This window comes from Amphritea balenae (assembly GCF_003858655.1).
Classification (GTDB): domain Bacteria; phylum Pseudomonadota; class Gammaproteobacteria; order Pseudomonadales; family Balneatricaceae; genus Amphritea; species Amphritea balenae.
This window is the reverse complement of the sequence record NZ_RQXV01000009.1, coordinates 1-115,343: the sequence shown is the minus strand read 5'-3', so window position 1 is coordinate 115,343 and position 115,343 is coordinate 1. Positions and strand designations below refer to the sequence as shown.

Annotated in this window: 114 protein-coding genes, 4 tRNA genes and 1 pseudogene (1 of these 119 running past the window's edge); 80 read left to right on the top strand and 39 right to left on the bottom strand. The window is 47.5% G+C overall.

All coding sequences use genetic code 11. The features are described 5' to 3' along the window. On the bottom strand, nt 1–313 hold the beginning of the coding sequence (locus EHS89_RS15620; protein WP_211340352.1) for a cyclohexa-1,5-dienecarbonyl-CoA hydratase. Its footprint begins 461 nt before the window's first position; 313 of the gene's 774 nt are visible here — the first part of the coding sequence; it begins with the start codon at nt 311–313; its stop codon lies beyond the left edge, outside the window. A gap of 351 nt (nt 314–664) precedes the next feature. Between EHS89_RS15620 and EHS89_RS15615 the strand changes: the two genes are divergently transcribed. From EHS89_RS15615 to EHS89_RS15600, 4 genes are read left to right on the top strand one after another with little or no spacing between them, the layout of a single operon-like run. After that, nucleotides 665–1,417 (top strand): ABC transporter permease, encoded by a 753-nt coding sequence (locus EHS89_RS15615; RefSeq protein WP_124927095.1) that lies wholly within the window; start codon nt 665–667, stop codon nt 1,415–1,417. Then, nucleotides 1,414–2,190 carry an ABC transporter ATP-binding protein gene (locus EHS89_RS15610; RefSeq protein ID WP_124927094.1) on the top strand — a complete coding sequence of 259 codons (777 nt, stop codon included), beginning with the start codon at nt 1,414–1,416 and terminating at the stop codon, nt 2,188–2,190. Before EHS89_RS15615 ends, EHS89_RS15610 begins: the two co-directional genes overlap by 4 nt. Further along, a complete protein-coding gene (locus EHS89_RS15605; RefSeq protein WP_124927093.1) occupies nt 2,187–3,005 on the top strand; it encodes an ABC transporter substrate-binding protein in 819 nt (272 codons plus the stop codon). The genes EHS89_RS15610 and EHS89_RS15605 overlap by 4 nt, the downstream gene beginning before the upstream one ends. Nucleotides 3,006–3,039: 34 nt before the next feature. After that, nucleotides 3,040–4,302: a bifunctional molybdopterin-guanine dinucleotide biosynthesis adaptor protein MobB/molybdopterin molybdotransferase MoeA gene (locus EHS89_RS15600; protein WP_124927092.1), complete on the top strand. Its 1,263-nt coding sequence runs from the start codon at nt 3,040–3,042 to the stop codon at nt 4,300–4,302. A gap of 320 nt (nt 4,303–4,622) precedes the next feature. Here the strand turns inward: EHS89_RS15600 and paaI are convergent, their stop codons facing one another. The 5 genes from paaI to EHS89_RS15575 all read right to left on the bottom strand — a co-directional run bounded on the left by paaI (nt 4,623) and on the right by EHS89_RS15575 (nt 9,052). Continuing rightward, a complete protein-coding gene (gene paaI, locus EHS89_RS15595) occupies nt 4,623–5,063 on the bottom strand; it encodes a hydroxyphenylacetyl-CoA thioesterase PaaI (protein WP_124927091.1) in 441 nt (146 codons plus the stop codon). A gap of 1 nt (nt 5,064) precedes the next feature. Then, complete coding sequence (paaH, locus tag EHS89_RS15590) at nt 5,065–6,579, bottom strand: 3-hydroxyacyl-CoA dehydrogenase PaaH (RefSeq protein WP_124927090.1); 1,515 nt, start codon at nt 6,577–6,579, stop codon at nt 5,065–5,067. 28 nt (nt 6,580–6,607) lie between these two features. After that, nucleotides 6,608–7,399: a 2-(1,2-epoxy-1,2-dihydrophenyl)acetyl-CoA isomerase PaaG gene (gene paaG / locus EHS89_RS15585; protein ID WP_124927089.1), complete on the bottom strand. Its 792-nt coding sequence runs from the start codon at nt 7,397–7,399 to the stop codon at nt 6,608–6,610. A gap of 4 nt (nt 7,400–7,403) precedes the next feature. Beyond that, nucleotides 7,404–8,183, bottom strand: coding sequence for a 2,3-dehydroadipyl-CoA hydratase PaaF (paaF, locus tag EHS89_RS15580; RefSeq protein WP_124927088.1), 780 nt, complete (start codon nt 8,181–8,183; stop codon nt 7,404–7,406). A gap of 101 nt (nt 8,184–8,284) precedes the next feature. Continuing rightward, nucleotides 8,285–9,052 carry a Phenylacetic acid catabolic protein gene (locus EHS89_RS15575; protein WP_124927087.1) on the bottom strand — a complete coding sequence of 256 codons (768 nt, stop codon included), beginning with the start codon at nt 9,050–9,052 and terminating at the stop codon, nt 8,285–8,287. 386 nt (nt 9,053–9,438) lie between these two features. On the opposite strand from EHS89_RS15575, the gene EHS89_RS15570 reads away from it, so the two are divergent. The 7 genes from EHS89_RS15570 to sppA all read left to right on the top strand — a co-directional run bounded on the left by EHS89_RS15570 (nt 9,439) and on the right by sppA (nt 15,721). Further along, the gene (locus EHS89_RS15570; RefSeq protein WP_124927086.1) at nt 9,439–9,885 is read left to right on the top strand and encodes a flavodoxin domain-containing protein; all 447 of its coding nucleotides are present in this window, start codon (nt 9,439–9,441) and stop codon (nt 9,883–9,885) included. Between the two features lie 264 nt (nt 9,886–10,149). Next, on the top strand, nt 10,150–11,817 hold the full coding sequence (gene paaN / locus EHS89_RS15565) for a phenylacetic acid degradation protein PaaN (protein ID WP_124927085.1): 1,668 nt from the start codon (nt 10,150–10,152) through the stop codon (nt 11,815–11,817). Nucleotides 11,818–12,042: 225 nt separating this feature from the next. Next, nucleotides 12,043–12,828: an enoyl-CoA hydratase-related protein gene (locus EHS89_RS15560; RefSeq protein ID WP_124927084.1), complete on the top strand. Its 786-nt coding sequence runs from the start codon at nt 12,043–12,045 to the stop codon at nt 12,826–12,828. A gap of 91 nt (nt 12,829–12,919) precedes the next feature. Then, complete coding sequence (locus EHS89_RS15555; protein ID WP_124927083.1) at nt 12,920–13,201, top strand: hypothetical protein; 282 nt, start codon at nt 12,920–12,922, stop codon at nt 13,199–13,201. Then, a complete protein-coding gene (locus EHS89_RS15550) occupies nt 13,198–13,944 on the top strand; it encodes an SDR family oxidoreductase (RefSeq protein WP_124927082.1) in 747 nt (248 codons plus the stop codon). Before EHS89_RS15555 ends, EHS89_RS15550 begins: the two co-directional genes overlap by 4 nt. A gap of 98 nt (nt 13,945–14,042) precedes the next feature. Continuing rightward, nucleotides 14,043–14,702 (top strand): HAD family hydrolase, encoded by a 660-nt coding sequence (locus EHS89_RS15545; protein ID WP_170167521.1) that lies wholly within the window; start codon nt 14,043–14,045, stop codon nt 14,700–14,702. A 17-nt stretch (nt 14,703–14,719) separates the two neighbouring features. Continuing rightward, on the top strand, nt 14,720–15,721 hold the full coding sequence (sppA, locus tag EHS89_RS15540; RefSeq protein ID WP_229753778.1) for a signal peptide peptidase SppA: 1,002 nt from the start codon (nt 14,720–14,722) through the stop codon (nt 15,719–15,721). A gap of 67 nt (nt 15,722–15,788) precedes the next feature. Here the strand turns inward: sppA and EHS89_RS15535 are convergent, their stop codons facing one another. Next, entirely contained in the window at nt 15,789–16,376 is a 588-nt protein-coding gene (locus EHS89_RS15535; protein ID WP_124927080.1) for a YiiX/YebB-like N1pC/P60 family cysteine hydrolase, read from the bottom strand. Nucleotides 16,377–16,479: 103 nt separating this feature from the next. Next, nucleotides 16,480–17,058, bottom strand: coding sequence for a Maf family protein (locus EHS89_RS15530; RefSeq protein WP_124927079.1), 579 nt, complete (start codon nt 17,056–17,058; stop codon nt 16,480–16,482). 121 nt (nt 17,059–17,179) lie between these two features. On the opposite strand from EHS89_RS15530, the gene EHS89_RS15525 reads away from it, so the two are divergent. From EHS89_RS15525 to EHS89_RS15450, 16 genes are all read left to right on the top strand, one after another. Beyond that, entirely contained in the window at nt 17,180–17,707 is a 528-nt protein-coding gene (locus EHS89_RS15525) for a YceD family protein (RefSeq protein ID WP_124927078.1), read from the top strand. 12 nt (nt 17,708–17,719) lie between these two features. After that, nucleotides 17,720–17,902, top strand: a complete 183-nt coding sequence (rpmF, locus tag EHS89_RS15520) for a 50S ribosomal protein L32 (protein WP_124927077.1) — start codon at nt 17,720–17,722, stop codon at nt 17,900–17,902. Nucleotides 17,903–17,904: 2 nt separating this feature from the next. After that, on the top strand, nt 17,905–18,936 hold the full coding sequence (plsX, locus tag EHS89_RS15515) for a phosphate acyltransferase PlsX (protein WP_124927076.1): 1,032 nt from the start codon (nt 17,905–17,907) through the stop codon (nt 18,934–18,936). A 108-nt stretch (nt 18,937–19,044) separates the two neighbouring features. Next, entirely contained in the window at nt 19,045–19,977 is a 933-nt protein-coding gene (gene fabD, locus EHS89_RS15510; protein ID WP_124927075.1) for an ACP S-malonyltransferase, read from the top strand. 23 nt (nt 19,978–20,000) lie between these two features. Next, entirely contained in the window at nt 20,001–20,744 is a 744-nt protein-coding gene (fabG, locus tag EHS89_RS15505; RefSeq protein ID WP_124927074.1) for a 3-oxoacyl-ACP reductase FabG, read from the top strand. Nucleotides 20,745–20,903: 159 nt separating this feature from the next. Beyond that, complete coding sequence (acpP, locus tag EHS89_RS15500) at nt 20,904–21,137, top strand: acyl carrier protein (protein WP_124927073.1); 234 nt, start codon at nt 20,904–20,906, stop codon at nt 21,135–21,137. An 89-nt stretch (nt 21,138–21,226) separates the two neighbouring features. Then, complete coding sequence (gene fabF, locus EHS89_RS15495; RefSeq protein WP_124927072.1) at nt 21,227–22,465, top strand: beta-ketoacyl-ACP synthase II; 1,239 nt, start codon at nt 21,227–21,229, stop codon at nt 22,463–22,465. A gap of 36 nt (nt 22,466–22,501) precedes the next feature. Beyond that, a complete protein-coding gene (pabC, locus tag EHS89_RS15490) occupies nt 22,502–23,359 on the top strand; it encodes an aminodeoxychorismate lyase (RefSeq protein ID WP_124927071.1) in 858 nt (285 codons plus the stop codon). After that, on the top strand, nt 23,359–24,393 hold the full coding sequence (gene mltG / locus EHS89_RS15485; protein WP_124927070.1) for an endolytic transglycosylase MltG: 1,035 nt from the start codon (nt 23,359–23,361) through the stop codon (nt 24,391–24,393). The genes pabC and mltG overlap by 1 nt, the downstream gene beginning before the upstream one ends. 11 nt (nt 24,394–24,404) lie before the next feature. After that, nucleotides 24,405–25,046 (top strand): dTMP kinase, encoded by a 642-nt coding sequence (tmk, locus tag EHS89_RS15480; RefSeq protein WP_124927069.1) that lies wholly within the window; start codon nt 24,405–24,407, stop codon nt 25,044–25,046. 5 nt (nt 25,047–25,051) lie between these two features. Further along, the gene (locus EHS89_RS15475; protein ID WP_124927068.1) at nt 25,052–26,071 is read left to right on the top strand and encodes a DNA polymerase III subunit delta'; all 1,020 of its coding nucleotides are present in this window, start codon (nt 25,052–25,054) and stop codon (nt 26,069–26,071) included. A 137-nt stretch (nt 26,072–26,208) separates the two neighbouring features. Further along, the gene (locus EHS89_RS15470; protein WP_124927067.1) at nt 26,209–26,559 is read left to right on the top strand and encodes a PilZ domain-containing protein; all 351 of its coding nucleotides are present in this window, start codon (nt 26,209–26,211) and stop codon (nt 26,557–26,559) included. 19 nt (nt 26,560–26,578) lie between these two features. After that, nucleotides 26,579–27,358 carry a TatD family hydrolase gene (locus EHS89_RS15465; protein WP_124927066.1) on the top strand — a complete coding sequence of 260 codons (780 nt, stop codon included), beginning with the start codon at nt 26,579–26,581 and terminating at the stop codon, nt 27,356–27,358. Between the two features lies 1 nt (nt 27,359). Beyond that, nucleotides 27,360–28,262 carry a radical SAM protein gene (locus EHS89_RS15460; protein WP_124927065.1) on the top strand — a complete coding sequence of 301 codons (903 nt, stop codon included), beginning with the start codon at nt 27,360–27,362 and terminating at the stop codon, nt 28,260–28,262. Between the two features lie 210 nt (nt 28,263–28,472). After that, nucleotides 28,473–29,573 carry a malate dehydrogenase gene (locus EHS89_RS15455; RefSeq protein WP_124927064.1) on the top strand — a complete coding sequence of 367 codons (1,101 nt, stop codon included), beginning with the start codon at nt 28,473–28,475 and terminating at the stop codon, nt 29,571–29,573. 253 nt (nt 29,574–29,826) lie between these two features. Then, nucleotides 29,827–30,234 carry a secondary thiamine-phosphate synthase enzyme YjbQ gene (locus EHS89_RS15450; protein WP_124927063.1) on the top strand — a complete coding sequence of 136 codons (408 nt, stop codon included), beginning with the start codon at nt 29,827–29,829 and terminating at the stop codon, nt 30,232–30,234. A 48-nt stretch (nt 30,235–30,282) separates the two neighbouring features. On the opposite strand, the gene EHS89_RS15445 is transcribed toward EHS89_RS15450, so the two are convergent. The 8 genes from EHS89_RS15445 to EHS89_RS15410 all read right to left on the bottom strand — a co-directional run bounded on the left by EHS89_RS15445 (nt 30,283) and on the right by EHS89_RS15410 (nt 34,769). Next, complete coding sequence (locus EHS89_RS15445) at nt 30,283–30,834, bottom strand: chemotaxis protein CheW (RefSeq protein WP_124927062.1); 552 nt, start codon at nt 30,832–30,834, stop codon at nt 30,283–30,285. A gap of 4 nt (nt 30,835–30,838) precedes the next feature. Further along, nucleotides 30,839–31,624, bottom strand: coding sequence for a hydroxypyruvate isomerase (hyi, locus tag EHS89_RS15440; RefSeq protein WP_124927061.1), 786 nt, complete (start codon nt 31,622–31,624; stop codon nt 30,839–30,841). 19 nt (nt 31,625–31,643) lie between these two features. Then, nucleotides 31,644–32,567, bottom strand: coding sequence for an NAD(P)-dependent oxidoreductase (locus tag EHS89_RS15435; protein ID WP_124927060.1), 924 nt, complete (start codon nt 32,565–32,567; stop codon nt 31,644–31,646). Between the two features lie 24 nt (nt 32,568–32,591). Beyond that, a complete protein-coding gene (locus EHS89_RS15430) occupies nt 32,592–32,927 on the bottom strand; it encodes a TusE/DsrC/DsvC family sulfur relay protein (RefSeq protein WP_124927059.1) in 336 nt (111 codons plus the stop codon). 1 nt (nt 32,928) lies between these two features. Continuing rightward, nucleotides 32,929–33,222, bottom strand: a complete 294-nt coding sequence (gene tusB / locus EHS89_RS15425; RefSeq protein WP_124927058.1) for a sulfurtransferase complex subunit TusB — start codon at nt 33,220–33,222, stop codon at nt 32,929–32,931. Nucleotides 33,223–33,224: 2 nt separating this feature from the next. Then, on the bottom strand, nt 33,225–33,596 hold the full coding sequence (gene tusC, locus EHS89_RS15420) for a sulfurtransferase complex subunit TusC (RefSeq protein WP_229753777.1): 372 nt from the start codon (nt 33,594–33,596) through the stop codon (nt 33,225–33,227). Continuing rightward, nucleotides 33,596–33,988 (bottom strand): sulfurtransferase complex subunit TusD, encoded by a 393-nt coding sequence (gene tusD, locus EHS89_RS15415; protein WP_124927056.1) that lies wholly within the window; start codon nt 33,986–33,988, stop codon nt 33,596–33,598. The genes tusC and tusD overlap by 1 nt, the downstream gene beginning before the upstream one ends. A 100-nt stretch (nt 33,989–34,088) precedes the next feature. Beyond that, nucleotides 34,089–34,769 carry a Bax inhibitor-1/YccA family protein gene (locus EHS89_RS15410; protein WP_124927055.1) on the bottom strand — a complete coding sequence of 227 codons (681 nt, stop codon included), beginning with the start codon at nt 34,767–34,769 and terminating at the stop codon, nt 34,089–34,091. A gap of 193 nt (nt 34,770–34,962) precedes the next feature. On the opposite strand from EHS89_RS15410, the gene EHS89_RS15405 reads away from it, so the two are divergent. From EHS89_RS15405 to EHS89_RS15390, 4 genes are all read left to right on the top strand, one after another. Then, complete coding sequence (locus EHS89_RS15405; protein WP_124927054.1) at nt 34,963–35,721, top strand: pseudouridine synthase; 759 nt, start codon at nt 34,963–34,965, stop codon at nt 35,719–35,721. Between the two features lie 43 nt (nt 35,722–35,764). After that, on the top strand, nt 35,765–36,733 hold the full coding sequence (locus EHS89_RS15400) for a thioredoxin family protein (protein ID WP_124927053.1): 969 nt from the start codon (nt 35,765–35,767) through the stop codon (nt 36,731–36,733). Between the two features lie 113 nt (nt 36,734–36,846). Beyond that, entirely contained in the window at nt 36,847–37,605 is a 759-nt protein-coding gene (mtnN, locus tag EHS89_RS15395; RefSeq protein ID WP_124927052.1) for a 5'-methylthioadenosine/S-adenosylhomocysteine nucleosidase, read from the top strand. Between the two features lie 82 nt (nt 37,606–37,687). Beyond that, nucleotides 37,688–38,863, top strand: a complete 1,176-nt coding sequence (locus tag EHS89_RS15390; protein WP_124927051.1) for a pyridoxal-phosphate-dependent aminotransferase family protein — start codon at nt 37,688–37,690, stop codon at nt 38,861–38,863. Nucleotides 38,864–38,963: 100 nt separating this feature from the next. Here EHS89_RS15390 and EHS89_RS15385 read toward each other — a convergent pair whose 3' ends face one another. After that, entirely contained in the window at nt 38,964–39,509 is a 546-nt protein-coding gene (locus tag EHS89_RS15385) for a TlpA disulfide reductase family protein (protein ID WP_124927050.1), read from the bottom strand. Nucleotides 39,510–39,596: 87 nt separating this feature from the next. On the opposite strand from EHS89_RS15385, the pseudogene EHS89_RS15380 reads away from it, so the two are divergent. Together EHS89_RS15380 and EHS89_RS21155 are read left to right on the top strand one after the other, a co-directional pair. After that, a pseudogene (locus EHS89_RS15380) lies at nt 39,597–40,469 on the top strand (NAD(P)-dependent oxidoreductase); the annotation flags it as partial. 176 nt (nt 40,470–40,645) lie between these two features. Further along, nucleotides 40,646–40,789 (top strand): hypothetical protein, encoded by a 144-nt coding sequence (locus EHS89_RS21155; RefSeq protein ID WP_170167520.1) that lies wholly within the window; start codon nt 40,646–40,648, stop codon nt 40,787–40,789. 183 nt (nt 40,790–40,972) lie between these two features. On the opposite strand, the gene EHS89_RS15375 is transcribed toward EHS89_RS21155, so the two are convergent. Next, nucleotides 40,973–41,908, bottom strand: coding sequence for a DUF1853 family protein (locus EHS89_RS15375; RefSeq protein WP_124927048.1), 936 nt, complete (start codon nt 41,906–41,908; stop codon nt 40,973–40,975). An 86-nt stretch (nt 41,909–41,994) separates the two neighbouring features. On the opposite strand from EHS89_RS15375, the gene EHS89_RS15370 reads away from it, so the two are divergent. The 7 genes from EHS89_RS15370 to EHS89_RS15340 all read left to right on the top strand — a co-directional run bounded on the left by EHS89_RS15370 (nt 41,995) and on the right by EHS89_RS15340 (nt 45,322). Continuing rightward, nucleotides 41,995–42,309: an excinuclease ABC subunit C gene (locus EHS89_RS15370; protein WP_124927047.1), complete on the top strand. Its 315-nt coding sequence runs from the start codon at nt 41,995–41,997 to the stop codon at nt 42,307–42,309. A gap of 25 nt (nt 42,310–42,334) precedes the next feature. Then, nucleotides 42,335–44,221, top strand: a complete 1,887-nt coding sequence (gene uvrC / locus EHS89_RS15365; RefSeq protein WP_124927046.1) for an excinuclease ABC subunit UvrC — start codon at nt 42,335–42,337, stop codon at nt 44,219–44,221. 52 nt (nt 44,222–44,273) lie between these two features. Then, nucleotides 44,274–44,822 (top strand): CDP-diacylglycerol--glycerol-3-phosphate 3-phosphatidyltransferase, encoded by a 549-nt coding sequence (gene pgsA / locus EHS89_RS15360; RefSeq protein WP_124927045.1) that lies wholly within the window; start codon nt 44,274–44,276, stop codon nt 44,820–44,822. A 111-nt stretch (nt 44,823–44,933) separates the two neighbouring features. Then, a tRNA-Gly gene (locus tag EHS89_RS15355) sits at nt 44,934–45,009 on the top strand. Nucleotides 45,010–45,040: 31 nt separating this feature from the next. Next, nucleotides 45,041–45,114: transfer RNA gene (locus tag EHS89_RS15350), tRNA-Cys, on the top strand. Between the two features lie 7 nt (nt 45,115–45,121). Continuing rightward, nucleotides 45,122–45,208: transfer RNA gene (locus tag EHS89_RS15345), tRNA-Leu, on the top strand. 38 nt (nt 45,209–45,246) lie between these two features. Continuing rightward, a tRNA-Gly gene (locus EHS89_RS15340) sits at nt 45,247–45,322 on the top strand. Nucleotides 45,323–45,374: 52 nt separating this feature from the next. Here the strand turns inward: EHS89_RS15340 and gap are convergent. Beyond that, the gene (gene gap, locus EHS89_RS15335; RefSeq protein ID WP_124927044.1) at nt 45,375–46,382 is read right to left on the bottom strand and encodes a type I glyceraldehyde-3-phosphate dehydrogenase; all 1,008 of its coding nucleotides are present in this window, start codon (nt 46,380–46,382) and stop codon (nt 45,375–45,377) included. Nucleotides 46,383–46,548: 166 nt separating this feature from the next. On the opposite strand from gap, the gene EHS89_RS15330 reads away from it, so the two are divergent. From EHS89_RS15330 to EHS89_RS15310, 5 genes are all read left to right on the top strand, one after another. Beyond that, complete coding sequence (locus EHS89_RS15330; RefSeq protein WP_124927043.1) at nt 46,549–47,436, top strand: DNA-binding protein; 888 nt, start codon at nt 46,549–46,551, stop codon at nt 47,434–47,436. 20 nt (nt 47,437–47,456) lie between these two features. Then, entirely contained in the window at nt 47,457–47,906 is a 450-nt protein-coding gene (locus tag EHS89_RS15325; protein ID WP_124927042.1) for a response regulator, read from the top strand. A gap of 84 nt (nt 47,907–47,990) precedes the next feature. Beyond that, entirely contained in the window at nt 47,991–48,656 is a 666-nt protein-coding gene (locus tag EHS89_RS15320) for a response regulator (RefSeq protein ID WP_124927041.1), read from the top strand. A 45-nt stretch (nt 48,657–48,701) separates the two neighbouring features. Continuing rightward, entirely contained in the window at nt 48,702–48,980 is a 279-nt protein-coding gene (locus EHS89_RS15315; RefSeq protein WP_124927040.1) for a hypothetical protein, read from the top strand. Between the two features lie 1,190 nt (nt 48,981–50,170). Continuing rightward, the gene (locus tag EHS89_RS15310) at nt 50,171–51,397 is read left to right on the top strand and encodes a tyrosine-type recombinase/integrase (RefSeq protein ID WP_124927039.1); all 1,227 of its coding nucleotides are present in this window, start codon (nt 50,171–50,173) and stop codon (nt 51,395–51,397) included. A 262-nt stretch (nt 51,398–51,659) separates the two neighbouring features. On the opposite strand, the gene EHS89_RS15305 is transcribed toward EHS89_RS15310, so the two are convergent. Beyond that, a complete protein-coding gene (locus tag EHS89_RS15305; protein ID WP_124927038.1) occupies nt 51,660–52,172 on the bottom strand; it encodes a hypothetical protein in 513 nt (170 codons plus the stop codon). Nucleotides 52,173–52,499: 327 nt separating this feature from the next. After that, entirely contained in the window at nt 52,500–53,960 is a 1,461-nt protein-coding gene (locus EHS89_RS15300) for a two-component system sensor histidine kinase NtrB (protein ID WP_124927037.1), read from the bottom strand. A 300-nt stretch (nt 53,961–54,260) separates the two neighbouring features. Here EHS89_RS15300 and EHS89_RS15295 point away from each other — a divergent pair, with 300 nt between their 5' ends. From EHS89_RS15295 to EHS89_RS15265, 7 genes are all read left to right on the top strand, one after another. Continuing rightward, entirely contained in the window at nt 54,261–54,476 is a 216-nt protein-coding gene (locus EHS89_RS15295) for a dodecin (protein WP_124927036.1), read from the top strand. 333 nt (nt 54,477–54,809) lie between these two features. Next, entirely contained in the window at nt 54,810–56,567 is a 1,758-nt protein-coding gene (acsA, locus tag EHS89_RS15290) for an acetate--CoA ligase (protein ID WP_124927035.1), read from the top strand. After that, nucleotides 56,564–57,553, top strand: a complete 990-nt coding sequence (gene pdhA / locus EHS89_RS15285; protein ID WP_124927034.1) for a pyruvate dehydrogenase (acetyl-transferring) E1 component subunit alpha — start codon at nt 56,564–56,566, stop codon at nt 57,551–57,553. The genes acsA and pdhA overlap by 4 nt, the downstream gene beginning before the upstream one ends. Further along, nucleotides 57,553–58,545 (top strand): alpha-ketoacid dehydrogenase subunit beta, encoded by a 993-nt coding sequence (locus EHS89_RS15280; RefSeq protein WP_124927033.1) that lies wholly within the window; start codon nt 57,553–57,555, stop codon nt 58,543–58,545. Before pdhA ends, EHS89_RS15280 begins: the two co-directional genes overlap by 1 nt. Next, entirely contained in the window at nt 58,542–59,702 is a 1,161-nt protein-coding gene (locus EHS89_RS15275; protein WP_124927032.1) for a dihydrolipoamide acetyltransferase family protein, read from the top strand. Before EHS89_RS15280 ends, EHS89_RS15275 begins: the two co-directional genes overlap by 4 nt. Before the next feature lie 45 nt (nt 59,703–59,747). Further along, entirely contained in the window at nt 59,748–59,996 is a 249-nt protein-coding gene (locus tag EHS89_RS15270) for an acyl carrier protein (RefSeq protein ID WP_124927031.1), read from the top strand. Between the two features lie 289 nt (nt 59,997–60,285). Beyond that, nucleotides 60,286–61,086, top strand: a complete 801-nt coding sequence (locus EHS89_RS15265) for an ion transporter (protein WP_124927030.1) — start codon at nt 60,286–60,288, stop codon at nt 61,084–61,086. 100 nt (nt 61,087–61,186) lie between these two features. On the opposite strand, the gene EHS89_RS15260 is transcribed toward EHS89_RS15265, so the two are convergent. Further along, the gene (locus EHS89_RS15260) at nt 61,187–61,645 is read right to left on the bottom strand and encodes an Mpo1 family 2-hydroxy fatty acid dioxygenase (RefSeq protein ID WP_124927029.1); all 459 of its coding nucleotides are present in this window, start codon (nt 61,643–61,645) and stop codon (nt 61,187–61,189) included. Nucleotides 61,646–61,863: 218 nt separating this feature from the next. On the opposite strand from EHS89_RS15260, the gene umuD reads away from it, so the two are divergent. Together umuD and umuC are read left to right on the top strand one after the other, a co-directional pair. Continuing rightward, nucleotides 61,864–62,298 (top strand): translesion error-prone DNA polymerase V autoproteolytic subunit, encoded by a 435-nt coding sequence (gene umuD, locus EHS89_RS15255; RefSeq protein WP_124927028.1) that lies wholly within the window; start codon nt 61,864–61,866, stop codon nt 62,296–62,298. Between the two features lie 2 nt (nt 62,299–62,300). Continuing rightward, complete coding sequence (umuC, locus tag EHS89_RS15250) at nt 62,301–63,578, top strand: translesion error-prone DNA polymerase V subunit UmuC (RefSeq protein WP_276330367.1); 1,278 nt, start codon at nt 62,301–62,303, stop codon at nt 63,576–63,578. A gap of 56 nt (nt 63,579–63,634) precedes the next feature. Here umuC and EHS89_RS15245 read toward each other — a convergent pair whose 3' ends face one another. Further along, nucleotides 63,635–64,288, bottom strand: coding sequence for a glutathione S-transferase (locus EHS89_RS15245; RefSeq protein ID WP_124927027.1), 654 nt, complete (start codon nt 64,286–64,288; stop codon nt 63,635–63,637). Between the two features lie 122 nt (nt 64,289–64,410). Between EHS89_RS15245 and EHS89_RS15240 the strand changes: the two genes are divergently transcribed. From EHS89_RS15240 to EHS89_RS15235, 3 genes are all read left to right on the top strand, one after another. Beyond that, on the top strand, nt 64,411–65,499 hold the full coding sequence (locus EHS89_RS15240; protein ID WP_124927026.1) for a site-2 protease family protein: 1,089 nt from the start codon (nt 64,411–64,413) through the stop codon (nt 65,497–65,499). 32 nt (nt 65,500–65,531) lie between these two features. Beyond that, nucleotides 65,532–65,702, top strand: coding sequence for a hypothetical protein (locus EHS89_RS21150; protein ID WP_170167519.1), 171 nt, complete (start codon nt 65,532–65,534; stop codon nt 65,700–65,702). 87 nt (nt 65,703–65,789) lie between these two features. Beyond that, entirely contained in the window at nt 65,790–66,545 is a 756-nt protein-coding gene (locus EHS89_RS15235) for a YiiX/YebB-like N1pC/P60 family cysteine hydrolase (protein ID WP_124927025.1), read from the top strand. Nucleotides 66,546–66,588: 43 nt separating this feature from the next. Here EHS89_RS15235 and fahA read toward each other — a convergent pair whose 3' ends face one another. Beyond that, a complete protein-coding gene (gene fahA, locus EHS89_RS15230) occupies nt 66,589–67,899 on the bottom strand; it encodes a fumarylacetoacetase (protein ID WP_124927024.1) in 1,311 nt (436 codons plus the stop codon). Nucleotides 67,900–68,282: 383 nt separating this feature from the next. On the opposite strand from fahA, the gene EHS89_RS15225 reads away from it, so the two are divergent. Together EHS89_RS15225 and EHS89_RS15220 are read left to right on the top strand one after the other, a co-directional pair. Further along, on the top strand, nt 68,283–71,558 hold the full coding sequence (locus EHS89_RS15225; RefSeq protein WP_124927023.1) for an EAL domain-containing protein: 3,276 nt from the start codon (nt 68,283–68,285) through the stop codon (nt 71,556–71,558). Nucleotides 71,559–71,679: 121 nt separating this feature from the next. Beyond that, a complete protein-coding gene (locus EHS89_RS15220) occupies nt 71,680–72,534 on the top strand; it encodes an SDR family NAD(P)-dependent oxidoreductase (protein ID WP_211340351.1) in 855 nt (284 codons plus the stop codon). A 116-nt stretch (nt 72,535–72,650) separates the two neighbouring features. On the opposite strand, the gene EHS89_RS15215 is transcribed toward EHS89_RS15220, so the two are convergent. Both EHS89_RS15215 and panD read right to left on the bottom strand, forming a co-directional pair. Then, nucleotides 72,651–74,540 (bottom strand): propionyl-CoA synthetase, encoded by a 1,890-nt coding sequence (locus EHS89_RS15215; protein ID WP_124927021.1) that lies wholly within the window; start codon nt 74,538–74,540, stop codon nt 72,651–72,653. A gap of 341 nt (nt 74,541–74,881) precedes the next feature. After that, nucleotides 74,882–75,316 carry an aspartate 1-decarboxylase gene (gene panD, locus EHS89_RS15210; RefSeq protein ID WP_124927020.1) on the bottom strand — a complete coding sequence of 145 codons (435 nt, stop codon included), beginning with the start codon at nt 75,314–75,316 and terminating at the stop codon, nt 74,882–74,884. A gap of 540 nt (nt 75,317–75,856) precedes the next feature. Between panD and metH the strand changes: the two genes are divergently transcribed. After that, nucleotides 75,857–79,576: a methionine synthase gene (gene metH, locus EHS89_RS15205; protein ID WP_373290108.1), complete on the top strand. Its 3,720-nt coding sequence runs from the start codon at nt 75,857–75,859 to the stop codon at nt 79,574–79,576. Nucleotides 79,577–79,618: 42 nt separating this feature from the next. Here the strand turns inward: metH and mtgA are convergent, their stop codons facing one another. After that, a complete protein-coding gene (mtgA, locus tag EHS89_RS15200) occupies nt 79,619–80,311 on the bottom strand; it encodes a monofunctional biosynthetic peptidoglycan transglycosylase (RefSeq protein ID WP_124927019.1) in 693 nt (230 codons plus the stop codon). Nucleotides 80,312–80,530: 219 nt separating this feature from the next. On the opposite strand from mtgA, the gene EHS89_RS15195 reads away from it, so the two are divergent. Then, nucleotides 80,531–81,457, top strand: a complete 927-nt coding sequence (locus EHS89_RS15195) for a 5'-nucleotidase (RefSeq protein WP_124927018.1) — start codon at nt 80,531–80,533, stop codon at nt 81,455–81,457. A 16-nt stretch (nt 81,458–81,473) separates the two neighbouring features. Continuing rightward, nucleotides 81,474–81,791 (top strand): antibiotic biosynthesis monooxygenase family protein, encoded by a 318-nt coding sequence (locus EHS89_RS15190; protein ID WP_124927017.1) that lies wholly within the window; start codon nt 81,474–81,476, stop codon nt 81,789–81,791. 125 nt (nt 81,792–81,916) lie between these two features. Here the strand turns inward: EHS89_RS15190 and EHS89_RS15185 are convergent, their stop codons facing one another. Beyond that, a complete protein-coding gene (locus EHS89_RS15185; RefSeq protein ID WP_229753775.1) occupies nt 81,917–82,795 on the bottom strand; it encodes a DMT family transporter in 879 nt (292 codons plus the stop codon). 60 nt (nt 82,796–82,855) lie between these two features. After that, nucleotides 82,856–85,777 carry an insulinase family protein gene (locus EHS89_RS15180; protein WP_373290107.1) on the bottom strand — a complete coding sequence of 974 codons (2,922 nt, stop codon included), beginning with the start codon at nt 85,775–85,777 and terminating at the stop codon, nt 82,856–82,858. A gap of 344 nt (nt 85,778–86,121) precedes the next feature. On the opposite strand from EHS89_RS15180, the gene EHS89_RS15175 reads away from it, so the two are divergent. Then, nucleotides 86,122–86,790 carry a phasin family protein gene (locus EHS89_RS15175; protein ID WP_124927015.1) on the top strand — a complete coding sequence of 223 codons (669 nt, stop codon included), beginning with the start codon at nt 86,122–86,124 and terminating at the stop codon, nt 86,788–86,790. A 106-nt stretch (nt 86,791–86,896) separates the two neighbouring features. Here the strand turns inward: EHS89_RS15175 and EHS89_RS15170 are convergent, their stop codons facing one another. After that, a complete protein-coding gene (locus EHS89_RS15170; protein WP_308430944.1) occupies nt 86,897–88,159 on the bottom strand; it encodes a UbiH/UbiF/VisC/COQ6 family ubiquinone biosynthesis hydroxylase in 1,263 nt (420 codons plus the stop codon). Nucleotides 88,160–88,341: 182 nt separating this feature from the next. On the opposite strand from EHS89_RS15170, the gene EHS89_RS15165 reads away from it, so the two are divergent. From EHS89_RS15165 to EHS89_RS15155, 3 genes are all read left to right on the top strand, one after another. After that, nucleotides 88,342–89,577 (top strand): EAL and HDOD domain-containing protein, encoded by a 1,236-nt coding sequence (locus EHS89_RS15165; RefSeq protein ID WP_124927014.1) that lies wholly within the window; start codon nt 88,342–88,344, stop codon nt 89,575–89,577. Between the two features lie 92 nt (nt 89,578–89,669). Continuing rightward, entirely contained in the window at nt 89,670–90,542 is an 873-nt protein-coding gene (locus EHS89_RS15160) for a transferrin-binding protein-like solute binding protein (protein ID WP_124927013.1), read from the top strand. Nucleotides 90,543–90,679: 137 nt separating this feature from the next. After that, a complete protein-coding gene (locus EHS89_RS15155; protein WP_170167518.1) occupies nt 90,680–91,753 on the top strand; it encodes a porin family protein in 1,074 nt (357 codons plus the stop codon). Between the two features lie 54 nt (nt 91,754–91,807). On the opposite strand, the gene serS is transcribed toward EHS89_RS15155, so the two are convergent. From serS to EHS89_RS15130, 5 genes are read right to left on the bottom strand one after another with little or no spacing between them, the layout of a single operon-like run. Beyond that, complete coding sequence (serS, locus tag EHS89_RS15150; RefSeq protein WP_124927011.1) at nt 91,808–93,079, bottom strand: serine--tRNA ligase; 1,272 nt, start codon at nt 93,077–93,079, stop codon at nt 91,808–91,810. Nucleotides 93,080–93,099: 20 nt separating this feature from the next. Beyond that, nucleotides 93,100–93,474, bottom strand: coding sequence for a fluoride efflux transporter CrcB (crcB, locus tag EHS89_RS15145; RefSeq protein ID WP_124927010.1), 375 nt, complete (start codon nt 93,472–93,474; stop codon nt 93,100–93,102). A 3-nt stretch (nt 93,475–93,477) separates the two neighbouring features. After that, nucleotides 93,478–94,824, bottom strand: a complete 1,347-nt coding sequence (locus EHS89_RS15140) for a replication-associated recombination protein A (protein ID WP_124927009.1) — start codon at nt 94,822–94,824, stop codon at nt 93,478–93,480. After that, nucleotides 94,824–95,480: an outer membrane lipoprotein periplasmic chaperone LolA gene (gene lolA, locus EHS89_RS15135; RefSeq protein WP_124927008.1), complete on the bottom strand. Its 657-nt coding sequence runs from the start codon at nt 95,478–95,480 to the stop codon at nt 94,824–94,826. Before lolA ends, EHS89_RS15140 begins: the two co-directional genes overlap by 1 nt. A 2-nt stretch (nt 95,481–95,482) precedes the next feature. Further along, a complete protein-coding gene (locus tag EHS89_RS15130; RefSeq protein ID WP_124927007.1) occupies nt 95,483–98,185 on the bottom strand; it encodes a DNA translocase FtsK in 2,703 nt (900 codons plus the stop codon). Between the two features lie 260 nt (nt 98,186–98,445). On the opposite strand from EHS89_RS15130, the gene trxB reads away from it, so the two are divergent. The 4 genes from trxB (at nt 98,446) to infA (ending at nt 101,161) form a co-directional block, all read left to right on the top strand. After that, the gene (gene trxB / locus EHS89_RS15125; RefSeq protein ID WP_124927006.1) at nt 98,446–99,399 is read left to right on the top strand and encodes a thioredoxin-disulfide reductase; all 954 of its coding nucleotides are present in this window, start codon (nt 98,446–98,448) and stop codon (nt 99,397–99,399) included. A gap of 11 nt (nt 99,400–99,410) precedes the next feature. After that, the gene (gene aat, locus EHS89_RS15120; RefSeq protein ID WP_124927005.1) at nt 99,411–100,115 is read left to right on the top strand and encodes a leucyl/phenylalanyl-tRNA--protein transferase; all 705 of its coding nucleotides are present in this window, start codon (nt 99,411–99,413) and stop codon (nt 100,113–100,115) included. A gap of 5 nt (nt 100,116–100,120) precedes the next feature. Next, the gene (locus tag EHS89_RS15115; protein WP_124927004.1) at nt 100,121–100,831 is read left to right on the top strand and encodes an arginyltransferase; all 711 of its coding nucleotides are present in this window, start codon (nt 100,121–100,123) and stop codon (nt 100,829–100,831) included. A 111-nt stretch (nt 100,832–100,942) separates the two neighbouring features. Next, on the top strand, nt 100,943–101,161 hold the full coding sequence (gene infA / locus EHS89_RS15110; RefSeq protein ID WP_019623292.1) for a translation initiation factor IF-1: 219 nt from the start codon (nt 100,943–100,945) through the stop codon (nt 101,159–101,161). A 97-nt stretch (nt 101,162–101,258) separates the two neighbouring features. Here the strand turns inward: infA and clpA are convergent, their stop codons facing one another. Both clpA and clpS read right to left on the bottom strand, forming a co-directional pair. Continuing rightward, a complete protein-coding gene (clpA, locus tag EHS89_RS15105; RefSeq protein WP_124927003.1) occupies nt 101,259–103,517 on the bottom strand; it encodes an ATP-dependent Clp protease ATP-binding subunit ClpA in 2,259 nt (752 codons plus the stop codon). A 13-nt stretch (nt 103,518–103,530) separates the two neighbouring features. Beyond that, nucleotides 103,531–103,860, bottom strand: coding sequence for an ATP-dependent Clp protease adapter ClpS (clpS, locus tag EHS89_RS15100; protein ID WP_124927181.1), 330 nt, complete (start codon nt 103,858–103,860; stop codon nt 103,531–103,533). A gap of 266 nt (nt 103,861–104,126) precedes the next feature. Here clpS and EHS89_RS15095 point away from each other — a divergent pair, with 266 nt between their 5' ends. Then, nucleotides 104,127–104,357, top strand: a complete 231-nt coding sequence (locus tag EHS89_RS15095; protein ID WP_124927002.1) for a cold shock domain-containing protein — start codon at nt 104,127–104,129, stop codon at nt 104,355–104,357. Between the two features lie 152 nt (nt 104,358–104,509). Here EHS89_RS15095 and icd read toward each other — a convergent pair whose 3' ends face one another. Further along, nucleotides 104,510–105,763 carry an NADP-dependent isocitrate dehydrogenase gene (gene icd, locus EHS89_RS15090; protein WP_124927001.1) on the bottom strand — a complete coding sequence of 418 codons (1,254 nt, stop codon included), beginning with the start codon at nt 105,761–105,763 and terminating at the stop codon, nt 104,510–104,512. 107 nt (nt 105,764–105,870) lie between these two features. On the opposite strand from icd, the gene EHS89_RS15085 reads away from it, so the two are divergent. Further along, on the top strand, nt 105,871–106,500 hold the full coding sequence (locus EHS89_RS15085) for a pseudouridine synthase (RefSeq protein ID WP_124927000.1): 630 nt from the start codon (nt 105,871–105,873) through the stop codon (nt 106,498–106,500). A 20-nt stretch (nt 106,501–106,520) separates the two neighbouring features. On the opposite strand, the gene moaE is transcribed toward EHS89_RS15085, so the two are convergent. Next, on the bottom strand, nt 106,521–106,982 hold the full coding sequence (gene moaE / locus EHS89_RS15080) for a molybdopterin synthase catalytic subunit MoaE (RefSeq protein ID WP_124926999.1): 462 nt from the start codon (nt 106,980–106,982) through the stop codon (nt 106,521–106,523). A gap of 83 nt (nt 106,983–107,065) precedes the next feature. Here moaE and EHS89_RS15075 point away from each other — a divergent pair, with 83 nt between their 5' ends. From EHS89_RS15075 to EHS89_RS15040, 8 genes are all read left to right on the top strand, one after another. Further along, a complete protein-coding gene (locus tag EHS89_RS15075; RefSeq protein WP_124926998.1) occupies nt 107,066–107,521 on the top strand; it encodes an NUDIX hydrolase in 456 nt (151 codons plus the stop codon). 118 nt (nt 107,522–107,639) lie between these two features. After that, entirely contained in the window at nt 107,640–108,740 is a 1,101-nt protein-coding gene (gene mnmA, locus EHS89_RS15070; RefSeq protein WP_124926997.1) for a tRNA 2-thiouridine(34) synthase MnmA, read from the top strand. A 13-nt stretch (nt 108,741–108,753) separates the two neighbouring features. Beyond that, nucleotides 108,754–109,425, top strand: coding sequence for a high frequency lysogenization protein HflD (hflD, locus tag EHS89_RS15065; protein ID WP_124926996.1), 672 nt, complete (start codon nt 108,754–108,756; stop codon nt 109,423–109,425). 104 nt (nt 109,426–109,529) lie between these two features. Continuing rightward, on the top strand, nt 109,530–110,894 hold the full coding sequence (gene purB, locus EHS89_RS15060; protein WP_124926995.1) for an adenylosuccinate lyase: 1,365 nt from the start codon (nt 109,530–109,532) through the stop codon (nt 110,892–110,894). 92 nt (nt 110,895–110,986) lie between these two features. Next, complete coding sequence (locus EHS89_RS15055; RefSeq protein ID WP_124926994.1) at nt 110,987–111,826, top strand: alpha/beta fold hydrolase; 840 nt, start codon at nt 110,987–110,989, stop codon at nt 111,824–111,826. A gap of 189 nt (nt 111,827–112,015) precedes the next feature. Beyond that, a complete protein-coding gene (trmJ, locus tag EHS89_RS15050; RefSeq protein WP_124926993.1) occupies nt 112,016–112,768 on the top strand; it encodes a tRNA (cytosine(32)/uridine(32)-2'-O)-methyltransferase TrmJ in 753 nt (250 codons plus the stop codon). Next, nucleotides 112,765–113,925, top strand: a complete 1,161-nt coding sequence (locus tag EHS89_RS15045) for a cupin domain-containing protein (protein WP_124926992.1) — start codon at nt 112,765–112,767, stop codon at nt 113,923–113,925. Before trmJ ends, EHS89_RS15045 begins: the two co-directional genes overlap by 4 nt. A gap of 595 nt (nt 113,926–114,520) precedes the next feature. After that, nucleotides 114,521–115,343 (top strand): isocitrate lyase (locus tag EHS89_RS15040; protein WP_124926991.1); only part of this gene is annotated, 823 nt, incomplete at its 3' end.

The window sequence follows — 115,343 nt, the reverse complement described above, 5'->3', positions numbered from 1 at the left end:
GACCTTTAATCGCCACCAGAATAGGTACCGGGCAATCCAACATCTGAGTGATCAGTGCGTGGAGGCTTTTTAACATCACCTCACACTGGTCGGGCATATGCTCGGCAACACTGGCGCCAAAGCTGAAATGCGAACCCTCGGCATCGAGGATCACCGCAGTTAGCTTGGCAGAGCCCAAGTGTTTATCGAGTGCTGCGCTCAGAGCTTCGATCATTGCCGCATCGACAATGTTGGCCTTGGGTCGAGACAGGCGTAACCGGAGTAAGCGGTCCTCCTTCTCTAACCAGACTCTTAGCGGGCTGTCGCTCATCATTGTGGTCCTTTTGTTATTGTTAGAATATGCAGTTTTGTTCCTGTCGTACTGTCTTGATATGAACTTTAGTGCATCTTATGGCAATGTTAACGTTAGCGTCAACATGTTTTTGTGGCGTGATAAAGGCTTTGTATATCGACCGTTCTGCTAGGCGGAACGGTGGTAATGGTGGCGGTGGAGGTTAGACGGTGAAGTATGTCATCGTGAGATACGAGTAGAGCGATGACAGCTGATGGAGAGCTTTCAATAATTGGATATTCAGTCGCTTCCTTTGCCGTAGAAAGGTTTCTTAATATTTTTCAGGTGCGGGTCTGTATTCAATGAAATTAATCTGATCGACGGGGAGGCTATATGATTGAATTTTCAGAAGCTTTTGGTGTTGCTTTCTCGCTATTGATCAGTCTCGATCATGAGCTGGCTGAAATAGTGATGCTGTCTTTGTCGGTCAGTCTGGTGGCAGTATTCATTGCGATCATTGTGGGTATGCCATTGGGCGCTGCACTGGCAATCTTCACCTTCCCTGGACGTAAATTTATTATTGTCGGCTTGAATTCCCTGATGGGCTTGCCGCCGGTTGTGGTTGGGTTAGTCGTATATATATTACTTTCCAGGTCCGGACCGTTAGGTGTTCTGGGGCTGCTATTTACCCCTACTGCAATGATTATTGCCCAGGTAATTCTGGTGCTGCCTATTATTGCAGCTTTAACCCGCCAGATAGTTGTAGAGCTGTGGAGCGAATATGAAGAACAGCTAAGATCGCTGGGAGCCACGCCCTGGCAGGCATTGCCAACACTGCTTTGGGATGGGCGCTATTCCCTGGTCACGGCGATGTTAGCGGGATTTGGACGCGCCATCGCAGAAGTTGGCGCGGTAATGATTGTCGGGGGAAATATTGATCATGTCACCCGGGTAATGACCACCGCCATTGCCCTGGAAGTGAGCAAAGGCGACCTGGCACTGGCGCTGGGGTTGGGAGGAGTGCTCATATTCCTCTCAGTCGGAGTCAATGCACTGGCATATCTGATTAATAAACCTGCCTCGCTAAATAATCCAATCAATAAACCTACCTTGTTCCGCAGTCCGATCAAGGAGAACGTCAGATGACAAGCCAAAGTATATTGCCGCTGGAGCTCAGGGCGGTCAATTTTGAGGTGCAGGGCAAACGGCTGATTAAAGATGTTTCCTGTACCTTCGAGCAGAACCTGCGCAGCATTATTATCGGTCCTAACGGGGCAGGAAAAAGTCTGTTTCTGCGACTTTGCCATGGTTTGTTGCAACCGGTATCGGGACAGATTATCTGGCAGGGCGGTGGTGACCGTGATTCTGCCAGGCAACAAGCGATGGTATTTCAGCGACCGGTGATGCTTCGTCGATCCGTCCGCGCCAATGTTGACTATGCCCTCTCAATTCGCTCAGTTGCCCGGCCTGAGCGCGAAGCGATTATCGATGAAGTACTACAGCGTACAGGGCTCAGCCGTTTTGCTGACTATCCTGCCCACGCGCTCTCTTATGGTGAACAGCAGCGCCTGGCTCTGGCACGGGTCTGGGCTCTGAAGCCACAGATCCTGTTTCTGGATGAGCCAACAGCCAGTCTCGACCCGCCAGCGACGCATCTGGTGGAACAGATTATTGAAGCGATTCATGTTGCCGGGACACGCATTGTTATGACTACCCATGATCTGGGGCAGGCCCGACGTATCGCGGACGAAGTGCTATTCATGCACCGGGGTCGTTTGCTTGAGCATGCCCCGGCCGATCAGTTTTTTGATAAGCCTAAGAATGAGCACGCCCGGGCATTTCTCGGTGGAGAGCTGCTCTGGTGGCATCCTAAACACCCGTTACATAAACCCGGATCAAAAAAGGAGATATGCCAATGAAGCGGTTTTCACCTGTTGGGTTATTACTTTCATTTAGCCTGCTTTTATTGGCGAGTCTGGCTCAGGGGCAAAATTACATCACACTGGCCTCGACCACCTCAACCCAGAACTCAGGCCTGTTTGCGCACATACTGCCTCAGTTTACCAGGGTTTCAGGAATCGAAGTGCGGGTAGTGGCGGTCGGTACGGGACAGGCACTGCGTCTGGCCCGTAACGGTGATGCCGATGTTTTACTGGTACATCATCGTCCCTCAGAAGAGCGTTTTGTCGCTGATCAGCACGGCGTTAGCCGTCAGGATGTGATGTATAACGATTTCCTGATCGTCGGGCCGGCGCAAGACAGTGCCGGTATTCAGGGCTTACGTGATGCGGTTGCTGCGCTGAAAAAAGTAGCGAAGTCGTCTGCTGCTTTTGTCTCCCGTGGCGATGACTCCGGGACCCATAAGAAAGAGCTGGGTTTATGGCAGTCAGCCGCTGTAGAACCGGGAGCTGATGCTGGTGCCTGGTATCGGGAAACCGGCTCTGGCATGGGAGCAACCCTCAACACCGCCAGTGCCATGAATGCTTATGCCCTGGTCGACCGGGGGACCTGGCTGAGCTTTAAGAATAAAGGCTCATTGCAGGTGATGGTGGAGGGGGATTCACGGTTATTCAACCCTTATGGCGTGATTCTGGTGAATCCGCAAAAGCATCCTCATATCAAGGAAACCGAAGGGAATCGTTTTATTCAGTGGTTAGTGTCTCCGCCGGGGCAGCAGGCGATAGCGGCCTTTCAGATAAACGGTGAAGCGCTGTTTCATCCTAATAAACGTTAATTCATCCATCGCTTAAGCTGTCCGGGAGGTCACTATGAAAGACGCTGTGGTAAATGATTGCTGTACTGGCAGTTCGTCAACAAAGATGCTGAGTATTGATGAAGGACTGGCGCGCATTCTCGGTGCCGTTGCACCGTTGACTGAGAGTGAAACGGTGACGCTTGATTCAGCGCAGGGGCGCACGCTGGCCCAAGCGCTGATATCGCCGATTGATGTGCCAGCCCATAATAACTCGGCGATGGATGGTTATGCGATACGTGCACAGGATCTGTCAGCCGAAGGTGATACTCGCCTACAGGTTATCGCCAGTGTTTTGGCTGGTCATCCTTTTTCCGGTGCGGTGGGACCAGGGCAGTGTGTAGAGATCATGACCGGCGCCCAGATCCCTGAAGGGCTGGATACCATCGTTATTAAAGAGATCAGCAGTCGCACCGGTGAGACGGTGTGTTTTCCTGCGGGTGTCAGAAAGGGGCAGCACCTGCGTCTGGCGGGGGAGGATCTGGGTAAAGGTCAGGAGGCTCTGAGCGCTGGTGCAGGGTTGGGGCCTGCAGAAATGGGCCTTATCGCTTCGTTGGGATTAGCCGAAGTTGAGGTGTTGAGAAAGCCACGGGTGGCCTACTTCTCCACCGGTGATGAGATTCGCAGCCCCGGCGAAGCGCTTCAGGGCGGGCAGATTTACGACAGCAATCAGTATACCGTCACCGCTATGCTGCGTGACCTGGGGGTTGAGGTGATTGAGTTAGGAGTGATACCCGACCAACGCGAAGTGCTGGAGGAGGCCTTTCAGCAGGCCAGCAGCCAGGCCGACGTTATTATCAGTTCGGGTGGCGTCTCTATTGGTGATGCGGATTATGTCAAAGATACGCTGGATCAGCTGGGTCAGGTAGATTTCTGGCGGATGGCGATCAAACCCGGACGCCCTTTAGCCTTTGGCCGTGTGGAAGACGCGCTGTTCTTCGGCTTGCCCGGTAACCCTGTGGCGGTAATGATTACCTTCCTGCAGTTTGTAAAACCGGCACTGAAAAAGCTACTGGGGGATTCACACTGGCAACCACAGCAATTCCAGCTTCCCTGTCAGCAGCGTCTTAAAAGTCAGCCAGGACGAAGTGAGTTTCTGCGCGGCATAATCGAAACGGATGAGCAGGGGCGACCTGTAGTGCGTACCACCGGCCAGCAGGGTTCGGGCATACTAACTTCGATGAGTCGTGCCGACTGTCTGATCGTGTTGGGTCCTGAATGTGCTGGGGTGGAACCAGGGCAACCGGTCTGGGTGCAGCCTATGAAGGGCTTACTGTGATGCGAACAGAGCTTAAAACTTAAGAGAAAAACCTGAATGCAGCTTGTTTGGGGTTACCGGAGCTTCAGGCTGAGGCACCAGCAGATAACATGTTAGCCTGCGCTACTGTAAATGAAGGTATGCAGCTGCATCACTACAGTACATCAGCACGGAATGTTTGTGGCAGGCGGTGATCAGTAGCAACTGAACCTCTGATCCACAGCACAAAGCTGACTTCTGGTACTGCATAAAAAAAGAGCCGTAGATGTTTGTATCTACAGCTCTTTTTATTTTTAGCTTGTGATAGCGGCTTTATTTAAATCAAAGTTAACGCGCTGAATTTACTCAGCAATTACAGTACCTTTGATCTGATAAGCCTTACCACGGAAGAAAGCCAGCTCGTCACCGTTCTGGTTAGTCAGGGTAATATCGTAAACCCCGGTACGACCACTGCGGGTACGCTCTTTTGAAACAGCCGTCAGAATATCGCCTTCATATCCCGGTGCGACATAATCAATAGTACAACCACTGGCAACAGTTACCCGGTTATAGGTATTACAGGAGTGAGCAAACGCCGTATCACACAAGGTAAACATGCAGCCGCCGTGGCTGATAGCGTAGCCGTTAAGCATATCTTTGCGTACTACCATTGATAACCGTGCATAACCCGGTGAGACTTCCTCTATCTGCATGCCCATCGCTTGTGCCGCGTGGTCTCGTTCATGCATCGCTGCACTACAAGCTTCAGCCAGCTGCTGTGGAGTCATATCATCAACTTGCATATTAAGCGTCTCCGGCTACCTTACGTAACATTAGTGGCGATGCACGGTAGCGGTCTTCACCGTAGGCATCCATCAGGTTGTCCAGCACATCCAGAGCATAACTCAGGCCTAGCGCGTCAACCCACTCGATAGGGCCGCAAGGGTAGTTCACGCCGCCTTTCATAGCGATATCTACTGCCTGATCGTCACATACTTGCTGATTAACCGCGTCGTAGCCTTCATTAGCCAGCATACAGACCGTACGCATAACCGCCATGCCCGGTACGTCATCAATGACACTTACCGCTTTACCTATTGCCTGGAACAGGCCGGTAACGCTTTGCAATGCATCAGTTGAAGCCTGATCAGCAGGAGCCAGTGCAATACGAGTTGCCTTAGCGTAGTCCAGAGCCAGATCAAAATTGATCAGATTGGGACGCATAGTTTCAGCGGCACGCTGGGTAGTGAACTGGCCGTTAGTCAGCATCAGGGTAGCATCGCCCACCATGATCATGCCTTCAACTTCATCGTTCTCAACCCGGTTGACTGTAATACCTGCCTGCTCGATTAGCTGAACTAACGCTTCGGCTACGCCCAGACTGCCTTCGATGGTGATAGAGGCTGGAGCGGGACAGTTGTCTGCAGTTGCAGGGGCAGGTTTTACCGCGCCTTCGCTGTAATCGTAAAAGCCACGGCCCGATTTACGACCGAAATGACCGGCATCAACCAACTCCTTTTGAATCAAAGATGGCAGGAAGCGCTGATCGTTATAGAAGGCTTCAAATACTGAACAGGTAACTGCGTAATTGACGTCGTGTCCGATCAGATCCATCAGCTCAAATGGCCCCATACGGAAACCACCACACTCGCGTAGCAGAGCATCAATAGTCGCTATATCTGCTGCACCTTCCTGATTGATACGCAGGCCTTCTGCATAAAAAGGACGAGCTACCCGGTTTACGATAAAGCCCGGTGTCGATTTAGCGTGTACCGGCAACTTGCCCCAGCTGGCAGATAATTCATAGATATCCGCGGCTACCTGCGGATCTGTGTCCAGACCGCTGATGACCTCAACCAGTTTCATGATAGGTGCCGGATTGAAGAAGTGCATACCGACCAGGTTCTGTGAGCGTTTCAGGCTTGAGCCGATCGCAGTGACAGAGATAGAAGAAGTGTTAGTGGCGATGACTGTATCTTCAGCACAGATCTCTTCTAACTGACCAAACACCTGTTGCTTAATATCCAGGCGTTCAACAATGGCTTCAATCACCAGGTTAGAAGGGGCAAGATCAGTAATGGCTGAAACAGGCTTTATGCGGGCGACCAGAGCATCGGCATCCTGCTGGCTCATACGGCCGCGCTCAACCAGCTTTGACAGACCTTTTGCAGTGTTATCAATACCGCGTTGAGCAGCGCCTTCAGCGGCATCAAACAATAGTACCGGATGGCCTGCTTTTGCAGCTACCTGAGCAATACCAGCGCCCATAGTGCCGGCACCGATAACTGCTATAACAGAATCTGTAGTGAAACGACTCATAATATATAAACTCCGTTACTTGGCTTGTTTACTTGCCTTTAAATTCTGGCTGACGCTTGTTCATGAATGCAGCAACACCTTCACGGTAATCTTCAGTACGACCCGCCAGTGTTTGTAGATCACGTTCAAGATCCAGTTGCTCATCGAAGCTGTTATCGGCTGAAGCCTGAATAGCGCGCTTGATTAAAGCCAGACCTTTGGTCGGCTGGGTTGCCAGGTGTTTAGCCATCGCAAGTGCAGCGTCCTTCAGCTCTTCAGGCTCGTAGGTTTTCCAGATCATGCCCCACTGCTCAGCTTGCTCGGCAGAGAGTTTGTCTCCCAGCATGGATAGCGCCATAGCGCGCGGAGTACCTAATGCGCGCGGCAGTGTCCAGGTGCCACCTGAATCAGGAACCAGACCGATCTTACAGAAAGCCTGGATAAAGCTGGCTTTTTTAGAAGCCAGAACGATATCACAAGCCAGTGCAATGTTGGCACCTGCGCCAGCTGCAACGCCGTTAACCGCACAGATAACCGGCATTTCAAGGCTGGAAATAGCACGTAGCATTGGATTGTAGTTTTTCTCAATGGATTGACCCAGATTTGGCATCTCTGCATCCGGATCAACATTGCGATCGCTTAAGTCCTGGCCAGCACAGAAGCCGCGGCCATTACCGGTGATCAACAAGCAACGAACTTCAGCATTTGTCTTAACCTGTTTCAGAGCATCACGCATCTCGGCGTGCATGTCAGTATTGAAACTGTTCAGGCTATCTGGACGATTCAGGGTCAGAAGTGCAACGCCTTCAGTAATTTCGAATTGGATATTTTCGTATGCCATCTGATTATTTTCCTTGGAAGTTCGGTCGACGTTTTTCCATGAAGGCTGCAATACCTTCATTACGGTCTTGGGTAGCTGCAAGCAGGGTAAATGCCTTACGTTCCAGGTTAAGACCGGTTTCTAAAGTGGTTTCGTAGGCTTTCAGTAGCGACTCTTTAGCCAGACGAGCGGCAATAGGAGGTTTGCGTGCAATGGTTTTAGCCAGTTTGAGTGCGCGTGGGTAGCTCATCTCAGGAATAGTTACTTCACTAACCAGGCCAAATTCACGGGCCTGTTCAGCACTGATAAATTCACCGGAAAGTACCAGTTGCATCGCCATTGATTTACCAACGGTACGTAGCAAGCGCTGTGTGCCACCGGCACCCGGGATGATCCCCAGATTGATTTCCGGTTGACCAAATTGAGCGTTATCACCGGCGATTACAATATCGCAATGCATCATCAGTTCACAGCCACCACCCAGCGCAAACCCATTCACTGCCGCAATGACAGGCTTCGGGAATTGAGCAATTCGGCGCCAGTAGGTAGGGCGGGGATCGTTCATTACGCCAACCGCATCCAGTTCGGCCATCTCTTTGATATCTGCACCCGCAGCAAAGACTTTTTCGCCGCCGGTAATAACTACAGCGTTAACTGTATTATCAGCATTTACCTGGTCCAGTACTTCAGCAATTTCCTTTAACAGGTTGGTGCGTAGTGCGTTGCGGGCTTCAGGGCGATTCAGAGTGATGGTGATTACACCACTATCTGGTTCAGAAACCAGAATATCTTGATAGTCTGACATCGTATTTCTCAGCATAGTCTGTAGTAAATTATTTCTTATATAAAAAGTGCCACGACTGTCTTACTCAGAAGTGACACCTTTAGCTTGTAATAGAGTGTTGCTTAATTTGAAGGGGTGCTCAGACCCAGGCGACCTAGCATATCGTTTACCTGACCTTCCCAGGCAGCCAGACGTTCATCGTTAGCTAACTTAATAAGGCCAAACAGCTTGAAGCGACCATTATGTTCTGAATCAGAGCGGCCAAAGGTGGCTGCTACACGAGGGTACCAGTAGTCGACTGCTGCTTGTGCGCCAGCCAGGCCATTATGATCGATAGCGTCTTGCAGACCTTTTTCACCCATCTCAACATGGGACTGCTCACACTTAACGATATCAACCATCGCTTCAGCTAGCGGAGCATATGATGCGTGGCGTAGCTCACCCAACTGGACAGCAGAGGCGGTGCCCATCAGCGCATTCAGTACTAATGCATCTACCCAGCCTTCCAGCGGATAGTGGAAAACATTCAAGCGCTTATCTCCGCCAATGCGACGGTTACCCAGATCAATAGTACGATCCAGGCGAGAAGACCAGGCGTGTGAAGATACATAAAGACGTGGTTCAACATTGAAATCTTTTAACAGATCGAGAACCTGCTCCGCATGATCAAAACGATCCGCAACAATTTGAGCTGCAGTTCGACGCTCACGTAACCCCGGGCCACAGTTAATCATATTGGCGAAACCGGCTGCTCCGGCCAGCTGGGAGTCTACAAAAACCACCATCAGGCGCATCAGTTCTGTACGGTAGCTGGCAGGTAATGCTTCGCCACGCTGAATTTTATCGCCTTTACTGATACGTTCGATCAGAGTCTTTTCATCCATTGCCATAGAAGCCTCTCAGTTATCTCTCTGCTTCAATACTGTGTAGGAAGCACTTTTATAAAGGTAGTCACTAATAGTTATATTTAATTCTAATAGTAATACCTGACAAGTCGTTTCTGTAACGGGCTCTGTAAAGGTTTTCTTTATCGAACCGGCTCCAGACACAGTATTCTTATACAGATTTTAAATACCTATAAGGGTTAGATTAACGCAAAAACCCAAAGAGATACAATAATATTATCAATAAATATTCTTTTCGTATCATATTGTTTAGTGTATCTTTAGTTTCAGTCTAACGAATAAGTTAAGGTAGTTTACGGTCAGTATTTTTGCTGCTGTGACTTTGCTGAAATACATAGCAATACCTGATTAAGAATGATGTGAGAGGAACTATGGCTGATATCGCTATCCTGGTAGGAACTGAATCCGGCAATGCCCAGATGGTTGCAGATACCCTGAGTGATGAGCTGGGTATGGATCATGATGTAGTAGTTCATGAAGAGCCGGAAGCCGATGAACTGGATCTGGCCAGCCGTGAAATTCTGATTATCTGCTGCTCTACCCACGGTGATGGTGAGCTGCCGGATAACATTATCCCTCTGCATGACGCACTGAAAGAGGGCGATATGGACCTTTCTCATATCAAATACGGTATCGTGGCGTTAGGTGATCAGACCTATCATCAGACCTTCTGTCAGGCCGGTAAAGATATGGATGCGGTGTTTGCTGCCCGTGGTGCAGTTCGTGTAGGTGAGCGACTGGAGATCGATGCCTGTACGCAGCCGCTGCCTGATGAAGATGCATTGGACTGGGCCAAGGAATTCATGTCCGAACTGTAATTAAAGCTACTGCGCTCGGTTATACGGCGTTGAAAGTCTGCTCGCAATGCTCATTTACGGTCGTAAACTCCGCTTGCTCGCAAATTTTCGCCTAGTCTAACCAGCGCTCGTCACGCTTTTAGGTTGTGATCTAAGCTCAGTACCAAAAAGTAATAATTACGCAACAAATACAGCAATAAAATACAGTGAGGTTGTGTCATCGACACAGCCTTTTGCTTAAAAAGAAACCCGTTAGCAGGTTTCAAAACGGAAAAGAGAACTATTATGAGCCAGTCATTGTTTGAGCAGCATCAGGATACGTTACAAGGTGCACTGAAAGCGATCCGTACCCGTGATTACTGGAGCCCGTACCCGGAAAGCCCGAGCCCGCGCAAGTACGGCGAGACCGCCGATAAAGATGGTCAGGCAGCGTTTAAAGCGCACCTGAATGGCTCATTTGAACTGAAAATGCCGGGTATCACCGGTGAAGCGGGTAGCGAAGTCTCTCCGTACGGTTTTGATCTGGGTGTAAAATACCCGACCGTTGATATTGATGTGTTGCTGCCGGCGATGAAAGACGCACAGAAAGCATGGCGTGATATCGGTGTTGATGCCCGTGCAGGGATCTGCCTTGAGATTCTGAAGCGGATTAACGCCCGTAGCTTTGAAATCGGTTACGGTGTTATGCACACGTCCGGTCAGGGCTTTATGATGGCTTTCCAGGCCGGTGGCCCACACGCTCAGGACCGTGGTCTTGAAGCGGTTGCTTACGGCTACGAAGCAATGACCAGCGCACCGGGTGCTGCTACCTGGACTAAGCCTCAGGGCAAGCATGATCCACTGGTACTGGATAAGAAATTTACCGTTGTAGGTCGCGGTGTGGGTCTGGTGATCGGTTGTTCAACTTTCCCAACCTGGAACACTTACCCGGGGATGTTCGCATCACTGGTTACCGGTAACCCGGTTGTGGTTAAACCGCATCCCGCAGGTATCCTGCCAGCAGCGATCTCTATCCAGATTGCACAAGAGGTATTAGAAGAGCAGGGCTTGCCGCCACACATCGTATCGATGGTTATCGATGCCGATCCGGCGCAGCCATGCACTAAAGAGCTGGCCCAGCACGCGGCTGTTAAGCTGATCGACTTTACCGGTAACACCGCCTTCGGTGACTGGCTGGAGCAGAACTGCCCACAAGCTCAGGTGTATACCGAGAAAGCCGGTGTAAACACCATTATTGTCGACTCCACTGACAACTTTAAGGGCATGATTCAGAATCTGTCCTTCACCCTGAGCCTGTATTCCGGCCAGATGTGTACCACGCCGCAGGATATCTTCATCCCGGCCGGTGGTATCGAGACAGATCAGGGCCACAAGAGCTTTGATGATGTAGCGAGCGCACTGGCAACCGGTCTGGACAAGTTCCTGTCTGATCCGGAACGTGCTGGTATGGTATTAGGCTGCATCCAGGCGGAAGTGACCGACAAGCGTATCGACAACGCGAAAGCGCTGGGTACCGTCGTACGTGATTCTGACCGTCCGGTGAACCCATGGTTCAAAGAGGCGCGCATGCGTAGCCCGCTGATCCTGAGCATCGATGCAGATAAAGAAGATACCTATATGGAAGAGCTTTTCGGCCCGATCACTTTCCTGATCAAGACCGACAGCACTAACCACTCAGTAGAGCTGGCCCATAAGGCGGTTAGCAACCACGGTGCGATCACCATGGGTTGTTACACCACGACTGATGCGGTGTTGGATCAGATCGAAGAAGCGGCACTGGATTGCGGTGTTGCCCTGTCGAGCAACCTGACCGGCGGTGTCTTCGTAAACCAGAGCGCAGCATTCAGTGACTTCCATGCGACGGGTTGCAACCCGGCGGCGAATGCTTGTTTGTCGGATCTGGCATATGTAGCGAATCGGTTTCGGGTAATCCAGTCGCGTAAACACGCCTGATAAACTATTGCGCTTGCTTATGCGGCGTTGAAAGCTGATTTGACTGGCTTTGCCAGAACGCACTTTTAGTGCGGCCCGAAGGGGGAGCGGAGCGAATACATGCTCACTTACAATTGTAAGCTCCGCTGTCTCATCAGCTTTAGCCTTGCCTAAGCTGCGCTCATTGCGTTTATCTCTATCGAAAGACTCTTGATAAAGAATCAAATTTACAGAAAAGGATTCGTTATGAGTTACGAATGTATTCTTAGTGAAGTAAAAGATGGCGTAGGTATTATCACGCTGAATCGCCCTAAAGCGATGAATGCGCTGAATTCAACGCTGTGCCGTGAAGTCGGCGAAGCAGTTGATGGTTTTGAAGTAGATGATAGTGTTGGCTGTATCCTGATCACCGGCGGCGATCAGGTGTTTGCAGCGGGTGCCGATATCAAAGAGATGAAAGATCAGACATTTGCTGATCTGTACGCTAAAAACTTCCCTTATATTCAACGTGACTGCTGGCGCGCCATTGATGAGGCACGTAAGCCGGTGATTGCTGCTGTAGCAGGTTTTGCCCTGGGTGGTGGCTGTGAAATGACGATGGCTTGTGATTTCATCATTGCTGCAGATAGCGCTAAATTCGGTCAGCCTGAAATTGGTATAGGTACTATGCCGGGTGCTGGCGGTACTCAGCGCTTGACTAAGGCGGTCGGTAAGGCGAAAGCGATGGAGATGTGCCTCAGCGGTCGTATGATGGGTGCTGAAGAAGCGGAGCGTGCAGGACTGGTTTCCCGTATTGTTCCCGCAGAAGAGCTGGCTGAACAGTCATTCAAGACTGCGCGTAAGATCGCATCAATGTCTCGTCCGGCGCTTACTCTGATTAAAGAATGTGTTGATATGGCGGTAGGTAGTTCGCTAGATGATGGCCTGCGTTTTGAGCGCCGTGCTTTTGAGGCAACTTTTGCGTTTGAAGACTGCTCTGAAGGCATGAATGCCTTTGCTGAAAAACGTAAGCCAGAGTTCAAAAACCGTTAATGGTCTGTTAGAAGACTGCTAACCGGGTCAATATCATAAACGCCGTCAGTAAAAGCTACTGCCGGCGTTTTGCTTTTAAAGGGCTATTCAGATGAGTATTACAACCATTGAGATCTCCATGGCGCAGTGGCAGGCAAAGTTTACCGCGCGGGTCATAAATGAAGGTGGCGAAAATCCACTGCTTATCGAAGATGAGTTTGCCGCTGAAGAGTTAGCTATGGATGCAGGTCATAATCATATCTGGACCCTTAAGTATGCAGATGAGGGAGAAGGGGAAGTGCTTGTGAATGGACTCTGGTCGGTTGGCGCGGTAGGCTTTTATCTAACAGAAGAAGCTTATTCAGATGATGAAGATTACGTGGTAACACAATGAAGTTAAAAGGAAAGAAGGCCTGGATTACAGGCGCCAGCTCAGGAATAGGTCAGGCTACAGCCCGGCTGTTAGCAACAGAAGGCGCTGATCTGATCATTAGTGCCCGTCGGGAAGAGCGGCTCAAAGAACTGGCAGATGAATTGCGGGCTATGGGGCGGGACGTAACTGTCGCTGTGGTTGATGTCTCAGACCGAAAAGGTATGGAGCGGGTAGCTGCGCTTATCGCAGATCAGGGTGGCGTTGATATATTAATTAACAATGCCGGCACTATGCCTATCAGCCCAATAATCAATGGTCGTGTTGATGAGTGGGAGCAGATGATAGACACCAACATCAAAGGTGTGCTGTACGCGATCAATGCGGTTTATTCCGGGATGGCAGAGCGTAAAGAGGGCTATATTGTTAATATCAGTTCGGTTGCAGCACGGCTTACTTATCAGAGTGCTGGTGTTTACAGCGGCACTAAGCATGCTGTCAGGGCGATCTCCGATACGCTGCGTAAAGAAGCCATTCGTTTTGGTGTGCGGGTGACCGATATTCAGCCTGGGTCGGTAGACACCGAACTGCCCGACAGCATTGCACACGATAAGATTCGCGCAGCAGTTAAAGATAATATGTACGGGGAGAATATGCCAAACCTGCAGCCTGAAGATATTGCTAACGGCATTCTTTATGCGCTAAGCCAGCCGGCCTATGTGGATGTTAGTGAACTTTTAATAAGACCAGTGATTCAGGAAAACTAACTTGTCCTGATTAATAGATGGTTATCATTTGGCCTCTGTTGGCGTACTATCAGCGCTTTCAGAGGCTTTTTCATTTTAAATCGGTTGGAACTCAGACTTTGTATAAATTACTTATCTTCGATTGGGACGGCACTATCATTGATTCTGCTGCCCGGATTATTTCCAGCATGCAGCAAGCAGCCAGAGACCTGGATCAACCAGAGCTAACTGATGATGCGGTCAGAAACATTATCGGTCTTGGCCTGCCAGAGGCGATACGGGTATTGATACCGGGAGTCGATGAAGCAGTGATACCGGATATGCGTGAACGGTACGGATATTATTATCTGGGCGCTGATACAACTCCTACGGCGTTATTTGAAGGGGTTGAGAGCACCTTAACAAATCTTAAAGATAAAGGTTATCGTCTGGCAGTGGCTACTGGTAAGAGTCGACGTGGTATGCAGCGCGTATTCGATGAAACAGGGCTTGAGCACCTGTTTGAATTGTCGCGCTGTGCGGATGAAACCACTTCCAAGCCTGATCCCCATATGCTGTATGAGATATTAGAACAGTCCGGCGTCGATGCAAAAGATGCCGTTATGATTGGTGATACGGAATTTGATCTGGAAATGGGTGTCAGAGCGGGTATGGACACTATTGCAGTGAGCTATGGTGCACATCATATCGACCGGTTAAAGCAATTTAATCCTATACTGGAGATGCATGCATTCCCGGAATTGGAAAACTGGTTAACTGATAAGTCGATGAATAGCTGATTACAAAGGAGAAAGGTGTGGGCTTTAATCCCTGGGCAAATGATAGCAAAGATGCAGATGCTATTAAGAAATATGAAACTAAGACTAAAGAGTGGCGGTTGATCGAGCGGGCTTTTATGGGCCTGCAAAAAGAGCAGCGCAGCGCGCGACGCTGGGGTATCTTCTTTAAGCTTCTGACTTTCGGCTATCTCTTTGTTATTTTGGGTGTGTTTCTGTTTGCAGATAGTTTTGCGCCTGATGCCGATGATGCCGGAGAGCATACAGCGGTTGTACAGGTTAAAGGGCCGATTGCTGACGGTGAAGAAGCCAGTGCGGACGCTATTATTCATGCATTGCGCAAGGCATTTAAGGCGGATGAGGCAAAAGCCGTCATTTTGCGGATTAACAGCCCAGGCGGTAGTCCGGTGCAATCAGGTTATGTCTATGATGAAGTGAAGCGCTTACGTGCACTACATCCGGAAAAGAAAGTTTATGCCGTGATTATGGATATTGGTGCATCGGGTGCCTATTACATTGCCGCATCAGCGGATGAGATCTATGCCGATAAAGCCAGTTTAGTAGGCTCAATCGGGGTAATTTCATCAGGTTTTGGCTTCGTTGATCTGATGGAGAAGGTGGGTGTTGAACGTCGCACATTTACCGCCGGTGATAATAAAGCTTTATTGGATCCATTCTCGCCTCTACAGGATAAAGAGCGTCAGTTCTGGCAGTCAGTGTTAAACACCACTCACCAGCAGTTTATCGAACAGGTTAAACTGGGGCGGGGCGATCGTATCAAAGATGATACTAAGCTTTATAGTGGTCTGGTCTGGACCGGCGAACAGGCGGTTGAGCTAGGGCTGATTGATGGCTTAGGTAGCAGTAGTCATGTAGCAAGACAGATTGTTGGTGCAGAAAAACTGGTTGACTATACCCCTCAGGGCACGCCGCTTGAGCAGATCATTGATCAGTTAGGTGTTAGCTTTGCGAAAGGAATGTCTGCTCAGTTAGGGTTGGGTAATACGACTCAGCTACGTTAGAAGCCATTCAAAAATTAAAAAGCCTCTAAATGAGGCTTTTTTTAATTCTTCTGTGAAATTATTTCGATCAAACAGTAGACAATATTGTTGTTAGCTTAGGGTCGCTAATCTGACTCGCCGGCGTCAGGGTTTTTCGCTGCCAGGGAATAAAACCCAGATACCAGCAGCGCCAGAAGCCAACAGATGCTTGAGGGTTCTCGTTTAGCAGTTGCTCAAGGCTTTGCACTTTACCTAGCTCTATTCCCAGTGCCTCTTTAAATACCAGATGAACAAATTTGGAACAAAACTGACGTTTCGAATCAAACTTAAAGCCCAGGTGGTAAAACTCGCCAAGGTACCTGTCGGCTACCTGCTTTAATTGCTTTAGCTGAGTGTCAGAAAGAGGGGCTGGCAGGCGTCGTACCATTACCTCACCGTTGCAGGTGCGGCTAAGGTATTTACGTAACGGTGTTTTGGTCACCCGGGGGACTTTGCTTTCAATGACCAGCCATTGGCCGGCCTCTTTAATTGCAAAGCCAACGTGGGAACTCCAGCTTCCGGTACCGCGAGCGACCTGCTTATATAAAAAGGCATTAATTGAGATAAACAGAATATCACCCTCTTGAAGAGTTGCGGTGATGCGTTGTTCAAGCTGATCAAGTTCATGCGCTTTCATTTAAATAACTCCGTTAGCCATATAGATTGGAGTCAATTTTGCGTAATTTGATCCCTTGGCGCCATTTAAATGGTGTCGGTATCGGAATGTAATACCTTTAGTTTCAGATGATAGTTTGGCCTTGTTTTTCTAGCATCCGAATTAACTTAATAAGTGGCAGGCCTATCAACGTATTTGGATCATCGCCTTCGAGCTTCTCAAACAGGGCGATCCCCAGGCCTTCAGATTTAAAACTGCCGGCACAGCTATAGGGTTGCTCTGCTGTCAGATAGTTATTTATCATCTGTGGTGTCAGTGAGCGGAAATGAACCTGAAAGGGAACAACCTCAGTATCTGATATATTTGTGACGCTATTGAACAGAGTCAGGCCGGTTAAAAAGACAATCGTTTTACCTGATGCATCAGATAACTGTTTATAGGCGTTATCATAATTACCTGGCTTACCAATGGTTTCGCCATTAATAATAGCAGTCTGATCAGAGCCAATAATCAGTGCGTTAGGGTATTGTTGCTGAAGCGCTCTGGCTTTTTCTTCTGACAAGCGTGCTACATAATCCTGAGGTGATTCGTTGATATGCCTTGTCTCATCAATATCAGGCGAGGCAGTCTCAAAGGGTAGATTAAGTTTATCCAGAATCGCTTTTCTGAACGGTGAACTTGAGGCCAGAACCAACTGTGTCATACTGCGGTAACTCCAAAAATATGTGGCTTACGCTAAGGTACAGATATTAACCCGTTTTTTTCGCTTTAAAAGCCTTATTTCCTTTGACAGACCGGGTTTTGATCCCTAGAATTGCGCGCTTATGTCGAACGCCCCATTACCAAAGAAAATAGACCCGCGTAAGCTTGCTGAGCGGGGAGTGCGGATAGAAGGTGAAGCTGAGCTTCGCTTGTTGCCTAATCTGCTATCAACACTGTGTGAAGAACAGGGTTCAATCTCTGTCGACCTGCAGTTTGATAATGATCCGCAACGTATTCGCACAATAGTCGGCACCGCCGGCGGCATGGTCAAAATGACCTGTCAGCGTTGTCTTGAGCCCGTTGATATTAAAGTTGAAGCGAAGTTCAATCTGGCTGTAGCTCCTACTGAGGAGCATGCAAAAAATCTACCCAGGCATTACGATCCGCTGATTGTACCTGAAGATGATTTGTTGTTGTTACCTATGGTGGAAGAAGAGTTGATTTTGTCGCTCCCGATTGTGCCATACCACGATGACTGCAGTATACAGACGTCCTTCGGTGACGCGGCTACGACTGACAAAGAAACAGAATCAGATAAACCGAACCCTTTCAGTGTATTAGCCTCACTGAAGGCTGATAAGCAGAAATAGGAGCTAGATCCCATGGCAGTACAAAAGAGCAAAGTAACTCGTTCACGTCGCGGCCAGCGTCGTTCTCACGATGCCCTGAGCAACCCGACTCTATCCGTTGAAGCTACTACTGGTGAAGTACACCGTCGTCACCACGTAAGTGCTGATGGTTTTTACCGTGGTCAACAGGTTGTTGCGCAGCAAGACGACGAGTAAGTTTGTCAGACAGCATATGTATCGCGCTTGACGCGATGGGCGGGGACTTCGGTCCCCGTGTTATTATTCCCGCCTCTGTTGATGCTCTGAAGCGTCACCCTCAGCTAACCCTTAAGCTGGTTGGCCAGAAATCTGTTTTATCTCCTGTTTTAGAAAAATCACTGGGCAAGCACCCAGCTGCTGCTATTGCCGATCGTATAACGATTGTTAATGCTGACAACATCATTGCCAATGACGAAAAGCCGTCCTATGCACTGCGTAAGCGCGGTGACTCTTCTATGTTCAGGGCAATTAGCCTGGTGGCAGAAGGTCAGGCTCAGGCCTGCGTAAGCGCAGGCAATACCGGAGCATTGATGGCTCTGGGGCGTTTTTCTCTGAAAATGCTGCCGGGCATTGATCGTCCCGCCATTATTACTGCGATCCCTTCAGCTCAGGGTGTCAGCTATATGCTGGATCTGGGAGCAAATGTTGATTGTAGTGCGGAGCATCTGCTGCAGTTTGCTGTAATGGGTTCTGTAATGACCCGGGCGGTAGAGGGTATTGAGCAGCCTCGAATAGGATTGCTTAATGTCGGTGAGGAAGAAAACAAAGGCAATGAACAGGTAAAACTTGCCTCCAGGTTAATCAGGGAGCATGGCGGACTTAATTATCAGGGCTTTGTCGAGGGTGACGATATCTTCACCGGCAAGGTTGATGTTGTTGTTTGCGATGGTTTTGTCGGTAATATCGCTTTGAAAAGCAGTGAGGGAGTGGCCCGGTTAATCGGCAGCCAGATGCGTAGCAGCTTCTCAGCCTCATTGTTGCGTCGCTTTACTGCATGGCTCGCTGCACCCATTCTTGGTGAGATACGTAGCCATATCGATCCAGCACGCAGAAATGGCGCTAGCTTGCTTGGACTCCAGGGTATCGTAGTTAAAAGTCACGGAGCGGCTAATTCAACCTGCTTCGGCTTTGCGATAGATCAGGCAGTAGCCGAGGTTAGTATGGATCTGCCGGGCAGTATAAATCGCGAACTAGAGTCTCAAATCAACTGATTTACAGATATCGAAATCAAGCCTTAAGACAAACGTTTTAATTCATTCTGAATGCTGTAAACTACTCTTTTTAAATTGTTATGCGCCTATTTGTAAATTGAGGTAACAATGCCACAATCCCTTGCGTTTGTTTTTCCGGGACAGGGCTCCCAGCATCTTGGTATGCTGGCTGATCTGGCTTCCGAACACTCCATTATTCAGGAAACATTTGCTGAAGCATCAGAAGTGCTGGGCTATGATCTCTGGGCACTGACCCAGGATGGACCTGAAGCCGATCTTAATCAGACCGACCGCACACAGCCTGCGTTACTTACCGCCGGAGTCGCCTTGTGGCGCTTATGGCAGCAGCAGGGCGGTGCACAACCTGCGCTGATGGCGGGGCATAGTCTGGGTGAGTACACTGCACTGGTATGCGCCGGAGCTATTGAGTTTAAGGATGCTGTAAATCTGGTCAGGCTGCGGGGCGAGTTTATGCAGCAGGCCGTGCCTGCAGGTACCGGTGCAATGGCTGCTATTCTGGGTCTTGCAGATGATGCTATTCAGACCGCTTGTGATGCTGCAGCGCAGGACGAAGTTGTTTCGCCGGTAAATTTCAACTGCCCCGGGCAGGTTGTGATTGCAGGCAATAAGGCAGCGGTAGAGCGTGCTATTGAAGGCTGTAAAGAGGCCGGTGCTAAGCGCGCTATCCCACTACCTGTAAGTGTTCCATCGCACTGTGTGCTGATGAAGCCCGCAGCAGAGCAGATGGCCACTGAGCTAAAGAATATTGCAGTTAAGTTGCCATCTATAACAGTTATTCAAAACTTTACTGCTAAAGCGCCGACTACAACCGATGAGCTGATTAATAATTTATTGGCGCAATTGTACAGCCCGGTGCTATGGACTGATTCTGTGCAAAATATGATTGGTCAGGGTATTGAATCTACGGTTGAGTGTGGCCCTGGAAAGGTATTGTCAGGGCTGAACAAAAAAGTTCATCGCCCACTGGCGGTTGCTGCAATAAACGAACCTGCGGGTCTGGAGAAGGCGCTGAGCGCTTAATCCCTGCTAAAAGGAAAAGAGTTATGAGTATCGAAGGTAAGGTGGCGCTGGTTACTGGTGCTACCCGTGGTATTGGTAAAGAGATTGCGCTGGAGCTGGGTCGTCAGGGCGCCGTTGTAGTGGGTACTGCAACCAGTGATAATGGTGCTGCATCTATCTCTGAATATCTGCAAACAGCAGGTGTAAGCGGTGCAGGAATGCGTCTTGATGTAGGCTCAAATGAGTCGGTTGATGAAGTGATAAAGGCAATTCAGGCCGAGTTCGGAGCTGTTGCTATCATCGTCAATAATGCCGGCATCACACGCGATAATATCATGTTACGCATGAAAGAGGATGAGTGGGATTCGGTTATGAACACCAATCTCAAGTCCGTTTATCGTGTCGCGAAAGGCTGCCTGCGCGGTATGACTAAAGCACGCTGGGGCCGCATCATAAACGTTTCATCTGTGGTAGCGTCAATGGGTAATGCCGGTCAGGCAAACTATGCTGCGGCTAAATCCGGTATGGAAGGATTCAGTCGCGCACTGGCCCGTGAAGTTGCTTCCCGTAATATCACGGTCAACTGTGTTGCGCCGGGCTTTATCGATACCGATATGACCAGTGGCCTGCCAGAAGAGCACAAAGAAACATTACAAAAGCAGATTCCATTAGGCCGCCTTGGGCAGCCTCAGGAAGTTGCTGCAGTCGTTGGTTTTCTTGCCAGCGAAGCCGGTGGTTACGTGACTGGAGACACGATCCATGTCAATGGCGGCATGTATATGTCGTAAAGATTTCCTCTAGGGAATTGTTTTTTTTGCAAAATTGTTGATAATGGGCCGCAGTTCACTGGAGAAAAACGCCGTCAGGCTTGATCCATAACGGCGGATTCTAATAAAATCCCTGTGCACATTTACGGATGTGAACGTCGATAAACAATAGGAAGAGTTATGAGCAACATCGAAGAGCGCGTAAAGAAAATCATTGCTGAACAGCTGGGTGTTAAAGAAGAAGAAGTAACTATCGAAGCTTCTTTTGTTGAAGATCTGGGTGCAGACTCTCTGGATACTGTAGAGCTGGTTATGGCTCTGGAAGAGGAATTCGAAACTGAAATTCCTGATGAAGAAGCAGAGAAGATCACTACTGTTAAACTGGCAATCGATTACATCAACGCACATCAGTAATCGACACAACCAGATTATCGAAAAGCCGCAACTATAGAAATATAGTGCGGCTTTTCTTTTGTTAAGACCGGTAAACCAGGAGGATTTTGATGTCTCGTAGAAGAGTAGTTATTACCGGATTGGGTATGCTGACCCCAGTGGGTAACACTGTCCAGGAGACATGGGCCAATATTCTTAACGGCAAAAGTGGCGCGGCTGAGATCTCTCACTTCGACGCAACACCGTTTGGTACCCGTTTTTCTTCATCGATTAAAGATTTTGATCTGACTGGCTACATGAGCCCGAAAGACGCCCGTAAGATGGACCTGTTCATTCAGTACGGGATGGTAGCGGCAATTCAGGCTGTTGAAGACGCTGGCCTTGAAGTAACTGATGAAAACGCACCACGAATCGGTGTCGCAATTGGTTCAGGCATCGGTGGCCTGCCAATGATCGAAAATACCCATGACACGTTGAATAAAAGTGGTCCTCGCCGCATTTCACCTTTCTTCGTGCCGGGCAGTATTATCAATATGATTTCCGGAAACCTGGCTATTAAGTACGGTTTCAAAGGTCCGAATATCGCAATTACTACCGCTTGCACTACCGGTACTCACAATATCGGATCTGCCGCGCGCATGATTCAGTACGGTGATGCTGATGTGATGATCGCAGGTGGTGCTGAGATGGCAACTACACCATTGGGTGTTGGCGGTTTCGCCGCTGCGCGTGCCTTGTCTACCCGTAACGATGATCCGCAGGCAGCAAGTCGTCCCTGGGATCGTGACCGTGATGGTTTTGTTCTGGGTGATGGTGCAGGTGTTGTTGTGCTTGAAGAATACGAGGCTGCTAAAGCCCGTGGAGCAACCATTTATGCAGAGCTGATCGGCTTTGGTATGAGTGATGATGCTTACCACATGACGTCGCCGCCAGAAGATGGCGCAGGTGCGGCCATGTCCATGGCCAATGCAGTTAAAGATGCGGGCTTAAACCCTGAGCAGATAAACTATATCAATGCCCACGGTACTTCGACACCGGCTGGCGATATTGCTGAATCTAATGCCGCTAAACTGGTGTTAGGTAATGCAGCTGCAGATGTGCGCATGAGCTCGACTAAGTCGATGATTGGCCATCTTTTAGGTGCTGCTGGTGCTGTTGAAGCTATCTTCAGTGTTCTGGCTATCCGCGATCAGGTTGCGCCACCGACGATCAATCTTGATAATCCTTCTGAGGGCTGTGATCTGAACTACGTGGCTCATACTGCCCAGGAAGCGCCTATTGAGGCGGCTATGTCTAACTCATTCGGTTTCGGCGGTACAAACGGTACCCTGATTTTCCGTAAGATCTGAGTTCATGGGCGCGCGTCGCGCGCCCATTCTTTATTTATGGCTTCGAATATACTGATTAATGGTCAGCCTGAACGATCTGTCGATGTTACTGATCGTGGCTTTGCTTATGGTCAGGGCGTTTTTGAAACTATTGTTCTGAATAAAAGCCAGCCGATAGCATGGTCGTTGCATATGCAGCGTTTACAGACCGGTGCAAATCGACTGGGTATCCCGGTTACCCCTGATCTGATTGATCAGCTTGAATATGATTTGCAGCAGTTATTAGCCCTGCAAGCCAATATTCCTGAGCGTCAGATCCTTAAAGTCACAGTAACACGTGGCAGCGGGGGGCGGGGCTATGCTGTATCCGGCGCACTTAAGCCCAACCGAGTGGTGGCGCTGAATCCATATCCTGAATATCCGGATCAGCCTGCTCAAAACGGCATATCTGTTATAAAATGCCAAACCAGGCTGGCTCTGTCGCCGCTATTGGCGGGTATTAAGCATTTGAACCGGCTGGAGCAGGTTTTAGCCCGTGCCGAGTGGGACGATAGCTCAATTCGGGAAGGTCTTGTGCAGGACGCTGATGGGTATCTGGCAGAAGGAACAATGAGCAACCTGTTTTGGGTTAAAAACAATCACCTCTATACGCCGGAGCTTGCGCGTTGTGGGGTTGCTGGCATAGTTCGTCAGCGTATTATGAGTATTGCATCCGATCTGGGCTTAGCGATCAGCCTGGGAGATTTCTCAGAAGCCGAGCTGGATCTCTGCGATGAGTTATTTGTATGCAATAGTGTTATTGGTATCTGGCCTGTCATAAAAATTATTCAGTTAAATCAAACTGAGCAAAAACTGACCATCGGCCCGGTTTCCCGGTTGTTACAGCAACAGCTTGCTGTAGAAGGAATTTATTAGTGCGTAAAGTAGTTCTCTCGTCTGTTGTTATTCTGGTCCTTTTGATTGCAGGATTTATTGCCGCCTGGGCCTCGTTTCAAAGCTATCTGGATGCGCCGTTGAAACTACAGCAATCAAAGATTGTGATGGTGACGCCGGGCAGTAGCTTCGGGCGGGTAGTGAAGCAACTTGCCAGCGAGGGTGTTTTAACTAAACCTGACTGGTTCAATGTCTATATCCGCTTAGAGAAAATAGGTCATCTGTTAAAAGCGGGTGAATATCAGATAGATGCAGGTACTACTCCCCGATTATTGGCGACCCAGTTAATCGAAGGAAAAAGTATTTCCTACAACTTTACGGTAATCGAAGGCTCTACATTTAAGCAGCTTAAGGCAGCTATAAAGGAAAACACCGTTCTTAAGCAAACCCTTGAAGGCAAGACTAATGAGCAGATAATGTCTCTGCTGGGATTAGCTGATAAACACCCTGAGGGCTTGTTCCTGGCTGATACCTATCAGTTTCAGCGGGGTATGAGCGATCTTGATCTGTTGAATCGAGCTAACAGCTTATTACAGCAAGAGCTGGATAAGGCCTGGCAAAATAAGGCGGAAAAACTGCCGTATGCCAGTTCGTATGAGGCTTTAATTATGGCCTCTATTGTTGAAAAAGAGACCGGTTTAAGCTCTGAGCGTCCAACCATCGCCGGTGTATTTGTCAGACGCTTAGAGAAAAAAATGCGTCTGCAAACAGACCCGACTGTTATCTACGGCATGGGTGATAAGTATAAGGGTAATATTCGCAGATCAGATCTACGCAGGCCCACCGCATATAACACATACACCATTGCAGGTTTGCCACCCACACCTATCGCGATGGTAGGCCGTGAAGCGATTCAGGCGGCACTTCATCCAGAGGATGGAAAGTGGCTCTATTTTGTTGCAAAGGGGGATGGAAGCCATCAATTCTCGGCTTCCCTGCAGCAGCATAATCGTGCAGTTAAAGAGTATCAGCTGCGCCGTCGTACTAATTACCGTTCCAGTCCCGACCAGAATTAACGGAATCTATAATGACAACAGTAAAGCCTGGATGCTTTATCACGCTTGAGGGGACCGAAGGTGTCGGGAAATCGACCAATCTCCGGTTTATTGAATCTGTCCTTGAGCAGCATCAGATCGATTACCAGTTAACCCGTGAGCCAGGCGGTACTCCGCTTGCGGAGCAGGTGCGCGAGCTGTTATTGGCTAACCGCGATGAAAAGGTTGCCGATGATGCCGAACTGTTACTGGTCTTTGCCGCCAGAGCGCAGCATTTGGATCAGGTTGTAAGGCCTGCTGTTGATGCGGGTCGATGGGTGCTCTGCGATCGCTTTACCGACGCAACCTTCGCTTATCAGGGTGGCGGCCGGGGTTTGAGTAGAGAGCTGATCAGTCAGCTAGAAACGATTGTACAGCGAGGCTTGCAGCCAGATCTGACCATTTTGCTGGACCTTCCGGTTGAAATTGGCCTGTCTCGGGCAAGTCAGCGAGGCGAGCTTGATCGCTTTGAAAATGAAAAAATCGAATTCTTTGACCGGGTGCGCAACGCCTACCTTGACCGGGCCGGTTCTGATCCGAAGCGATTTGCTATAATCGATGCTTCCGGCACGTTAGAGCAGGTGCAGGAGCAGATCGCACAGGTATTAAATACTTTTTTGGCAAAGCAGAGGTAAGTTGAGTGGCTGATGATGATATCTGGCAGGATAAACCTCTGGTTTTACCTTGGTTAAAAGGGCGCTGGGAGCATCTGCTTGAGCTTAATGAACAAAACCGCTTACCTCATGCGTTATTGATTAATGGCCCGGAAGGCATAGGCAAAGCCTGCTTTGCGCTGGCATTAGCCAACTATATGTTATGCCGCTCGCCTCAGGCAGGTAGTGCCTGCGGTCATTGCCGAAGCTGTGAATTGAGCAGTTCTGGTGGTCATCCGGATATGTATCGGTTACAGCCGGACGAACCGGGCAAACCGATAAAAATAGATCAGGTAAGGCAGCTAACTGAGTTTATCTATTCAACAGCTCAACAAGGCGGTTATCGGATCGTCATTATTGATCCGGCAGACAGTATGAATATAAATGCAGCCAATGCATTGCTGAAGATGCTGGAAGAGCCAGGCTCAGATACGCTACTGATGCTTTTAACGCATCGTTTGGGTCAGATGCTGCCCACGATTAAAAGTCGTTGTCAGCGCGTTGATATGCCCTTGGCGGATACTCAACTGGCAACCCAGTGGGTCGCAACCCAATTGGAAGTAGATGCAGCCGAAGCTGAGCAGTTATTGGTAATAGCCCATAACTCACCCCTCCAGGCACTGGCTTATAAGCAAGATGATCTGCTAGGGCTGCGGGCCCGTGTTTTGAAGGGGCTGGCTGACATTCTGAAGAATCGTCGTTCAGTAATTGAAGTATCGCAGAGTTTATACAAAGAAGATCTTGAGTTGGTTTTGGGCTGGATCTACAGTTGGTTAGTTGATATTGCCCGTACCTCAGAAAATAATACCGATGAAGATCTGTTGCGTCATAGCGATGCAAGAAATATGCTGGTAGCTGTAGCACGAAAGGTCGGTAGTAAAAAACTCTACCAATTTGCCGATAGTGTTCATGAGGCGCGGCGGGATGTGATGTTTCGGCGCAACCCGAATAAACAGCTGTTAATGGAAAAGCTTTTACACCAGTGGTATATGTTGCCGCGCCCATAATGCCGTTAACATATACAGCAGCAGATCCCGGTAGTAAGATGGTTAGGGTTAAAACTTAAGTATCTGATATCAGAGCTTATTATAAGTACTTAATAATAGTGCTTATAGCATACGAATCGAGGGAGGCAGGATAGCCAATGTCAGTTGTGCCACGCATGAGCCACGGAATACTTTCCCTGGCAATAGAGACGAAGGAAGATCTCTATAAATCGTACATGCCTTATGTTAAAAATGGCGGACTGTTTATACCCACGACCCGTACTTATCAGTTGGGTGAAGAGGTATTTATGCTCCTCAGCCTGATTGAAGAGGATGATAAAATTCCGGTCACCGGTAAGGTGATCTGGGTTACGCCTCGCGCAGCACAAGGTGGCAGAATCCCGGGTATAGGCATACAGCTGTCTCAGGAAGATGCCACCTTAGTGACTAAGATCGAAACTTATGTTGCGACTATGCTGAATTCCGGCCGTCGTACTAATACTATGTAATTCAGAGTTACCTCCTCAGATGTTTGTTGATTCTCACTGTCACCTGGACAGGCTGGACCTGTCTACCCGTAATAACCAGTTACAACCCGTGCTTGATGCCGCTGCAGAACGAAACGTATCCCGTATGCTATGTGTTGCGATAGATCTGCAACAGCTACCAACGATGTTTCGTAGTATTGAGAACTACCCTAATGTATTTGCTTCGGTAGGCGTTCATCCGCTACATGTTGATCAGGGCGTGCCTGAGGTATCTGAACTGTTAGCACTGGCAAAAGCCCCGAAAGTGGTAGCACTGGGAGAAACAGGTCTCGATTACTTTTATCAAAAAGAGACTATTGCTGCGCAACAGGACAGCTTTATTCACCACCTCCAGGCGTCGGCGCAGTCAGGTCTGCCGGTTATCGTTCATACCCGGGATGCCCGTGAAGATACTATCCGGATATTAAAGCAACATGCTGATACTGATGTCGGTGGTGTTTTACACTGCTTTACTGAAACCTGGGAGATGGCTAAGCAAGCACTGGATCTCAATTACATGATCTCTTTTTCCGGTATCATTACGTTTCGTAATGCTGCAGAGCTACGTGAAGTTGTCAGACAGGTTCCACTTGAAAACCTGCTAATTGAAACCGATGCGCCTTATCTAACCCCGGTACCTTACCGGGGTAAGCCCAATGAGCCGCAATATGTAGTCGAAGTGGCCCAGTGTGTAGCCGATATCAAAGGGGTTAGCGTTGAGCAGGTCGCTGAAGTGACCAGTGCTAACTTTGATCGCCTATTTAATAAAGCGGTAATATAAAATGCATTATCAATACCCGCCAGTAGACTACATTGAACCGGTTTATCGCCCACCCAGCGAAGCGAACTCTCTGATTCTGCAGGTAACCAATGGTTGTAGCAGGAATTACTGTACCTATTGCGAGATGTATACCGATCCGCAGAAAAAATTTAAGCCTAAACAGCAGGATCAGGTTTTACAGGAAATCATTCGCTGCAGTGAGCAGCTTAATGGTGTTCGCCGGGTATTCCTGGGTGACGGTGATGCCATGGTGCTCTCGTTTAAGCGTCTTAAAGCTATTCTTGAAGCGATCCGGCAGTATCTGCCTTCGGTAACCCGGGTATCAGCTTATGCGCTTCCTTCAAATCTTCAGAATAAGACCGTTGAGCAACTGCAGGAGTTGCATTCATTAGGTCTGAGTCTCATATATGTAGGCGCTGAGAGCGGTGATGATGAGGTTTTGAAGTGTATTAATAAAGGTGAGACCTATGAATCAACGCGGGATGCCCTGTTAAAAGCCCGTCAGGCCGGTATTAAAACTTCGGTCATGTTGATTAATGGCATAGGCGGTACCCGCTTCAGCAAGCAGCACGCTCTTAATTCGGCGCGCCTGATAAATGAAGTACAGCCAGAATATCTGGCTACACTGGTTCTGTTCTTTCGTAATGGCTCTGAGCGCCTGGTAGAAGGGTATGGGGGGGATTTCACGCCACTGAATCAGATTCAGCTATTTCAGGAGATGGAGCTATTCCTGTCTAATCTCCAACTGGAAAAAACTATTTTCCGGAGTGACCATGCTTCTAACTACCTGGTACTTAAGGGTGTTTTGAACCGTGATCTTGATTCAATGTTGCAGCAACTGCACAAAGCCATTCACGCTCCTGACAAGGTTTTTCTGCGTAGTAACAGTGCCCGGTCTTTTTAAGCTTATTTGCGGGATCTTCAATCCCGCAAGAGAAAGTTTACTGATTGTCAGATGTTCATCGCTTTTAATAGTCTGATAACGACATATTCATACTAAATACCAAAGTGTGGTAACAATTCCGTCAAAGGACCTAGTTACATTGTTATTTTGTTGCTTTATACTTTTGTATGATTATAAGTATAAGTGCGTATATAACTAAAGGTAATAATAATGAGAAGGCCAGTTCGAATTGCTGTTACGGGTGCTGCAGGTGCAATAAGTTACAATCTGCTTTTTAAAATCGCCGCAGGTGAAATGATGGGGAAAGATCAGCCTGTTATTCTACAGCTGATTGAGATTCCAGATGCCATGAATGCTCTTCGCGGAGTGGCCATGGAGCTTGAAGATTGCGCTTATCCTTTGCTACACACTATTACGCTTCATGATAATGTTGAGGAAGGCTTTTCTAACTGCCACTACGCATTATTAGTAGGTGCACGCCCACGAGGCCCTGGCATGGAACGTCGGGATCTGATGGAAGTTAATGCGGAAATTTTCTCTCGGCAGGGTAAGGCGCTAAATGATTTCGCCAACCGCGACGTTAAAGTACTGGTAACCGGTAACCCGGCTAATACCAATGCGCTGATAGCCAGTCGTAATGCACCTGATCTGAGTCCTTCTCAGTTCACGTGCCTGACCCGTCTGGATCATAACCGGGCTAAAGGTATGCTGGCCAGCCAATGCGGCGTTACAGCCCGAGACATTAAGAATATTGTTATCTGGGGTAATCATTCTCCTACTCAGTATCCTGACCTGCACCATGCCACTGTTTTTGGTCAGCCTGCGATGGGGCAGATCGATACCAGCTGGTATCGTGATGAATTTATTCCACGGGTTCAGCAGCGCGGTAGTGAGATCATCAATGCACGTGGACTGTCCAGCGCAGCCTCTGCCGCTCAGGCGATCGTTGATCAGATGAATAACTGGTGCCTGGGTACTGAGCCTGGCGAAATAGTCAGTATGGGCATTCTGAGCGACGGTAGCTATGGCATCCAGAAAGGGATCTTCTTCTCATTCCCGGTACGTTGTAACTATGGTCGGTACCAGATTGTACAGGGTCTGGATGTTGGTGAGTTTAGTCGCCAAAAACTGACTGCAACAGAGCTTGAACTGCTGGAAGAGAAGGGCGTAGTTGAATCACTACTGCCTGAAGAAACCGAAGAATCCCATACGAATCTGTCTATCTGTCTGAAATCTGGCGTAACCTTGTACGCTGATGGAACCGGCCCTAGCCAGGAAAGTAAGTTTATGAGTAACAATCGGGTACTCTAAAGGTTAATAGCCTGTCAATCAGCCCCGCCAAAGGTAAATTTGAGCGGGGCTTTTTTATGATTATGGCAGCCAATACCCAAAACCAGAGATTGAATTAATTTACACTGAATCATCGGTGTTTTGTATCCCGTTGCGGTCTGTCACAATGATAGAAAACATTGCCGTTAGCAATCGTACAGTCAATAATCACTGGCAGTTTTTTTAAACATTACGCTGAGCTACTTCCCTACATCTTTACCAGCGGTCTATCGCCATGATTGAAATAATTAAAGTTAATACCCGCGGGCAGGGGTTATATGAATTCACCACTGAACTGCAGCACCTGGTATCCCGCAGCGGCTTGTCAGAGGGGCTGTGTAGCCTGTTGATTCAACATACCAGTGCAAGTATGACGATCCAGGAGAATGCCGATCCTAGCGCTCAGTATGATCTGGAACGCTGGTTAAATCGCCTTGTTGTCGAAGGTGATCCTCTGTATACCCACACATTGGAAGGAGCTGATGATATGCCAGCGCATATCAAAGCGGCACTCACATCGACAACGCTGTCCATTCCGGTTATCGATGGGCGGCTGGCATTAGGAACCTGGCAAGGTGTGTTTTGTTGGGAGCATCGGCACGCAAAACAACAGCGTCGCATTGTGTGCCATTTGGGTGGCTAAAGCAGAAGCGGGCAGGGCTAAACAGTAGGCTGAAAACCGAGTGTTTGTTTAATTGCTTTCATCTTCGACTAATTTAAAGCGGGTTAGCATCTTTTCAAGATCCAGAAGGATGATTAGCTGCTCTTCACGGTAGCACACACCCTGTACGAACTGCTTGGTCACATCATCTCGCATAACGCCTGGCGCGCGGTCTGTTTCACTTTCAGGCAGGGTTAGCACTTCAGATACACCATCAACCAGGATGCCGATGGTTTCCTGTTCGTCGAACTCTACAACCACAATGCGGGTGTTGTTATCGATCTCACTGGATTGCATACCAAACAAACTGCGTGAGCTGATAACAGTAACGACATTACCACGAAGGTTAATGATGCCGAGTACACCATCAGGTGCACCAGGTACCGGGGTGATATCGGTAAAACGAAGTACTTCTTTTACCTGCATTACATCGATAGCATACTGCTCATCCGCGATAGAAAACGTCGCCCACTGACGGAAAATCTCCTGGCTATCATTGTTTTGCTTTACTCCGGCAATACTTTCGGATTTAAGCTCAGCCTGAATTTGCTGAAGTTGTTGTGCTGCTGCTTCAAGGCTCATTCGTTTACCCGTCTGATTCTCTGTGTTTCATCCAGTTGAGACTCTCCAGTGATGAGCTTGCAGGAGTGTACTCAAGGCTTGTTAGGCCAGAATATCCCATATCGTCCAAAGCTTGAAAGATGTTGCTGAAGTTTAACTCCCCAGTTTGAGGCTCATGCCGTCCGGGTACATCGGCAAACTGAATATGACCTATTCGGTCAAGGTTGTTTTGCAATGTCGTAATCAGGTTTCCTTCCATAATCTGCATATGGTAAATATCGTACTGCAGCTTCAGATTGGGGTGGCCTACCTGGTCAAACAGAATAAATGCCTGCTGACTATTGTTGAGAAAGAAGCCAGGGATATCCTGAGTATTGATCGCCTCAGCTAACAACTGAATGCCTGCAGACTCGAGCTTTTCGGCTGCGTATCTGAGGTTATTAATAAATGTTGGTTCTATTTCTTCATGGCTATAATTAACCGGAGATATGCCGGATAAGATATTGATTTGTTTGCACTTAAGGCCAGCTGCATAACAAATAGCCCGATCTAGTCCCTGGCGAAACTCTTCGCTTCTGTCAGGATGGCAGGCGATACCACGTTCGCCACCGGCCCAATTTCCGGCAGGGGCATTGAGCAGTACCAGCTGCTGACAATTTTTCTCAAGTTCAGCACTGATCTGCTCAATAGGTAACTCATAGGGAAACTGTACTTCTACCTTTTTAAAGCCCGCGGCGGCCGCTGCAGAAAAGCGCTCGACGAACGGTAACTCGGTAAACAGCATGCTTAGATTGACTGCAAAATCAGGCATTATTCTTACTCGTTAAATCTTAGTTCGGGCCATCAAAATCGGGATAAGGGCAACTGGTAGCCTTATCATTCAGGCGTTTATCATTGTTGAGCATTTCCAGCTGAAGCAGCAGGCCGCTATGATCGACCTCTTCATAGCCCTTATTGACCAGCTCCTGATATTGCTCATAAGTACACTGGGCTAATGGTAGTGTCAGGTTCTGATTGCTTGCAGTGTCCAGAATCGTGCGCAGATCCTTCAGCTGAACTCTTGAGGTAGCGCCAGGATTGAATTGACGGTCAATCATACGCTGGCCATGCAGATCCAGAATTCGGCTGCTGGCAAAGCCGCCCATTAATGCTTCTCTGACCGCAACAGGATCGGCGCCGCCTTCAGCGGCTAGTAACAACGCTTCAGAAACCGCACCGATAGTAATACCAACGATCGCCTGGTTAGCGCATTTTGCCAATTGGCCAGCCCCTGTTGGACCGATGTAGGTCGATTTTCCCATTGCATTGAAGATCGTCTGGCATCGGTCGAAATCAGCCCTGTCTCCGCCCGCCATTATTGACAGAGAGGCCTGTTCTGCGCCCACTGTGCCTCCGGATACCGGCGCGTCAAGATAGCCAACCGAAAGATCCTTAAAGCGTTGACCGTGTTGTTTGGCCATGTCTGGAGGAATTGAACTCATATCAATCACAATGCTGCCGGGCTTAAAAGAACTGCTGTCAGTCTGTTGAAACAGGACCTCGTCAACGATTGGACCGTTTTCAAGCATAGTGATGATAATATCTGCCTGACTGATCGCCTGTTGAGTTGTCGCTGCAGTTTGCGCACCTGCTGCTTTCAGGGCTTGAGCTTTTGCAGCAGTGCGGTTCCATGCGATAACGTCAAATCCTGCCTGTAGCAGATTGATCGCCATAGGTTTACCCATCAGGCCGATACCGAGAAAAGCAATCTTCATATCAATACCTTTAATTTGATATCTTCAAAGACAATTAGTAGGTTTTGGCAGGCCGGCTATTTTACTGGCAAGTTTGGGTGGGCTGCCCGGGAACAGGGACATCAGATAGATGCTCTTACCTTTATCCGGCCCCAGTTTAGCGGCTACAGCTTTAACCAGAGGACGCATGGCGGGGGACATCTCATATTCTTGATAGAAATCCCGCAACAGGTTCAATATCTCCCAGTGCGCTTCACTCAACTCAATCCCTTCCTGCCGGGCGAGGTGTTCCGCGACAACAGGCTGCCAGTCTGTCAGTTTTCTGAGATAACCTTCCGGGTCCTGTTCAACAGTCTGGCCATCAATAATAATTACATCCATATCAGAACCAACTCACCACTTTCTGGTAACGACAGCTCAGTTCAACAAAGCCATCGTAATCGATAACTCTGAAGTCGGGGTTGAGATCCTGTAATCCACGGGCCTGGGCATCAGCATCAAGCAGGTAACCCTGAACAGAGCCGGGCAGGCGGGTAAATAGTTCTGCATAAGCCGGCATCGCAGCATAAACAGCATTCTCAATAAGAATCAGCGCATCACCTTCACTCAGGGCGCTAAGACAGTCCTTTAATGCACCGCTTTCAGCCGGTGTTTTGTTTATGGTGTGTAAAGTCATAATCAGAAACTCAGTACCTGGTCGTGCTGCTTAATTAACAGGGCTATTTCAGGCTCAGTTAATGGCTTAATTTTCAGTTGAATTGTATCGGGGTTAATACCTCGTTGTTCAAGCGAAGTCCTGCTGACATACAGCTGATCAATATCGTACATCTCCAGCATCGCCAGATTAGCCGACAGATTTTTCTGGCCGATCTGGTCAGGCTTGTGTGATGGCAGTAACTGAAGCACAGCATCATCCAGAAAGAGTAAGCTCAATGGCTGCTCAAATACAGAGATAGTCAGGGCAACATCTAAAGCATCCCGAGCGGCACTACTACCATAAGGGGCTTTACGGTTGATGATCAGGAATGACTTCTTGTTTTCACTCATCATCAGGCTCCAAAAGTAACTATACGATCAGAAACGATACCCGCTTCCACCAGCTGACCTAAGCCAGACAACGCAAATGGTTGAGCCAGGTTGTCAGCGGACTTTTCATAACGGCGGGCTTCATCCGCATCGATAATGCCACGACGCACAGCTGCCGCTATACACACCACCAGATCCAGTTCATGATTTTTTGCCAGTTCAGCCCACTGAGCTGGAATGTTTGATTCATCCTGTGGGGGGGCGGCCAATGATGAGCCACTGTGCACTCCATCGGCGTAAAAAAATACCCGGTGAATGCTATGGCCCAGGTTCAAAAGGCTTTGGCAATAACGCAGGGCGCTGTCAGAGGCTTGCGAGCTGTAGGGAGCGCCGGTAATTACGATAGAAAAGATCATAATATATTGATTCTATATAACTAAAAAAGCCCTGCAATCTTATCAGGATTGCAGGGCTTTGTGTTTGCTTTTCAGTATCTGAAACAATGACTTTCAGTGATTAGTCGTCGTTCAGGAAACCCACCAGGCTTAGCAGGTGAATAAACAGGTTAAAGATACTGGTATAGAGACCTACTGTCGCCATGATGTAGTTAGTGTAAGTACCGTTAACAATGTTGCTGGTGTCATAAATGATGAAGCCTGACATCAACAGAACGATAACAGCAGAAAACGCCAGGTTCAGTGCAGGAATATGAATACCGAAGAATGGCAGTACTAGTAGTATTACCATAGCCACCAGCGCCATCATCATGCCCGCAGCCAGGAAACCACCCATGAAGCTGAAGTCTTTCTTACTGGTCAGAACATAAGCTGAGAGGCCCAGGAAAGTTGCAGCCGTCATGCCCATCGCAGTCATAATGATCTGACCACCATTGGCCATTGCCAGGTAGTTATTGAGAATAGGGCCAAGAGCAAAGCCGAACAGTCCGGTAAAAGCGAAAACCAGCGGCAGCGCAGCAGCACTGTTCTGCTTTTTAGCGATGACGAACGATAAGATCATGCCAACAATAAGTGCGCCTATTGCCAGAATCATCGGCGGATTCATGATCATGGAGATACCGGCGGTAACGGCACTGAACACCAGTGTCATGGCCAGTAGCATGTAGGTGTTACGAATCACCTTGTTAGTCGCCAGAATTGATGGTTCTGAACGGACCGTCATAGTATCAATATTACGCATTTTATCCCTCTGAAATATAAGGCTTTAATCGCCAATAAAATTCGTTGTTACTATATATATAGCTTTTATTCAGGAATTCAACCCAAATCAACCCGATAGAGCTTGGACCGGCAATACTGGTTCAGGTTCATAGGAAATAAAAATAAACAGTGTTAAGCTGCGTCTCCTCTTTATCTGGTTTCAAAAGTATCTGATGTACAGCATTAACATTCTGTTTGAAGACGAACACTACTTTGCAATCGATAAGCCTTCAGGCTTACTGGTTCACCCCAGCCCAATCGAGCGTCGCGCACCTAATGCGATCGCATTAATTCGGGAACAGTTAGGCATTAAAGCTTATACCGTTCACCGTCTTGATCGCCCCACTTCCGGTGTACTTATCTTTGCTAAGTCCTCAGAAGCTGCACATAAGCTTAACCTGTGTTTTGCCGAACGTCAGATTAAGAAAACTTATCACTGCGTCTGTCGGGGTTATACGCCGGAAGAGGGAGTTATTGATCACCCGCTTAAAGAGATTCTGGATAAAGTCGCCGATAAAAGAGCCGACCCGAATAAACCCCCTAAAGATGCAGTCAGCGAATTTCGTCGCTTAGGTACGGTTGAGCTGCCTATTGCCGTCGGACGTTATGATAGCGCCCGATACTCACTGGTAGAGGTTAAACCTAAGACCGGCCGGAAACATCAGATACGCCGCCACCTTAAGCATATCTTTCACCCATTAGTAGGTGATACCAAGCATGGTGATGGTCGCCATAATACGCTGTTCCGCGATGAGTTTGGACTTGAGAGACTGTTGCTGATGGCCAGCAAGCTGGAATTTCAACACCCCTTTACCCATGAGCAGATTGTCATTGAAGCACCGGTAACGCCATGGGTAGATCAGCTTTTTACACAACTGGGATGGCAAGGGCTATATCCCGCCCCTGTCCATACTGACTTGCAGGAATCCTGAAGTTCTCCACACTGTATAGACACAGGTAGATGGAGCAATAGAAATGATTAGGCAATTTCCGGGTATAAGGCTTTCAATCATCGCTATGGGATTGATGCTATTTCAAACAGCATTTGCTGATCATAAAATGCTGACGCTTGATAAAGGCCAGCAGATTCCGCAGCCCGAATGGTTCAAGGATAGTTTTCTCGATCTGGCAGATGACCTTGCAGAAGCACAAAGCTCACAGCATCGGCTGGTACTTTATTTCCATCAGGCTGGATGTCCCTACTGTTATAACCTGGTGACTCAGGTATTCACTGATCCACAGGTTAACCAGTTAATGCAGCAGCATTTTGATCTGATAGCCTTTGATCTGTGGGGAGATAAAACCGTAACGCTGCCCGACGGATCTGAATTAACAGAGAAGCAGCTGGCTGTTAAGTTGAAGGTTCAGTACACCCCAACGCTTATCTTTCTGGATAACCAGGGCACTCCTCAATTAAGGATGGATGGTTACCATCCCCCAACAAGTTTTCTTAGCCAGATAACCACGCTGCTTCAGCCTTCTGCAACGAAAAGCATTCTGGCTGAAGGGTTAGAGGTTATCGATTTAAGACAAGATAGCGCGACTGCCGTTGAGTTTTTTAGCGCTGATTGCTCCCATTGCCAGCAATTTGGAGCTCAGATCCTGAATCGCCAGGATACCCGGGAGCTATTGAGTCAGTATCGGCATGTACGACTAAATCTGACAGATAACCCTGTTGTCATTCTACCCGGGGGTGAGCGAATCAATGCGGCTGCCTGGGCCGCCAGACTCGGCATCTCTTATATGCCTGCCTGGCTTCTGACAGATAAAAAAGGCCAGCAACGGTTAACAATAAATTCGTTTGTCAGGGCGTTCCATTTTAATAGTGCACTGGAATACGTGGCCACTAAGGCTTACCTGAGGCAACCTGAATTTCAGCGTTTTATAAACGAACGTGGTGATAGATTACGCAGTAAGGGTTACAAGGTTCAGATTTTGCAATAAATATGATTCAAAACTGTTTTTTTATGCTTTCTGTCTATTGTCCGCAGCCCTAAACGGCGTATCCTACGCTACATTATTTGGTATTTTTTATTTTCGCGACAGGACCACCCTGAATGAGCAATAACACCTCTTTTTCTCAGCGTCTGGCTGCGCAGTCAGGTCAACTTAAAATCGGCATTATTGGGGCGATGGATGAGGAAGTAGAACTACTCAGCCAAACACTCGAGGGATGTCAGGAACATACAATTGCAGGTTACACCTTATTTACCGGCACCATGCATGGTGTAGATGTAGTGTTGCTGAAATCAGGTATTGGTAAAGTTAATGCTGCTATCGGTACAACACTGATGCTGCAAGAGTTTGAGCCAACCTGTGTTATCAATACAGGTTCTGCCGGTGGTTTTGCAGAAGATCTGAATGTTGGTGATGTGGTGATCTCAACCGAAGTGCGCCATCATGATGTTGATGTAACTATCTTTGGTTATGAGCCGGGGCAGGTGCCTGGTTTGCCAGCAGGCTTTACTCCGGATAACTTCCTTGCCGATGTCGCTGAACGTTGTATTGCCCGTATGGAGGGCATTAAAACTGTACAAGGCTTAATCGCTACCGGGGACTCATTTATGAATTGCCCTGAGCGGGTTGCCAAAACCCGTGAAAACTTTCCTTCTATGAAAGCGGTGGAGATGGAAGCGGCGGCGATTGCTCAAACCTGCCACCAGTTTGATATCCCATTTATTGTTATCCGGGCATTGTCCGATATCGCAGGTAAAGAATCTAACCTGTCATTTGAACAATTCCTGGTGGTTGCTGCTAAGCACTCCGCTGAAATGGTCATGGCCATTGTACAGACCATTTCTGATGAAGCGGCCTGATTCAACCTGATCGGTAAAAACACTTAAGAAACATAATAACGATAAAGACAATAATAAAGATAACTATAAAGAGCGACGGAATATGACTAATTCTTTTCACCCACCACAACGTACTCTGATGGGTCCAGGACCTTCTGATGTGAGCCCGCGAGTTTTAGCCGCAATGGCTCGCCCGACTATCGGCCATCTGGACCCGGAATTCATCCGCATGATGGATGAAGTTAAGTCTATGCTGCAATACGCTTTCAAAACAGACAGTCCTCTGACCATGCCTATTTCAGCGCCAGGATCGGCGGGAATGGAAGCCTGTTTTGTAAACCTTGTAGAACCAGGCGATAAAGTTATTGTTTGTCAGAACGGGGTGTTTGGCGGACGAATGAAGGAAAATGTTGAGCGCTTTGGTGGTCAAGCCATCATGGTCGAAGATGACTGGGGAAAACCAGTGGATCCGGCTAAGGTAACCGCTGCTTTTGCTGCAAACAGCGATGTAAAGCTGCTGGCATTTGTACATGCTGAAACCTCTACTGGCGTAATGTCTGATGCTAAGCAGCTTTGCCAGATCGCGCGTGATAATGGTGCACTGACGATTGTCGACACAGTAACCTCGCTGGGTGGTAGTGAGCTGGATGTTGCTGGCTGGGGTATTGATGCGGTCTATTCCGGTACTCAGAAATGTCTGTCATGCCCACCGGGTATATCGCCGATCAGCTTTAGTGAGAAGGCTGTTGCAGCAATTGAAAAACGCGAAACCAAAACCCCTAGCTGGTTTCTGGATCAGAAACTGGTTATGGGTTATTGGGGTGCTGGAGCAAAACGTGCGTATCATCACACCGCTCCGGTAAACTCTCTTTATGCATTTCATGAGTCTCTTGTTATGTTGGAAGAGGAGGGTCTGGAAAATGCCTGGGCGCGCCATCAATTGCATCACAATGCGTTGCGTGCGGGCCTTGAGGCTATGGGTATCGGCTTTCTGGTTGAACAACAGTATCGTTTGCCACAACTGAACTCCGTTATGATTCCAACAGGTGTAGATGAAGCCGAAGTTCGTCGCCGTCTATTGGCAGATTACAATCTGGAAATTGGTGCAGGATTAGGCGCGCTGGCGGGTAAGGTATGGCGTATTGGTTTGATGGGGGCTGCCTGCAATAAGCAAAATGTACTACTGTGCCTGTCGGCACTGGAAAATACGCTTGCTGCAATGGGCGCTGATATTAGAACCGGAAAAGCGATAGCTGCAGCTGAATCAGCCTATAGCTGATCTATAATCTTCTTGCGAGGCTTGAGCTTAAAGCTGTAACTAAGACGCTAAAGCTGAATAGCGATGTTGCTTAATAAAAGGGAGCCTTGGCTCCCTTTATTTATAGGTCGGTTTTAATGTCAGATTGCTCAGCTATAAGCTGCCTGAGGCCTTTTATATTATCAGGGTGATCCCATTCGCGGGCCCCGACAATAGTTTCAATTAATTGTCCATCTGAGCCGATCAAAAAGCTTGAAGGCATCCCCTGAACTTTAAGTGTAATGAATGACCGTCCGGGCTCATCAAGATAAACGGGTAGATCAAAGCTAAAATCCTGTTCTAATAAAAAGCTGTCTACCGTCGTCAGGCTTTGCCCCATATTCACCGCGATTACCTGAAACTCTTCAGCGTCAAAATTATCCTGCAGACGCTGCATTGACGGCATCTCTTTAACGCAGGGCGGGCACCAGCTTGCCCAGAAATTCAGTAGCACTACTTTACCCTGATATTTGTTCAGGTCTGATGGTTTGCCTTCTCTGTCTACTACCTGAACCTGATCATAAAAGCTTTCATCAGCCTGAACGAGCAGAGGTGTAGTGGCAATGCTAAAGATAAGTAGTACAAAAAAATAATTACCCAGCGTAATGATAAATCTATTAGCAGACATAAAGGTTCCCGAAATAAATAGTGTTTTGCTTTAAGTGCTTATCATAGAATGATCTGATCATAACAATAGTCAGCCTTAGCTTGGAGTGTAAAATCTATGAAAGTTGCTTTTATCGGTCTTGGTGTAATGGGATACCCAATGGCAGGACATCTGGCCAGCGCTGGGCATGAAGTCACTGTTTATAACCGTACAACAGTTAAAGCTAAGCAATGGTGTGACCAGTATAAAGGACAGAGTGCGACAACACCTGAACAGGCAGTAAAAGGTGCTGACATTGTTTTTAGTTGTGTAGGAAACGATAACGACCTGCGCCAGGTGATAACCGGTGAAGAGGGCGCTTTTAAAGGCATGCACAGCGGCGCAATCCTAGTCGATCATACAACTGCGTCTGCAGAGGTCGCCCGTGAACTGGCAATCCAGGCAGCTGATCTGGGCTTTGGTTTTCTTGATGCGCCGGTATCAGGCGGTCAGGCCGGTGCCGAAAATGGCGTTCTCAGTATTATGATTGGTGGTGAGCAGGCGACTTACGATATTGTTGCCCCGGTAATCGACTGTTATGCAAAGTCAGCAAAGCTGTTAGGTCCGGCAGGAAGTGGGCAGTTAGCTAAAATGGTGAACCAGATCTGTATCGCAGGATTGGTTCAGGGGTTGTCTGAAGGGGTGCATTTTGCCAAACAGGCAGGACTTGATGCAGCAGCGGTATTTGATGTGATCCAACATGGTGCTGCGGGTTCATGGCAGATGGTTAACCGCCATCAAACCATGATTGATGATCAGTTCGATTTTGGCTTTGCGGTAGACTGGATGCGTAAAGATCTGAATATCACCCTGGATGAAGCCCGCAACAACGGCGCACAGTTACCAGTAACAGCGTTGGTTGATCAGTTTTATGCTGAAGTTCAGAAAATGGGCGGTAATCGCTGGGATACATCAAGCCTGGTTAAGCGGCTTGAGCAGTAAAGCTTGGCGATAAGCTGTAGTTTAGCGAGCACTTCTCTGATGGAATAGTGCTATATAACTATTGAGCCTGTTGCTGGATGCTCTATAATCGGCCGCCATAACACCTGAGTTCAAAATATAAACAACATAATAAAAGACCGGCGTTAATGCGTCGGCCAGACAGTGAGGATAGTTCTATGGCTGATAAATACAGCATGATCTCTTTCGTACCAAGCGTTGTACTTGTTGGGATAATGATCGTAGGTACGTTTGCGGCGATCTCTTTTATTAAGAAAAATATCGCTAAAGATGCAGCATTGGCTGCACAGCGTAATGACTAATTGTTCTGCATAAGACACATTGCTATGTGTCTTTCAGAAAAAAAGCAGCCTGAGGGCTGCTTTTTTGTATCTGAACCTTATGAGCTCTGGCTTCTGCGGGCATTAAATCTATTGTTCAGGGCCTTTTTAGTTCAAGGCTGCATTTCAACTCAAGGCCTTTTTAGCTCAAGGCTGCTTTGTGGCTCAGGGCTGTAAATTCCAGTTATCAGGGACCATAAAACCCCGATCAGATTCGTGCCAATAGCAGTCGCCTTCGTTGTAACTCAAGCGAGCAATCAGTAGCGGGGTGGTGATATGGGTGGTGATTTCCAGTAATTCTTTAAATGACAGGCTTTTCTGAAAGTTGGCCCGGGCCGGTGCAAGCCAGCAGGGCTTCATCAGAATGGTATAACGATAATTGTCTTCCAGCACTTCTGAATCAGATGATCGCAGCCACCAACCTCTGGCATGATCAGGATTTACCGGGACATCAGCCTGGCAGGTCTGCCAGTGTGAATAGGGATAAAACAGATAACCTCGTAACAACAATGTGCGCTGATCCGGCACCAGATTAATGGCTTCAGCCTGATCATTACCTGCTTCAGTACGTGACAGGTTAAGCTGATGCGACATCAATCGCTGCCACTTTTTGTCTAACCGGTCAGAGCGATTAGGGCCGACGAAGTGATTAGTATGACAGATATTTTCATCACCGCAGGTACATAGGTAAAACTTAACAGCTGTCTCAAGATGGATTTTTTGACCATCTTTAAGCTGCATCAGAAAGTCATATTCACCCACGGTGCTTTTATCATGAAATACTTGAATGTTACTTTTAAGATCAACCGGTTGTATAAAGTACTTAAGGTACATTCTAACCAGGTCTTCAAAATAATAACCCAGCCTGAAATGGGCTTGCTGCCTTAGACCGCTGATTAGTTTTTGAGGATTTTGATCCAGCTCTGCAAGCTTGTCTGAAACCTGGTTATCATTAAATAACCAGTCAGGCTGCAGGTTATCGGGTAACTGCATTAATGATTGGCTGTGAATGAGCCAACTAAGATCACGAACGATCTCATGTTGATACTGCTCAGGCTGATTGTCGGGATAGCCACTCCGCTGTTCGAGGCATAAGCTCATAAAGCAAAGGTTCACATTAGTGTAAAAAGCTCATAAAGTAATACCATACAACTGCAACTTTACTCTACTTTTTTCAGGATGTCTCAATGACTTCAACTAGCCGTATTGCTGAAACTGATATTCCACTGAGTGAGCAGGATCGCCATCCGTTAATGAGCGAATCAGATATCAATACTATTTTGCTGAATGGTGCACAGATATCGCTTACTAAATTAAAGCGCGCAGGCAGCTTCAATGCACGACTGTATTACTATGCCGAAATCGGCGTTTATCTTGAAGTAACACTGTCTCGTGGCGCAGGTATCTCTGATGCCACACGTGAAGAACTTGAAGCTATTCATAAAGAAGCAACCCATATCCATATGGATGCGAATAAGTTATTGAATATTCTTGAGGAATAGAAATAAGCCCAGTTAGAATAGGGCGATGAGTAATGAACAGACAACAAACTCTATTACAGAGTTAAATCAACAGGCTGCCGAGGGTTCACAGGCGGCCTTTGATAGCAAAGCCTTCCTTTCCCGACTAACCCGGCGCCCTGGCATCTATCAGATGTTTAATAGCGCCGGGGATATTCTGTACGTCGGCAAGGCCAAAAACCTTAAAAACAGAGTCAGTAGCTATTTTCGCGCCACAGGCCTGAACGGCAAAACTCAGGCATTGGTCAGTCGTATCGCAGATATTCAGGTAACGGTGACTAATAGCGAAACCGAAGCGCTTCTGCTTGAACAGAACCTGATCAAAGCTAATCGTCCGCCTTATAACATCCTGCTGCGTGACGATAAATCCTACCCCTACATCTTTGTATCTACCGGACAAAAATACCCGGCTGTACGCTTTCATCGCGGTGCTAAACGTCAGAAGGGGCGTTATTTTGGTCCTTTTCCCAGTAGTGGTGCTGTCCGAGACAGCCTTGCCATCATGCAGAAGGTTTTCCGCATCAGGCAGTGCGAGGAAAGTTTCTTTAAAAACCGATCAAGACCTTGTCTGCAATATCAGATAAAGCGTTGTAGCGCGCCTTGTGTTGATCTGCCGTCTGAAGAGTCTTATCAGGCGGATATTCGCCATGCGATGATGTTTCTTGACGGAAAGAATAGCGCCATCATGGACGAACTGGCGTCTCAGATGGAGCAAGCATCTGAACAGCTTAATTTTGAAGAAGCAGCTATCTACAGAGACCAGATATCCAGTTTGCAACAGATCCAGGAACAGCAGTATGTCAGCGGTCAAACCGGCGATGCCGATGTGATCGGTTGTGCTGTCCAGTCCGGATCGGTGTGCATGCATATGTTATTTGTGCGTGCGGGCAGGGTGATTGGCAGTAAGGTTTACCACCCAAAGGTATCTATTGAAGAGACTATGCCCGAGCTGCTCTCCGCGTTTATTGCCCAGTGGTATCTGGGATCTGGCAGAGAGATTCCCCAGACACTGATTAGCTCAGTTGAGGTGGATGGCAAGGAGTGCCTGGAGGAAGCTTTATCTGAGCGCAGTGGCCGTAAAGTTGCGTTGATACATAAGGTCCGCTCAGATAAGGCGGGGTGGCAGCGTCTGGCACAAACAAATGCCGAGCAACAGTTGCAGAGTCATCTGGCCAGCAAGCAGAATATCTATAACCGCTATCTGGCACTGCAGGATGCCTTGCAATTAGATAGCCCTCCACAGCGCCTGGAGTGTTTTGATATCAGTCATAGCTCAGGTGAGGCAACCGTCGCATCTTGTGTTGTTTTCGACCGTAACGGCCCCCTCAAAACTGATTATCGCCACTTTAACATTGAAGATATAACACCAGGCGATGATTATGCGGCGATGCATCAGGCGTTAAGGCGCCGTTATACCCGTCTTAAGAAAGGCGAAGGGAAGTTACCTGATATTCTGTTAATTGATGGCGGTAAAGGCCAGGTAAGTCAGGCTATCGATGTATTGGCCGAACTGCAGATCAATGAGGTTCTGATTGTTGGTGTTGCCAAGGGCAGTGACCGTAAAGCAGGTCTTGAAACCCTGATAATGGCAGAGACCGGCACTGAAATAACGCTGAAATCTGACTCTCCTGCGCTACATCTTATTCAATATGTACGTGATGAAGCCCATCGCTTTGCCATAACCGGCCACAGGGCTCGTCGCGGAAAGGCTCGAAAAAAATCGTCCCTGGAGGGAATACCCGGTGTTGGCCCCAAAAGACGACGAGAATTGCTCAAGCATTTTGGTAGTGTTCAATCAATAGAGACCGCAAGTATTGAAGAAATTGCAAAAGTCTCTACTATTAGCCGCAAAATTGCAGAAGACATCTATGCCATACTGCATCCGGACCATTAAGCAGCTTCGCTATAGCTTTATTTATACTGGCTTACAGGAATTCTGATTGCCGATGAAAATACCCAATATTCTGACATTGTTACGCATTCTGCTTATTCCTGTGATTGTTGTGGTTTATTACCTTCCGTATGCCTGGGCACCAATGGCGGCCGCTATTGTGTTTGGCTTCGCAGCGGTAACCGACTGGTTTGATGGCTATCTGGCGCGAAAACTTAACCAGACTTCACCTTTTGGCGCTTTCCTGGATCCAGTTGCAGATAAGCTCATGGTGGCAATATCGCTGGTTTTGCTGGTTGATACCTATTCCGCTTTTTGGATCACTATTCCTGCCGGCATTATCATTGGTCGTGAAATTGTTATATCTGCACTGCGTGAATGGATGGCCGAACTCGGCAAACGCGCAAATATAGCCGTTTCATTTGTCGGCAAGCTCAAAACGGCACTGCAGATGCTGGCTATATTAATTATGCTGGCTGCTGCGCCTTATACCCTGGCATCATGGGTAGGTATCGGAGCGCTTTACCTGGCATCGGTGCTAACTCTTTGGTCTATGTATGTTTATTTGAAGGCCGCCTGGCCTGATCTGACAGATGATATGTGATCAAAGGTTATACAGTTCTAACTTGTTAATCTGATTAGATTTTTTTCTTCTGAAAAGTTGTTGACATAAAAGGTGAGCTGTCTATAATACGCACCACTTCTTACGAAGCAGGCGGAATTAGCTCAGTTGGTAGAGCGGAACCTTGCCAAGGTTCAGGTCGTCGGTTCGAGCCCGATATTCCGCTCCAACTGCTAAGTAAAAAGTTTGGTGTACCTTTAGGCGCGGTGGCAGAGTGGTCATGCAGCGGACTGCAACTCCGTGAACGCCGGTTCGATTCCGACCCGCGCCTCCATACATCCGCCCGGATGATGGAATTGGTAGACATAGGAGACTTAAAATCTCCCGATCGAAAGATCGTGCCGGTTCAAGTCCGGCTCCGGGCACCATTTATAGACATTGCTCTATAATAAAAAAGGTAAGTTAAGCGGAATTAGCTCAGTTGGTAGAGCGGAACCTTGCCAAGGTTCAGGTCGTCGGTTCGAGCCCGATATTCCGCTCCAGCTTCTTACCTCACCCCCATCATAAGCACTCTTAGTAAATCCCTAATATCTTTTATTCCTGCTTAAACAGCTCAATAGTCGTATCCAGCATTCGATTAGAAAACCCCCATTCGTTGTCATACCAGGCAAACACTTTAACCATGCCATCCATAACACGGGTCTGCGTACTGTCAAAAATTGACGAAGCAGGGTGGTGATTAAAATCGACCGATACCAATGGCAGCTCGTTATATTCAAGAACATTTTTAAGCCAGGTCTGAGAAGCCTCTCTCATCAGGCTATTAATCTCTTCAACGCTGGTACTTCGCTCCGGGGTGAAGCAGAGATCTACTAAAGAAACATTCGCAGTAGGCACTCTTACAGCCATCCCTGTCAGCTTGCCTTTAAGCTCAGGCATCACCAATCCAACCGCTTCGGCCGCGCCTGTTTTGGTTGGGATCATCGATAACGTGGCTGCTCGCGCCCGATAAATATCATTACTGTAAACATCAGACAGATGCTGGTCATTGGTATAGGCGTGTATGGTGGTCATTATCCCTTCTTTAATGCCTATGTGATCATTTAGCACCTTTGCCACTGGCGCAAGGCAGTTCGTCGTACAAGACGCGTTAGAAATGATCTGATGGCGAGACTCAAGTACCTGATGGTTGACACCATAAACAACCGTCGCGTCAGCATTTTTTGCCGGCGCAGACACCAGAACGCGTTTGGCGCCTTGCTCCAGGTGAACACTGGCATCTTCACGACTGGTAAATCGTCCGGTGCACTCATACACAATATCGATATCAAGATCGGTCCAGGGCAGGGCGTGCGGATCCGCTTCGCTGAGGATGAGTATGCTATCACCCGCAACTTCCATCCGGTTGTCGATCGCCCTGACGGGATAATTAAAGTGGCCGTGAACACTGTCAAATTCGGTAAGATGGGCATTAACCCGGCTATCACCCAGGTCGTTTATAGCAACAATTTCTATCTGTTTGTTTTTTCCTGACTCATAAAGTGCGCGTAGAATATTTCGACCAATCCGGCCATAACCATTAATCGCTACTCTGATTGTCATGGTTCACTCCTTAGTGCAGATATCGTAACTTCAGCATAAAACCGCCGGCACTTAAAAACAAAGCGTTAGAGCGCTCTAATGCATCATGATAGTCACTATTCTGTGTTTTAAATCCTTATTAATCTGATATATTACCAATATTAAATATGTATTCTGTATTATTAATATGACTATAAAAAAACAAACTACCTACGACAAAGTCTTTGATGCGGCCGACAAACTGTTGGCAGCCGGGCAGAAGCCCACCCAGCAACACATCAGAAATGAACTGGGTACGGGGAGCCTCACCACTATCAACAAAGCTCTTAATGACTGGTGGCAGGGATTAGGCCAACGACTGGTTGAACAGCGCCAGCGACCAGATATACCAGAGCCTGTGTTTGATAGCGCCAGCGCACTTTGGCAGCAAGCGCTGATCTATGCAGAGGCACAGCTGGCTGAGCAGCGCGAAGCAATTGAGCAGCACTATCTTCAGCTCAAGCAAGAGATCGATACCCAAAGCGGTGAAAATCAAAATGATCTTCAGCGACTACAAGATCTGTCAGACCGTCTGCTGACCGACAACCAGCGCTATCTGGACAATATCGCTGAATTACAGCAAAAACAGCGAGCCTCAGATGAACGTGAGATGCATCTGCAGACTGAAAACAGAGAGCTTGCACGTCAGCAGAAAGAGCTTGAATTGGTTGTTGAACGCCTGGATCGGTCTTCAGGAAACATCAAAGAGCAGGAAATACTGGAATACCGGCATAAAAATCAGTACCTTGAGGGTGAATGCAATCGGCTTGTAAAGCATAATGATAGCCTGGTACAAGAAAACCGCGGATTGCGGGAAGCTTTGTTTGATGCAGAGCGTAAGGCGATTAAAGAAAAGCATGAGTTTGAACTGGTTATAAATCAGCAGGACCTCCGCTATCAAGAGATTGAGCGACAGCTGCATGTAACCTCAGATACTGATCCGGATGATTCGGGATTAACTATCCGTCTGCAGGAAAAAGAGCAGGAAGTTCAAAGGCTACATGAGCTATTAAAAAGCCTTAACAAAAGCCATTAACCATATGAATTATAAGAGCTATGGATACATACCTTGATAAAGGCGCATCATTTGACGAGATCCTGGAAGGGATTCGTGAGTGCGATGATGATGGTGCCGTTTGCTGTACAGATGAGGCTGTTTTTAGCCTTGCTAAAGTAGTTCTGGTTAAAGAGAAGCTGGCAGGCGTAACGCTGCAACTTGTTGACGAGCAGGGTTATGCCATACGACAGGTAACCAGCAAGAAGCCTGAAGATGACCAGCCAAGCGACTCCCACCTGAGTACGCGTCAAACAGCGGTAGTGAGGGCGCTTGAGAAAGTGTTATTGCATTGCAAGAAAGAAGGTATTCAGTTGATAGGTTATAGTGATGAGTTAGTTGCGATGCCTGTTGTCGTCAGTAGTGATGATGTGTCGCCGGCTGTTGCACTGGATATCAATAGTCATGGGGTCTATCGTGGTGCTGACTCACTTATTGAAAATAAAAATTAATATCGCATAGCTATTATGGATGATAGCTATCGACCGGTAAAATCACTATTATCGGTCTGTATCTGAGATGGATCTGATCTACATATGAATAATATAATTAAAGTATTGCTGGTTGACGATCATCCGGTCGTTCGGGCGGGATTCCAACGATTACTGGATAACGATAGTCGTATCTCCATCATTGCTGAAGCAAGCAGTGGCCAGGAGGCCGTCGAGAAGTATTTCGAATCGCGGCCTGATGTTGTCATTATGGATCTTTCCATGCCTGACGACAGTAATAGTAAAAGCATTCAATCATACGGTGGCTTAGAGGCGATTCGCATTATTCGTGCTAAAGACCCTGCCGCGCGGGTTTTAGTGCTCACCGTTATGGAAAGTGAACCTTTTCCTGCCCATGTTGTTCAAGCAGGCGCTTCTGGTTATCTGACTAAGCGCTGCGCCCCTGACGAGCTGCTTAAGGCTGTTTGTGAGGCCTCAGAAGGGCGCACGTACTTTGCAGAAAGCATCCGGAACATGCTTGATCCAGGCGCATCTGACAGCAGCTCACCCTTTGCCAAACTTACTAAGCGCGAATTCCAGATATTCTCTTGCCTGGCTCAAGGCCATCCTGTTGCCCAGATCGCTGAAAAGATGTTTCTGAGCCCTAAAACAGTTCATGCCCATCGCGCCAATATCATACGCAAACTGGGTATCAATAATAATTCTGAACTTGTACATATCGCCATTCGTCATAATATTGTACAGGCCTGAGCTTTTCATAGTCGGGCCATCTAATGACAATGGGACAACGGCTTTATGTATCATCAGGACCAGTCGGAATTAATTTTAGAGGCAGACTTTCTCTGGCGTGAAATACATGTCGGCGATCAAATTTATCTCGATGCAGATCTCTACAAAAACAGCAGACGGCTGTTATGTAAAGGTGCGCCTTATCAGGTAGTAGCCAAACTTGATTCAGTGTCTGGCGCTCAAGAATTAATCGTTCAGTCATACCAAACCAATGAGCTTGTTCCTGTTTCACCGTACCTGATCTGCAGCTATGATTCGCCAGATCAGCCTGTTCTTATCTCCTGATTATTTCCATCAAGTTATCTTAAATAATTATCTTTCCCGAACGGGTATAGCTGTAACTTAACCGCAGCGATGCGCACAAACACAGGTGCGCGCCCAGAGTGGCTTATGTGTAACTCGGTAGCTAAAACCTCTGTTAATTTCACGTACGGCACACATAACAACATCCAAATTCCATTTATCTAAGTAAGTCATCGCTTTCAGCTAAAGGCTCAAATTGAGCCTGTTAGTGTAAATACACAACTACACATAATCTATATTATGTTAAATGAGATATTTATAGATACTACATTACACGGCCTTGGGTGTGGGACTATACAAATACACGATTGGACTAACAGGCTTAAAAAGAAGTTAACAATAAGGGCTAACCAGATGTCAGCATTGCAGCCAGTGATAGCCACTTTCTTAGCTATTTTCTATGAAGTGTTTTGTAAAACGCCCCTGAGCAGACCTTCTCTTTTGAAGCGCTGTTTAATCTAATTTCTCAGAGCTAATTTCTCAGGGCTAATTTCTTAAAAACTAAGCGTTCCATGTAATGCTTGATTCGCTCGTGCGGAGAGCGTCGATGATTTAAGTTTTGTGGTACCTACATCACTCCATGAAATCTGACGCGCTTTACTTAAGGGCTCTTTTCAATCGGTAACAGTCGGTAAATGATTTAGTTAACAAATTTAGTTAGCAAAAGACTTCTCTTAGCTACCTATAACAATAACGCAGCGTAACGGAAATAATGACATTCATGAGCCATTCGCTATTTCTTAATAAGAGCTCTTATTCTTTCGAGCCCGGCATAGAACTACGATTTAATTAATTTGCTAATTTCAGCACCGTCATCTGAAACCTGGGTTCTGAGACCTCGGTTTTGCTAAATATGATTCGCAACGCACTTAGAAAGACTAAGGTATTCATATAAAGCTGTAAGTAAGATCAGTAACAGGGATACAGCCTAGAGCTTGTAACTGAACATCTTTATGGAATCCCTGTGGCTACAACAAACCAATCCATTATCAAGCAACTTGTTATTCAGCTTTTAAATAATATGTAGGTCCGGGGATCAGGATAAATTGCCGTTTAACCAGGCATCGCCGTATCTCTTACCAATTTCCAGTAGTAGACACTACTGGAAATCAATAGAGTCGACGCATATAATTCCTTTATATATCTGACAATTACCAGAGGCTCATCACACTGTGTCGATTAACAATTTCCCCGGCCTACCGTTGTTTGATTCAGCTAAACACTTTAACCAGATACCCAGAAATACAGTATTTCCTGATCAGGCGCCTGCAGTTGAGTCCTTTGTCCTGGGCCTTCATGTTGAGGGTGCTCTGGATGATTACCGCTACACTAAAGATTTCCTGTGTAGCTACAGTAAAAAAAGTCAGGATACCTATGACAAATTCAGGGGTGATGCTGAACGACTCTTGTTATGGACCTGGCTAATAAAAAGCAGATCAATAGCAACACTGCGTCGCCGTGATCTTGAAGAATACACGGACTTCGTCGCTAAGCCGGACGCAAACTGGCAGGCAGAAACCATACAGCGCCGATTCTACAGCGTTAACGGCATTCGAGAGCCTAATAGTCACTGGCGCCCTTTTCGTTCTGCCGGTGCCGGTATAGGACGGCTGAATACCAAGTCCTGGCAAGGTTTGTTTTCTAATCTCAGCGTGTTTTTTAACTACTTAATGGCTGAGGATTATGCCCCAGGCAATCATATTCCGATCGTTAAAAAGAACTGCCCCTATCTGAGACAAGAAACGGGGATCAATACCGCCAGACGCTTATCTGAACTGCAATGGGAGTATCTGCTTAGTTCCGCCAAATCCATGGCGGATACGAACTCTCAGCATGAAAGAACACTTTTCGTTATAGCGACTTTAAAATCACTTAAATTACGTATATCAGAGCTTTCAGAGCGCCCTAACTGGTTGCCTGTAATGTCCCACTTTCACCGGGATCACGAAGGGAACTGGTGGTTTCGAACCTATGGTAAAGGCTCTAAAGAAAGGGATGTTTCTATATCTAATGAATATATCGGGTTTCTCAAGCGCTATAGACTATACAGGGGGCTAGCTTCCCTGCCCTCCAAAGATTCATCTGAACCGGTAATCGAATCCAGGGTAAAGAACCGAGGTATTGGCAGTCGTCAGTTACGCAATATTGTTGAAGCCGCTTTAAATGAAGGATGCCATTCCCTAATAGAAGATGGTTTTGATGTAGAAGCCTCAGAGCTTCGTGCCGCCACCACCCACTGGTTAAGGCACACAGGGGCCTCAATGGAGGTTGCAGCAGGTCGTAATCTCGCCCATGTCCAGGCAGACCTGGGACACGGGAGCATCAGAACCACTGACGAGCTGTATGTGGATTCGGATAATATGGAGCGAGCATCAAGCGCTAAGGGGCAAGAGGTTTAACTCATACAGCTATATAATTTAATCCTCATCTCTATCGCTTTGGATTTATTAATTATTCTTAAAATACAACTTAATATCCTAATCTTATAAGGTAGTACTTTAATTTTATTTACAGTCTTTTATCTATGCTGATAATCTGATTAATCAACAACGTTGCCCTCGCCGCTTAGTGTTAACCCTCACCCTCACCCTCACCCTCACCCTAGTCTGGGTGCGAATTATCAATGCGATACAGCTTTATCCACCAGGCTCATCGGCAACCTTACTCCATAAGATGCTTAGAACAGTCAAGCGAAACGCCTTCTTGCGGCTCGACCAGCTCCTTACGCACTTTCCCGGTGCGCTGGTCATAATAAGCATCTTCACAATGAAATTGTTTTTTTACCCAGGTTTGTTTTTGATATGCATATTTGGCTATACAGATTATGCCCTGATCAAACTCATCAGGCCCCTCTGATACCTCTGCCTTAGATTTTCCCTGCCTGCCTTTTACGCCGCAGGTGAAAGTCATCTCGCCGATTAATGGGGAAACCAAAGAGTTCGTTTTTCTAACATCATAGTTTAAATCTGATATGTATATTTGTCGTCGATGCCACACCGTTGATGAGGCCGGCCTCGTTCCTGGCGGTGACAGCCTGACAGGTTGTTTAGATACAGTTTCAACGTATAGATCAGTCAACTGCTCGAATTTTTGAACAGGATCATCGGTTTCAGTACAGGCGGATAAGGAAACGGAAATCATGCAATAAATAATTTTTTTAATGGTCTTTTTCATGCTGCATCCCTCAGCAAAAACCTTTAATTTCAGCATGATACTTCGCTGCTATCCTTAGCAGCTACACACACCCTAAACTATAGGCATTTTTTATGAGTTTGCATGCTGTTTAGTAGACAATTTATTCAGATGTGTATCGGGGTTACTTTCCTGATTTCCAGCCCCTTAAATAAGGAGGCTGCTTCAGAGCCAAACAGAGTGTCAGGAATTTACTCCAACTTACCTTTAGGCATGCAGCAAGCTGTTAATTAAGAAGAGGCTACTTGGAAGGAGGCGTTTGATAGCTGAAATGTGCCAGCCCTGACCCGGGCTGGCATGATCAAATAATTAGTGCTGTAACGGCAACTGCATATGAAAGGTTGAACCAAGCTCAACATCAGAGGTTACAGCCATATGCCCCTGGTGTTGCTCAGTAATAATGTAATACGAGAATGATAAGTGCTGCCCGGCATCAAAGTCTTCTGCATCTTCATCGCTGCTGAAGAATGGCTCGAACAGATTCATCTGTTCATCAGCCGTCAAACCTACACCGTTGTGGTGAATTTTGATCCAAAGGTTGTCGTAACTCTCTGAAAGTATAATCTTTATTGTCGGTTCATAACCGTCCTGATCAAGCTTTTTCTGCATCGCGATGCAGGCATGACGGAACAGGCTCAGGAACACCTGCTGTAGTTCCGTGATATAGCAAGACACTTGCGGCAAGCCTTGTTCAATGCTCCATTCAAGCTTAACCTGCTTAAACATCAGGCCATCTGACACCGAAATAACCTCTCGACCCAGCTTAGCGGTATGCTCAACCACATCAACAATATTGGTTAACTGCTTCTCTTCGTGACGACTGCGGGCAAAAGTCAGCAGGTTATTAATGATCTTTGAAACCTGATCACCTTTATCGGACATATCATTATAGATAGAGTCCAGTAACTGAATCTGCTTATTTCCAGTGCCCTGCTCCAGCAATGAGTTACTGTCAGCCATAATATTCTTGAACCGCTTCAGGTCCATCAGAATCGCCTGCAGAGGGATATTGATATCATGCGCCATGGTCGATGCCAGCTCACCCATGAAAGACATCTTATCATTATGGATCAGCATGTTTTCGGCCGTCGTTTGCTTTGATACATCATCAACCAGAATAACAACGCCGGCCTCAGGTCCCTGCAACGGGTAGATAGTAATATCAAAGTGCGACAAGCTACGCAGGCTCTGCTTCAGGTGGATGGTTTTATTCTGTTCGATCGCCTGCTGAATATGTTCAGGCACTACCGTCATAGTGGGATAGGCTTCCCAAAGAGTCTTGCCCAGTGCTTTTTCAGAGGGCACGCCAGATAACTCCTCGACCCTTCTGTTCCACTGAGTCACTCGACCCTCTTTATTCAGGCCGACCAACATCAGCGGCATCGACGTAAGGATATCCTTAATATAGGACTCAGAGGTTCGTAACTGGTCTGAGGTGATGACATGCTGGGCCACTTCTGATTCCAGCAGTTCATTACTTTCTTTCAGTTTGTGGTTTGATTCATCAAGGGTCGCTGTGCGTTCCTGTACCCGCAGCTCCAGGTCTTTCCGAATCGCCGTTAATTCCTGATTAGCCTTGTATGCCCGGCGCTTAGTGATCAGCAGATAAACCGCCGTAATCGATAAAATAATAATTAAGGTGCCGCTACTCCAGTTAGCCAGATGCTGCCACTTTGTCTTACCGCTTTCATCTTTAAACCAGTCGATGCCGGCGAGAACCCAGGGGCTTTGCAGGCAGAGTATCAGTGCAAACAGTGTATTTTTAATCATATTTCTATTAACTAATCCTGATGAATAACAACTTCGCCGCTGGGCATGATTAACCCTTTGAGCACAATTAGATAAATCTCATACTACAAAGCCAGACCATAAGCCTGAATCTATTTATTCCCTATTCTATCGGAATTACAGCTGATTTCACGGCTGTTACAACGAATCTTAAAAAAAGCCTGCTTAACCCTGATTTGAGCGGTAAAAATCGGCAAAGCGGTTTCAGACAGAGAAACTGATCGATTCATCAGATTTCTCGACTACCCTTATTACTGTCTGTTTTGAAAAGGAAGTTATGCTATGTCTGATCATCATACCTATAAAAAAATTGAAATGGTTGGCTCATCTCCGGTCGGCACCGATGAAGCAATAAAAAATGCCCTGGCTGAATGCAGCAAGACAATCCGTAACATTGACTGGTTTGAAGTTACTGAAACACGAGGGCATGTTGAAAATGGCAGCGTCAGCCACTTTCAGGTGACTTTAAAAATCGGTTTTCGTATCGATAATAGCTAATGGCAAAATCTTTACACTATCATTCTGGCGTCTATGGGCGCCTTTCCTTTCGACTAACAAACAGTTAATCAAACTCTTCAAGCTAAAGAGTGACTGGCAATCATAGCGCCTTCTTACAGAAGAGCTGGCTATTTTGGTTGATCAACGAGCTTCAATGTAACTGCATATAAGTCCTTAACCGCTCTGCTCCTTCACCCTTTTAAAGCGTCTTTTCAATGAGTTCTATTGATCCTGAGCAAAGTTACAAATTGCAGCCTGATTGCCCTGAACTATGCTTCGGTAATGGATGATTGTCCGTTTTAACCTTTTTAATAGATCTACAGGCGCTCTTTTATGCGATTTTCGGATATCAATAAGATCCAACGACCTGATCTGGTGACTGCCAATTTATCCGACTACGCTGACTACTATCTCAATTTTGACTGGGATTTAGCTAATCAATGTATTGATGGTCTACCTCAGGGTGGCATCAATATCGCTTATGAAGCCGTTGATCGCCACCTACTTCACGGGCTTGGCGATAAGGTGGCTATTCGTTGGCTGGGTAAGACCGGCTCGCAGCAAGAGTTCACATACCGACAACTTGCTGAACAGACCAGTCGCTTCGCCAGCGTGTTAAGCAGTCTTGGTCTGCATAAAGGAGATCGTGTGTTTGGCCTGGCTGGGCGTACACCAGCCCTGTATATCGCCTTGCTTGGTAGCCTTAAGTGCGGCTGTGTATTCTCTCCTTTGTTTTCAGCTTTCGGACCACAACCCATTCGATCTCGTATGGAATTAGGCGATGCCCGGGTATTAGTAACGACAGAACGTCTTTATCGTAAAAAAGTGATGCCCTGGCGTAAAGATCTGCCGGGACTTGAACATGTTTTACTACTGGATGCTTCAGCCGATATTCCTTCAGGCTGTACTGATATGTCCCAGCTGATGGCCGTCGCAGATCCTGCTTTTCCTGTTGCCGCTACCGGGCCCGAAGATATGGCTTTGCTGCACTTTACCAGTGGCACAACGGGCACGCCGAAGGGGGCGGTTCACTGCCATGAAGCGGTCATCTATCACACGCTGTCCGGACACTTCGCCCTGGATCTTCATCCGGAGGATATCTATTGGTGCACCGCGGATCCTGGCTGGGTTACCGGTACCTCGTACGGCATTATCGCACCACTCAGTATTGGTCTGACTATGATCATTGATGAAGCTGAATTTGATGCAACGCACTGGTATAAAGTGCTCGAGCAACAGCAGGTCAGTGTCTGGTATACCGCCCCCACCGCTATTCGAATGTTAATGAAAGCCGGTGATGATCTGGTCGGTAAATATGACCTTTCTAACCTACGCTTTATGGCCAGTGTTGGTGAACCGCTTAATCCAGAAGCCGTGCTATGGGGACAACGGGTATTCGGTCAACCCTTCCATGACAACTGGTGGCAGACCGAGACCGGCGGCATCATGCTGGCTAACTTTGCTGCTGAAACGGTTAAGCCCGGCTCAATGGGACGTCCTCTACCCGGCATTACTGCCGCAATCGTCACACGCAACACGCAAGGATTGAGCTTTATCGACACACATGATGAGGTTGGCGAGTTGGCACTTAAATCTGGCTGGCCCTCAATGTTCAGGACCTACCTTAATGCTGAGGCACGTTATAACGCCTGCTTCTGTGACGGCTGGTATCTCAGTGGCGATCTGGCCTGCCGGGATGAAGATGGCTATTACTGGTTTATTGGTCGTAGCGATGACGTTATTAAAACTGCCGGTCACCTAATAGGGCCTTTCGAAGTTGAAAGCATTTTACTGCAACACCCTGCCGTCGTAGAGGCTGCCGTCATCGGTAAGCCGGACCCGGTTGCCGGGGAAGTTATCAAAGCTTTTGTCGCGCTAAAGGATGGCTTCACTGCCGATGACGTACTACGTAAAGCCCTGCTGGGACATGCCCGTAAACATCTGGGCAGCGCTATCGCGCCGAAGGAGATTGATTTCCGCAATAATCTGCCAAAAACCCGCAGCGGTAAAATCATGCGCCGCTTGCTCAAAGCCCGTGAGCTCGGCTTGCCCGAAGGTGATATTTCGACATTGGAGAGTGATGAGAAATGACACAACCTGATAAGCCTCATATCAATCGTTCGCACCTGATTAAGTTACTGCAAGAGATGATCCGCATCCGGCGCTTTGAAGAGCGCTGCGCTGAACTTTACACCCAACAAAAAATTCGCGGTTTTCTTCATCTGTATATTGGTGAAGAAGCGATTGCAGTAGGTTGCAATCAGGCATTGGAGCCAGAAGACGCCCTGCTCTGCACCTACCGGGAACACGGCCATGCGCTGGCCCGTGGCTTATCTATGGCTGCGGTGATGGCAGAGATGTACGGTAAGCAATCCGGCTGCAGTGGTGGTCGTGGAGGTTCGATGCATCTGTTCGATAACTCGAAACGCTTCTATGGCGGCAACGCAATTGTTGCTGGCGGCCTGCCGCTGGCAGTGGGTCTGGCTTTGGCGGATAAGATGCAACAACGCAATCGTATCACCGCTTGTTTTTTTGGTGAAGGCGCTGCTGCTGAGGGCGAGTTTCACGAAAGTCTTAACCTTGCGGCCCTATGGAAGTTACCGGTGCTGTTTATCTGCGAAAACAATCTGTATGCCATGGGTACCGCACTAAGTCTGTCTGAATCTGAACAGGATATTTACCGTAAGGCCGAGGGCTATAAGATTCCCTCACTAGCTGTCGACGGCATGAATGTAGTTGCCGTTGAGGAAGCTGCACGTAACGCCTGTACTTCAATTCGAACCGCTGGAGGGCCGTTCTTTCTTGAATGCCGTACTTATCGTTTCCGGGCGCATTCGATGTTCGATAGCCAGCTTTACCGGGATAAAGCGGAGATCGAAACCTGGCGTGAGAAGGGCCCTATTGTTCAGCTTACTAACTGGCTGCGGGATTACCACCAACTACAGGATCCTGAGCTAGCGGAGATTGAGCAGGTGGTGGAAGACGAAGTCGAGGCTGCGGTCGTTACTGCCGAAAACGCCGATTTTGAAAAGGTCGCCACACTCACCCGGGATGTTTATACGGGAGGTAGCTCATAATGGCAGCCGATACAGAAACTATCAGTTATCGCGAGGCGGTTCGCCTGGCGTTGCAGGAAGCGCTACGGTCAGACTCCCGGGTATTCCTGATGGGAGAGGATGTCGGGCACTATGGTGGTTGTTATGCGGTCTCCAAAGGCTTGCTCGATGAATTCGGCGAGCAGCGGGTGCGTGACACTCCCCTATCGGAGTCTGGTTTTGTTGGCGCCGGGGTTGGCGCGGCTCTTGGCGGGATGCGCCCAATAGTAGAAGTCATGACCGTCAATTTTAGCCTGCTGGCACTGGATCAGATCGTCAATAATGCCGCAACAATTCGCCATATGTCCGGTGGGCAGTTCAGCGTGCCACTGGTTATTCGCATGGCGACCGGGGCAGGCAAGCAACTGGCAGCGCAGCATTCTCATAGTCTGGAGTGCTGGTATGCTCACGTGCCCGGACTTAAAGTGCTGGCGCCGGCGACGATAGCTGATGCCCGTTACATGCTTGCGCTGGCACTGGAAGATCCCGACCCGGTGGTAATTTTTGAGCACGTAATGCTGTACAACGAATTAGCGCCGCCACCTGTCGAAAGTGATCGCCTGCCGATGGATAAAGCCACCCTACGTCGCTCCGGCAATGATCTTACCCTGATCACTTATGGCGGCTCATTACCCAAGGTGCTGCAAGCCGCCGAACAGCTGTCACAATCAGGCATTGATGCTGAAGTTCTTGATCTGCGTTGCCTGCGCCCATTGGATACCACAGCGATAGTCGCTAGTGTCGCACGCACTCACAGAGTGGTTATTATCGATGAGGGCTGGCGCACCGGTTCACTGGCCGGAGAGATCAGCGCCATCATCATGGAGCAGGCGTTCTGGGAATTGGACGCGCCGGTGGTAAGGGTTTGCAGTAAAGAAGTGCCGATTCCCTATCCGGAGCATCTGGAGCAAGCGGTACTGCCTCAACCGGAAGACATTGTTAATGCGGCAAAGCAGTTGGCGGGGCTAGCATGAGCGAACTGACAATGCCCTCCTTTGGCGCCGACATGGACAGCGGTTTATTGCAGGAATGGCTGGTTAAGCAAGGCGACCCGGTCAGCAAGGGAGATATTGTTGCAGTTATTGAGACCCATAAAGGCGCGATTGATATGGAAGTGTTTCAATCCGGTACTGTCCGTGCTCTTTTGGTTGAGCCCGGCACAAGGGTCAAAGTCGGTATGCCGATCGCTGATATTGACGATGGAGCATCGGCCCCTGCTTCTGGCGCATCTGCATCAGAACCAGCGCCGCAGCATACCTCTGACAAAACAGCAGTATCAACGCCAGCGCTGCAACGTTCTCAGGATAGAGTAAAGGCATCCCCCCTGGCTCGTCGTCTGGCTGAAAATGCAGCTATTCCATTACAAGACCTGCAAGGTAGCGGGCCTGACGGGGCGATCATCGCCGTCGATGTTAATGCCGCTATCGCAGGTAGTGACCCCGGCGCTGCTGTACCAAAACCACCCGATAGATCCGCTATGCGTCAGGCTATCGATGCCGCCATGACCCGTTCGAACCGTGAAATCCCGCATTATTACCTTGCAACCACCATCGATCTGCAAGCGGCGTCACAGTGGCTGGCGGCGTTTAACCTTGAGCAAGAGCCCGATCAGCAACTATTGATCACCGTACTACTGCATAAAGCGGTTGCGGTGGCTTTGCGTGATAATCCTGAATTCAATGGTTTCTACATCGAGAATCATTTTCAACCCTCGCCTGATATTCATCTGGCTACCGCAATATCCCTGCGTGGTGGCGGCCTGATCACCCCGGCAATCAGATATGCAGACCAGCTTACTCTGCCTGAAATGATGGACAAAATGCGCGATCTGACCTTACGGGTGCGACGCGGCGGCCTGCGTAGTTCCGAAATGAGCGATGCAGGCATCACTGTCTCTGGTATGGGTGAGCGGGGTGTCGAAACAGTGTTTGGCGTAATCTATCCGCCACAGGTAGCCATCATCGGCCTTGGTAAACCTGAGTTACGGCCCTGGGTGATCGATAATACTGTGCAAGCCAGGTTACTGGTTAATATCTCGCTGGCGGCAGACCATCGGGTCAGCGATGGTCGACAGGGGGCAAAGCTTCTGCGCTCTATTAACAAGCTTTTACAGCAACCAGAATGTTTATAGAGAGTATGAAGCACTAATTTTTAACCGGATATATAGGGAATCCTTATGAATCGCTCTGAGCTACAACAGTTTATATTCCAGGAGATAGCCAACATAGCACCGGAGATCGAGCCCGATATGGTTGATATCGATGAAGATCTTCGTGAAGAGCTGGATATCGACTCTATGGATTTTATGATTCTGACGGTTGCTCTGGGTAAGCGGTTGGGAATCTCTATCCCTGATACCGACCACCACCTGCTTAACAGTATTAATAATTTGCTTAACTATCTGGATAATAAGCTACAGGAATAAAGCGATCGTACATCTGAGGCCGGAAACCACGATCAGAGAAGCCTATAAACAAGTCCTGATTCAGCGCCATGGGCTATGAATGGCAAATTTCATCTTGCATCCGCAAGCAATACGCCGCTTGAGTACTCCAAGCCTGTAGAGCACAAATATAGCCTGTTCGCAGGCTTCTGAACTCATTCTAGGATAGATCGCCTGAGTTTCAGCACCGCCAATACCCTCTTTCGCTACACAATCACATAAAAGCACAGTAAAGTGGCGTTCGTTTTTCAAAACCTGAACTCTACGAATTATGAACAATATAAAACTTCAGTCTGCTTTCTTTAATCTACGTAACAATAAGTTCTTTGAGCTCTTTGTTGTCTCTATCATTATTTTCTCTGCACTGGTTATCGGCGCCAAGACTTACGACATACCCGCTGACGTACTAATGCTGATTGGCTGGCTTGATACAGGAATTACCTTTTTCTTTCTGGCCGAGATAACCGTGCGCTTTATTGGTGAGCCAGAGAAGAAGCGCTTTTTTGCCAATGCCTGGAACCTGTTTGATACCCTGATTGTTGTTATTAGCCTGATACCAGTTGAAGATAGTGAGATGGCGTTAATCGGGCGTCTTATCCGTATTTTCCGGGTATTGCGTATGGTCTCTATCATTCCTGAGTTACGTTTACTGCTTAACTCTCTGATTAAGGCGCTGCCTCAGCTCGGCTATGTGATCTTGCTGATGTTTATTATTTTCTATATCTATGCCGCGGTTGGTGCTTCGTTTTTTGGTCAGATTAATGAGGTGCTCTGGGGTGATATCAGCATCGCAATGCTAACCCTGTTCCGGGTGATGACATTTGAAGACTGGACCGATGTTATGTATGAAACCATGGCCGTGTATCCATTTAGCTGGCTGTTCTATCTGACCTTCATTTTCCTGACAACCTTTGCTTTTCTGAATATGGTTATCGGCATTGTTGTAAGTGTAATGGAGGGCGAGCATGCGGATGAAGAACGGGCTAAAGCGCTTGAAGAAGGCACGCCAACCATAGAAACATTGCACAATGAAATCATGGAGTTAAAAGAGCTTATTAAGAAATCTAATTAAGCTGTAATAGATTTTACTAATAGGGCCTTTTAGGCTGTATTTCTATTCTAGGGGAAGCTAGCTTCCCCTCTTTTCAGGGTTTCTTTTACCTTCTTCGTCCCTACTCTTCGCTTATGCTAAATCGCTGATACAGGGTGGCCATGAGCCAGGCGGGACCAATCAATAGAAACTGCAGATCTTTCAAAAACGAGGGTTTTCTCCCTTCAATATAATGCCCAATAAACTGCCCTATCCATGCGGGTATAAATATCATCAATGCCACTTGCCAGAGAGGCATCTCTATATGCTTTTCCGCCAGATAACAGAGCGTCAGACAAAATGCATTAAACAGCATCATTCCTATTCCCAGCTTCGGAGATAAAGTCAGGTAATAAAGGGCTATCGGTATACTTAGCACTATTGCAGCATTGATACCCGGGCTAAGCGAGACAGTCCAGAGCAGCGCTGTAATCGCAATAAATATCAGCGGTACCATGATCCAGTGTATTAGCTTATTAATCGGGTGCTGATGGTTTTTCCCGTACTCATCTAATAGCTGCTGCAGATGTTTAGTGGGCATTCTGTCAGATCCTTTTATGCTTTGATCTCTAATATAGCGATCAACCGCATAACTACATTAACCCTGCCGCTTGTTTTTAATAGCATTTGCACTCACATAAAAACTATAATATGTATTATGTACTATTAATACACGCCGGTTTTGTAAGCAGGTCCGCTTTACATCGACATCAAACAAAACTAATATACTGTATATATATACAGTATAGCGATTTTTCTATGCAGCTCTCAATTATCGGACGCTACCTGCGCCCTCCCTTTCAAATAGCACCGCCGCTGTTTCAGTCATGTGTTGCTGCAGGCTTCCCTTCGCCTGCACAGGACTATATCGAGCGTACGCTGGATCTTAACGAACTCTGTATCCAGCATCCGGCAGCGACCTATTTTGTTCGGGCCGAAGGAAGCTCTATGCTGCAGGTTGGTATCTTTTCAGGCGATATCCTGGTGGTAGACCGGGCACTAAAGCCCAGCCACGGAGATATTGTTATCGCCTGTATTGACGGTGAATTTACCGTGAAAGAGCTCTGTACCCGACCGGCAATGAAATTAGTCGCCCATAATCCGGCATATCCTCCCATCAGTATTGATGAGGGAATGACGCTGGAGTTGTTTGGCGTAGTCACTACGGTTATTCACTCACTGAGCCGGCGTTGACGATGCCCACCTCTCCTCTGTATGCCTTGGTGGACTGTAATAATTTTTATGCCAGCTGTGAGCGCCTGTTTCGCCCGGACCTGAAAGACCGCCCTATCGTAGTGCTATCTAATAATGACGGCTGTATCGTGGCGCGTAGTGCTGAGGCCAAGAAACTGAATATCAAGATGGCGGTGCCCCTGCATCAGGTACAGGAGATAATCGATCGGGAAAACATCGCTGTCTTTTCCTCTAACTATGCACTGTATGGCGATATCTCTGCCCGGGTAATGACGATTCTGGAGCAGGAAGCCCCCTCGATTGAAGTTTACTCGATCGATGAAGCTTTTCTTGATCTCTCGGGCCTGTCTACACACCACTCCCTGACGGACTACGGAATCCGAATCAGGCGACGAGTACAGCAGGATAGTGGTATTCAGGTCTGCGTGGGTATTGCCCCAACAAAAACCCTGGCAAAGCTGGCGAACCATGGCGCTAAACAATACCCGGCCACCCAGGGGGTGGTTGATCTGAGTGATCGACAGCGACAGCGACGACTACTTAAACTGCTGCCGGTACGCGAGGTCTGGGGAGTGGGACGACGTATTGCTCAGCGTTTACAGCTACAGGGAATTAATACCGCTCTGGAACTGGCTGATTGTGATCCGGCCTGGATTCGCAATCATTATTCGGTCACATTAGAGCGTACCGTACGGGAACTAAACGGCTTATCCTGTCTGGAGTTTGATCAGCAGCCCCCGCCCCGACAACAAATACTCTGCAGCCGCTCATTTTCTAAACGTATAACCCGATATCAGGATATGCACTCGGCTATCACGCAATACTGCGCCCGGGCGGCAGAAAAGCTTCGGGAGCAAGACGGTCTTGCACGACTTGTCAGCGTCTTTATCCGTACCAACCCACACAGCCAGTCTGATCCTTTTTACAGTAATAACGCCTGTCGACTGCTGCCCGTTCCCAGCGCTGATTCACGTCTGCTGTGTCAGACCGCCCTGCAGTTGTTAAAAACCTTATGGAAGCCTGATTACCGATATATGAAAGCAGGTATCGTCTTATCCGATCTGTATCAACCGGGCTGCTTTCAGCCAACGCTGTTTGATCATACAGAATCAGTGTCAGCTAAACGGCTAATGCAAACGATGGATCTGATTAATAACAGTGGTCGCGGTCAACTTCGATTTGCCGGTGAGATGCTGGGGAGCGGCTGGCAGATGCAGCGTAATCACCTGTCACCCGCCTATACAACCCGCTGGGATCAGCTACCTATAGCGAGAATATAAAAGAACAATAAGATCAACTATTTAATAGTTAATTATAATGTATATAATTAATTAAATTAAGGAAATACAACCGGAGTATCACTGTCTTTCCAGGGGCTATATTTGCGCATAATCTGACTGAATAATTCAGACTCAATATAATAATCCAGCCAGCGCTGCAATTTTGGATACGGTGCTGAATAAAACCAGTCACGGTCTACATGAGCAAATTGCCGAATAAAGGGGAATATCGCAATATCCGCCAGACTTTCACTATCACCACTCAGAAAGGCTGATTGCTGCAATAGGCGCTCTAGCTTTACCAATGTCACCTCACACTGTTCACGGTAGTAACTTTGCGGGTGACCGGGATGGCGATCTGCATATTTATAGCGATCCAGATGTTGCTTAAAAACAAAATCATTCTCCTGTATCAGCCCTTCGATTTGCCATAACAGATCCGGATTATCAGCAGCCAGCCAGTTATGGGGATCATTACTGCGCAGCGCCCAGCGCATAATATCCCGGCTTTCATCAATTACCCTGCCTTCAGGCCGAATTAATACCGGCACCGTGCCTTTAGGTGAAGCCTCAAGCATCGCTGCCGGCTTATCTTTGAGCACCACTTCACGCAATTCAACCTGAAGACCACTGCCTGCAATAGCAAGACGCGCTCGCATGGCATAAGGGCAGCGACGAAAAGAGTAAAGTATCGGAAGATGACGAGTCATAACAGAAATAATCCAAAAGCATTAATCGGGCAAAGTGTACCGGTTTATCTGTAGAAGTCACTTTTCTCCGCCACTTACTTATGCAACTATGCGCGCCATACAGACAACATTTAGGAATGGCAGTGGAATTACTTAATCTGGATTGTCAGGGACACAGCTTGCGCCTGGAAGGTTCAATGGCCGGCTGGCAGTTGTTATTCTGGAATAACACACCGGTATCCCGTCGGGACGCGGTCGAAGATTTCAACGGTTCCAGCGAGCATAGTTTTGAGCTGCAGAATGAACAGGGAGAAGCCATTCCCTGCCGCCTGGAAACAGAGATAGAATGGCACCCGCTACAGATAAGCTATCGCTTTCTTATTGCAGACCAGCTAGTGATGGACGGTGGCCATGGTCGTGAACAACTGGAGCAACAGGTGCCTCAGGCGCCAATAAAGCAGGACAAACCAAAGTTAAGCATTATCGGGCTTGGCGCACTGGGCCTGAAACTGCTGAAAAGTGCCAAAGTTATCAAAGCGGTCATGGCCGGCGCGAGTGTTGCGGCCTACTCCTGGTTTTTCTCTTTACCCTTTGCACTGGCACTTATTTTCTGCCTGGTCATACATGAATATGGCCATATCAGAGCGATGAAGCACTTCGGCCTGCGCACCAAAGGGATATATCTGATCCCCTTTGTTGGTGGACTGGCTCTTAGCGACGAGCGTATTAATACTCGCTGGCAGGATGTCACTATCGCTCTGATGGGCCCCTTCTTTGGCCTGGGACTGTCCCTGCTTAGCCTGATCGCCTACTGGTTCACCGGCTCAATGTTTTTTGCCGGATTAAGCGCCTTCAACGCTTTGTTAAACCTGTTTAACCTGCTACCCGTTTTGCCATTGGACGGTGGTCATATTTTAAAAAGCATCGCCTTCTCTATGCACTCATTAGCCGGCTTAATTCTATGCGGCACCGCTATCGCAGCGGGTATCTGGCTGAGTTACACCTTTGGTCTGGCACTACTGGGCTTTCTGTTATTGGTCGGTAGCATCGAGATTTTCTTTGAATGGCGCGGTCGACATCACAGCCTGCTCCTGCCTCTGGATCGATACGGACAGATTTTTTCTGCCGTATGGTATCTGGCAACCGTTATGGGGCTGGTCGGTATTATCTGGTATTTCAGCGGCATGGGCGATGCTCTGCTGGGGCTTCCGTTACAAATCCTGCAAAGCTAAACTATAGATAATCGAACTAACGAGTCAGATTGATGAGCGATAAGGTAGTTGATATCAGCAGTAAGCGGGATCAAAACCGGCATAAGCGCAAAGAAAAGCGTATGGATGAGATGAAAGGCCGGTTTGAAAAAGCGCTTCCAACGGAAGAAAACGATCCTAAACAAAAACTACTGAATATCTTTAAAAAGAAGCCCAGGAAATAACAAAAACAGCCTCTCCACTCCGGTTTTTAAGGCATATAGCTGCTCTGGGTTATACTGATTTTAAGTGTAACCGATCAGGATTTGCCGATGCTTCAGCTTCTCGAAACCTTAGGTAGCCGCCTGGCTCGCTACCTTTCTGATCCCCGAAATGAGCCGCAACACGTAGCCACCAGCTCACCTGAAAAGCTGGCCAGCTGCATCCGCAAGGGGGATGTACTTCTGGTTGAAGGTACTAGCCGGATCAGTACGACTATCAAGTACCTAACCCAATCCACCTGGTCACACGCGGCTATCTGTATCGGCCATGCGCTTGATTCACCTGATACCGGCGGTAGCGCAAGAACGCTGATGGAAGCTGATGTGAATGATGGGGTTCGGGCGGTACCTCTGAGCCATTATTATGATCAGCACACCCGGCTCTGTCGGCCCATTGGACTGACAGAGACCGAGATAGACCGAATGATTCAGTTCCTGATAGCGCGGTTAGGAGATCAATACGACCATAAAAATGTTTTTGACCTGGCCCGCTATCTCTTTCCAACGCCACCGGTACCGGTAAGTTGGCGACAAAAAATGCTCCAACTGGGAAGCGGCGATCCTACGCGAGCGATCTGCTCATCCCTTATTGCTGAAGGCTTTCAGTCGGTACACTACCCAATTTTACCTTCAGTAACCCAAACCGAGGTGAACGGCGTGATTACAGCCCGGTATTATCGTCAGCATCATTCCTTTTTTTCACCCCGTGACTTTGATGTATCGCCCTACTTTAAAGTGATCAAGCCGATGGTTGAAGGCGGCTTCGATTATCAGAACATCCTGTGCTGGGGTGACGCCGAAGAATAAAAAAGGCAGCCTGAGCTGCCTTTTCCATTATTTGCACCGCCTGTTATTGATTAGCCGGCAGTACAGTACTGACCACTTCGCCGAAGCCGATGCGGGCAACACCCTCTTTTTCACACCAGCCACGCATAACAACAGCATCGCCATCTTCCAAAAAGGTACGCTGCTCGCCATTAGGCAAAGCAAAAGACTCTTTACCGCCACGGCTCAGCTCCAGCAAAGACCCACCCTCTTCATGCTCGGGTCCGGACTGAGTTCCGCTCCCCAGGAAGTCACCAGGGCGCATGTTACAGCCATTAACCGTGTGATGAGCAACCATCTGAGCGACGGTCCAGTAGGAATGGATAAAGTTAGATTGCGAGACTTTGACAGGCGCCTCTTTACGAATACGCATCGCTTCGGTCTGCAACAGTACTTCTAACTTAATATCCAGGGCTCCTTCCGCGCTGTTCTGCTCTGATGACAGATAAGGCATTGGCTGAGGATCTGCAGGATCACGGCTGAACTCAGCACGATACGGCGCCAGTGCTTCAGTAGTGATTATCCAGGGCGATACAGTTGAGGCAAAGTTTTTCGCCAGAAATGGCCCCAATGGCTGATACTCCCATGCCTGAATATCACGGGCAGACCAGTCATTAAACAGGCACAGGCCAAACACATGCTCATCACTGTCATCCAGTATAATTGGCGTCCCGAGATCGTTACCTTTACCTATGTAGATGCCCACCTCCAGCTCGTAATCCAGGCGCTTACAAGGGCCAAAGCTTGGCTCAGCGGCATCCGGTGCTTTCGTCTGACCGCAAGGACGTTTGAATTCCTGACCTGAAACATCGATAGAAGAGCTACGGCCGTGATAACCGATCGGTACCCATTTATAGTTAGGCAGTAGCGGGTTATCCGGACGGAATAACTTACCAACACGTGTAGCATGGTGCACAGAGGTATAAAAATCGGTGTAATCACCAATAGTACAAGGCAGGCTGAACTCTACTTCAGCCTGAGGGATAAGACAGCTCTCCAGGGAGCTTTGCTCTGCAGCTCCCTCACGCAGCGCCCGGGACAGAGCCAGCCGTAATGCCGACCATACAGGCTGCCCCATAGACATAAAATTGTTCAGGGTAGGCTCAGCACAAGCCGCAGCACCTATCGCAGCTTCGCCATTAAAAAGCCCCTGAGCCGCCGCCAGGTCCACAACCTGATCACCAATAGCCACGCCGCCGCGGAATGCTTCGTCACTATTCTTACGCCGAAACTCAGCAAACGGCAGATTCTGGATTGTGAAATCAGTATCGGTAGCATTAGCAGAGCTCACCCAGCTCCGTAGCTTCAGGTCATGGGTTTCATTCAGTGCAGGCATAGTTAAATCTCTGTTTTTATGTTCTTTATTATATGCAGGTCTTATTGGCTCTTTATCCGGTTGTCAGCAATACGATGAAACTGCGTTGTGGCAATCATGCTGCAACAGCAATATTAGGGATAATGTACAACAGTATCAGGATTTGGATAGTGCCAATTAAAACGCTATTAAAGTGCTAGATTACTAGAACTCCGACTATCTTCAATTCGATAATACTAAATATATTAATTCCAATTAGTAAATAATAATTTTAACGCATATCAATAACGCTTTGATTAAATGACAAACGCCTACTATCTGTTGGGAATTATGGTATTTTTCAGTATTCAAAATGCAATAAATACGTGCCACAAGCATTAGATGAACTAACGGATATAGTGAGAATGCAGTACTCTCTGGTCACGCTCGATAAAATATGTAACGTCGATGTGCTAAACGCCCAGCCGACCGACTCAGTTCCGGCTATTTTACAGCGCATGCGCAGCGCTAAAGTCAGCTCAATGGTTATCGTTGAGCAAAACATCCCTATTGGCATTATTACGGAAAGAGATATTGTTCGTCTGGTCGCTCAATCGGGTCAGAAGCTCACAAGCCTCTGCGCAGAACAGATAATGACTGCGCCGGTAAAAACCCTGCCATACAACTTTGAGTTTGAGCAAGCCTATGAACTGATGCAGCAAGAGCAGCTTCGACACATAGTGGTTACCGACCAAACAGGCGGTATGTACGGTATTGTTACTGAAACTGATTTTGTTCAAAACCTGGGGTTTGAATATCTGGCTGAGGCCAAGTCAGTCGAATCGGTCATGGAAAAGACTGTTATTTTTATCACCTCAGACAGCAGCCTCGCTAAAGCATTTAAACTCATGAATGAGTGTAAAATAAGCTGTGTAATTATCGGCAGCGAATCGTGCGCTGAAGGCATACTCAGTGAACGGGATCTGGTACGGCTTCTGGATGATAAGGTAGACCTGGAAACGAGTCAGGCCGGCGATTACATGAGCTCCCCGGTCACCAGCATTGTCGTCGATGCCTCGTTGCTGGAGGCCAGAAGGCTGATGCAGGAACAGCATATCCGACGGCTCACAGTAACCAACAGTCAGGAGCAGATCATAGGCCTGCTAACCCGACAGAATATGATAGACCGGATGCAGTCTCATTTTATTGGCCTGATGCGGGATGCGATAGAAAGCCTGAACCAACAACTGCAGAACAGCCGGTATAAGGTAACCCATTATCGGGGTTACTTTGAAAACTCCCCTCTTGCTTACCAGTCACTGGATAGTCAGGGACATTTTGTTGAAGTTAATGCCTGCTGGCGAGAGCTGTTGGGCTATCAGAGTGCAGAAATCATAGGGTCATCCTTTAAAGCGATTCTGAGCGACGGCGACGCCGACCGTTTTGATAAATGCTTTAATCTCTTTAAAACTACCGGAAAAATATCAGACGCAATCTATCGCCTGAATACCAAAGCCGGAAACGAAATTGAAATCCAGTTCGACGGTCAGATAGTCAGGGATGATAAAGGTAACTTCATTCAGACCCACTGCTTACTGACCAACCTGACAGAGCAACGTCAGCTGGACTCTCAATTGCGGGTATTCAGACAACTGATCGATAGCAGTAATGATGCCCTGCTGGTACTGGATGCACAAAGCGCTCAGGTACTGGATATGAATCAGGAAACCTGTCGCTACCTGGGTTATTCCCGGGAAGAGTTACTACAGATGCAGGTAATGGATTTTAACGACCTAATTCCGACTATTGAGCAGTGGCATAGCAAAAGAGAAGAGATCCGAAAAAGCAATGAGGGCATAGTTTTTGAAGCCACTCATCGTACTCGTACGCAGAAAGATATTCCGGTTGAGATAAGCTCAACCATGCTGGAAATAAACGGCCGGGAATTGATTATCTCGACCGTCCGGGATATCACAGAAAGAAAGCGGGCCGAACTGCGCTCGAAGGAAGAGAGCCAGTTCTTACAGAGCGTTATCGATTGCATTGGCGATCCGGTGATGGTGATAAACACAGATCATCAGGTTATTAAGGCAAACCGGGCGGCAATCGACTACTACTTTGAGGGCAAGTCTGAAGGCAATAAACGCTGCTACGAATCAGTCCATGCCTGCTCAATGCCTTGCAATAGAGTAGGCGTACAATGTCCACTCGATGAAGTATCCCAAACCCGTCGCTCTACAAGGATTATTCATGAACATAAAAATAAAGCCGGTGAGCAGCGAACGTTTGAGTTAATGGCCAGTCCGTTATATGACTCCGATGGTGAAATTACCGGCATAGTCGAATCCAGTCGGGATATAACCGATCACATAGATATACAAAAAGCCCTGCGCGAAAAAGAAAAAAGCCTGGATCACCTGGCCCACCACGATCCACTCACTCAGCTACCTAACCGCTTACTCTTTACTGACCGGCTAAATCAGGCTCTGAGGGCCGCGAAGCGAAATAATAGCGGCGTTGCACTGCTGTTTATTGATCTGGACGAATTTAAAGAGATTAATGATAGCTTTGGTCACAATCTGGGAGACCGCTTGTTACAACAGGTATCCCTGAGACTTCGAGAACAAGTTCGGGACAGCGATACTATCGCCCGGCTTGGCGGAGATGAGTTTACCGTGATCAGCACTGATCTGAATCGCCCAGAAGACGCAGCCATTGTTGCGCAAAACCTGCTGGATGCATTTAAGGAGCCGGTACAGATAGAGCAACAACGCTTTCATGTTAGCCTGAGTATCGGCATCAGCCTTTTTCCCGAAGATGCTGACACATCAGAAGCGTTAATTCGTAACGCTGATACCGCTATGTATCGGGCTAAAGCCTCAGGTAAGAATCGTTACGACTTCTATACCCAGGATATGACCGATCAGGCATTTGAACGGGTACTGATGATAAGCGCACTGCGCAATGCGATAGAGCAGGAACAGTTTGTGCTGCACTACCAGCCGCAGATAGACCTGCGTACCAATAAAATTGTCGGCGCAGAAGCCCTGATCCGCTGGCAGGACAGTTCGTTAGGACTAATAGAGCCAGAACGTTTTATCCCCATGGCAGAAAAGAGCGGTCTGATCCGGGACATTGATCTCTGGGTGTTAAATACAGTGTGTAGCAATATTGTCAGTTGGCAGAAGCAAGGTTATAAACTACCCCGTATTTCGATCAACATTTCAGCCCGCCACTTCGGCTCCAACTCACTTGCCAGTGAAGTAACAGAGATACTTAAGCGCCATAACTGCGATAGCGAAATGATAGAGCTGGAGGTAACCGAAAGCGTCATTCTTAGCAATCCCGGCCGAGCCAGCTACGAGTTAAAGCAGCTGAGAGAGATGGGTATTCATCTGGCCATTGATGATTTTGGTACCGGCTACTCTTCGCTGAGTTATCTTAAAGCCCTCCCCCTGAATCGTCTTAAAATCGATCGTTCGTTTATTAGTGATATCCCTGAAGATAAAGATGATCAGGCGATCTCCCGCTCAATTATTGCACTGGCGGGCAGCCTCGGCCTTGAGGTTATGGCCGAAGGAATGGAAACCGAGTTGCAACGTGAATTTCTTATCGAAGAAGGTTGCAATTTTGCCCAGGGCTTCTTATTCAGTAAAGGTGTAGAAGAGAATACCTTTCTCAACTTATTGCAGCAGCATTAGGGAACCAGTGAATAAGTCAATTTACTGTCCACTGAGAAAGTCTTGGACTTATTCGCTGATTCCCTAGCCTACCACCGGTGATAATCGTACTATCTGCAGCTTAGTTATCAGAGGTAAGCAGATGAAGACGGTACTTATCACCGGCTGTTCCAGCGGCATTGGGCAGCATGTAGCCTTAGGCTTACAGCAGCGTGGCTATAACGTTTTAGCCACCGCCCGCAAACAGGCAGATGTTGAGGTCCTGCAACAGCAAGGCCTTAACGCAGCTCAACTTGATCTGGATAGTTCTGAATCAATTCAACAGGCGATGGCCTGGGTTAAACGAGAGATTGAACATGCTTCAGCCGGTGAGCTCTATGGCCTGTTTAATAACGGCGCATACGGTCAGCCTGGCGCTATCGAAGACCTGAGTCGCAATGTTTTAAGACAACAACTGGAAACCAATCTGTTAGGCTGGCACGAACTGACCTGTGCTGTACTACCGCTTATGCGCCACCAGGGCTATGGCCGTATTATCCAGAATAGTTCGGTACTGGGGCTGATAACACTTCGTTTTCGCGGCGCCTACAATACCAGTAAATTCGCGCTTGAAGGCTACACTGATACCCTTCGACAGGAGTTGGACGGTACTGGTATTTATGTTTCTCTCATTGAGCCGGGCCCTGTTACCAGCAAGTTCAGAGTCAACGCATTCAAAGCCTTTCAGGACAATATCGATATTAAAGCCAGCCCGTTTCGCTCAACCTATGAAAAAGTAGAGGCGCGCCTGGCTAACGATCAGGACAGCGATGATATCTTCACTCTGGGCCCTGAGTCAGTTTTGAAAAAAGTACTGCATGCGCTAGAAAGTAAACGGCCTAAACCCCGTTATTACGTGACCTTTCCAACTTACCTATTTGGTTATCTGAGGCGCATACTGCCTACCCGGTTGCTTGATCTGATATTACTTAAAGTTTCCAGGTCGGAACATAAATAATCCTGCCCTAATAAACCTGTAATACGTTAAACAAAAAAAGGCAGCCAAAGGGCTGCCTAAAAAGCTAGGGTAATAGCTAAACCAGCAAATCCTGCTGCTGGCAAAGGGATAGCGTTTTAACTAACCAAGCCATTGCGGCCCATAATCTCCTGAATTTCAGGCAGAGATGCAGGGTCATCAATAGTTGATGGTACGGTGTAATCTTTACCATCAGCTATCTGACGTAACAGCTTACGTAGAATTTTGCCTGAACGGGTTTTAGGCAGGCGCTGCACCACAACAGCACGCTTAAAGCACGCCACAGCACCGATCTCTTTACGTACCATGGCCACCAGCTCAGCTTCAAGTTCAGCTTCTTCTAACTCGACACCGTTCTTCAGCAATACCAGACCGACCGGCTGCTGGCCTTTGAGTGGATCATTGATACCGATAACAGCACATTCTGCAACGGCCGGATGATCAGCAACAATCTCTTCCATCTCGCCGGTAGAAAGACGATGACCAGCAACGTTAATAACATCATCGGTACGGCCCATAATAAATACGTAGCCATCTTCATCTTTATAGCCACCATCACCGGAACTGTAATAACCCGGGAATTCAGACAGATAACCAGTACGGAAGCGCTCAAAATCACCCCATACAGTCGGCAGACAGCTTGGTGGCAACGGTAGTTTAAGTACGATATTGCCCTGCTCACCATTGGGTAACTCATTACCTTCATGGTCCAGTATCTGGACATTGAAGCCCGTCACAGGAACAGTAGATGAACCTGGCTTCGGCTCAAGGGTCTCAACTCCCGTCAGGTTGCCACAGATCGCCCAACCGGTTTCGGTCTGCCACCAGTGATCGATAACCGGCTTACCCAGAGTATCTTTCGTCCAGTGATAAGTAGGCGGATCAAGGCGTTCACCTGCCATGAAGACGGTTTCAAGCTTGCTCAGGTCATACTGTTTAAGCAGCTCGGAATCTGGATCTTCCTTCTTAATGGCCCGGAAAGCTGTTGGTGCGGCAAACAGAGCTTTAGCACCATATTCAGCACAGACACGCCAGAAAGCACCTGCATCCGGAGTACGGATCGGCTTTCCTTCGTAAACAACGGTTGTACAACCCGCTAGCAACGGGCCGTAAACAATATACGAGTGCCCCACCACCCAGCCAACATCAGAAGCCGCCCAGAACACATCACCCGGATCCATGTTGTAAATCGCTTTCATACTGTATTTAAGAGCGACCGCATGGCCACCATTATCACGCACAACGCCTTTAGGCTTACCGGTGGTGCCTGAGGTATAAAGAATGTATAAAGGATCGGTGGCTTTAACAGGGGTGCAGTCCGCAGGTTCTGCGGTTGCTACAGCTGTCGCCCAGTCCAGGTCACGACCTTCAATCATCGAAGCGACGGCCTGCTCACGTTGGAACACGATGCAGCTACTTGGCTTATGGGCAGACTTTTCAATCGCCTGATCAAGTAACGGCTTGTACTCAATAACTTTTGCTATTTCGATACCGCAAGACGCTGTCACTATAACCTTGGGTTCAGCATCATCAATACGTACTGCCAGCTCTTGCGGAGCAAAACCACCAAAGACAACAGAATGAATAGCACCAAGGCGAGCCACAGCCAGCATCGCAATTACCGCTTCAGCGATCATTGGCATATAGATAACGACACGATCGCCCTTCTCGACTCCCTGACTTTTCAGGACGCCAGCGAACTTAGCAACAGCATCGCGCAGTTCAGTGTAGGTATAACGTTGCTTAACATTAGTTACAGGGGAATCAAAGATCAGTGCATCCTGATCACCACGACCACTGTTCACATGGTGATCCAGTGCCAGGTAGGCGGTGTTCATTTCACCATCAGCGAACCAGCGATGGATACCATTATCATCTTTACTCAGGATGGTTTCAGGCTTCTTGAACCACTCAACCGCTTCGGCTTTTTCAGCCCAGAATGCTTCTGGTGTTTCGATCGATTTTTTATATTCGTCTATATAGGACATAGCACTGGCCCTTTGCTGTAACTGTTTTATGAGAATCAGTCAGGATGCATCCGCTTATAATTATTTTTAGTTCTACTAATGTTTTGCGGTACAGCCACTTAAGAGACCCTACTTTAACTGAGAAAAACACCAATTAAACTACTACAAAAGGCTAAATTGTCTACGATATGATAAATGTGAGCATGTTTTTTGAATAAAAGTGACGATTTGATCGAGATTTTAATACTGACGCAGATCAATTGTCGACAATCCTGAGTTTCACCCAATCGCTACTGACATTCGATTCAGGCATAAAAAAAGCTGCCATACGGCAGCTTTAATAAACAACCTGTCGCGGTAAATCAGTTACTTTCCTGAACCGCGATGCTGTTTTTAATACCGGTCATCAGATTTCGCTGATGAAGCTCTTCATCACTCACCCTATGAGCATCATTTTCATTCTTTGCATTTTCAAAGTAACACAAGGTCGGCTGATAGGTTTCAGCTTCCTGTTCGTTAACCTGAATATAAGAGCAGATAATCAGAAGGTCTCCCTTAGATGCCAGATGCGCGGCAGCGCCATTGACTGAGATAACACCACTGTTATCTTCTGCACGAATCGCATAGGTAGTAAAACGCTCACCGTTATTGATGTTATAGATATGTACCTGCTCGTACTCCTTAATGCCGGAGCGCTCAAGCAGAACACCATCGATAGCACAGGAACCTTCATAATGAAGTTCTGCATGGGTGACCGTTACTCGATGCAATTTAGCCTTCAAGAATGTTTGCAGCATATTTATAACCTGAATCTCTGTTTGCCGGTCAGTCCGGACTTTCCTTTATTCCGGTTGTCTTTTCTGTGCATATGAGCAGCGTAAGCATAACCGGCGTTTCCAGCTAATAACCTTGTGTTACCAGCACGATACAATTAGCCCGTAGGCATCGATCTACGTAAATAAACGACGATAAAACAAATCAGGTAAGCATATGGTTAACTTAAGTTATGTTTATACTTACTTTTTGTCGGGCGGCGCAATTGTACCAGCAAATCACAAAATATTAAGAGCTAAAATTAAGAACCTGCAATAAGAGCTATGCAGGACAATGTCCGTATATACCCTGTTCGCTGGTACATCAACTCCCTTATAACTGAATGAAATTAATAAATTTCATAGCTAAACCCTAATTTTATTCATACAGATATGAAGCTATCTCACCCAAAACTTTGATAATTGATATAAAATAGCCTGCTTTACAATAAGTTATGGGTAGGGAACCTGCGAATAAGTTCAGAGCTTATTATCAACATCCTTAGTCACCAGCATATAGGCCTCATCGTGTCAGCAGTCATCGCAGTCGATCAAACAGAACAGTTAAAGCAAGCCCTCTCAGAACGCATACTCGTTCTTGATGGCGGCATGGGTACCATGATCCAGGACTACAAGCTGGAGGAATCGGATTACCGCGGTGATCGTTTTGCTGATTGGCATATAGATGTTAAAGGTAATAATGACCTTCTGGTGCTGACTAAACCCGACATAATCCAGGCAATTCATCGCGCTTATCTCGACGCCGGCGCTGACATTATTGAAACTAATACATTTAATGCGACTTCCATTGCGATGGCTGATTACGGCATGGAATCGATCAGCCGTGAGATCAACCTTGTTGCGGCACAACTTGCTAAAGCAGCAGCCGATGAAGTAACCGCGAATAATCCTGAACGCCCACGTTATGTCGCGGGCGTACTTGGACCTACCAACCGTACCTGCTCTATTTCGCCAGATGTAAACGATCCTGGTTTCCGAAATGTCAGCTTCGATCAGCTGGTGGAAGCCTACACCGAATCGATGGATGGCCTGGTTAAAGGTGGTTCAGATATTATTCTGATTGAAACCATCTTCGATACCCTGAACGCCAAAGCCGCAATCTTCGCTGTGGATCAGTACTTCGAAGATAATAACCTGCGTCTGCCGGTTATGATTTCCGGCACTATCACCGATGCATCCGGCCGTACTTTATCCGGTCAGACTACTGAAGCGTTCTGGAACTCTGTGCGGCATATTAAACCGATCTCGATCGGTCTGAACTGTGCGTTGGGTCCGCAAGAGTTACGTCAGTATGTTGAAGAGCTCTCTCGTATTGCGGACACTTATGTTTCTGCCCACCCTAACGCCGGTCTGCCTAATGCCTTTGGCGGTTATGATGAAACACCGGCACAGATGGCGTCAGAAATTCGTGAGTGGTCTGAAGCTGGCTTCCTGAACATTATCGGCGGCTGCTGTGGTACTACCCCTGAGCACGTGACTGCGATGGGTAATGCAGCCAATGAACACCCGCCCCGCCAGATCCCTGAAATCAGTATTGAGTGTCGTCTGGCTGGCTTAGAGCCACAAAACATTAACAAGGATACTTTGTTTGTAAACGTTGGTGAGCGGACTAACGTGACTGGTTCCGCGATTTTCAAGCGTCTGATCAAAGAAGGCGACTATGAAACAGCTCTGGATGTTGCCCGTCAACAGGTTGAAAACGGCGCCCAGATCATCGATATCAATATGGATGAAGGCATGCTCGATGCTGAAGCTGCCATGGAACGTTTTCTTAAACTGATCGCCTCAGAGCCCGATATCTCCCGCGTGCCGATCATGATCGACTCATCTAAATGGGAAGTCATTGAAGCAGGCCTGAAGTGTATTCAGGGTAAAGGCGTAGTGAACTCTATCAGCCTGAAAGAAGGCGAAGAGAAGTTTATCCAACAGGCAAACCTGCTGCGCCGCTACGGAGCAGCAGTGGTTGTTATGGCCTTTGATGAAACCGGACAGGCCGATACTGTTGAGCGTAAAAAAGAGATCTGTGCCCGCTCCTATAAAGTGTTAACTGAAACAGTTGGTTTTCCCCCGGAAGACATCATCTTCGATCCAAACATCTTTGCGGTAGCGACCGGTATTGATGAACATAACAATTACGCGCTGGACTTTATTCAGGCGACCGGCTGGATCAAGCAGAACCTCCCTTATGCGATGATTTCAGGTGGTGTCTCTAACGTATCGTTCTCCTTCCGGGGTAATAACCCGGTGCGGGAAGCGATTCACTGTGTATTCCTTTACCATGCGATTCAGCAAGGCATGGATATGGGTATCGTTAACGCCGGCCAGCTGGCGATCTATGATGACCTGCCGGAAGAACTGCGTGTTGCTGTTGAAGCGGTAATCCTCAACACCTCAGACGAAGCCACTGAAAACCTGCTGGCGATCGCAGAGAAATACCGTGGTGACGGCGCTAAAGCAGAAGAAGTTACCCAGGAATGGCGCAACCTGCCCGTGAAAGAGCGACTTTCTCACGCACTGGTTAAAGGTATTGCCGAGTTTATCGATACTGATGTCGAGGAAGCCCGTCAACAGTTTGATCGCCCGATTGAAGTGATTGAAGGCCCTCTCATGGACGGCATGAGCATCGTAGGTGATCTGTTTGGCGCCGGTAAGATGTTCCTGCCTCAGGTTGTTAAGTCGGCCCGGGTAATGAAGAAAGCGGTAGCTTACCTGATGCCGTTTATCGAAGAAGAGAAGCAAGGTGCACCCGGCGGCAGTAACGGTAAAATTCTGATGGCTACCGTTAAAGGCGACGTGCATGATATCGGCAAAAATATTGTAGGCGTAGTACTGCAATGTAATAACTACGAAATTATCGATCTGGGCGTAATGGTATCGGCAGAAACGATTCTGCGAACTGCCCGGGAAGAAAATGTCGATATCATCGGTCTGTCCGGACTGATCACACCGTCCCTTGATGAGATGGTGCATGTGGCAAAAGAGATGGAGCGACAAGGCTTTGATATCCCGCTAATGATCGGTGGTGCAACCACCTCAAAAGCCCATACGGCAGTGAAGATCGATCCGGCATTTAACCGCGATCAGGTGGTGCATGTTACTAACGCTTCCCGCGCTGTTAACGTTGCCAGCACCCTTCTTTCCAAAGAAAGAAAACTACCTTATATCAAAGAGATACAGGATGATTATGAAGCAGTGCGCGAACGCCACGCGGAGCGCATGACTCAAGCGCGCAGAGTCAATCTGGAGCAAGCCCGGGCCAATAAATTCAACATCGACTGGAGCGACTATACCCCGCCCGTTCCAGCACAGTCGGGCACCCGGGTATTTGAAGATATCGACCTGAATGAGTTAAAAGACTATATCGACTGGACGCCGTTTTTCCATACCTGGGAACTGGCAGGCCGTTACCCGCGCATTCTTACCGATGAGGTTATTGGTGAAGAAGCAACCCGCCTGTTTAACGATGCTCAGCTGATGCTAAACGATATTATTGATAACAAAAAACTACAGGCAAAAGCCGTTCTGGGCTTATTCCCTGCCAACAGTGTTAATCATGATGATATCGAACTTTATACAGATGAGTCTCGCTCTGAAGTGCTAACCACCCTGCACCACCTGCGCCAGCAGGTTGAAAAGACCGACGGTAAGGCCAATATGTGCCTGACAGACTTTATCGCTCCTAAAGAGAGCGGTAAGGCTGATTACTTCGGAGCATTCGCTGTAACGGCAGGTATCGGTGATCAGGCAATGATCGACGCCTATGAAGCAGATCACGACGATTATCACAGCATCATGGTGAAAGCACTGGCTGACCGTCTGGCAGAAGCGCTGGCGGAATACATGCATGCCCGCACCCGTCGCGAGTTCTGGGGTTACGCTGCAAATGAAGGCCTGAATAACGACGATCTGATCAAGGAAAAGTATCAGGGTATCCGCCCTGCGCCTGGCTACCCAGCCTGCCCTGAGCACACCGAGAAAGACAGGCTTTGGCAACTGCTTGATGTAGAAAGCCAGATCGGTATGGCCCTGACTGACAGCTACGCAATGCTGCCAACCGCTTCTGTCAGTGGCTGGTACTTCAGCCATCCTCAATCACAGTACTTCGGTGTTGCCAAAATCGGCGAAGACCAGGTTGAATCGTACGCTCAGCGCACAGGAATGGAAAAGTCTGTAGCAGAACGCTGGCTATCCCCTAACCTGGGCTACGAGCCAGAAGAGGGTTGATTACAACGCTGCCATAAAAAAAACCGCCTTTTGGCGGTTTTTTTATTTCAGATTCCAGTGGTTAGTACCCAGCAAGCGCATCTGCCGCTGAATCCAGCTACTACGCTGCCAGACATAATTACTGGGTTTAGCAGCACTCATTCGATAAGGGTTTGGCAAAACAGCCGCCAGTCGCGCCGACTGTGAGCGACTAAGCTGTGCAGCGGGTTTGTTGTAAAATGCCTGACTGGCAGCCTCGACGCCATAAATACCCGGCCCGAACTCTACAATATTGAGATAGACCTCTAAAATTCTTGGCTTATCCCACAGCAGCTCCATTAGCAAAGTGAAGCCAGCTTCTATCCCTTTTCTGAAATAACTTTTGGCCGGCCAGAGAAACAGGTTTTTTGCGGTTTGCTGGCTCAGTGTGCTGGCACCGCGCACGGCTCCACCTGAATTATTACTGGTGATCGCCTTTGAAATAGATACCAGATCCAGCCCCCAATGACTCGGGAACAATTGATCCTCTGCTGCAATAACTGCTAACTGCATTGATGGTGATATCTTATCTAAAGGCACCCACTCATGGCTGCTTTGGCTTGGATAGCTTACCGGCGGTGACATTTCACGCTGCAATTGCCACATCCAGATCGACGGATCGATAAAACGCAACGCCAACACCAGTAATACTGGTACAGCGATAGCGAACAGCATGGAATAAATTAGCCATTTACGAACCGAAAAGCGGACAACCATTAAGCAAGAACCATCTGACAGTAGACACCTACAACTTTAGAGATGCTGAATCATACCGAAAACTGACTACTTTTTGAACAGCTATAAAAGCCTGCTGATAAAGGTCGCTGAGTATGATTAACTAAACAAAGCCACCAATAAGCAGGGTTATTAAAAGGTGTTACCGTATTAAGCTACCTCAGATGGGTGTTTGTGTGCTGACTTTTACCAGGAACAACTATGGCAATTAATCTGGAATCCGTATTAGTAATAGGCGTATCCAGCCGGGCGCTTTTTGATCTCGAGCATGAGAACGATATCTACCAGCAACAGGACATCGACGCTTATCGGCGTCATCAGCTTGATCAGGAAGAAGTACTGTTACAAAAAGGCACCGCCTACCACCTGGTTGAAAGCTTGTTAAAACTGAACCAATTATCGGATGAAAGGCTGGTAGAAGTTGTAGTAATGTCCAAGAACAGCCCGGATACCGGCCTGAGAGTTCTGAAAGCAATACAACATTACGGACTGGATATCAGCCGCTCTGCCTTTACCGGCGGTGAATCGCTGGCCCCTTTTCTCAGCTCTTACTCAGTTGATCTGCTGCTCACCAGACATCAGGATGACGCACAGGTCGCTATAGATACTGACAACTGCGCTGCCGCTCTCATCTATGACCCGCCGGAAAGCTACCAGCCTGATCAGGACAAGATACGCATCGCCTTTGACGCCGACGCGGTCATCTTTTCAGACGAATCTGAGTACATTTACAAAACTGAGGGACTGGAGCGCTTTCAACAAAATGAAGCCGATAACGAAGATATCGCATTAACAGACGGACCTTTTGCCAAACTGATCAGAATGCTGTCACGACTCAATCAAAAGATCGGTGCTGAGCACTCTCCACTCAGCTTATCCATTGTTACCGCCCGCAACGGCCCTGCGCACTTGAGGGTAATCAAGACGTTGAGAAAATGGAATGTGTATATTGATCAGGCATTCTTTCTTGGTGGTATGAGCAAGGAACAGGTACTCTGTGCGCTACAGCCGCACATATTTATTGATGATCAACCTACACATGTAGCACCGGCATCAAAGCGGGTACCTAGTAGTCAGGTCCCTTATCGTAGTGACTCACCGATACAAAAATTAAAACAAAAACAATAGTTCAGGGAGCAACAACATGAGCGAGATAGCAAAGACACCACAGCCACCCTATTACGCCGTCATTTTTACATCCGAAAGAACTGAAGGGGATCAGGGCTATGCCGATATGGCCAATCGTATGGTCGAACTGGCAGAGCAGCAACCGGGCTTTCTGGGTATAGAATCGGCAAGAGACAATGTCGGTATTACAGTTTCATACTGGCAAAGCCTGGAAGCGATAAAGGACTGGAAACAACAAAGTGAACACCAGGCTGCACAATCCAGTGGTAAAGAGCTCTGGTATAGCAATTACCGGATTCGTATCAGTAAAGTAGAACGCGAATACGGGATTTAGCATTTACCACAACACCATAGCGCTGTTTGCCAGAAGCTCATTCAAGCCTGACCGCCAGGTAAAAATTTCCCGTAACCCGGTTAAGGGAACAAAAAAAACAGCCTTTTCAGGCTGTTTTTTTATATTTATATCGCTTTAACCCTGGAGCTTGCCGGAGCGTCCTTCTTCCCCATCATTGCAACGATACCGGCACTCGATACCAGCAATATACCGAGCCAGGTGTTAATGCCCAGCAACTCACCCCAGATTAGCCAGCCAAATAATGCCGCGATGGCTACCGAGCCATATGTATAAGGCGCAAGTTGACCCGCCGGTGCCAGTCCATAGGCTTTACTCAGGAAGAGCTGCGCGACGGTCGATGTTACCGCTAGCAATACCAACCAACCCAGGTGCTCTAAAGTCATCGACTGCCAGCTCAGATAAGCGGGTATGGATGAAAAAATAGCACTAAAGAAAGCAAAGTAAAAAACGATTCTTTGGGGTGATTCTGTATCGCGCATACGACGTATGGTGACTTTCGCCAACGCCCCCAGACAAGCCCCCGCTAACGCAATCAGAATACCGCTATTAAAAGCCCCCTCCTGTGGATTCAATATCAGGAAAACACCAATAAAGCCCACCAGAATTGCTAACTTCACAATTTTGGGAACACTCTCTCCCAGCCACCAGAAAGCGATCAGTGGCATAAAAAATGGTGCTGTCTGTTTCAGCAATGCTGCTTGCGCCAGTGGCAGGTGCCCCCATGAATAGAACAAACAGGTCATAGCAGTAACGCCAACCCCTGCACGCATAAGATGAAAGCGCAGCTTAGATGTTTTCAGGGCGCCGCTACCATTACGAATCAGCCAGGGAATAAACAGTGGCAGCCCCAGTAGATTGCGAAAGAAAACAATCATCTCAGTAGGCAGCTCACCTGACACCTGTTTGATAATCATACCGGCTAAAACCAGAAACATTTCAGAGACCAGTATGAGCCCGGCCCCCATCAGAAAATTGTTAGGCATAATAAAAAAGGCCTCACCGCTATGCTGCGTGAGGCCCGTATAACTCCCGGCCTGTCAGTATCAGATAGCAATAATATCGAATTGTTGATCCAGTTCTGCAGCCGCCTGAGGATTGGTCACCACCGCAACGCTGGCGTTATCATTATTCAGATACTGTTCTGCTACACGCAGCAGGTCGTCTAAAGAGACCTGCAGAATACGCTGACGGAAACGCTTACGCTGGTCAGCAGTACGGCCAAACAACTCACTATGATATGCCTGCTTGGCTTCACCGGCTGGAGAGCCCGGCTTATCGATACTACTCACGATACCCAGAATCGCTTCTTCAAGCTTCTGAGGCTCGTGTTCAGTCTCTCGTAACCAGCTAAGCGATGCATCAAAATCACTCAGCGTTTCAGTCAGACGTGGATCACGGTACGAAAAGAATCGGAATACTGCATCTGCAGAATCCTGCCCCGCGCCACTACCATATGCGCCGCCCTGCTCGCGAATTGCACGGTGCAGATAACCGTTACGCAGAAAATCACCCAGTACAGTCAAGGCTGCAGAATCAGGATGCTCAACCGGTACTGTTGGATAAGCTTTAGCACAAAAGTTAACTTGCGTACTAGTGGTCCAGGCTTGCTTTACCGGGCTACGTGTTTGAGCCAGATTCAAGCCAGTAAAGCCTTCAATAACGGTCTGCTTCTGCCACTGTCCGGCCATTGTTGCAGCCAGCTCTTGCTGATGCTCAGGCTCTGCGACTAGCAGGAAGCGGCGTGGTGCAGCCAACAGCTTCTGATGTATCGCAGCCAGCTTATCAGCCAGTTGCTGCAATACTGAGGCATCATTAAGACTGTCATCAAGCTCTTTAACTGCCCGAATACTCTCCAGGCCACGTAGCTTATGCGCCAATGCCGCTGCAGGTGCAAACTGGCTAACCGCTGCCGAGATGGCCAGGCTGTGACCCTGCCCCGTAATACTCTGCTCTTTTCGGGTTCGTTGCTGGGCAACTAACTCTCTGATCCGGCTTAATTCATCGAACTTCACGCTGGTCAGTGTCTTAAACATCAATTCAGTAAGATCAGCCTGCTTGCTAAGCAGCGCCTTACCCGAAAGAGTCATATAACCCGATGTTTGTTGCTCATCATCAATAGCGCCCCGTACCGAAGAATAAGCATGGATCCCCCCACATACCTGAGACTGCCACGCCTGGGTATCCTGATAATTGAGTTCGTTACAGCCCAGCTCGGTAATGCAGCTACTGTAAAGCGGAATCAATGCCAGCTCCGCTTCGCTCAACTCTGGCAGATCCATAATGATCTGCTGGTAAACCAGTCCGTTAGTACCCTGAGCATAAAAATCATAACTGAAATCGGATTCCTTTAGACCATCACCCAGGGGAATACGCATCTCGTTCGGAACATCAGCGATCGTCACTTTAGGTAAGACCGACTCATCATCAATCTGATGTTGACGTTCCTCAAGAGCGGCAGCCTGATCAATAATTGCCTGACGCTGCTTTTCGGTAAGACCCGCTTTAATTTTATCCAGAGCAGCGGTTTCAGCAGCATCCCGACGCTTTGCAAGATCGGCATCAGGACGCAAAGTAAGCCTTACCCGGTGAGCATTGTCTAACAACAACTCACGTACCAGATCAGGAATAAAGTCCCGATCTTTAATCGCATCGCGCAGTTGCTCTAATACCGGATCAAGATTTAACAAGGCGATAGGATCACCCCGATGAATGGCAGAAGAGAGTGAAGACAGGATCAGATTCATACCATAAGGGTAGCCATCACCGCTGATTTCACGCTGACTCAACTCAAGCTGATGAAGTGCAGCCTCAATTTGTTCCTGAGGTACACCTGTTTCAGCAACTTGCTGCAGGGTATCCATCACCAGCTGTTCAAACTCAGCAGCATTTTCAGGCTCACTACCTTCAATGCCACACATAAAGCCCATCTCACGGTTTGAATCTTCCAGACCGCACAAAGGTGAAGGAGACAAACCAAGTTCAGTCGTTTCTAACGCATAACGCAAAGGTGAAGAACTGTTGTCCAGTAATACCCGTGACAACAGGTGTGCTCTTAACTGTTGCTCAAGATCTATACTGGCGCCTAATAACCATCCCATAACATGGTGCGTTTTTGCACTACAATCCTCTTGCTCAAGGTCATAAGCCTCCTCAATCCGTAATGGCGAGAAGTAGCGCTTTTCATCTTCAACCCGAATCTCATCTTCAAGCTTTTCAAAGCGGGTAAGCGCCTGATCTTCAAAACGCTGCTGCAACTCAGCAACCGGAATGTCACCAAAGGTCATAATGACAGCATTAGAGGGGTGGTAGTGGCTCTTATAAAACTCGATTAGTTGCTCATAGCTAAGATCTGGAATCGCCTCAGGATCACCACCGGAGTTGTAATGGTATGTGGTCGATGGGAACAGATAGCGAGTCAGAGTTTGCCATAGAGTGGAGACCGGAGAGCTCATCGCCCCTTTCATCTCATTAAAAACAACACCTTTATATACCAACGGTGTTTCTGCATCAGCTGGTTCGGCAAATTCGACACGGTGACCTTCCTGCGCAAAATCAAGGGGATCAAGACGGGAAAAGAATACCGCGTCCAGATAAACATCCAGCAGGTTGAAATAATCTTTACGGTTTTGACTGGCAAACGGATAGGCGGTCCAGTCACTGCTGGTAAAAGCGTTCATAAACGTATTAAGAGAACGCCGGGTCATCATGAAAAAGGGATCTCTAACCGGATATTTTTCACTACCGCAGAGCGCTGTATGCTCAAGAATATGGGCAACGCCACAGTTGTCTTCAGGAACAGTACGAAAAGCCACCAGAAAAACATTCTCCTGATTCTCAGCTGCAATATGGTAATGCAATGCACCGGTTTTAGAATGCACATATTCCTGCATTTCAATCCCGAGGGATTCAATCGGTTCAGAGCGCTGTAGAGTAAAAGCTGGATGGCAATTCATTGCTGTATTCATCATATATATTGTCTTATAAAGCAGTCAGTTAAATGCATTGTAACTAAAAGCCTCTGGTTTCGCGCGTTACTCCTCTATTAATTATGATTTTTTCAGTTTTAACCAATTTAAATTACCACCACTCGCCATTCACCCTTTTAAACTTGCTCTGTCACATTTTTTTAACCAAAACTTATTAGAGTCTTATTGCGCCTAACGTCTTAAAAAGTATCATTTTTAGGAGTTATTTTTGCGTTGGTGCAGTGCAGCACAAAAATTGACTTTATTAGGTGTTGAGCATATAGTGTGCAAAAATTGCTGCAACGCACAAAGATTTAAACTCTCGCGACCACAGGTGAACAAACATGTATGAAGATATGATGAAGGACGTTCAGGAAAACATGAAGCCAGTTGTTGATATGGCTGAGATCAACAAAAAGGCTGCAGAGAAGCTTATTGCACTGCAATCTGGTTATGTTTCTGACTTTGTAAATGCCACCATGGCGCAGATGCAGGCCCTCTCTTCTGTAAAGGATCCTCAGCAAGCGATCGATCTTCAGGTTGAGTATGTTAAGGCGCTTGAGCTCAAACTGACCAACGTTGCAGAAGAAGAGATGGCAACCCTGAACGCAGCTAAAGAAGAACTGACTGCTGTTATCGAAAAAAGTTTTGATGGTCTGGGCCTGCCTGACATGAATAAATTCATGACTACAGCAACGGATGCAACTAAGGCAGCAGCACCAGCTAAGCCGGCAGCCAAGAAAGCCGCACCAAAGTCAGCCCCTAAAAAAGCAGCAGCACCGGCTAAAAAAGCAGCAGCTAAGTCTGCTCCTAAAAAAGCAGCCCCTAAAAAAGCAGCAGCACCGGCTAAGAAAGCAGCCCCTAAAGCTGCACCGAAAGCTGCTGCAAAGCCCGCGACTGCTACACCTAAAGCAGCAGCTCCTGCTGTTAAAGCCGCAGCAAAGCCTGTAGTAGCAGCACCTAAAGCCACTACTGCTAAGGTAGAAACCAAAAAGACTGAAGCGGCTAAATAAACTGCTTTAAGCTATTAATTTGGTTAAAAAAAACGGAGCCTGAGGCTCCGTTTTTCTTATATCTCTTCTCCCCGCGCTTTTTTACAATTCTTCGCCTCTGGACTTTTTATATCTTTTCGCCTTTTGCTAGGGCCGGCAACTTGCCTTCAAGTCCCATTGCGTAGCGCATCACTTTATTTCTGGCTGGCGATAATCGTTCGGCGGCACCTAAACCTATATTGCGCAACAGCTTAAGTGGTAACAGATCATTTGAAAAAATACGATAAAAGCTATCCATCAGCTGCATCATCAGCAGATTGTGCGAGCGACGTTGTTGCTCATATTGCTTAAGTATTTCATAACTACTGATATCCTCACCGGCCCGGTGAGCATTTAATAAAGTCTCAGCCAACACTGCGGCATCAAGCAGACCAATATTAACGCCCTGCCCGGCCAGCGGATTGATCATATGGGCGGAGTCGCCCGCCAACGCAACCCCCTCTTTTACATACTGTTGCGCATGTTGGCGACGCAAAGGAAAAGCCCCCCGATCAAGCAGTTGATCGATTACACCTAAACAAGCTGGGAAAGTACGCTGTAATTGCTCTAAAAACTGCTCATCATTGAGTTGTAACAACCTTTTTACTTCAGCCGGCTTGTTATACCAAACCAATGATGCACGACTACCCGATAATGGCAGAAACGCCAGAGGGCCCGTACTGGTAAATTGCTGCCAGGTTATATCCTGTTGCGGATAGTCTGTAATCACCGAAGCCACCAGCGCGTGCTGATCATAATCCCAGCTGTGCACACCAATACCAGCAGCAGCTCTTACCCGAGACATGCCGCCATCGGCAGCAACCAGAACTTTGCCAATAATTTCACGACCATCAGCCAGGCGAACCATGCTACAGCCCGGTGAATAATCAATCGACTCAGTATCAACCGGACAAAACAACTCAATATTATCGAAACTCTTTAGCTTCTCTAACAGCGCCAATTGAATAATTCTGTTTTCAACAATGAAGCCCAGGTGATCAGAGCCTATATGATCGCTGTTAAATTCAGTAGAAGCCCGCTGTTCATCAACTTCCCAGACTTTCATTCTTCGGTACGGGCAGACCCTTCGGCTCGCTATTCCATCCCAGACACCTAGTGTCGTCAGAATATTTTCCGAAGCGATACTCAATGCGGAAACCCGCAGATCATGCTCAGATTCAGAATTAAAACTATCAGGGGAATGCTGCTCAATAACCGCTATTTTAAGATCACTATTGCCCAGCGCGGCAGCAATGGTAGCACCTACCATTCCACCACCAACAATCAGCAGATCAAAGCTGTTTTTCATCTCCAGATCACCATTAAAATAATCGTTGTTATCAGCGTACATTGAAGCTCTGGAATTGTACCTAGGCTCCTCCCCTTTCTGAAGTTATTTTATTTCTGTTTTTTATAACTACCTGAATCGGGGAATGAAAGCATGCAACATCCAGAAATATATGATATTTGTTGGTAAGCTAATGCAGGATAAGCATTGGAATTTCAGTAAATTACTCGAACAGGCATGGACAGTTGAATTCAGAGCAACCCGTTAAAGAGGATAGGTCTGGCCTGATTGTCAGGCAACCAATCTTTAATGAGCAACTTAAAGTTGTCTCATATCAGCTGTGCTATGAAAAAAACCTGGAACCGGGTAACGCCCTGTTAATGGACGGACCTTCTGCGGCCACCCTGCTACTCTCAACTTATGCCAGTCTGAGTCAGGATGGCAATATTCGCAAAGTACCGCTGTTTTTACCTTTCTCTGCAGAGCTACTGACAGAAACCGATCTGCCTCATCTACCTAAGCGCAATATGCTGATTGAGATCCCTCCCAACACTAAAGTTACCCGGGCGCTGCTGTTTAGTATTGTCTCTCTCAGGCAGGAAGGCTATCGCATAGTGCTGGATGGTTTTGCTTTACAAAAGCATCTATTTCCCCTGTTGCGCTTCGCCAATATCATAAAAGTTGATATGGCCCGTACACCCAGAAAAAAACTACTGGGCATGCTAAAAATACTACGTAAATTAAAGGGCACTCTGCTGGCTCAGAATGTTGATACATTCGATACCCTTCAGATATGCAAGCGCGCGGGCTTTAAACTGTTTCAGGGCTCTTTCATCAGCAAACCTGCAACAGTACACAACGATACAATTTCCACTAAAAGCGCGGCTTTATTGCAACTGATTCAGGCATTACAAAAACCTGAGATCAAGCCACAGGAGATTGAAAGTCTGGTCATTCTTGATCCAATTCTGAGCTTTAAGATGTTACGGGTCATCAACTCCGCAGCCTACAGCCTGCCTAATAAAATAGAGTCGTTACAACAAGCTATCGTAATGCTGGGACTTGATCAGATACGCAGTTGGGCGACGATCATCATGCTGAGTAATCAGGAAGGCAAACCAGAAGAATGGTCACGCAACCTGATCGCCAGAGCCAGAATGTGTGAGTTGCTGGCGGAACTGGACGGTCACCCCAAACCTGAATCCGCATTTCTGGTGGGTATGCTATCCCTGCTTGACCTTCTGCTTGAGGCCCGCATCGAGCTAATTCTGGAGCAGGTCGCTGTAGATGAAGAAGTTAAAATTGCAGTACTTAAACATCACGGCCCGCTTGGCAAAATATTACATGCCGTTATCAGCTTTGAAAATGGTGACTGGGGCGTGGTAAAACGCTGCGGTATCCCTGAAATGCTATTTAAACCCGCCTATCGTCATAGCATGAACTGGACAGAGAGCGCGATGCAGGCGATCCATCAGGAATAAGGCGGACTTTTAGGAATTATTCTTATATATTCTAAACACTTAATTATTTAATGTGACTCATTTTTATTTAAACCTGAATTCAAGGATGAATTATGGCTCGGTCAAATGTTTTTGTCGGATTGATTTCTGTCAGTGTTATTGTCTCAGGCTGCGGTGGAAGCGGCAGCAAATCAAATAGCTCATACATCACTGTAGCAATTCCCGCGACTTCGTCAGAGAGAAGCTACACTGCACCAGCCCCCAATTATCAAGTTACATCTGTAGGTAGCCGTTCAGATAATTTGGCGCAAAATGTAATTATCAGCTCGGATACCAATGGCACTATTCAAAACATTGAATTCCAGACCAATGAAGGCGTTATCAGCTGGGATAGAAGTAGTGGTGATCAGATCACAACGACTTCGGAATCAGGCGCTTTTTTCACTGAATTAACTAGTCAGGATAATACTAAGCAAGGCATCATCGTAACTCTGGACGACTATCAAAGCTATGGCATCTGGTTAACTGGTTTGGATACTGGTAATGGCTCATTTGGTGCTGTTTCAAGCGGCGAGTTAACTCCCTACACGAATATTCCAACAACAGGCAATTTCTCATTTATTGGTACAACGCTGGGGTCATATATTGATTCTTCAGGCAACTACTACGCAACGACCAGCCAACTAAATGCAGATGTAGACTTCAACAGCCGAAGCCTCAGCTTAGAGACCAGTGGTACGATTAAAGTAGATTTAATCGGTAACGAACTGGATGCATTTGATCTTAACCTGGAAGGAAATTTAACTTACGCGGGCTCTAACCATTTGTCTGGGAATATTAATACGACAAATGCCGGAAACAGCCTTACGGGAACGGTGAGTGGCCATTTCTACGGCCCAAATACTGAGCAATTAGGCGGCGTTTTTGATCTAAGTTCTGATGGATTAGAGACATTAACCGGGTCGTTTGGTGCGATTAAACTCTGATGCTGCATTCCTTGAAAGTTGCTTTGGTAATATTTTTTTACTTAAGCAGCTTTACCCTAGCTCACAGCGCTAACTCTACTAATAACACTTCTGGTCTGCTGCCTGAAAAACAGACACAAAACCTCTTTAATCTGGCAATGCTGGCCCTTCAAAAAGGGCAGTACAAGGCTGCAGAAGAGATTCTTAGTCATATCTCCTTATACGATTCCAGCCCTCGAATAAAACTGGAGCTTGCCCGTATTCAATTTTTATTAGGCAACTACAAAGATTCTCAATACCTGTTCGAGGAGCTATTAATAGCTAAGCAACTCCCTTGGCCAGTACAGCAGAATGTTAACAAATATCTGAATGAAATAGATCTGGCGCTGGGTTTTTATAAATTCAATCTTGCCTGGACCTCAGAAACTAACCCCCGTAACTTTACTTCAAGCAAAGAAGTCGAGTTGGTTTTTGGTGAGGTGGGCGTTATTGAGCCCTCGGATAATAAAACTATCTACGGTATTCAGTATTCACTGAATACCGGCAAAGCACTCACTGAAATCCGAAGAACGGTAGGTTTTGCCAATTTTACGTATAAGGACTATCCCAACAAGACATTTGACCGCATCACAAGCGATCTTGGAATATACCATAATATGCAAAGCTGGCAGGGAGTGCGCATTAGAACGGGACTTGAAAGCGCTTTTATCTCAGGCCAGCATCTATACCGATACCCCTATATCAGCACGGTGTATTACCCAAACCCGAATCATCAGTTCAATAGCAATTATGAACTTAAGCTGGGTTACATCGATATCTCTGAGAGTAGTTATCATGATGCTTATACGGTAAGCCTGGAGGCAAATTTCAGCAAAAAATCAGGTTCGAATTCGATTATTGAAAGCAATGTTAAACTTGAATTGAATCTGGCAGAAGAACAACCCTACTCCTATTCAGGTACATTATTTGGTTTAGGCTACGGTCACAATTTTGATCTGTTTCAGGTAAAGGCAACTACATCAGTATTGCATCGTCGATATAAGGAAGATGACCCACTATTTATTGGTCGGCGTGAAGACAATCGCTACAAAGCAGGTATTACTTTAGTACCTAACCGATTCAGGTTATTTGATGTGACTCCGGTTATTGGGGTAATCGCTGAAAAAAACAATTCCTCCCTAGACTTCTATAGCTACGACAAAGTCTCTTTCGTCTTTAAGCTACAGAATTAAAAAAACGCCCATTCATTAAAGAAAAAGGCGCTTTTAAAATTTTAAGAGTACAGGTCAGATCTCAGTGATACCAGCCATGTAAGGCAGCAGTACTTCAGGTACCTTAATCTTTCCTTCGGCTGTCTGATAGTTTTCCAACACAGCAACCAGGGTACGACCCACTGCCAGACCTGAACCGTTCAAAGTATGCAGCAATTCAGGCTTACCTGTTTCAGGATTACGCCAGCGCGCCATCATACGACGTGCCTGGAAGTCCTGCATATTACTGCAAGAAGAGATTTCACGATATTTCTGCTGGCCCGGTAGCCATACTTCAATATCATAGGTTTTCGCCGCACTGAAACCCAGATCACCACCGCAGAGGTTAACGACACGATACGGCAGGTTTAGTTTACGCAGAATAGTCTCTGCATTGCCGATCAGCTCTTCTAATGCATCCCAGGACTTAGTCGGCTCAACCATATGTACCAGCTCGACTTTTTCAAACTGATGCTGACGGATCATGCCGCGGGTATCCCGACCATGACTGCCCGCTTCACTACGGAAACAAGGCGTATGTGCAACAAACTTCAGCGGCATATCGGCAGCATCAACTATCTCATCGCGCACAATATTAGTAACAGGTACTTCAGCGGTTGGAATCAGGTAGTAATCACGCTCACCAGGTACCTTAAACAGATCTTCTTCGAACTTCGGCAGCTGACCTGTACCACGCAGGGAATCAGCATTGACCAGATAAGGAACGTAAGTTTCCTGGTATCCATGCTCTGCAGTATGCGTATCCAGCATAAACTGAGTCAGCGCACGATGTAACCGAGCGATACCACCCCGCAGCACAGCGAAACGCGCACCGGTGATTTTAGCTGCAGTGCCGAAATCCAGACCACCGCTTAATTCACCCAGATCTACATGATCTTTTGCTTCGAAATCGAGTGTTGTTGGCTCACCCCAAGTACGCAGCTCGACGTTTTCGCTTTCGTCAGCACCCGGCGGTACTGATTCATGTGGAATGTTCGGCATTCCCATCAATAGCGCATCCATCTGCTCCTGAACTTCATTCAGTCGCTGCTTAGCTGCATCAAGCTGATTACCCAGGTCACTGACTTCAGCCAGCAGCGGTTGAATATCTTCACCTGCGGCTTTTGCTTTACCAATATTTTTAGAGCGGGTATTTCGTTCGCTCTGCAATTGTTCCGCCTCAACCTGAACTTCGCGGCGCTGGTTTTCCAATGCGTTAAATTGATCTACTGGGAATGTGTAACCCTTAATAGCTAATAGCTGGGCAACTTCTTCCGGGTTTGTACGAATAAATTTTGGATCTAGCATGATGTCAGAAACAACCTTAGTCAGAACAGGCGAGTAAACCATAAACCGCCATACAGGGCGATCAGGCAGAGCACTACGCTCAATAAAATATAAACTGCGGCGGACATTATATGCCCTTCTTGCAACAGGGTCACGGCTTCCAGAGAGAAGGATGAAAAAGTTGTAAAGGCCCCCAGAAAACCAACCATTAGAATAGGTCTGAATTCCGGATTAATACGCGCTTTTTCCATAATCAGGATAAAGAAAACCCCCATCAGAAATGAGCCCAGCACATTGCAGATCAAAGTACCATAAGGCAATCGATAATGGGCATTATTGACGACAAATGCCGATATCCAATAACGCGCTAATGCACCGAAGGCTCCACCTACTGCAACCGATAAAACGTGTAGCATATGCTATTCCTTATAGCGTTGCTGTTGACTGGCCAGGTCCTGCGCTCGCAGATGCTCCAGCTTATCTTTAATCTTTATTTCTAAACCACGGGGTTCAGGCTGATAATATTTACGATCAGCAATTGCTTCAGGCAGATAGCACTCCCCAGCTGCGTAAGCATTTGGTTCATCATGGGCGTAGCGGTAATCGGCACCATAGCCCAGATCTTTCATCAGGCTGGTAGGTGCATTGCGCAGATGCTCAGGGACATCATATCCCGGATCATTTCGCACATCAGACATCGCTCGATTAAACGCGGTATAAACCGCATTACTTTTCGGCGCACTGGCACAATACATTGCAGCCTGTGCAATAGCACGCTCACCCTCAGATGGCCCTACCCGCTCAAAAGCATCCCAGGCAGATAAAGCTACCTGCATTGCCCGTGGATCAGCGTTACCAATATCTTCAGACGCGATAGCGACCAGTCGACGGGCAACATACAACGGATCACAACCGCCATCCAGCATCCGACAATACCAGTACAATGCACCATCAGGGGATGAGCCCCGCACCGACTTGTGGAATGCAGAGATCATATCGTAAAACAGATCCCCCTGCTTATCGTATCGCCGTGCACTTGATTTAAGTACTTCCTCTATAACTTGCTGATCTATTTGATAACTATCACCGTTATGGTCGGCCAGATCAGCGGCAATTTCCAACAGGTTCAATCCTCTGCGGCCATCACCATCAGCGGCGGCTGCCAGTTTATCCAAAGCCCCCTCTGTAAACTCAAGAGGTTGCTGAGGTATACCTTTTTCAGTATCCGTTAAGGCGCGTTGTAATAGCTGCTCGATATCAGCCTGTTCCAGACTACGTAGCAGGTAAACACGTGCTCGTGATAGCAGCGCGTTATTCAGTTCGAATGAAGGATTTTCGGTGGTGGCGCCAACAAAAATGAAAGTGCCATCTTCTATATAGGGAAGAAAAGCATCTTGTTGGGATTTATTAAACCGATGAACCTCATCAACAAAGAGAATTGTTTTGCGGCCCGACTGGGCTTTCACCTGTTGCGCCTGATCAACTGCCGCCCTTATATCTTTAACACCAGATAAGACAGCAGAAAGAATAATAAAATGCGCATCCACGTGATGCGCAAGTAGTCGTGCTAAGGTTGTTTTACCAACTCCCGGAGGCCCCCACAGGATCATCGAGTGAACAATACCCTGCTCAAGCGCTTTTCGCAGAGGTTTATCCGGCCCCAGCAGATGTTGCTGACCTGCATATTCATCCAGCGAGCCTGGTCGCATGCGGGCAGCTAAAGGCTCAAAGCCTGCTGAGTTCAGGTCATCAAACAGATCAGCCATCAGTTGGCCAGCTCCCCACCATCTTCAATAATAACATCCGTCCCTTCAGGTGGAGAAAAAGCAAACATACCGGGTTCAATTAATGGATTAAGCTTTTGATTTTCGAAAAGTATTGACGTTCTTTGCCCTAAAGAGTCTTCCATCTGAAGCTCGGCAATGACTGCATCAGTAAACAACAGGCGAATACGGGTAAATACCTCGGAATCATCCAGTGGTAGTAATTCAAATAAGCTATTTCCATCTTTTTCCTGCAGCAAACGTATCTTATATTTCTGCTGCAACTGATCAATCTGACCATTCAGAATCAATGCAGGCACTCCTGACCCCGACTCTTCAACCTGACGTCGCGTTGCCTGCTCAAGATCGGGATCATAAATCCACAGGGTTTCGCCATCGCTAACTAACTGCTGCGGAAAAGGCTCCAAAGCCTGCCAGTTAAATTTATTTGGCTTTGCTAACAACAAAGAACCGCGGGCCTGCTCCATACGTCGGGAGTCATCACTGGCAGAAATCTGATCGAAATCAGCGCTAAAAGTGCTGAACTTGTCCAGCAAAGCACTTAACTCTGCACTGGCGGAATTATTAATGTCCGCTACAGATGAGAAACTTAAGCTGCAGCCGAGCACTGCAGTACAAATCAATGTTTTCAGATTCATTTTCAATCCTTAGGTGGCGGTGGCGCCAACACTTCACGGGCGCCGTTATGGCCTGCAGGTGTAATAACGCCGGCAGCCTCCATCGCTTCGATCATCCGCGCTGCACGGTTATAACCAATTTTTAATTTACGCTGAACTGAAGAAATTGATGCTTTGCGGGTTTCGGTAACAAACGCCACCGCCTCATCATAAAGCGCATCCTGTTCATCATCGGAATTCATACCTGCACTACCACTGCCACCCTCTGTAATCTCAGACAGGTCATGAATGAGGTAGTCCGGTTTACCCAACTTTTTCCAAGCTTCGACTGTACGATGAACTTCATCATCGCTCACAAAAGCACCATGGACCCGGTTAGGGTGACTGCTACCGGCAGGCAGGTAGAGCATATCGCCATTGCCCAGCAAGTGCTCTGCGCCACTCTGATCAAGAATGGTACGGGAATCAATTTTAGAGGACACCTGAAAGCCGATACGGGTAGGTATATTTGCCTTTATCAAGCCGGTGATAACATCAACCGAAGGACGCTGGGTTGCCAGAATCAAGTGAATACCTGCCGCCCTGGCTTTTTGAGCAATACGAGCGATCAGCTCTTCAACCTTTTTACCAACGACCATCATCATATCGGCAAACTCATCAATACAGACGACAATATATGGCAGGGTCTCTAGATAAGGCGCGGGTGAATCGGCAGGTAAACCCTGTTCTTCAGGGTTCCACAAAGGATCAAGCAAAGGCTCACCCTTATCGCGCGCTTCAACCACTTTATCGTTGAAGCCGGCGATATTTCGTACGCCCATTTTTGACATCAGCTTGTAACGGCGTTCCATCTCTGCAACACACCAGCGCAATCCGCCCGCCGCCTCTTTCATGTCGGTAATAACCGGCGCTAACAGGTGGGGAACACCTTCATAGATCGCCAACTCCAACATTTTGGGGTCAACCAACATCAGACGCACTTCGTCGGGTGTCGCTTTGAATAGCAAGCTAAGTAGCATTGCGTTAACACCAACCGACTTACCAGAACCGGTCGTACCCGCAACCAGCAGATGCGGCATTTTTGCTAAATTAGCAACCACAGGGTTGCCCGCGATATCATTACCCAGACCTAATGTGAGCTTGGATGATGCTTCTTTATAAGGTTTAGAATTCAGTACCTCACTAAGACGCACCATCTGTCGTTCTTCATTAGGGATCTCTATCCCGATAACAGATTTTCCGGCGATCACTTCAACAACCCGCACACTCATAACAGCCATAGAGCGTGCCAGATCCCTGGCCAGGTTAGTAATACGACTGGCCTTAACACCTGGTGCAGGCTGCATCTCAAACCGGGTAATTACCGGGCCGGGGTTTACCTCAACAACTTCAGCAACAATGCCAAAATCCTTGAGTTTGCTTTCCAACAAACGGGACATTTGTTCTAGCTGTTCTTCGGTATAACAATGCCCTTGCTTCAACTCAGGAGCGTCCAGCAGGTCAAGGGAAGGGATCTTACGTCGAGGCTGGCGTTTACGGGTAGCCGAGGCGACATGATCGAGGCCCAGCTCACTGTCTTTCATTGGCGTATGCGCTTCAGACAGTGGGACAACCTTGACCCCTTTACGATCGACAGCCTCCAGACTCGCATCTGCTAAAGGATCAAATTCATCACCAAAATCAGGTTCATTGTATGCTGATTCAGAAGTGGTCGACTGTTGGCTTGTTAACTTCGGAGCGACAAGCTTTGAAGCGACAGCCTCTGCAATAGCACCAACCGATTGCTGCGCAGCAACAGACGCGCCCTCCCTTATGGACAAAGTCCGAACCGCTAACGAATCAGTATCAGCAGCCTTTGCCTGACCTGAATTCGCTAAAGAGCCCTCTGTAGCAGGTTCGTCCTGATACAATGCCGGACCAAACGATGGCTCTTTGCGTTTATTTCTAGGTATATGCTGAGTACCATTTGCAGACATTTCCTCGGTAAGACTGACGGAAGGCACTTCAGCAGGCCCGTGACGCGCAGCCGCACGCAACATGTGGCGCTTAGCTTCATCCTCTTCTGCATAGGGATTGCCGGCCTCCATCTCGTCTTCAGCAGCTTCCCGAGCCTGTGGCTTAAGGCGTGACACTACATCAAACACCCCTTCTCCCAGCCGCTCTAACAGTTCTTTCCATGAAAGCTCAAGGAACAGTGTTAAGCCGAACAACAATACCGTCCAAAGCACAACAGAGCTTCCGACTAAGCTAAACAGAGAAACAGACAGATCTGATACCGCCTGCCCCAGTAGTCCTCCCATACTGAAAGGTAACTGATAGTTAAGATTTGATAGATGGGTAGCTGCAAGTGTAGCCAGACTCATTAACAATAATACCGCGCCGGTCAGACGCAACATTAGAAAAGGCAGACCATCAAGCAACGATAGCTGAGAGCGAAACATAAAACGCAATGAAGGATATACCAACATAAGCGGCACGATCCAGGCAGCAATACCGAGTACGGAAAGTGCCAGATCTGCAAGCCAGGCACCCAGTAGGCCGGTAAAGTTATTGGCTTCCGGCTGATAACCAAGATGAGACCAACCTGGATCCCGGCCGTCATAACCGATCAGTGCCAACTGTAAAAAGATCGCGAAGCCCAGCAGCAAAATAACACCACCTTCTTTTACGACCCGGCTCAACAGTTCAGAAAAAGTAACCGCCCTGGTTTCGCTGTTCTGAGACAAAAAAACACCCTTAATACTATCCACAAAATTCCTTAAAAAATAACATATTTAAGCGCCTCTCCCCACAGGTAATACTGACTTTTAAACGCTTTAATGAGATTAACCGACCAGACTGAGCATAAACTGAACAGAATTCTGTCATCGAGGAGTGAGTGGGACCTTGAAGATACTCAATAATTCAATACAGATCATTTGTCTCACCCGCGGAAACGGGCATAATAGGCGCCAATATTAAAGTGCGAATAATTAATGGGTCTGCAATGAGCGAAACACAACACCATAAACTTATTATTCTTGGTTCCGGCCCTGCCGGTTACACCGCCGCCGTCTATGCGGCCCGCGCAAACCTGAATCCGGTTGTTATCACCGGCATGCAGGCCGGCGGCCAGCTGACCACGACGACCGAAGTAGACAACTGGCCCGGCGATGTCGATGGCGTGCAAGGCCCTGAGCTGATGCAACGTATGCAGGCTCACGCTGAACGATTCGATACTCAGGTACTATTTGATCATATCAATGAAACTGATCTGCAAAACCGCCCTTTTCGCCTTAAAGGCGATATGGGCGAATATACCTGTGACGCATTGATTATTTGTACCGGGGCATCAGCTCAGTATATCGGCCTGCCTTCTGAAGAAGCGTTCATGGGCAAAGGCGTCAGCGCTTGCGCTACTTGCGACGGTTTTTTCTATCGTGGTCAAAAAGTTGCTGTTATTGGTGGCGGCAACACTGCCGTTGAGGAAGCGCTATATCTTTCTAACATCGCTGCAGAAGTGACTTTGATACACCGTCGCGATTCGCTTCGTTCTGAGAAAATCCTGCAAGATAAACTATTGGAACGCGCCGAGAACGGCAATATCAACATTTTATGGAACCATCAGCTAGATGAAGTTCTGGGTGATGATATGGGTGTCACTGGCATTCGGGTGAAAAGCACCCAAGACGAGTCAACCCAGCAACTCGATCTGCAAGGTGTATTTGTCGCTATTGGCCACAAGCCAAATACCGACATCTTTGCCGGCCAACTGGAAATGAAAGATGGCTACCTGACTATTCAATCCGGCACCGAAGGCAATGCCACTCAAACGACGGTAGAAGGTGTTTTTGCTGCAGGCGATGTAGCTGATCACATTTACCGACAGGCAATTACATCGGCAGGATTTGGCTGCATGGCCGCCCTGGATGCCGAGCGTTACCTGGATAATCAGGAATAGTCCCGCGGTTTATGATTCCCTGGCTGGACCCGCATAGCACAGAGTTCCCCCCTATCAGCGAAGCAGTTGATGACCCGAATGGGTTGTTAGCTGCTGGCGGGGATCTTAGTCCTGCACGCCTGATCACGGCCTATTCCCGGGGAATCTTTCCCTGGTTCAATCCCGGCGAGCCAATTCTCTGGTGGTCACCAGACCCCCGCTGCACCTTGAAACCGGAAAAGATTCATATCTCTCGCAGCTTACGCAAAGCGATCCGCAAAACTACGTTCGATATTACCTTTGATCGAGCTTTTGACGAGGTAATTCAGGCCTGCGCAGCTCCTCGAGCATACAGCGAAGACACCTGGATATCGCCCGAGATGCAACAGGCTTATAAAGATTTACATACCCAGGGCTTCGCCCACTCTGTTGAACTATGGCAAGACGGTGAGCTATGTGGCGGCTTGTATGGCATTGCCATGGGGCGCCTGTTCTTTGGTGAATCCATGTTCAGCAGAAGAACAAATGCATCAAAAATTGCATTTACCTGCTTTTCCCGCCAATTAGCAAAATGGGGCTATGCTTTAATTGACTGTCAGATAGAAAATGAGCACCTCACCAGTTTGGGGGCTGAAAACATTCCCAGACAGCGTTTTCAGCAATATCTTAATGAGTATCTGGCAGAACAGCCTGACCATAGCTGGCATTTTGATATTGATATAGACGACGTGGTGTAAACTGAGTGACCAACCTTAAGACCCTGCATTTTTATGCTACCCCTGAGCATGAATGTAGTTACCTTGAAGGCCTAGAAGCCAAAACACTGTTTGTTGATCCGCAGGAGATCATCAGTACAGACGCCTATAGCCAACTTTCCGATCTGGGTTTTCGCCGCAGCGGCAAGCACATTTACCGCCCATACTGCAGCAATTGTCAGGCTTGCATCTCTGTTCGGGTCAATGCAACTGATTTTGTGCCAAGCAAAAGTCAGAAACGCATTATCAACAAGAACGCCGACCTGAAGGTGATCGCTGTTCCGGCACAATATACCGACGAATATTATGAACTCTATGCAAAGTATATAAATACTCGTCATAGCGACGGTGATATGTACCCCCCCACACCTGATCAGTTCAGTGCATTTCTGATTGATGGCGCCCAAAAAGGCTGCTTTTATGAATTTCGCGATAATAGTGGCCACCTGGTGGCATTAGCCGTCACTGACTTTTTGACCCAGGGACTTTCAGCAATCTATACTTTTTTTGATCCCGACGAGCAACGCCGAAGCTTAGGTAGTTACGCTATTTTGTGGCAGCTACAAGAAACCAGACGGCAGGATCTTGAATATCTTTATTTGGGTTACTGGATTAGGGAATGCCAGAAAATGGCATATAAGGTCGCCTACAATCCTCTCGAAATGCTACTTCATGGCCAGTGGATTGTTGTCGATTAAAACTCTTTTACGTAAAAGCACTAAATCTCTTTGATATGCTTGGATAAATAGGGCAGAATACGGCGCTTGAAAATCAGTAGATTTTAATCCAATTAGGTAGGTACTTAATTAATGGCTAAAGAAGATAGCTTTGAAATGGAAGGTGTTGTGACTGACACTCTGCCTAACACTATGTTTCGTGTAGAGCTAGAGAATGGTCACGTTGTAACAGCCCACATCTCAGGGAAAATGCGTAAAAACTACATCCGCATCCTGACGGGCGATAAGGTAAAAGTAGAGCTGACACCTTACGATTTGACTAAAGGGCGCATCACCTACCGCGCACGCTAATAAAAAAACGGCCTGAAGGCCGTTTTTTTATGTCTGAATATCTATAGAGAAGCTTTCAAAGCGTAACCTATAAATCAGATATGCAGAGTGACGGCCCTCAGGCCGTCACCGCTATTTCGATCTCTATTTCATTATCACTATTAACCGTGATATCAACGTCACCACCCTCTTCAGCAAGCTCACCAAACAGAATCATTTCCGCCAGTGGTTTTTTCAACTTCTCCTGAATCAGACGCTTCATTGGTCTCGCGCCCATGGTTGCATCATAACCTTTTTCAGCAAGCCACTGCCGCGCTTCATCATCAACATGCAGCACAACATGCTTATCATCAAGCTGAGCCTGCAACTCAGTCAGGAACTTATCAACCACACCGGTAATCACCTTAGGTGACAGAGAGCTGAACTGGATAATACCATCCAGCCGGTTACGGAACTCAGGTGTAAACAGCTTCTTAATCGCCTCCATACCATCAGTGGCATGATCCTGCTGAGTAAAGCCAATTGAGTTTCTGGACATCTGCTCAATACCCGCATTGGTTGTCATTACCAGTATCACGTTGCGGAAATCAGCTTTGCGGCCATTGTTATCGGTCAGCGTGCCGTTATCCATTACCTGCAGCAGCAGATTAAATACTTCTGGATGAGCTTTCTCAATCTCATCAAGCAACAGCACACAATGGGGCGCCTTAGTCACCGCCTCAGTCAGCAAGCCGCCCTGATCGTATCCAACATAGCCCGGAGGCGCACCGATCAGTCTTGATACTGTATGGCGCTCCATATACTCAGACATATCAAAACGAACCAACTCAATACCCATGATGCGCGCCAACTGAGTGGTCACCTCAGTTTTACCAACACCGGTTGGACCTGAAAACAGAAACGAACCTACCGGCTTGTTCGGCTCATTAAGACCCGCACGAGACAGCTTAATAGCCGCCGACAAGGTGTTAATTGCCTCATCCTGACCCAATACAACCATTTTAAGGTTGGCATCAAGCTTTTTCAGCTGCTCCTTATCCGATGAAGAGACACTCTTAGGTGGAATTCTGGCGATTTTTGCCACCACCGTTTCAACATCGGGTACCTCAATCAAGGACTTGCGCTTATCTTCAGGCTGTAGCTGCTGATAAGCGCCAGCCTCATCAATAACATCGATCGCCTTATCTGGCATATGCTTATCATTGATGTACCGATCGGCAAGCTCTGAAGCAGCCCTGAGAGACTCATCACTGTATTTAATATCATGATGCGCCTCAAAGCGGGTTTTAAGGCCTTGCAGTATCCGGTAAGTATCACTGACTGACGGTTCCAGCACATCCACCTTCTGGAAACGACGCGCCAGAGCACGGTCTTTTTCAAATATCCCACGAAATTCCTGGAATGTAGTTGAACCAATGCAGCGCAACTGACCAGAGCTCAACAATGGCTTCAGCAGATTCGACGCATCCATAGAGCCACCAGAAGCCGCGCCAGCGCCAATAATTGTATGTATCTCATCAATAAAGAGTACCGCATGCGCCTGATCTTTAATTTCGTTCAACAACCCCTTCAGGCGTTTTTCAAAGTCGCCGCGATACTTAGTACCGGCAAGCAGGGCACCCAGATCAAGTGAGTAAACAACACTGTGTGAAATAACGTCAGGCACAGTGCCTTCAACGATCAGCTTGGCCAGACCTTCAGCTATAGCGGTTTTACCAACCCCTGCCTCTCCCACCAGCAAAGGATTATTCTTTCTTCTGCGGGAAAGGATTTGCACTACCCGCTCAACCTCATCATCCCGACCCACCAAAGGATCAATGCGACCAGACAGCGCCTGCTCATTGAGATTGACAGCATAATTAGCCAGCGGACTCTTTTCTTTATCAGGAGCCGCTTCACCTTCTAATAAACCTTCGCCAGCCCGCCCCTCATCATTTTCTTCAATTTTTGAAATACCATGAGAGATATAATTAACGATATCTATACGCTCAATACCCTGTTGATTGAGTACGAATACCGCCTGGCTTTCCTGCTCACTGAAAATAGCAACCAGCACGTTAGCCCCATTGACTTCAGCCTTACCTGAGGACTGGACGTGAAATACCGCTCTTTGTAATACTCGCTGAAAACCCAGAGTCGGCTGAGTTTCAATGTCAGGAATATCATCCGGCAATAAAGGGGTTGTATCTTCGATAAATGCACTGAGCAGTCCGCGCATTTTTTCAAGGTCGACACCGCAGGCATGTAAAACAGCGCTCGCCTCAGCATTATCCAGCAAAGCGAGCAAAAGATGCTCTACCGTCATGAACTCATGCCGCTTTAAACGTGCGCTTTTAAAGGCAATACTTAGCGTATCTTCAAGCTCTTTATTTAACATACATTATGCTCCGCTACGCTTTCTCTACTTCACACAACAACGGATGGCTGTTGTCTCTTGCATATTGATTCACCTGAGCAGCTTTAGTTTCAGCAACATCATGGGTAAATACACCGCACACTCCCTTCCCTTTAGTATGGACCGCTAACATTACTTGTGTAGCTTTTTCCTGATCCATAGCAAAAAATACCATCAGGATATTCACGACAAAGTCCATTGGAGTATAGTCATCGTTCAGCAAGACCACTCGATACATCGATGGTCGCTTTACTTCGGGCCTGGCCTCTTCAGTGACCACACCGGTATCATGATGTTCGGAAAAGTCATCCTGATCATCAGTCATTTTAATATCAAAAAACACTTGTCGCATATCACATCTCTATAAAACGCACAAATTTTAACACCCCATTATGGGCACCCCTTAATTTCTGGGCACCTGAGCCGAATGATATACTACTTGCAGCAGGAGTGAGAGTTTGTGCAGTATCGGTTGTCCCTGCGTTTAACATGGAACCACCTTTCGGTAGCAATATTGTAGCAAGAGAGGTAGTTGCGGTAATAGACCCAAGGGTAAATAGGGTTACGTAATTCGGATATTGGGGGACACCAATGCACACAGGGAAAGTCAAGTGGTTCAACAACGCTAAAGGCTTCGGTTTTATCATTTCGCCAGATTTTGATGAAGATTTATTTGCTCATTTTTCAGTCATACAGACCGAAGGCTACAAAAGCCTGAAAGCTGGACAAGATGTAACTTTTGAGACCACACCCGGACCAAAAGGAACACATGCAGTCAATATCAGGCCTGTACAGGAACCCGCTACCGAGGAGATCGATTAAGTAGCATTAATAAAATAATAATAACCAATAAATTATTATTACCTGCTCAACACTCTGCACTAATTTCTATGTAAAAAAAGGCGGCTCAGGCGGCCTTTTTTTATGCCTCTTGATCTCAGCTTTAATCACTCTCTTTATTACCAACCCTCTAACTACATCTTACTAATGACTGCCTCACCAAACTCGGAACTGCTTAACAAAGTCGCCCCCTCCATTAGACGCTCAAAATCATAAGTTACTGTTTTAGCTGCTATCGCACCATCAACCCCTTTAATAATCAGATCAGCCGCTTCCAACCAGCCCATATGTCGCAACATCATCTCTGCTGAAAGAATAATAGAGCCAGGATTTACCATATCCTTACCCGCATATTTAGGAGCTGTGCCATGGGTCGCTTCAAAAATAGCCACCTTATCGGACAGATTAGCCCCTGGCGCAATGCCTATTCCTCCCACTTCAGCAGCAAGTGCATCTGAGATGTAATCACCATTAAGATTAAGCGTGGCCACCACATCATATTCTGCCGGCCTTAACAGGATCTGCTGCAGCATCGCATCAGCAATGACATCTTTTACAATAATCTGCCTATCGGTTAATGGGTTTTTGAAGCTCATCCAGGGACCGCCATTAAAGGGCTCAGCACCAAATTCTTGTCGCGCTAACTCATAACCCCAATCTTTAAAGGCCCCTTCTGTGTATTTCATAATATTGCCTTTATGAACCAGAGTGACTGACTCCCGATCATTATCCACCGCGTACTGCAAGGCACGTCGTACCAGTCGCTTAGTACCCTCCTCTGATACAGGCTTAATGCCGATACCACACATGGTTTCGAAACGAATTTTATCTACACCCATCTCGTCCTTTAGGAAGCGAATAACTTTCTCTGCTTCCGGCGACCCTGCCCGCCACTCGACACCGGCATAAATATCCTCTGAATTTTCACGATAAATCACCATATCAACATCACCAGGGTTTATCAGAGGGCTTGGCACCCCTTCGAACCAACGTACAGGGCGCTGACATACATACAGGTCCAGTTCTTGTCGTAAAGCAACATTCAGCGACCTGATACCGCCCCCAACCGGCGTAGTCAAAGGCCCTTTTATACCAACAGCAAATTCCTTAAATGCCTGTAGTGTCTCATCGGGCAGCCAGGTATCCTGATCATAAACCGCCGTAGCCTTCTCTCCGGCATAAACCTCCATCCAGGCGATTTTTCGTTGGCCTGAGTAAGCTTTTTCAATAGCTGCATCGACCACTTTGATCATGACGGGAGAAACATCGATCCCAATACCATCGCCTTCTATGTAAGGCACAACCGGATTATCAGGCACACTCAGAGAGTTATCGTCATTAACTGTGATCTTGCCACCATCAGGAATTGTTATATTTGAGTATCCCATAGATTGCTCCACCATTTTTTATCTGAGAATATGACCTTGCAGAAACAGTATAGACGCTGATAACCTGCCCGCTTGCACTACCACCTCAATGCCCGGCGCTATAATTCATGTCTGAAATAATTATTTTTAACAAACCTTTTCAAGTGCTTACACAGTTCACAGATAGTGAAGGCCGGCCTACGCTGGGAAATTACATCAAACAAAAAGGGGTCTACGCAGCAGGCCGGCTTGATTATGATTCCGAGGGCTTGCTTATATTGACTAGTGATGGACAGTTACAACATCAGCTGGCAAACCCTAAATTCAAGCTTGAGAAAACCTATTGGGCCCAGGTTGAAGGAGAAATTACGGGCGCCGCGCTGCAAAAATTACGTGCCGGGGTAGAGCTTAAAGATGGAAGGACCCGCCCCGCCAAAGCCAGAGCGATTAAAACACCCGCTATCTGGCCTCGCACCCCTCCGATCAGGGAGCGGAAAAATCAACCAACCAGCTGGCTTGAGTTAAAAATATCTGAAGGTAAAAACCGCCAGGTTCGACGCATGACCGCAGCGGTAGGCTTTCCAACGTTACGATTGATCCGCGCAGCAATCGGCAACTGGCATATTGAAAAGCTACAGCCAGGAGAGTTTCGTACCGAGGAAGTACACCTGGCAACACCGACACCTAAAACAACTGAAAAACCAAGAAGAAGCTCTCAGGCGAAGCGCCGAAACAACAACAACACTCGCCGTCGATAACAGAATAAACGTTCGAAGCCTTATTTCTTCCAGTTTTCCGCTGCTGTCAGATCCGTTTGCTTAGCTTCAACCCAGTGCTCACCGGTCGAGGTAATCTCTTTTTTCCAAAAAGGTGCATCCCGTTTAAGGTAATCCATAATAAACTGAGCAGCTTCAAAAGCAGCAACCCGGTGCGCACTACCTACACCGATGAAAACAATATTTTCATTCAGCATCAGCTTACCTATGCGGTGAACTATAACAATATTCCCCAGCTCCCATCGTTCACGCGCCTGATCTGCAATCTTTTGCAATGCCTTCTCAGTCATACCCGGATAATGCTCCAGGTACATCGCCTCCAGCCCCGGCCCACTAGCCATCTCACGCACAATACCTGTAAAAGTAACAATCGCACCGTTACTGGCATCATTAACCCGAATCTGAGCCGTTAGCCCTGCTATATCAAAATCTTCGGTTTGTACCGCAATACTGTCTTTATACAAAGTTCACTCCAAACTACAGCAAGTCGTAGCCATAAATGATAAAGTTGGCCACCTTAAATTAAGTGTAATATACGGAATCTGTGATGCGTTGGACACCCCACTCCACTGTGGCAACAATTGTAGAACGTGACGGACGCTTTTTATGTGTTGAAGAGCAGTCTGTTAGCCGAGGTTCTCTGGTCATTAATCAGCCTGCCGGACATATTGAGCCAAACGAAAGCTTTATTGATGCCGCCATAAGAGAAACCCAGGAAGAAACCGGCTGGACTATCAGGCCCACAGCCCTGCTGGGCATGTATGTTTATACTGCACCGGCAAATGGCATCACTTATCACCGATACTGCTTTATCGCCGAGCCGGTAAGCTATGATCCGGAACAGCCGTTAGATAGCGGTATCGAGCAGGCCCTCTGGTTAACTCTCGATGAGCTTAAACAGCAAACAGATAAGTTACGTAGCCCTATGGTAACCCGCTGCATTCATGACTACCTGTCGGGCCGACGCTATCCATTAGACTTTATTATCGAGCCGGATCAATAACTTAAAACTAAATGCTGTTGATTGATTTTCTATCAGCCATTGAAATTCAGCAATTTAAACGCAATATTCAGATTTACTGAATATTTTTACCATTTTAAAAAGGACATCCAGTCATATCATGTCTGATCCTACAAACACCAAAGTAATTGTCGGCATGTCCGGCGGTGTCGATTCCTCCGTTTCAGCCCTACTGTTGCAGCAGCAGGGTTATCAGGTTGAAGGCCTGTTCATGAAAAACTGGGATGAAGATGATGGTACAGACTACTGCACCGCGATGGATGATCTGACCGATGCTCAGGCAGTCAGTGATAAACTGGGTATTAAATTACACACAGCCAACTTTGCTGCCGAATACTGGGACAATGTGTTTGAACATTTCCTTGAAGAATACAAAGCAGGCCGTACACCCAACCCGGATATTCTCTGTAACCGTGAAATAAAGTTTAAAGCTTTTCTCGATTACGCCAGAGTACTGGGCGCAGACATGATCGCCACTGGCCACTATGTTCGCAGAGGCCAGATTGATGGCCAGGCGGCACTGCTCAAAGGCCTGGATAACAACAAAGATCAGAGTTATTTTTTACATCAGGTAGGCAGTGATGAACTGTCTCAAACCCTTTTCCCTGTCGGTGAACTGGAAAAACCTGAGGTTCGGAGACTGGCTGAAGAACACGATCTTGTAACCCATGACAAGAAAGACAGTACAGGCATCTGTTTCATTGGTGAGCGACGCTTCACAGACTTCCTTAAACAGTACCTGCCAGCGCAGCCCGGCAATATTGAAACCCCTAATGGCGATATTATCGGCAAACATCAGGGCTTGATGTACCACACCATAGGACAACGTCAGGGACTCGGCATTGGCGGATTGAAAAACTACCCGGAAGAACCCTGGTTTGTTGCTGAAAAAGACCTTGAACGCAATGTATTGGTAGCAGTACAGGGCAAACAGCACGATCTGCTGTTTAGTAACTGGCTGGCTGCCAGTGATATTTTCTGGATCAATGGCTCAGCACCTGAGTTGCCATTGCAGTGTCGGGCCAAAGTACGTTATCGCCAGTCCGATCAGGGCTGCACTATCTATCCGACGGATACCGGCGGCTACCGGATCGAATTTGATGAGCCCCAACGGGCTGTCACACCAGGCCAGTCTGTTGTTATTTATCAGGATGAAATATGCCTGGGCGGCGGCGTTATAGAAACTACAGGCAAGGCTTAAGGAGCGACTTACGATGTCCCGAGCAAATGATCAACAGGCGATCGCCCTGGCGGGCCTGTTCCAGGCAGCCAGCCTGGTAGAACAGATCGCTACCCGCGGCATGGTGCCTCAAAATAGCTTTGAAACCTCGCTGGCCAGTATTTTTGTCACCAATCCAGACTCCACAGAGCAGATCTACGGCGGTGCCGATGACCTGCCTGCCAATTTGAGCCTGGGCTTTCGCGGGCTTGAAGAGCTGCTTGATAAAAGCCGCACTGAGCAGAATCAGGATGTGATTCGTTACGGGCTCAGCATAATGCATCTTGAGAAAAAGCTCAGCAAACGTCCTGACCTGCTGCAATCAATCGGTGAACGTATTGATCAGATCTCACAACAGGCCAGCTATTTTGCAGAGGCCGATACAGACCTGACTGAAAACCCTGCTGTTTTTACCCATCCAAGTGTTGTCGCAAATATTGCCAGCCTGTATCAGGATACCTTGAGTACTTTTAACTTTCGCATCCAGGTAACCGGCGAACCCCGCCACCTGCAAAATGCCGAAAATGCAGCGAAAATCAGGGCGCTATTGCTGGCCGGTGTTCGCGCTGCAATGCTGTGGCGACAGATGGGCGGTAAGCGCTGGCACCTGCTATTCTTTAAATCCCGTTTACGCCCATCAGTCAAAAGAATTAGCAAACGACGCTAATACACTTAAATATAATTAAAAAATGTCGAGGGTAGATTTTCCCCGCCGTCGACATTTGCTATAATTCGCGCTCAAAATTTAACCCAATCAGGTATTAACTCGATATGGATCTTTCCTCTCTTTCCGCTATTTCGCCAGTTGACGGCCGTTACGGTAGCAAAACTGCTGACTTGCGCCCTGTATTCAGTGAATTCGGTCTGATTCGCGCCCGTGTTACCGTTGAGGTACGTTGGTTACAGAAACTGGCTGCTCACCCGCAGGTTACTGAAGTACCGGCACTGAGCGATGCTGCTAACGCTGTTCTTAACGCACTGGTAGATAATTTCAGTGAAGCAGAAGCTAACCGGGTAAAAGAGATCGAGCGCACCACTAACCACGACGTTAAAGCGGTTGAATACCTGATCAAGGAACGCATTGCAGATAATGCAGAACTGGCAGCTATCAGTGAGTTTGTTCACTTTGCCTGTACCTCTGAAGATATTAACAACCTGTCTCATGCACTGATGCTGAAAGAAGGTCAGGAAGTGATGCTGCCGGTTATGCAGCAAGTGACCGATGAGATTGCAAAAATGGGCCGTGAATTTGCCGCTCAGCCAATGCTCTCCCGTACCCATGGCCAGACTGCCTCTCCTACTACCGTAGGTAAAGAGATGGCTAACGTTGCTTATCGTATGCAGCGTCAGATCAATCAACTGAAGCAGGTTGAACTGCTGGGCAAAATCAATGGCGCGGTAGGTAACTACAATGCCCACTTGTCTGCTTATGCTGATATTGATTGGGCTCAGAACGCGCAAGAATTTGTTGAAAGCCTGGGCCTGAGCTTCAACCCATACACCACTCAGATCGAGCCACACGATTATATCGCTGAACTGTTTGATGCAGTTTGCCGCTTCAACACCATCATCATCGATTTCGACCGTGATGTTTGGGGCTATATCTGCATGGGCTACTTCAAGCAGAAGACTATCGCCGGTGAAGTGGGTTCTTCTACCATGCCGCACAAAGTTAACCCGATCGACTTTGAAAACTCCGAAGGTAATCTGGGTATCGCCAATGCGATCATGCAGCACCTGGCAGCTAAGCTGCCTGTTTCACGCTGGCAGCGTGACCTGACCGACTCTACCGTGTTGCGTAATATGGGTGTTGGATTTGGCTACAGCCTGATTGCGTACCAATCCAGCCTTAAAGGTATCAGCAAGCTACAGCTAAATGCTGCTCGCCTGGATAGCGATCTGGAAAACAGCTGGGAAGTGCTGGCTGAACCGATTCAAACCGTTATGCGTCGTTACGGCATCGAAGAGCCGTATGAAAAGCTAAAAGCGCTGACCCGTGGTCAGGACATGACAAAAGAAACTATTATGGCTTTTGTTGATACCCTGGAAATGCCTGAATCAGCTAAAGATGAGCTGAAGAAGCTGACACCGCACAACTATATCGGTAACGCTATTGATCAGGCTAAAGCGATCTAATCTGATTGCTTTAGACTAAAAGCAGAGCCTTGGCTCTGCTTTTTTATTGCCTCAATAAATACTTTAATAAATACAGGTAACTTACTGTTATTATGGAAAAAATAACATCTAAAGATGGCATCAACATACGCTACCTGAGGCTTGGCAAAGGGACACCTGTAATTTTTCTGCATGGCTGGACCTCAAGCTCTATAGGCTGGCTACCTTTCGCATCAGAGCTCGCTGATCAACACGAAGTCTATTGCTGGGATGCGCGCGGACATGGTGGTCATGAAATAGCAGAAGGCGCCAGCACCCATGTGCGTGATATGGCCAGCGACCTGCAGCAACTGATCGAGTATCACCAATTAGAAAATGTCACATTAGTTGGCCACTCAATGGGCGCGTTGACAATGTGGCAATATATTCGCGACTTTGGCTGCGATAAACTGTCCGGCGTCTGCATTATCGATCAATCACCAAAACTGGTGACTGATGATCATTGGCATAACGGCATTTACGGTAATTTTAATCAGGCGGCAAACACCCGCTTTATTAGCAAGCTTAGAGAAGATTTTGCCGAAGGCCTGCTTCAGTTAGTCGCCAATGGTTATAATAGAAAATCCTATGAAAACTATCAGCAAAATGCCCGCGGGTTTCAGCAGCTACGCGAACATCTGCGAACCTTGGAAAGCGAGCCTTTAGTTAAATGCTGGGAAAGCCTGACAGCCGCAGACTACCGCGATGTATTGCCTCAGATTTGCGTACCCGCCCTACTAATCTATGGCGATGAAAGCCAGTTCTATAGTGCTGACGTGGCTGAATACGTCAGACGCAATATTCCCCTAGCCGACCTGCATACCTATGAGAACTCAGACCACTCTCCGCAGCTATGGCACCGGGATCGATTTGTTTATGATCTGCGAACCTTTGTGACCCGATTACAAAGCTAGCCAGAGCAATTAACAATAAGTAAGACAAAGCGAAGAGAGGGTTGAGCCTTACAAAGCCCGATCTTAAAAAAAAACATGCCCTTACAGACTCTGCAGGGCCTGATAAAGAAAATAATTAAATCACTAGCGACCCAATCGCTGCCTGTTTATTCAGGCTGACAGATTATATAAAACGGATACAGCACTGACATGCTTGATAACATTCGCATCGTACTGATCAACACTTTCCATCCGGGTAACATCGGAGCAGCTGCCCGGGCGATGAAAAACATGGGCCTGAGCCAGCTTTATCTGGTTGATCCCCGGGTATTTCCTGATGATGAGGCGGATTCAAGAGCGGCGGGTGCAAAAGACCTGTTAGACAAAGCCGTGGTTGTCGATACCATGGATGAGGCGATTGCTGATTGTCAGCTGGTAATAGGCACCAGCGCCCGTAACCGTACTTTTGACCTACCGATTTATGATGCCCATGATTGTGCAAAGAAAATTGTCGGTGAAGCCCAGCATGGCAAAGTAGCGATAGTTTTTGGTCGTGAGACGATGGGACTGCACAACGCCGAACTTCAAAAGTGCAACTATCACGTTTATATACCTGCGAACCCTGAGTACCCGGTATTGAATGTCTCTGCAGCCATTCAACTGGTCTGTTATGAGATATGGCAGGCACATAGCAAGCAGGATTATGAAAAGCAGGAACAACCCTACCCTCTGACCCGGGATATGGAACTGTTTTATGAGCACCTGGAAAATGCACTACGAGGCACTAATTTCATCATTCCACAGCATCAGGGCAAAGTGATGGAAAAACTCCGTCGCTATTTTAACCGCTCCCGACCCGAGCGAACAGAATTGAACATGCTACGCGGTATTTTGACCTCAATTGACGAAACGGTTGCTAAGACAGCGACCCCAGATACAGAAAACAAAGGATCAGAATCATGAGCGAATCCCTTTTTGGTGACATCTCAGTTGAAGAATTTCTGCGTGATTACTGGCAAAAGAAACCACTCTTAGTACGTAACGCCTTCCCTAATCTGGACGCGCCTGTTGGCGCTGATGAGCTAGCCGGACTCTCTTGTGAAGAAGATGTCGAATCCCGCCTGGTAATTCAGAAGCCGGACAGCGACCACTGGGAGTTGAAGCAAGGCCCGTTTGATGAAGCTATGTTTGCAGAACTACCAGAATCACACTGGACCCTGCTAGTGCAAGCGGTAGACAACTGGGTACCCGAAGCCAGTGATATTGTTGAACAATTCCGTTTCATTCCTAACTGGCGTTATGACGACCTGATGGTCAGTTTTGCCAGTCAGGGGGGCGGTGTTGGCCCGCATTACGATAACTATGATGTATTCCTGATTCAAACCCAGGGTAAGCGCCGTTGGGAAATTGGTGGGCTGTTCGATCAGGACTCTCCACGCCGCCCTGATACGCCAGTTATGATTATTCCAGACTGGGAACCGGAAGAGACCTGGATCCTCGAGCCAGGCGATATGCTCTACATTCCACCCCAGGTAGGTCACAACGGTATTGGCGAAAGTGATGACTGTATGACCTATTCGGTCGGCTTCCGCGCACCATCGCATGCTGAAATTATGCGTAGCTTTACCGATTTCGTCGGTGAAAAACTGACATCAGAGTCCCGCTATACTGACCCTGATTTAAAGCTTCAGGATAATTCTGGTGAAATCACCGCTGACGCGTTAGAGAAAGTTCGTCAGATCTTTACCGGCTACCTGGCAGATGATGTTAAGTTAGCACAGTGGCTAGGGCAGTATGTGACAGACCCTAAGTATCCGGAGCTCGAACAAGCGCCGGAAGAGAGCATCACCGCAGAACAACTTCAACAGGCATTGAATGAAAGCGATCTGTACTTTATGCGTAATGAAGGTGCTCGATTCTCATATAGCCTGAATGGCGATAATGAACTGCAATTTTTTGCGGATGGCCGTTGCTTTAAACTTTGCGGCACCAGCTGCGCTTTGGCGACCAGCCTTTGTCAGAATCCTGCTATTGTCATAAATCAGGGGAGCTGGTCAGAACAGCAATTACAGCTGCTGGCAGATCTTTACAATCAGGGCTCAATTTATCTTGAAGATTAAGCCCCCCCTTGTAAGATCATTTAATTACTCGCGATCGTTTCAATAACGATCAAAGTTTAATTATCCCCCCTTTAAAAAGACTACTATTCAGTAGTCTTTTTTTGTTCGAAGACTCCTTAGCTACCTGATTTATCAAGCTTTTCTTAAGATATATTTAATATTTTTATTAATAAGCCAGATTCAGATGTTTTTGTAGTGATATGACTCATATACTTTATCTGAATATAAATAATGTTTTTAATAACCAATTGTTTTTGTAAAAAGCATTATTTAACCACTGCCTGAAAGTCGTTAGACTTTCGACTACAAAGTCTGGAAGCGTGATGATTAAAGGCCTTGCTGCATCGCAACACAAGCCAGCTTGTGTAGTAAAACTACAATCAGCTTATATTCATGCCTTGTAGTATATTTACAGCTATTGTGCTCTGCACAAAAATACTTTGACAGCCTCTCTGTAAAGCCCGCATTATTGGTGCTTCTTTTAAGTATCAGCCACTTCGACAATTTGCTGATGCAAGATGCAAACCGCTGAATTAGCAAAGCCAGCTAATACAAATAATGGCGCTTAATCAGCTATTAAACAGAAGGATTAACCATGTCTAGTCTGAATCAAGATATCGAAACTATCGCAGCGGCTAAAAATGCTGCTGGTAGCCCTTGGGATGCTATCAACCCAGAATCTGCTGCTCGCATGCGCGCTCAGAATAAATTTAAAACAGGCTTAGACATCGCTCAGTACACTGCAGACATCATGCGTGCTGACATGGCTGCATTCGACAAAGATAAAACCAAGTACACTCAGTCTCTGGGTTGCTGGCATGGTTTTGTAGGTCAGCAAAAGCTGATCTCTATCAAAAAGCACTTCGGTGGCAAAACAGATCGTCGTTACCTGTACCTGTCCGGCTGGATGGTTGCTGCACTGCGTTCTGACTTCGGCCCGCTGCCTGACCAGTCTATGCACGAGAAGACTACTGTCGCGAACCTGGTTGAAGAACTTTACACTTTCCTGCGTCAGGCTGATGCCCGTGAACTAGGCGGTCTTTTCCGCGCTCTGGATGCGGCTCGTGAAGCCGGTGATACCGCTGCAGAAGCAAAAATTCAGGATCAGATCGATAACCACGTGACTCACGTTGTGCCTATCGTTGCTGATATCGATGCTGGTTTCGGTAACGCTGAAGCGACTTACCTGATGGCTAAGCAGATGATCGAAGCGGGTGCTTGTGCCCTTCAGATCGAAAACCAGGTGGCTGATGAGAAGCAGTGTGGTCACCAGGACGGTAAAGTAACCGTACCTCATGCTGACTTCCACGCTAAGCTACGTGCGCTGCGTTACGCTTTCCTTGAACTGGGTATCGACAACGGTGTTATCGTTGCACGTACTGACTCTGAAGGCGCTGGTCTGACTAAAGAGATCGCTG

Coding starts and splice junctions, on each gene's coding strand:
- EHS89_RS15535 (WP_124927080.1), bottom strand. CDS start 16,376: ATGAAAGCGCATGAACTTGATCAGCTTGAACAACGCATCACCGCAACT.
- EHS89_RS15315 (WP_124927040.1), top strand. CDS start 48,702: ATGTATCATCAGGACCAGTCGGAATTAATTTTAGAGGCAGACTTTCTC.
- crcB (WP_124927010.1), bottom strand. CDS start 93,474: ATGCTACACGTTTTATCGGTTGCAGTAGGTGGAGCCTTCGGTGCATTA.
- rpmF (WP_124927077.1), top strand. CDS start 17,720: ATGGCAGTACAAAAGAGCAAAGTAACTCGTTCACGTCGCGGCCAGCGT.
- mtgA (WP_124927019.1), bottom strand. CDS start 80,311: ATGGTTGTCCGCTTTTCGGTTCGTAAATGGCTAATTTATTCCATGCTG.
- umuD (WP_124927028.1), top strand. CDS start 61,864: ATGCAGCTCTCAATTATCGGACGCTACCTGCGCCCTCCCTTTCAAATA.
- EHS89_RS15180 (WP_373290107.1), bottom strand. CDS start 85,777: ATGAATACAGCAATGAATTGCCATCCAGCTTTTACTCTACAGCGCTCT.
- EHS89_RS15455 (WP_124927064.1), top strand. CDS start 28,473: ATGAGAAGGCCAGTTCGAATTGCTGTTACGGGTGCTGCAGGTGCAATA.
- EHS89_RS15225 (WP_124927023.1), top strand. CDS start 68,283: ATGCAGTACTCTCTGGTCACGCTCGATAAAATATGTAACGTCGATGTG.
- EHS89_RS15140 (WP_124927009.1), bottom strand. CDS start 94,824: ATGGCTGATCTGTTTGATGACCTGAACTCAGCAGGCTTTGAGCCTTTA.
- EHS89_RS15160 (WP_124927013.1), top strand. CDS start 89,670: ATGGCTCGGTCAAATGTTTTTGTCGGATTGATTTCTGTCAGTGTTATT.
- EHS89_RS15170 (WP_308430944.1), bottom strand. CDS start 88,159: ATGTACGCTGATAACAACGATTATTTTAATGGTGATCTGGAGATGAAA.
- EHS89_RS15385 (WP_124927050.1), bottom strand. CDS start 39,509: ATGTCTGCTAATAGATTTATCATTACGCTGGGTAATTATTTTTTTGTA.
- EHS89_RS15295 (WP_124927036.1), top strand. CDS start 54,261: ATGTCTGATCATCATACCTATAAAAAAATTGAAATGGTTGGCTCATCT.
- panD (WP_124927020.1), bottom strand. CDS start 75,316: ATGCTGCAAACATTCTTGAAGGCTAAATTGCATCGAGTAACGGTCACC.
- umuC (WP_276330367.1), top strand. CDS start 62,301: ATGCCCACCTCTCCTCTGTATGCCTTGGTGGACTGTAATAATTTTTAT.
- EHS89_RS15095 (WP_124927002.1), top strand. CDS start 104,127: ATGCACACAGGGAAAGTCAAGTGGTTCAACAACGCTAAAGGCTTCGGT.
- fahA (WP_124927024.1), bottom strand. CDS start 67,899: ATGCCTGCACTGAATGAAACCCATGACCTGAAGCTACGGAGCTGGGTG.
- EHS89_RS15400 (WP_124927053.1), top strand. CDS start 35,765: ATGATTAGGCAATTTCCGGGTATAAGGCTTTCAATCATCGCTATGGGA.
- pdhA (WP_124927034.1), top strand. CDS start 56,564: ATGACACAACCTGATAAGCCTCATATCAATCGTTCGCACCTGATTAAG.
- fabD (WP_124927075.1), top strand. CDS start 19,045: ATGCCACAATCCCTTGCGTTTGTTTTTCCGGGACAGGGCTCCCAGCAT.
- EHS89_RS15390 (WP_124927051.1), top strand. CDS start 37,688: ATGACTAATTCTTTTCACCCACCACAACGTACTCTGATGGGTCCAGGA.
- EHS89_RS15530 (WP_124927079.1), bottom strand. CDS start 17,058: ATGACACAGTTGGTTCTGGCCTCAAGTTCACCGTTCAGAAAAGCGATT.
- EHS89_RS15220 (WP_211340351.1), top strand. CDS start 71,680: ATGAAGACGGTACTTATCACCGGCTGTTCCAGCGGCATTGGGCAGCAT.
- icd (WP_124927001.1), bottom strand. CDS start 105,763: ATGGGATACTCAAATATAACAATTCCTGATGGTGGCAAGATCACAGTT.
- paaG (WP_124927089.1), bottom strand. CDS start 7,399: ATGGCATACGAAAATATCCAATTCGAAATTACTGAAGGCGTTGCACTT.
- EHS89_RS15560 (WP_124927084.1), top strand. CDS start 12,043: ATGAGTTACGAATGTATTCTTAGTGAAGTAAAAGATGGCGTAGGTATT.
- fabF (WP_124927072.1), top strand. CDS start 21,227: ATGTCTCGTAGAAGAGTAGTTATTACCGGATTGGGTATGCTGACCCCA.
- EHS89_RS15275 (WP_124927032.1), top strand. CDS start 58,542: ATGAGCGAACTGACAATGCCCTCCTTTGGCGCCGACATGGACAGCGGT.
- infA (WP_019623292.1), top strand. CDS start 100,943: ATGGCTAAAGAAGATAGCTTTGAAATGGAAGGTGTTGTGACTGACACT.
- tmk (WP_124927069.1), top strand. CDS start 24,405: ATGACAACAGTAAAGCCTGGATGCTTTATCACGCTTGAGGGGACCGAA.
- serS (WP_124927011.1), bottom strand. CDS start 93,079: ATGCTAGATCCAAAATTTATTCGTACAAACCCGGAAGAAGTTGCCCAG.
- hflD (WP_124926996.1), top strand. CDS start 108,754: ATGTCCCGAGCAAATGATCAACAGGCGATCGCCCTGGCGGGCCTGTTC.
- EHS89_RS15215 (WP_124927021.1), bottom strand. CDS start 74,540: ATGTCCTATATAGACGAATATAAAAAATCGATCGAAACACCAGAAGCA.
- EHS89_RS15280 (WP_124927033.1), top strand. CDS start 57,553: ATGGCAGCCGATACAGAAACTATCAGTTATCGCGAGGCGGTTCGCCTG.
- trmJ (WP_124926993.1), top strand. CDS start 112,016: ATGCTTGATAACATTCGCATCGTACTGATCAACACTTTCCATCCGGGT.
- mnmA (WP_124926997.1), top strand. CDS start 107,640: ATGTCTGATCCTACAAACACCAAAGTAATTGTCGGCATGTCCGGCGGT.
- EHS89_RS15055 (WP_124926994.1), top strand. CDS start 110,987: ATGGAAAAAATAACATCTAAAGATGGCATCAACATACGCTACCTGAGG.
- gap (WP_124927044.1), bottom strand. CDS start 46,382: ATGACAATCAGAGTAGCGATTAATGGTTATGGCCGGATTGGTCGAAAT.
- fabG (WP_124927074.1), top strand. CDS start 20,001: ATGAGTATCGAAGGTAAGGTGGCGCTGGTTACTGGTGCTACCCGTGGT.
- EHS89_RS15300 (WP_124927037.1), bottom strand. CDS start 53,960: ATGATTAAAAATACACTGTTTGCACTGATACTCTGCCTGCAAAGCCCC.
- clpS (WP_124927181.1), bottom strand. CDS start 103,860: ATGACTGATGATCAGGATGACTTTTCCGAACATCATGATACCGGTGTG.
- EHS89_RS15045 (WP_124926992.1), top strand. CDS start 112,765: ATGAGCGAATCCCTTTTTGGTGACATCTCAGTTGAAGAATTTCTGCGT.
- EHS89_RS15410 (WP_124927055.1), bottom strand. CDS start 34,769: ATGCGTAATATTGATACTATGACGGTCCGTTCAGAACCATCAATTCTG.
- EHS89_RS15085 (WP_124927000.1), top strand. CDS start 105,871: ATGTCTGAAATAATTATTTTTAACAAACCTTTTCAAGTGCTTACACAG.
- EHS89_RS15465 (WP_124927066.1), top strand. CDS start 26,579: ATGTTTGTTGATTCTCACTGTCACCTGGACAGGCTGGACCTGTCTACC.
- EHS89_RS15370 (WP_124927047.1), top strand. CDS start 41,995: ATGACTTCAACTAGCCGTATTGCTGAAACTGATATTCCACTGAGTGAG.
- EHS89_RS15470 (WP_124927067.1), top strand. CDS start 26,209: ATGTCAGTTGTGCCACGCATGAGCCACGGAATACTTTCCCTGGCAATA.
- EHS89_RS15450 (WP_124927063.1), top strand. CDS start 29,827: ATGATTGAAATAATTAAAGTTAATACCCGCGGGCAGGGGTTATATGAA.
- paaI (WP_124927091.1), bottom strand. CDS start 5,063: ATGCAAGTTGATGATATGACTCCACAGCAGCTGGCTGAAGCTTGTAGT.
- EHS89_RS21150 (WP_170167519.1), top strand. CDS start 65,532: ATGAGCGATAAGGTAGTTGATATCAGCAGTAAGCGGGATCAAAACCGG.
- pgsA (WP_124927045.1), top strand. CDS start 44,274: ATGAAAATACCCAATATTCTGACATTGTTACGCATTCTGCTTATTCCT.
- clpA (WP_124927003.1), bottom strand. CDS start 103,517: ATGTTAAATAAAGAGCTTGAAGATACGCTAAGTATTGCCTTTAAAAGC.
- mtnN (WP_124927052.1), top strand. CDS start 36,847: ATGAGCAATAACACCTCTTTTTCTCAGCGTCTGGCTGCGCAGTCAGGT.
- pabC (WP_124927071.1), top strand. CDS start 22,502: ATGGCTTCGAATATACTGATTAATGGTCAGCCTGAACGATCTGTCGAT.
- EHS89_RS15430 (WP_124927059.1), bottom strand. CDS start 32,927: ATGGATGTAATTATTATTGATGGCCAGACTGTTGAACAGGACCCGGAA.
- uvrC (WP_124927046.1), top strand. CDS start 42,335: ATGAGTAATGAACAGACAACAAACTCTATTACAGAGTTAAATCAACAG.
- EHS89_RS15175 (WP_124927015.1), top strand. CDS start 86,122: ATGTATGAAGATATGATGAAGGACGTTCAGGAAAACATGAAGCCAGTT.
- lolA (WP_124927008.1), bottom strand. CDS start 95,480: ATGAATCTGAAAACATTGATTTGTACTGCAGTGCTCGGCTGCAGCTTA.
- EHS89_RS15550 (WP_124927082.1), top strand. CDS start 13,198: ATGAAGTTAAAAGGAAAGAAGGCCTGGATTACAGGCGCCAGCTCAGGA.
- EHS89_RS15445 (WP_124927062.1), bottom strand. CDS start 30,834: ATGAGCCTTGAAGCAGCAGCACAACAACTTCAGCAAATTCAGGCTGAG.
- EHS89_RS15330 (WP_124927043.1), top strand. CDS start 46,549: ATGACTATAAAAAAACAAACTACCTACGACAAAGTCTTTGATGCGGCC.
- purB (WP_124926995.1), top strand. CDS start 109,530: ATGGATCTTTCCTCTCTTTCCGCTATTTCGCCAGTTGACGGCCGTTAC.
- EHS89_RS15265 (WP_124927030.1), top strand. CDS start 60,286: ATGAACAATATAAAACTTCAGTCTGCTTTCTTTAATCTACGTAACAAT.
- EHS89_RS15435 (WP_124927060.1), bottom strand. CDS start 32,567: ATGAAGATTGCTTTTCTCGGTATCGGCCTGATGGGTAAACCTATGGCG.
- tusD (WP_124927056.1), bottom strand. CDS start 33,988: ATGATCTTTTCTATCGTAATTACCGGCGCTCCCTACAGCTCGCAAGCC.
- EHS89_RS15195 (WP_124927018.1), top strand. CDS start 80,531: ATGGCAATTAATCTGGAATCCGTATTAGTAATAGGCGTATCCAGCCGG.
- paaF (WP_124927088.1), bottom strand. CDS start 8,183: ATGTCAGACTATCAAGATATTCTGGTTTCTGAACCAGATAGTGGTGTA.
- EHS89_RS15570 (WP_124927086.1), top strand. CDS start 9,439: ATGGCTGATATCGCTATCCTGGTAGGAACTGAATCCGGCAATGCCCAG.
- EHS89_RS15325 (WP_124927042.1), top strand. CDS start 47,457: ATGGATACATACCTTGATAAAGGCGCATCATTTGACGAGATCCTGGAA.
- EHS89_RS15185 (WP_229753775.1), bottom strand. CDS start 82,795: ATGCCTAACAATTTTCTGATGGGGGCCGGGCTCATACTGGTCTCTGAA.
- EHS89_RS21155 (WP_170167520.1), top strand. CDS start 40,646: ATGGCTGATAAATACAGCATGATCTCTTTCGTACCAAGCGTTGTACTT.
- EHS89_RS15605 (WP_124927093.1), top strand. CDS start 2,187: ATGAAGCGGTTTTCACCTGTTGGGTTATTACTTTCATTTAGCCTGCTT.
- tusB (WP_124927058.1), bottom strand. CDS start 33,222: ATGACTTTACACACCATAAACAAAACACCGGCTGAAAGCGGTGCATTA.
- EHS89_RS15245 (WP_124927027.1), bottom strand. CDS start 64,288: ATGACTCGTCATCTTCCGATACTTTACTCTTTTCGTCGCTGCCCTTAT.
- EHS89_RS15375 (WP_124927048.1), bottom strand. CDS start 41,908: ATGAGCTTATGCCTCGAACAGCGGAGTGGCTATCCCGACAATCAGCCT.
- EHS89_RS15460 (WP_124927065.1), top strand. CDS start 27,360: ATGCATTATCAATACCCGCCAGTAGACTACATTGAACCGGTTTATCGC.
- EHS89_RS15600 (WP_124927092.1), top strand. CDS start 3,040: ATGAAAGACGCTGTGGTAAATGATTGCTGTACTGGCAGTTCGTCAACA.
- EHS89_RS15305 (WP_124927038.1), bottom strand. CDS start 52,172: ATGAAAAAGACCATTAAAAAAATTATTTATTGCATGATTTCCGTTTCC.
- acsA (WP_124927035.1), top strand. CDS start 54,810: ATGCGATTTTCGGATATCAATAAGATCCAACGACCTGATCTGGTGACT.
- EHS89_RS15270 (WP_124927031.1), top strand. CDS start 59,748: ATGAATCGCTCTGAGCTACAACAGTTTATATTCCAGGAGATAGCCAAC.
- paaH (WP_124927090.1), bottom strand. CDS start 6,579: ATGAGTCGTTTCACTACAGATTCTGTTATAGCAGTTATCGGTGCCGGC.
- EHS89_RS15615 (WP_124927095.1), top strand. CDS start 665: ATGATTGAATTTTCAGAAGCTTTTGGTGTTGCTTTCTCGCTATTGATC.
- EHS89_RS15555 (WP_124927083.1), top strand. CDS start 12,920: ATGAGTATTACAACCATTGAGATCTCCATGGCGCAGTGGCAGGCAAAG.
- EHS89_RS15320 (WP_124927041.1), top strand. CDS start 47,991: ATGAATAATATAATTAAAGTATTGCTGGTTGACGATCATCCGGTCGTT.
- hyi (WP_124927061.1), bottom strand. CDS start 31,624: ATGCCTGATTTTGCAGTCAATCTAAGCATGCTGTTTACCGAGTTACCG.
- trxB (WP_124927006.1), top strand. CDS start 98,446: ATGAGCGAAACACAACACCATAAACTTATTATTCTTGGTTCCGGCCCT.
- paaN (WP_124927085.1), top strand. CDS start 10,150: ATGAGCCAGTCATTGTTTGAGCAGCATCAGGATACGTTACAAGGTGCA.
- EHS89_RS15575 (WP_124927087.1), bottom strand. CDS start 9,052: ATGGCAATGGATGAAAAGACTCTGATCGAACGTATCAGTAAAGGCGAT.
- tusC (WP_229753777.1), bottom strand. CDS start 33,596: ATGATGAGTGAAAACAAGAAGTCATTCCTGATCATCAACCGTAAAGCC.
- acpP (WP_124927073.1), top strand. CDS start 20,904: ATGAGCAACATCGAAGAGCGCGTAAAGAAAATCATTGCTGAACAGCTG.
- EHS89_RS15235 (WP_124927025.1), top strand. CDS start 65,790: ATGCTTCAGCTTCTCGAAACCTTAGGTAGCCGCCTGGCTCGCTACCTT.
- EHS89_RS15155 (WP_170167518.1), top strand. CDS start 90,680: ATGCTGGCCCTTCAAAAAGGGCAGTACAAGGCTGCAGAAGAGATTCTT.
- EHS89_RS15260 (WP_124927029.1), bottom strand. CDS start 61,645: ATGCCCACTAAACATCTGCAGCAGCTATTAGATGAGTACGGGAAAAAC.
- EHS89_RS15190 (WP_124927017.1), top strand. CDS start 81,474: ATGAGCGAGATAGCAAAGACACCACAGCCACCCTATTACGCCGTCATT.
- aat (WP_124927005.1), top strand. CDS start 99,411: ATGATTCCCTGGCTGGACCCGCATAGCACAGAGTTCCCCCCTATCAGC.
- EHS89_RS15525 (WP_124927078.1), top strand. CDS start 17,180: ATGTCGAACGCCCCATTACCAAAGAAAATAGACCCGCGTAAGCTTGCT.
- EHS89_RS15610 (WP_124927094.1), top strand. CDS start 1,414: ATGACAAGCCAAAGTATATTGCCGCTGGAGCTCAGGGCGGTCAATTTT.
- EHS89_RS15075 (WP_124926998.1), top strand. CDS start 107,066: ATGCGTTGGACACCCCACTCCACTGTGGCAACAATTGTAGAACGTGAC.
- EHS89_RS15405 (WP_124927054.1), top strand. CDS start 34,963: ATGTACAGCATTAACATTCTGTTTGAAGACGAACACTACTTTGCAATC.